The following is a 113,711-nucleotide window of genomic DNA, read 5'->3' as shown; positions in this document are numbered from 1 at the left end:
TCGCGGTCTGGTTCCTGGCCCGCTTCACCTCGCTGCTCCCGGCCACGATCGTCGTGCTGCCGCTGCTCTTCCCCGAGGGGCGCTTCGTCCGGGGCGGCTGGGGCGTCGCCAGCTGGGCCTGCATGGCCGTCCTGTGCCTCGGCGCACTCGCCTACGTGGTCACGCCGTACGACGAGCCGACCGCCAGCCTGCCACCCGGCGTCGACGCCGACTGGACGACGATCTGGGGTCTCGAGCCGGTCGCCGACGTGCTCACAGGAAGTCTGCAGGCGGCGACGATCATCGGGGTGATCGTGCCGGTGGGCGTCGTGGTGCACCGCTACCGCCGCTCCCGCGACGCCGAGCGCGACCAGATGCGCTGGCTGCTCTGGGGTGCGCTCGTCACCGCGACGACCATCGTCGTCACCCTCTTCCTCGACCTCGGCGCGCTGACGGGCGCCGTCTTCTTCCTCTGCATCACGCTGACGCCGATCGCGATGACGGTCGCCGTCGTCAACCCGCGCGTGGTCTCGATCGAGGAGCTCCTCGGCCGGACCGTGCTGCTCTCGCTGATCGCGGTGGTCCTCGTGGCGATCGACTTCGTCGTGGTGGCGGCGCTCACCGCGGCTCTGGACGACGAGATGGACCAGTCGCAGGTCGTGCTCGTCGTGCTGCTGACGACCGTGCTGCTCTACGGGCCCCTGCGACAGCGGCTGTCCCGCGGCGTGCGCCGCTTCCTCTTCGGCGACCGCGCCAATCCGTACGACGTCGTCGCCGGCCTCGCCTCGACCCTGGAGTCGGCCGACGAGGGCGCCGAGCAGCTCGCCGCCGTCGCGCGGTCGGTGGCGAGCGCCTTCGGCGTCGGTTTCGTCAGCGTCGAGGTCGACCGCAGCTCCGGCGAGCGGCTGATCGCGACGTACGGCACGCCGCCCGACCAGACCCGCTCCCTGCCGATCACCTACCGCGACGCCGAGGTCGGCCGGCTGGTGCTCCCCGCTCGCGGCCTGCGCAGCCGGCTGTCGCACCGCGACGAGGAGCTGCTCGGCGACCTGGTGCGCCAGGCGGCGACCGCTGCGCGCACCAGCCGCCTCGCCGACGAGCTCCAGGAGAGCCGCGAGCGGCTCGTCGCCGCGCGCGAGGAGGAGCGTCGCCGGATCCGCCGCGACCTGCACGACGGCCTGGGCCCGGCGCTGAGCGGCGTCGTCTTCGAGCTCGAGTCCGCGCGTCTCACCGTCGACGGCGACCCGGCGTCCGCGAAGCGCCGGATCGCCGGCGTCAGCGCGCACGTGCAGGACGTGGTCGCCGACGTGCGCCGCCTGGTCCACGACCTGCGTCCGCCTGCGCTCGACGATCGCGGGCTGGTCGGCGCGCTGCGCCAGCAGGGTGAGCGGCTCGAGCCGGCCGCCACGGTCGAGGCCGCCGAGCTGGGCCCGCTCCCGGCCGCGGTCGAGGTCGCGGCCTACCGCATCGCCGGCGAGGCGATGACCAACGTCGCGCGGCACGCCCGGGCCTCCGGCTGCACCGTGCGGCTCGAGGTCGTCGACAGCGCCCTGCTCGTCGAGGTCGCGGACGACGGCGTCGGCATCGACCCGGCGGCCCAGGCCGGCGTCGGGCTGGTCGGGCTGCGGGAGCGGGCCGCGGAGCTCGGCGGTCGCAGCGAGGTCACCTGTCCACCCGCGGGCGGCACGGTCGTGCGCGCCTGGCTGCCCCTGAGGAGTGCCCATGACTGACGCCGCGCCCGGCATCCGGGTCGTGGTGGTCGACGACCACCAGATCGTCCGCGAGGGTCTGTCGAGCCTGCTGGGCGCGCTCGACGGCATCGAGGTCGTCGGCACGGCCGCGGACGGCCGCGACGCGATCCACGTCGTCGCCGAGACCGCCCCCGACGTGGTCGTGATGGACATCCAGATGCCGCAGCTCGACGGCATCGAGGCGACCCGGCACATCACCGGCCGGCAGACGGGAGTGCGGGTGGTGATGCTGACGATGAACGAGGACGACGACACCGTCCTGAGCGCGATCCGCGCGGGCGCCAGCGGCTACCTGCTGAAGGGCTCCGGCGCCGAGGAGGTGCAGACGGCGATCCGCGCGGCCGCGGGCGGCGGCATGGTCTTCGGGGCGAGCCTCGCCGCGCGCGTCTCGTCGTACCTCTCCGGGGCGCCGGCGTCGCCCGAGGAGCCCGAGCCGTTCCCCGACCTCACCGACCGCGAGCGCGACGTGCTCCGGCTGCTCGCCGCGGGTCGCTCCAACGACGCGATCGCCAGCGAACTCTACGTGTCCAACAAGACGGTCCGCAACGCCGTCTCCGGCATCTACGCCAAGCTGCACGCCGCCGGCCGCGCCGAGGCGATCATCACGGCGCGGGAGGCCGGCTACGGACGGGATTGAGCGGATCCGATAATGGAGGCATGAGCGCCACCGACCCCCAGGCCGACATCAAGACGAACGCCGCGCGGATCAACGAGCTCAACGAGACGCTGCGCTACACGATGTGGTCGGTGTTCCGCCTCGATGACCGGCTCGGGGAGGACGCCGACCGCAAGCGCGAGGCGGTCGAGGTCGAGGAGCTGGTCGCCGACCTCGCCGCGGACGACGTGGTCGTTCGGGGCGTCTACGACGTCGCCGGCCTGCGCGCCGACGCCGACGTGATGGTCTGGTGGCACGCGGCCTCCGCCGACCAGCTGCAGTCGGCCTACCACCGGCTGCGCCGCACCCGCTTCGGCGCCCGGCTCGCGCCGGTCTGGTCGCAGATGGCGCTGCACCGGCCGGCGGAGTTCAACCGCAGCCACCTGCCGGCGTTCCTCGCCGACGAGCGGACCCACGACTACGTCGCGGTCTACCCCTTCGTGCGGTCCTACGAGTGGTACCTGCTCGAGGACGCCGAGCGGCGCCGCCTCCTCGCCGAGCACGGCCAGATGGCGCGCGGCTACCCCGACGTGCGCGCCAACACCGTGCCGGCGTTCGCGCTGGGCGACTACGAGTGGATCCTGGCGTTCGAGGCCGACGACCTCTCCCGCATCGTCGACCTGATGCGCCACCTGCGCGGCTCCGAGACGCGGCGCCACGTGCGCGAGGAGGTGCCGTTCTACACGGGTCGCCGCATCGAGGTCGGCGAGCTGCTCGACCAGCTGCCCTGACCGTCGGCCGTCGGCCGCCGGCGCTCAGGAGTCGGCGGCTTCGAGCGTGAGGCTGATCGAGTTGATGCAGTAGCGGTCGCCGGTGGGGGTGCCGTAGCCGTCGGGGAAGACGTGCCCGAGGTGGGAGCCGCAGTTGGCGCAGCGGACCTCGACCCGCTTCATGCCGTGGGAGTCGTCCTCGAGGTACTCGATCGTGTCGGTGATCGGCTGGTAGAACGACGGCCAGCCGCATCCGGAGTGGAACTTCGTGTCCGACTCGAAGAGCTTGGCCTCACACGCCTTGCAGCGGTAGACGCCGGTCGTCTCGGTGTCGGTGTACTTGCCGGTGAACGCGCGCTCCGTGCCAGCCTGACGCAGCACGGCGTACTCGTCCGGCGCGAGCTCCTCGCGCCACTCCGCGTCGGACTTCTCCACGTTGTAGGCCATGGGGCAATTGTAGGTTGGGCACCATGGCCAAGACTCCGGCAGCCGAGGTCGAGGCGGGCGGCCGAGCCGTGCGCGTGTCCAGCCCGGACCGGGTGATCTACGAGGCGACCGACAGGACGCCCGAGGTCACCAAGTTGATGGTCGCGGAGTACTTCGCGAGCGTCGACGACGGCCTGATGCGGGCCCTGCGCGACCGGCCGACGGCGCTCGAGCGCTGGACCTCCGGCGTCCGTCCCGGCATGAGGCTCGCGACCGGCCCGGCCGACAAGGACGCCGACGCGTTCTACCAGAAGCGGGTGCCCAAGGGCGCTCCCGAGTACGTCGAGACCGTGCAGGTCACCTTCCCCTCCGGCCGCACCGCCGACGAGATCTGCCCGACCGAGATCGCGGTGCCGGTCTGGTGCGCCCACATGGGCACGCTGGTCTTCCACCCGTGGCCGGTCCGTCGCACGGACACCGACCATCCCGACGAGCTGCGGATCGACCTCGACCCGCAGCCCGGTACGACGTTCGCCGACGCCGTCCGCGTCGCCGGAGTCGCCCGCGAGCTGCTCGAGGAGCTCGGCCTGCGCGGCTACCCGAAGACCTCGGGCAACCGGGGCGTGCACATCTACGTGCGCATCGAGCCGCGGTGGGAGTTCACCGAAGTGCGGCACGCCGCGATCGGCTTCGGCCGCGAGCTGGCCCGGCGCGACGAGGGCGTGACGATGGACTGGTGGAAGGAGGAGCGCGGCGAGCGCATCTTCGTCGACTTCAACCAGAACAACCGCGACCGCACCATCGCGTCGGCGTACTCCCTGCGCCCCCTGCCCGGGGCCCCGGTCTCGACGCCGATGACCTGGGAGGAGCTGGCCGGTGTCACCGACCCGGGCGACTTCAACCTCTTCACCGTGCCCGACCGGGTGGCCGACGGCGACCCGTGGGCGACGATCGACGACGCGGCCCACTCCCTCGACCCGCTGCTGCGGCTGTGGGAGGAGCTGCCGGGCGGCGAGATGAACTTCCCGCCCGACTACCCGAAGATGCCCGGCGAGCCGCCACGGGTGCAGCCGAGCAAGAAGGTCGCCGAGCACTGGGACGAGCAGGGCAACCGGATCGGGTGAGGTTGGCGCCGCAAGCGGACGGGTACTGTCCGGTCGTGACCGACACCCAGACCGTGGAGCCGCCCTTCGAGGTCGGCATCACCCACGTCCCGGGCCACACCGTCGTCGAGATCAGCGGTGACCTCGACGTCTTCACCGGTGCCCGGCTGCGGCAGGTGCTCTTCGACCCCGTGCTCTGCTCCGAGCCGCACGTCGTGGTCGACCTCGCCGGCGTGACCTTCATCGACTCGACCGGCCTCGGCACGCTGGTCGCGGCCCGGCGGTGGCTGACGTCGCGCGACGCCGGGATCAGCCTGGTGTGTGGCCAGGGACCCGCGCTGCGACTGCTCGAGATGGTGTGCCTGGACAAGGTGTTCGAGATCCACGAGTCCGTGCCCGCCGCCACCGGCCGGGCGTGATGGCGGCACCGCCTCAGGACAACCGGGTGGCCCGCGACGCCGGCGAGCCCGGCAAGGAGGGACCAGCCGGGGCGGCGCGCTGGGCGGCGTACCTCGACTGGGTCCGGGCCGACCTCGCGGCGACCGTCGTCGCACTGCCGGCGGAGCGGCGGCGGACCGCGCTGGTGCCGTCCGGGTGGACGCCGATCGAGCTGCTGAGCCACGTCCTCCACATGGAGCAGCGGTGGTTCGTGTGGGGCTTCCTGGGAGAGGCGGTCGACGAGCCCTGGGGCGACTGGACCGTCGACGAGCCGTGGGAGGACTCCGCCGGCGGGCGTTGGGTGGTGGCCGACGACGTGACCGCCGAGCAGCTGGCCGAGCGGCTCGCGCAGGTCGGCGAGCGCACCCGGGGCGTGCTGCGGGACTTCCCGCTCGACGCGACCGCGTCGCCCGGCGGCCGGTTCGCCGACGAGCCGCCGACGCTGGAGTGGATCTGCTTCCACGTGCTGGCCGAGTACGCCCGGCACGCCGGTCACCTCGACATCGTGGTCGAGCTCGGCGACCGGGGCTGACGCCGGACCGGTGCCCGTGGTGCAAGGAACCCGCCCCGCCTTCTCAGATCGAGCGCGCGGGACGGGCTCCCGGAGACCGAGACGGACGGGGCGCCCCCCAGCACCCCCGCGCCTCCCCATGTGAGACGCGGCGTCGTCCGGCCGATCGTTGTCCCCAACATTAGGGTCGGCCGATGCACATCCCGGCCACACCGGATCCACAGGACGTCCACCGTTCGGCAACGGGTGCGACCCGGTTAACCTCGACCCGTGCTCCTCGCCTTCGACACCGCGACCCCGCTCGTCTCCGTCGCGCTCCACGACGGGGAGTCAGGCGACGCGCTGCACCGGCCGGTCGTCGAGCTCGTCGCGGACCGGCCGATGAAGCACGCCGAGCAGCTCGCCCCCCTCATCGACCGGGCGATGTCCGACGCGGGCCTCGTCCGGCAGGACCTCACCGCGGTCGGCGTGGGCGTCGGCCCCGGCCCCTTCACCGGGCTCCGGGTGGGGCTGGTCACCGCGCGCACGCTCGGCCACGTGCTCGACATCCCGGTCTACGGCGTGTGCTCGCTCGACGTCCTCGCGGTGCAGGCCGTCGACACCGGCGAGGTCGCCGAGCCCTTCGCGGTCGCGACGGACGCGCGGCGCAAGGAGGTCTACCTGGCCCGGTACGACGCCGACGGGGTCCGCCTCGACGGGCCCGTCGTCGGCAAGCCGGCCGCGCTGGCGACGCACGGTCCGGTGGTCGGCCAGGGAGCGCTGCTCTACCCCGAGGCCTTCCCGCTCCGCGTCGGCCCCGAGGCCCCGAGCGCCGGCTGGCTCGCGCGCACCATCGCGGGGGAGCGCGCCGAGCTGCTCGACCCCGAGCCGCTCTACCTGCGCCGCCCGGACGCCGACTCGGCGCACCCGCCGCAGCCGGTCTCGTGACCGTCCGGCCCGCCCGCGACGACGACGTCCCCGCCGTCGCGGCACTGGAGCGCGACAACCTCGGTGCGGACGCGTGGTCGCCGGCGCTGGTCGCGGAGGGCGTGACCGGGGCGCTGCCGACCATCACCTACCTGGTCGCCGAGGTCGACACCGACCGCGGGCCGACGGTCGTCGGCCACGCCGTCGCCAGCGTCGCCGGCGACATCGCCGAGCTCCAGCGGATCGCGGTCGACGCGGCGCACCGCCGCCACGGGCTCGCCTCCACGCTCCTGGACGGCGTGGTCGCCACGGCCCGCGCCGGCGGCGCCGACCGGCTGCTGCTCGAGGTGCGCGAGGACAACGCGAGCGCGCTGGCCTTCTACGCCGCCCGCGACTTCGTCGAGGTCGACCGGCGCCGCCGCTACTACCGCGACGGCGCCACCGCGATCGTGCTGCGCCGCAGCCTCGGCGGTGGCTGCGGCGCGAGCGGTCAGTTCCCGGGCAGGTAGTAGGTGGGGTTCGGCAGCTTGTAGGTGCGCGCGGACTTGCCGCCCTTGAGGTCGCTGAACTGGTCGCCGAAGTTCGCGAGGATCTTGATCCCGAGGTCGCGCTGGACGTGCCTGCGCGTCTGCGACTTGTACTCGATCGTCGTGCATTCCTCGCCCGAGCAGTCGATGTACGACGGCTTGGTGCTGTCGCCCTTGCCGGTCCACTTGGTGAAGTAGAGCTTCCGGTGGAACGTGCCGGCGCCGTACAGCTTGTTGAGGTTCCTGACGGTCGCCCGCTCCTGGGCGGCGTTGCGGCCGGTGATGCCGATGACCTTGCAGCCGCCGCGCTCGGCGGCGCGCACCACCCGCTTCATCTTCGGCGTGGCCGGGAAGCGCTTGTGCTGCACCCACTCATCCTGGAGCGCCGGGTCGAAGTTGAACTTCATCGCGGCGTCCTCCATGTCGTAGGTCCACAGCGTGGTGTCGTCGGCGTCGAAGACCACGCCGGCCCGGGCCCGCTTGCCGTGCCGGGGGTGGGTGTACCTCGTGCACGAGGACCGCACCTGGCGCGCCCACTTCGTCGTGAGCCGGTCGAGCTGCTGGATGTACGGCGAGCTCTTCTTGTCGGCGATGCCGTCGGTGGCGTCGTAATAGGTGCGGATGGTCGCCTTCACCGAGTCGATGTTGGGGATCCGTTCGCCGCCCTGGGTGCGGCCGCTCCTGCCGTTGGCCTTCATCGTGAACCGCGTGCGCGGCGTCAGGTCGGCGTCGGTGGCCGGCGCGCCCGCGATGTCGGGGCTGGGCAGGTAGTAGGTCGGGTTGGGCAGCTTGAGCGTCGCGTCGGCGAAGCCGCCCTGCAGGTCGGACCACTGGTCGCCGACGTTGAGCGCGATGTCATAGCCGAGGTCCTGCTCGATGTGCCTGCGGGTGAACGCCTTGTACTCGACGGTCGAGCAGCTCGACGCGTCGCCGTCGGCGCCGCAGTCGACGTACGCCGGCTTGGTGGCGTCGCCGACCCACTTGGTGAAGAAGTTGTCGGCGTTGAAGCCCGTGTAGTCGACCTTGGCCAGGTTGGCGAGGGTCGCCGCCTCCTGGTTGGCGTTGCGGCCGGTCACGCCGAACACGGCGTACCCCTTGGCCTGGACGCCGCTGACGAACGCCACCATCCCCGGGGTCGCGGGGAACCGCTGGTCCTGCACCCACTCGTCCTGGAGCGCCGGGTCGAAGTTGAACTTCATCGCCCCGTCCTCCATGTCGTAGGTCCACAGCGTGGTGTCGTCGGCGTCGAGGACGACGGCTCTCTTGGCGGCCGGGTCGACCTGCGGCAGCGCGTCGAGGGCCTCGGTGGTGATCTCGGCCATCTCGCGCGTGTAGGGCGAGGAGGTCTTGTGGGCGATGCCGTCCTTGGCCCGGTAGTAGGCGCGGATGGTGGCCTTGACCGAGTCGATGTTGGGGATGCCCGCGCCGCTGACCTTGGCGCCGCTCGACCCGTCGGGCTGCATCCGGAACTGGACGTGGGGGGAGAGCCGTGGCCGGTCGGGTGCGGCCGACGCCCCGGGCGGGGCGGCCGTGACGACCAGCGCGGTGGCGGTGGCGGCGACGATCGAGCTGACGGCGGTGCGACCCGAGATGCGCATGTCTCTCCTGCGGACGAGTGGTAGGACCACCACAACGTACGTCGGGCCACCGACGACGGGAAGACCCGGTCACGGGAGCGTCGACTCGCCGGGGGCAGGAGCCGCGGCGTACGCCCGGGCGGCACAATGAACGGGTGAGCGACGAGCCGCTGATCCTCGGGATCGAGACCTCCTGCGACGAGACCGGCGTCGGCATCGTGCGCGGGCACACCCTGCTCGCCGATGCCGTCGCGAGCAGCGTCGAGGAGCACGCGCGCTTCGGCGGCGTGGTGCCGGAGGTCGCGAGCCGCGCCCACCTGGAGGCGATGGTCCCCACGATCGAGCGGGCGTGCGAGACGGCCGGCATCCGCCTGTACGACGTCGACGCGGTCGCGGTGACCAGTGGCCCGGGGCTCGCCGGCGCGCTGATGGTCGGCGTCGCCGCCGCGAAGGCGCTCGCCGTCGGCCTCGGCAAGCCGATCTACGGCGTCAACCACCTCGCCGCGCACGTCGCCGTCGACCAGCTCGAGCACGGGCCGCTGCCGGAGCCCTGCCTGGCGATGCTGGTCAGCGGCGGACACTCGTCGCTGCTGCGGGTCACCGACGTGACGACGGGTGTCGACCCCCTCGGCGCGACGATCGACGACGCGGCGGGGGAGGCCTTCGACAAGGTCGCCCGGCTGCTCGGACTGCCGTTCCCCGGCGGGCCGCACATCGACCGCGCCGCCCGCGAGGGCAGCACCGTCTACGTCGACTTCCCGCGTGGCCTGACCTCCCGGCGCGACCTCGAGCGGCACCGCTTCGACTTCTCGTTCTCGGGCCTCAAGACCGCGGTCGCGCGGTGGGTCGAGGCCCGTGAGAGGTCGGGAGAGCCGGTGCCGGTCAACGACGTCGCGGCGTCGTTCCAGGAGGCCGTCTGCGACGTGCTCACCCGCAAGGCCGTCGACGCCGCCGTCACTCAGGGCATCGACGACATCCTCATCGGCGGCGGCGTCGCCGCGAACTCACGCCTGCGCGCCATGGCCGAGGAGCGGGCCGCCGCCCGCGGCATCCGGGTCCGCGTGCCACGCCCCGGCCTGTGCACCGACAACGGCGCGATGGTCGCCGCCCTCGGCGCCGAGATGGTCGCCCGCGGCCGTACGCCGTCGCACCTCGACCTCCCCGCCGACTCCTCCCAGCCGGTGACCGAGGTGCTCGTCTGAGAACTCCGATGGTCGATAGTCCCTGACGTTCTCGGGGGCCACGCGCGGTGGAAACCCCGAGAACGTCAGGGACTATCCCCGTTACGGCGTGTGGACCGGCTCCTCGGGCATCTCGGACAGCTCCTTGGGCCCCTTCTGGTCCTCGTGGCCGGGCCACCAGGCGGCGTGCCCGATGAGCGCGGTGAGGGCCGGGGTGAAGAACATCGCCATCACGAACGCCGCGATGAAGATGCCGAAGGAGAGCGCGAAGCCCATCGACATCATTAGGCTGTTGCCGCTGAGCATCAGGGAGGCGAAGGTGCCGGCCAGGATGACACCGGCCGCGGCGATGGTCGGACCGGCGTGCTTGAGAGCCTCGGCGGCCGCCGGTCGGGGCTCCTTGCCCTCGCGGGCCTCCTCGCGCAACCGGGCGATCATCAGGATGTTGTAGTCGGTGCCGAGCGCTGTCACGAAGAGGTAGATGTAGATCGGCAGCATGAAGATCAGGCCGTTCTCACCGCCGATGCCCTGGAAGACGATCACCGTCGCCCCGAGGGTCGCGGCGAAGCTCAGGCCCACCGCGGCCATCAGGTAGAGCGGCGCCACCAGGCTGCGCAGCAGCAGCGCGAGGATCAGCATGATCACCAGCGCGGCGACCGGGAAGACGACCTTGTAGTCGCGCACCATCGCGGACTGGAGGTCAGCGAAGATGCCCGGCGTGCCGCCGACGAACGCCTCCGCGCCGTCCGGAGCGGCCGCGTGGGCGGCGTCGCGGATCGGACCCTTGACGTCCTGCAACGCCTGATCGGAGACCGGGTCGCTGTCGAGCACGACGCTGACCTGGGCCGCGGTGCCGTCCTCGGACAGCGTGGCCGGGTAGACCTGGGCGACGCCGTCGGCCTCACTCAGCGCTTGGCCGAACGCCTGCATCTCGCCCTCGTCGAGCGTGCCCTCCTCGGCGCGCACGATCACCGGGACCGGCTCGCTGGCGCCGGCCGCGAAGTGGTCCTGGAAGGTGTGCAGGGCCTCGGTCGACTCGACGTCCTCGGGCAGGCTGGAGTTGAAGTCGAAGGACGGGTTGAAGCCGAAGGCGAAGACCGCGAGCACGGCCAGGAGCAGTCCGGAGACACCGGCGAAGGTGCCGGGGCGGCGACCGAGGCTGCGGCCGATCCTGCCGAAGCGGGCCGCCTCGGGCTCCACGCGCCACTTCTTGGAGGGCCAGAAGAGTGCCCGGCCGAGCACGGTGACGACGGCCGGCACCAAGGTGAGCGCGGCGAGGAGCGTGACCGCCACGGCGATCGCCAGCGCGGGCCCAATGGCCTTGAAGATGCCGAGCGAGCTGAGCAGCAACGCCAGGAACGCCACGATCACCGCGCCACCGGCGGACGCGATCGCCTCGCCGGCGCGTTCGAGCGCGTGCACCACGGAGGAGCGCGTGTCCTCGCCCTGCCGCAGCCGCTCGCGGTAGCGGAACAGGAAGAACAGGATGTAGTCGGTGCCGATGCCGTAGAGGACGACGACGAGGATCGTCTGGATGGACGAGTCGGCCTTGAGGTCGAAGGCCTCGTTGGCCCAGCCGATGAGGCCGGTGGCGACCATCGACACCAGCGTGACGACGAGGATCGGCATCAGGCAGATGATCACGCTGCGGAAGATCACGGCGAGCAGGACGACGATGAGCACGACGGTCGCGATGCCGACGATCGCGAGCGCCTGCTCGCTGGACTCCTGCGAGTCCAGGCCCTGCGGCACGGAGCCGGTGGTCGTGACCTTCAGGTCGGTGCCCTCGGTCAGGTCGGAGATGTCGTCGCGCATCGCCTTGGCGTCGTCGAAGGCCTGGGTGTCGAATCCGGTCGACCCCTCGGCGAGGCCGACGATGCCGATCTGCACCCGGCCGTCCTCGGAGACGTTGGGCTGGCCGTCGGGGCTGACGGTCACGACCTGCTGGACGAAGGTGTCGGAGCCGAGCTCCGGGCCGAGGTCCTCGGCGATCTGGTTGACCGTCGACTGGTCGTCGTCGGTCAGCGCGGCGCCGTCCTCCCTCTCGAAGACGATCAGCGCGGCGGGCGAGGAGGCGCCCGGGAACTTCTCCTCCTGGATCTCGTAGGCCTGCACCGACTCGTAGTGGTCGGGGAGGAACTCGGACTCCTCCTGCGTGGTCTCGAGAGCGGGCGCCAGGGACACCACCGCTATCGCGAGCACCACCCAGGCGGCGATGACGAACCAGGGACGACGGGACGTGAGACGACCAAGGGCTGCGAACACGATCACCAACCCTACCGACGTCGGGCGTCCGGTTGCCTCCGACTTTCGTCTACGTCGGGCCGAACTCCCGGCTACTCCGAGAGCAAGAACTCCTGAACGATCTCCGGGTTCCGTCCGGGCTCCTCCGGTACGACGACCGCGGCGTCGCCCCAGGCGAGGCCGACGCGCTCGAGCGACCACCGGGAGGTCTTCCAGTTCGTCCGCGCGACGAGCAGGTGCGTGGCGTCGGCCCAGGCGGCACGACTGAGGACGTCACCGTTCCCTGCGGACTCGTAGCGGCCGACCTCCTGGAGGTCCAGGTCGTAGGTCGCACCGATGCCCCACATGTTGTTGTCACCCGCGAGCCCGAAGAGGTGCTGCCCGTCGGGGGAGAACCGGAGGTTGGCGGTCCCGCACCCGCGCGCGACCATCTGCGCGGGGTCGGGGTCGTACAGCCCCGAACATCCGAACTGGGGGTCCGCGTCGTCGGCGTACTGCACCGCCCACAGCTCGCCGTCGGGGCTGACGTCGCTCACCCGGAACGGCTCGCCGGTCGTCAGCTCCTCGTAGCCCTGCGGGGTCAGCTCGCCGGTGGTGGTGTTCCAGTCGCCGACGAGGAGGTGCTCGGCGTCGATCACTGCGTCGATGCTGCCCGGGGACTCTCCCGGCATCGGGATCCCGGGCAGCTCCGCAGGCTCGGCGACGCCGCTGGAGAGCACTCGGACCGTGAAGTCCTTCGCGACCCAGGCGACCGCGTCGTCCTGTGCCGAGGCCGTGATCGCGTTGCTCTGTGCCGGGTACCTCGCCTCGAGGGTGCCGTCCGGCGCGTAGACCCGGATCGGGGACGGCTGCATCATCGCGAGCACGATCCGGCCGTCGGTCAGGACGACCAGCTGCGAGACGTCGGCGTTGTCGACGTCGAGGGGCACGGTCTGCCCGTCCGGCAGCGTGACCACGCCGTCGTGCAGCACCGAGGCGCCGGGCGTGTCGGTCGGGACGGGTGCGGGCTCGGGGGCCTTGTCGCTCCCACCGCCCGTCAGGGCCGCCGGCACCATCACCACGGCCGCGACCGCGGCGGCGACACCGACGGCGGCCGCCGCACGCCGGCGCCGCCGGATCCGGTGCGCGCGACCGCGCACGGTGTGGAAGGAGAGCGGCACGCCATGCACGTCGTCGGCGCGGCGCTCCAGCTCCCGCACGAAGGTCTCCTCGGTCATCGCTCCTCCTTCCCGTCGGTCGGTCGACTGCTCGGGCTCAGGTCGCTGGGGGTTCGCTCGCGGAGTGCGGCGAGGGCCCTGCTGCACTGGGACTTCACGGTGCCGGCGGAGATGCCGAGCACCTCCGCGGTCTCGGCCTCGGTCAGCTGCTCGTAGTAGCGCAGCACGACCACCGCGCGCGCCCGGCGCGGCAGCGTCTGGACGACGTCCCAGACCGCGGCGGACCGTCCCTCGTCGTACTCGTCGTGCACCGCCGTGCGGTCGGGCACCTCACTGGAAGCGACCTCGCGTCGGCGCCAGGCGCGCCGCCACAGCGAGTTGTTCTCGTTGACCAGGATCCGCCGCACGTAGGCGTCGACCGAGTCGCGCTCGTGCACCCGGTCCCAGGCCAGGTAGAGCTTCGCCAGGGCCGTCTGCAGCAGGTCCTCCGCCTGGTGCTGGTCGCCCGTGAGCAGGTACGCCGTGCGCAGCAGTCGCGCCTGGCGCGCCTGGAGGTACGCCGTGAAGTCGGCGTCGCGGTCCGTCATGGCCGCTCCAGTCTCTCCGATCGTCGTCTGCACACCCCCCGAGACGCGGCCGCGCGCCGGAAGGTTGCAATTCCGGCCCGATGCGGTTGGCTGGCCGCATGCATCAGGTGAAGGGCGTGGTCGCCCGTGGGAAAGGTCAGCCGGTCGAGGTCGTCACGATCAACGTGCCGGACCCGGGTCCGGGTGAGGCGCTGGTGAAGGTGCAGGCCTGCGGGGTCTGCCACACCGACCTGCACTACCGCGAGGGCGGGATCAACGACGACTTCCCGTTCCTGCTCGGTCACGAGGCCGCCGGCGTGGTCGAGGCGGTCGGGCCCGACGTCACGGGCGTGGCGCCGGGTGACTTCGTGGTCCTCAACTGGCGTGCGGTCTGCGGGGAGTGCCGGGCCTGCAAGCGCGGCGACCTGCACTACTGCTTCAGCACCCACAACGCGACCCAGAAGATGACGCTCGCCGAAGGCCCGGATGCCGGCACGGAGCTGTCGCCGGCGCTGGGCATCGGCGCGTTCGCCGAGAAGACCCTGGTCGCCGCCGGCCAGTGCACGAAGGTCGACCCGGACGCCCGCCCCGCCGCGGTCGGGCTGCTGGGCTGCGGCGTGATGGCCGGCATCGGCGCGGCGATCAACACCGGCGCGGTGTCGCGCGGCAGGTCCGTCGCCGTGATCGGCTGCGGCGGCGTCGGCGTGGCGGCGATCGCCGGCTCCGCACTCGTCGGCGCCAGCCCGATCATCGCGGTCGACATCGACCCCAAGAAGCTCGAGACCGCGAGGCGGATGGGCGCCACCCACACGGTCGACTCCTCGGCGTCGTCGGGGCTCGACCCGGTCGAGGAGATCAAGCGGATCTGCGGGGAGTTCTTCGAGGGCGCCGAGGGCGCCGACGTGGTCGTCGAGGCGGTCGGCCGTCCGGAGACGTGGAAGCAGGCGTTCTACGCCCGCGACCTCGCCGGGACGGTCGTCCTGGTCGGCGTGCCCACTCCCGACATGACGGTCCCCGACCTGCCGCTGATCGACGTGTTCGGCCGCGGCGGTGCCCTGAAGTCCAGCTGGTACGGCGACTGCCTGCCCAGCCGCGACTTCCCGATGCTGGTCGACCTCTACCGGCAGGGCCGGCTCGATCTCGACGCGTTCGTGACCGAAGAGATCGGGATCGGCGACATCGAGGCGGCGTTCGAGCGGATGCATCACGGCGACGTGCTGCGAAGCGTCGTGGTGCTCTGATGGCCCGCGTCGACCACGCCGTCTCCAGCGGCACCTTCACCCTCGACGGCGAGACCTTCGAGGTGGACAACAACATCTGGGTGGTCGGCGACGACCGCGAGTGCGTCGTGATCGACGCGCCGCACGACGTCGCCGACATCCTCGCGGTGGTGGGGGACCGCAAGGTCAAGGCGATCGTGTGCACGCACGCCCACGACGACCACGTCCGGGTCGCGCCCGCCCTGCGGGAGGAGGCCAACGGTGGACAGGGTGCGCCGATCATGCTGCACCCCGACGACCGGCCGCTGTGGGAGCTCACCCACACGAAGTACCTGTGGGACCTCGACCTCGCCGACGGCCTCCCCATCGAGGTGGGGGGTACGACGCTGCGGGTGCTGCACACGCCCGGCCACGCCCCGGGCGCGGTCTGCCTCTACGCGCCCGACCTCGGCTGCGTCTTCACCGGCGACACCCTCTTCAACGGCGGCCCCGGCGCGACCGGCCGGTCCTACTCCGACTACGACCTCATCAAGGAGTCCATCCGGACGAAGCTCTTCGCGCTGCCCGACGACACGGTCGTGCACACGGGGCACGGCGACGACACGACGATCGGCGCCGAGAAGGCAAGCCTGGCCTGAGGTATCTCCGCACGGTCGGCACCATCGCCGGCACGCGGCATTCGCCGGGGGCCGCGGTGCTGTTGGTCCGTCGTGTCAGAACGGCCGCACCAGCAGCGCGATCCCGTGCCCGGCGGCCCGGGTCAGCACGATCGTCGCCTCGCCGTCGCCGCCCAGGTCGAGCCGCTTGCGCAGCTGGTCGGGCACGATGTCGACGCCGCGCTTCTTGATCGTCAGCCGCCCGACGCCGCGCTCCCTCAGCGCGGCGCGCAGCTGCTTCTCCCGGTAGGGGAGCTCCTCCAGCACGCGGTAGCCGCGCGCGAACGGCGTACGGAACGACGCGTCGGAGGTGACGTAGGCGATGTGCTCGTCGACGAGGCCGCCGTCGACGCCGGCGGCCACGGCGGTGACCAGCCCGGCGCGGATCACGGCGCCGTCGGGCTCGTAGAGGAACTCGCCGACCGGGCGGACGGACGCTCCGGGGTCGTCCTCGGAGGTGAGCGTCGCGAGGCCGCCGTCGGCGATGACCGTCGCGCGTCGCGCCGTCGTCGCGAGCCGGCCCGACCACAGTGCGGCCTCCTTCACCTCGCCGTGGTCGCTCACCCACTCGGCCTCGACGTCGTGGGGCAGCAGGTCGTGGGGGATGCCCGGCGCGACCTTCACGCAGGAGTCGCGGGCGAGCAGACGCTCCACGAAGGGCCACGGCGGCGTCCAGTCGTCGACGTCGAAGGTGCGGCCGCGCGCGCCGCGGCGGGCGGGGTCGGCGAAGGCCACGTCGAACGGCGTGGTGTCGATCGTCGTCGCGTCGGCGACCTGCACGGCGCCGGGGAGGCCGAGCGCGGCGAGGTTGGCGCGGGCCACCTCGACCCGCACCGGGTCGAGGTCGACGCCCGCGCAGACCAGCCCCGCCCGGGCGGCGGCCACCAGGTCGCCGCCGATCCCGCAGCCGAGGTCGACGAGCGTGGTCGCCGACGCGGCCACGAGTCGGGCGGCCCGGTGCTCGGCGACCCGCAGCCGGGTCGTCTGCTCGAGCCCGTCGGGGGTGAAGTACATCCGGTCCGCGAGGTCGCCGAGCTTGTCGCGGGCGCGCACGCGCAGCGTCGCCTGGGTCAGGGCCGCGGCGACCTGCGCGGGCTCCGCCGTACGACGCAGCCGGGTCTGCGTGGCCAGCGAGTCGTCCCCCGCGGCGACGGCGTCGGCGAGCAGTCGCTGGCCGTCGTCGGTGAGCAGCCACCGGAACGCCTCGAGGTCCACGGTCCCGATCCTGTCAGGCGGGGGTCATGCTGGCACTCAGTCGGGGAGAGTGCTAGTTTCTGATCTGGCACTCTCCCCGTGAGTGTGCCAGCGCCTGTGACCCGGTGCGACCCCCGCGACGGCGTACCGGAACCGCAGGCGCCAGACGTGCCTCATCCACATCAGCCACGAAGTACCAGAAAGTGGAGGTTGATCAGAAGTGTCGGTCAACATCAAGCCTCTCGAGGACCGCATCGTCGTCAAGCCGCTCGACGCCGAGCAGACCACGGCCTCGGGCCTGGTCATCCCGGACACCGCCAAGGAGAAGCCCCAGGAGGGCGAGGTCCTGGCGATCGGTCCGGGCCGGATCGACGACAACGGCAACCGCGTCCCGCTCGACGTGAACGTCGGCGACAAGGTCATCTACAGCAAGTACGGCGGCACCGAGGTCAAGTACGCCGGCGAGGACTACCTGATCCTCTCGGCTCGCGACGTCCTCGCGGTCGTTTCCTGAAGTTCCTGACGGGTCGTCCGCCTCTCCGCTGTCCCTGACTGCGCCTGAGGCGGACGACCCGATCTTCGTAAGAGGAGAGATATGCCGAAGATCCTGGAGTTCGACGAGAGCGCCCGCCGCAAGCTGGAGCGCGGCGTCGACGCCCTCGCCAACGCCGTCAAGGTGACGTTGGGCCCCAAGGGCCGCTACGTCGTCCTCGACAAGAAGTGGGGCGCCCCGACCATCACCAACGACGGCGTCACCGTCGCGCGTGAGGTCGAGCTGGACGACCCGTTCGAGAACCTCGGTGCCCAGCTCACCAAGGAGGTCGCGACCAAGACCAACGACATCGCCGGTGACGGTACGACGACCGCGACCGTGCTCGCCCAGGCGATGGTCCACGAGGGCCTCCGCGCGGTCGCGGCCGGCGCGAACCCGATGGGCCTCAAGCGGGGCATGGACGCCGCGGCCGAGGCCGTCGGCGACGCGCTCAAGGAGGCCGCCCGCGAGGTCGACTCCGTCGAGGACATGGCCTCGGTCGCGACGATCTCGAGCCGCGACGGCGTGATCGGCGACCTGCTCTCGCAGGCCTTCGACAAGGTCGGCAAGGACGGTGTCATCACCGTCGAGGAGTCCAACACCCTGGGCACCGAGCTCGACTTCACCGAGGGCATGCAGTTCGACAAGGGCTACATCAGCCAGTACTTCGTCAGCGACCCGGAGCGCATGGAGGCCGTCCTCGACGACCCCTACATCCTGCTCCACCAGGGCAAGATCTCGGCCGTCGCCGAGCTGCTTCCGCTGCTGGAGAAGGTCATCCAGTCGGGCAAGTCGCTCTTCATCCTGGCCGAGGACGTCGAGGGCGAGGCCCTGTCGACCCTGGTCGTCAACAAGATCCGCGGCACGTTCAACGCCGTCGCGGTGAAGAGCCCGGCCTTCGGTGACCGCCGCAAGGCGATGATGCAGGACATCGCGACGCTGACCGGTGGTCAGGTCGTGGCGCCCGAGGTCGGCCTGAAGCTCGACCAGGTCGGGCTCGAGGTGCTGGGCCAGGCCCGCCGCGTCGTGGTGACCAAGGACAACACCACGATCGTCGACGGCGCCGGTGACGCGGGCGAGGTCGAGGGCCGCGTCAACCAGATCAAGTCCGAGATCGAGTCCACCGACTCCGACTGGGACCGCGAGAAGCTCCAGGAGCGCCTCGCGAAGCTGGCCGGCGGCGTCTGTGTGATCAAGGTCGGCGCCGCCACCGAGGTGGAGCTGAAGGAGAAGAAGCACCGCATCGAGGACGCCGTCTCCGCGACCCGCGCCGCGATCGAGGAGGGCATCGTCCCCGGCGGTGGCTCGGCTCTCATCCACGCCGTGTCGGTGCTCGAGGGCGATCTCGGCCTGACCGGCGACGAGGCCGTCGGCGTCCGCGTGGTCCGCAAGGCGGCCGACGAGCCGCTGCGCTGGATCGCCGAGAACGGCGGCGAGAACGGCTACGTCGTCACCACCAAGGTGCGCGATCTCGGCACCGGCAACGGCTACAACGCCGCCACCGGTGAGTACGGCGACCTGGTCGCCCAGGGCGTGCTCGACCCGGTCAAGGTCACCCGCTCCGCGCTCGTCAACGCCACCTCGATCGCGGGCATGCTGCTCACGACCGAGACGCTGGTCGTCGACAAGCCCGAGGAGGAGGAGCCCGAGGCGGCCGGTCACGGTCACGGCCACGGTCACTGATCCACCACCACCGACGCTGACCCGCCCGAAACTTTCGGGCGGGTCAGCGTCGTTTCAGGGTGAAGGCGGCGTCAGCGCCCGCGTCGGGCGTCATGCCCTACCAACGTGCTCAGTCGCAGTTCGGTTGCACGGGGTCGCGCTCGACATCCCGCCGCAGGTAGATCGGATGGCCGTTGCAGGCCCGGCCCGCCTCGACGTACTCGTCCTCGATGACGGCCGCCAGCTCGTCGACACCCTCGTCCGACCACGCGTCCACGGAGACCCACTCGACCAGCCACGTGGGCGCACGCGGGCCGGCGAGCAGGGCGGCCAGGTCGGTGTACCCCGGGTCCCTCGTGCGCATCGGCAGGCTCCACAGGTAGGGGTACGGCGAGGCCAGGCCGCTGGACCGCTGCAGGTCGGCGCGACCACCGAACACGACGAGGGTGTCGCCCGGCTCCGCCGACGCCGCGACCGCCTCGCCGGTGCGGACCTCGTCGAACTCCTGCTGCCCGGTGAGGTTCCAGGCCAGCCAGAAGGCCATGCCCGCGCACGCCGACGCGGTCGCGAAGACCACGACGCCGCGCATGGTCCGGCCCCGCCGGTCGTCGCGCCCGGCGAGCAGGGCGGTGCAGAGCGCGGCGCCCGGCACGAGCGGGATCAGGTAGTCCTGCCAGAAGCTGCCGCCGGCGCCCAACGAGACCAGGTCGACCACCACGACCGCGCAGGTCGCCGCCACCACCGGCGGGTCGTCGTGCCGCAGCTCGCGCAGGTGGGCGACGAGGCCGGCCAGCACGGCCAGCAGTCCGGTCGCCAGCGCGATCACCAGCAGGATCCAGGCCCGCCGCTCGGGCGCGTCGGTGGTGCCGTCCGCGATCACCCGGGCCGCCGCGCCGCGGAATCCGTAGACCGTGTCCCACAGCGTGCCGAGCCGCACCCCGGTGGCCTCGGCCCACGCGATCGTCGCCAGCACCGGTACGCCGGCACCCGCCGCCCCGGCGCCGGCGAGCGCAGCCGCGGAGCGGCCGCGCAGCCGACCGGTGCGCCACCCGACGAGGAGCAGCACGCCGGCGAAGAGCAGGCCCGTCGCGAGGTTCTGCTTCAGCCCGAGCGCCAGTGCCGCGGCGACACCCGCGGCGAACGCGACCGGCCACGAGCCGCGGCGTACGGCCAGCAGCGTGAGCAGGATGCTGCCGAGCACGCACGGCAGCGCGAGCAGCTCGCCCTTGACGGCGACGATGTCGATCATCGGGTTCGAGAGCAGCGCCGCGGTGAGGACCGCCGTCCAGATGGTGGCCCGCGGCCCGCTCACCGTGCCGGCGACGGCCGCGGCCAGCAGCACCGAGAGCCCCGCGACGAGTGCCCCGAGCACGCGCAGGGTCGTGACTCCGCCGAGGGCGTCCACGGCGTCGAAGACGGCCACCAGCGGTGGCGGCCGGTCGACCCAGTAGGTGCCGAAGACGCTGTCCGGGCGGGGGTCCCAGGCGCCCGCGACGAGCAGGAAGCCGGCCTCGTCGGCCCGGACCGGGCGGGTCAGCGCGGGGAGCCGGGCCAGCACCGTCGCCGCGACGGCGATCGCGACCGGATGCCGTCGGACGAAGTCGCGCACGGGCCCCACCTTCTCAGGTCTCCGCGCGTCCCCCGGTGGTGACACCCGGCCGCTTCGGGCCGTCGGCCGTCGCCGGTAGGCTGTCGGAGTGGAGCTGCCGGAGAAGTTCGCCCCGCTGGGCCTGACCTACGACGACGTCCTCCTGCTGCCTGGTCACTCCGACCTCGCGCCCGCGGACATCGACATGACCTCGCGGTTGACCCGCGAGATCTCGTTGAAGGTGCCGCTGGTGAGCGCCGCGATGGACACCGTCACCGAGTCCCGGATGGCGATCGCGATGGCGCGCCAGGGCGGCCTCGGCGTCCTCCACCGCAACCTCTCGATCGAGGACCAGGCCTACCAGGTCGACCTCGTGAAGCGGACCCAGACGGGCATCATCCCCAACCCGGTCACCATCGGACCCGACGCGACGCTCGAGCAGCTCGACCGGCTCGCGGGTGAGTACCGCGTCTCGGGCTTCCCCGTGGTCGACGCCGACAACCGCCTGCTCGGCATCATCACCAACCGCGACCTCCGGTTCACCCCGGTCGCGGAGTGGTCGACCACGAAGGTCGACGAGGTGATGACCCCGATGCCGCTCATCACCGGCCCGGCCGACATCGACCGCGACGAGGCCACCACCCTGCTGCGTCGGCACAAGCGGGAGCGGCTCCCGCTCGTCGACGCCGAGGGCCGCCTCGCCGGCCTGATCACCGTGAAGGACTTCGTCAAGGGCGAGCAGTTCCCCAACGCGACCTACGACGACGCGGGTCGTCTCATGGTCGGCGCGGCCATCGGCTACTTCGGTGACGCCTGGCAGCGGGCCACCACGCTCATCGAGGCCGGCGCCGACGTGCTCGTCGCCGACACCGCCCACGGCAACGTACGGTTGCTCCTCGACATGGTCCGGCGCCTCAAGACCGACCCGGCGACCAGGCACGTCCAGGTCGTGGGCGGCAACGTCGCGACCACCGAGGGAGCGCAGGCCTTCGTCGACGCGGGCGCCGACGCGGTCAAGGTCGGTGTCGGTCCTGGCTCGATCTGCACGACCCGCGTCGTGACCGGTGTCGGCGTACCCCAGGTCACCGCGGTCCACGAGGCGTCGCTGGCCTGCAAGCCGGCCGGCGTACCGGTGATCGCCGACGGCGGTCTCAAGCACTCGGGCGAGATCGCGAAGGCGCTGGTCGCCGGCGCCGACACCGTGATGATCGGGTCGCTGCTCGCCGGCTGCGAGGAGTCGCCGGGCGAGCTGGTCTTCGTCAACGGCAAGCAGTTCAAGTCCTACCGGGGCATGGGCTCGCTCGGCGCGATGTCGAGCCGCGGCAAGAAGTCCTACTCCAAGGACCGCTACTTCCAGGCGGAGGTCAGCAGCGACGACAAGATCGTCCCCGAGGGCATCGAGGGCCAGGTCGCCTACCGCGGCCCGCTCGCGGCCGTCGCGCACCAGCTCATCGGCGGCCTCAACCAGTCGATGTTCTACGTCGGCGCACGGACCATCCCGGAGCTGCAGGAGAAGGGCCGCTTCGTCCGCATCACCCAGGCCTCGCTCCAGGAGAGCCACCCGCACGGCGTGCAGATGACCGTCGAGGCGCCCAACTACTCCGGTCGGTAGACCAGCACCCGCGCCTCGGCGTCCGGCCCGCCAGCCGCAGCTCCACGGTGTGGTCGCCGGCGAACAGGACGCCGGCATCCATCCCCCCGGGACCCTGCGGCTCGTCGCTCCTCGGGAAGCCTCCCCACCCGCCCTCGGGAGCGCCGGCCCAGCTCTCGGGCTCGGGCAGGTCGGCGTACGCGTGCTCGCCGTTCCATCGGCGCCGCCACCACGACGCGAAGGTGTTGACGAGGATCCTGCGGACGTACGGCTCGGGGTCCCCCTGGATCCGCGGCCACGAGAACCACGCCTTCGAGAGCGCGGTCTGCAGCAGGTCCTCGGCCAGCGCGTGGTCCCGGGTGAGGAGGTACGCGGTGCGCAGCAGTCGCAAGGATCGGGCGGCGACGAACTCGTCGAAGTCCGCGCTCGCGCTCACGTCACCTCCCGGGATGGCCGGGCTCGGCGCACCGGCCAGGGCTTCCATACCCTGCCCGACGCGCTGGGCGCGGCCGAAGGTTGCCCCGCCTCTCGATAGGCTGGATCGGTGACCGACATCGAGATCGGCCGGGCCAAGCGCGCCCGCCGCGCCTACTCCTTCGACGACATCGCGATCGTGCCGTCCCGGCGCACGCGTGACCCCGAGGAGGTCAGCACGGCCTGGCAGATCGACGCCTACCGGTTCGAGATCCCCGTGCTCGCCGCGCCGATGGACTCGGTGATGTCGCCGACGACGGCGATCGCCCTGGGCCGGTACGGCGGGCTGGGAGTGCTCAACCTCGAGGGCCTGTGGACCCGCTACGAGGACCCCGACCCGCTGCTCGAGGAGGTCGCCGGGCTGCAGGGCACCGACGCGACCCGGCGGCTGCAGGAGATCTACCGCGAGCCGATCAAGGCCGAGCTGGTCACCGAGCGGCTGCGGGAGATGCGCGAGGCGGGCGTCACCGTCGCCGGTTCGCTGTCGCCCGCGCGCACCAAGGAGCTCGCGAAGGCCGTCGTCGACGCCGGCGTCGACATGTTCGTCATCCGCGGCACCACCGTCTCCGCGGAGCACGTCTCCTCGCAGGCCGAGCCGCTGAACCTCAAGGAGTTCATCTACGAGCTCGACGTGCCGGTCATCGTCGGCGGCTGCGCGACCCACCAGGCGGCCCTGCACCTGATGCGCACCGGCGCCGCCGGCGTGCTCGTCGGCTTCGGCGGCGGGGCGGCCCACACGACCCGGACCGTCCTCGGTGTCGCCGTACCCATGGCCTCCGCGGTCGCGGACGTCGCCGCGGCGCGCCGGGACTACCTCGACGAATCCGGCGGCCGCTACGTCCACGTCATCGCCGACGGCTCGATCGGCAAGTCGGGCGACGTCGCCAAGGCGATCGCCTGCGGCGCCGACGCCGTCATGGTCGGCTCGCCGTTCGCCCGGGCCAGCGACGCGCCGGGCCGCGGGTTCCACTGGGGCACCGAGGCCCACCACCACGACCTGCCGCGCGGCCAGCGGGTGCAGTTCGAGACCATCGGCACCCTCGAGGAGATCCTCTTCGGCCCGTCCCGCGTCGCCGACGGCACCATGAACCTCGTCGGCGCGCTGCGCCGGTCGATGGCGACCACGGGCTACACCGAGGTCAAGGAGTTCCAGCGGGTCGAGGTCGTCGTCGAGTGAGGACGAGGTGAGCGACTCCGTCTCGGTGACCATCCACACCGACGGCGCGTGCGTGCCCAACCCCGGCCCCGGAGGCTGGGGCGCGCTGCTGCGCTACGGCGAGCACGAGCGCGAGCTCTGCGGCGGCCAGGCCGAGGCGACCACCAACAACCGGATGGAGCTCACCGCGCCGATCCGGGCCCTGGAGGCGCTCACCCGGCGCAGCGTCGTACACCTCTACACCGACAGCACCTACGTGCGCAGCGGCATCACCTCGTGGGTCGGGTCGTGGCAGCGCAACGGCTGGCTCACGAGCGCCAAGCAACCGGTCAAGAACGTCGACCTCTGGCAGGAGCTCGTCGCGGCGTGCGGGCGGCACGACGTGCACTGGCACTGGGTCAAGGGGCATGCCGGCGACGAGGGCAACGAGCGCGCCGACCGGCTCGCCGCCCGCGGCCTCGCCGAGGCGCTCGCGGCGGCACCCCTGTGACGCGCCTCCTCGTCGCCGCCGCGCAGGCCGCCTCCGTGTCGGGAGACCTCGACGCCAACGTCGCGACGGCCGCCCGACTCGTCGGACTCGCCGCCGGCCAGGACGTGCGGCTGGTGGTGCTCCCCGAGGCCTTCCTGACGGGCTACGACGTCGACGCGTTCGCCGGGCCGCTGCCCGGGGTCGAGGGGCTCGAGGGACGCTGGCTCGACCCGCTCCGCGCGGCGGCGACCGACGGTGGCGTCACCGTCGTCGCGGGCACCGCGCTGCGCCGCGGCGACGCGCGCCGGCTCTCCCAGGTCGTCCTGCGTCCCGACGCCACCACGACCGCGCCATACGACAAGCAGCACCTCGACGGTCTCGAGAAGCAATTCTTCACCGTCGGCGACCACGGCGCGTCGATCACGGTCGGCGGCGTCGAGCTGGGGCTGTCGATCTGCTATGACGGCTGCTTCCCCGAGCACGCCCAGGCGGCCGCGCTCGACGGGGCCGCCGGCTACCTCGCGTCCGCGGCGTACTTCCCCGGCGGCGCCCATCGCCGCGACCTCTACTACGCGGCTCGCGCGCTCGAGAACGGCATGTACGTCGTGCTCGCCGGGCTGACCGGCCGATGCGGCGGCTCCGAGTTCATCGGCGGCTCCGCCGTCTACGACCCCGAGGGTCGCCCGCTCGCCCGGCTCGACGACGAGGAGGGCCTGGCGATCGCCGAGATCGACACCCACGTCGTCGCGCAGACCCGCGCCACGCACACGATGGTCGTCGACCACCGTGAGTCGCTCGGGCGGCGAGAGCGCCACTGACGTCCAGGCGGGCCAGCCCGTCTGTGCCATCGGAGCGCGGCCCGCCTGACAGGTGAATGACGCGATCGGGCTATGCCGACGCGCTGGGGCGCGGGTCTACGTTGCTCGCTGGGGGAGCCGTGGGGGATCTCGGGTTCGGTGCCCGAGCCGGGAGTCGGTCCGACGGAGCGTCTCCGGCTCGGGCCCCTTCGGCCGGTGAGGTCATCGGGCCTTGACCCACATCACGACCGTCGCCGCCACCGTCACCAGCGCTCCGAGGCACAGCGCGACCCGGTCGGCCGACGGGGGTCGCAGGGCCATGGGTCGCAGCGTAGGGATCCGGCGCCGCCGTGGCGTCCCCTCATCGGGGTAGCGATTCTCCCGTTTGCCAGACTGGACCACATGACCCGCCCCAGCGCGCTCGGACCCGCCGCCCGCGACGCCGCGCTTGCGGCGATGACGGGCACCGACGGCCAGGCAGAGCTCGACGTGCTGGTGGTCGGTGGTGGTGTGGTGGGTGTGGGTGCGGCGCTGGATGCGGTGACCCGCGGCCTGAGTACGGGGTTGCTCGAGCAGCGCGATCTGGCATCGGGGACGTCGTCGCGGAGCTCGAAGCTGGTCCATGGTGGGTTGCGCTACCTGGAGATGCTCGACCTGGGGCTGGTGCGTGAGGCGCTCGAGGAGCGGGGGTTGTTGCTGACGCGGTTGGCGCCGCACCTGGTGCGGCCGGTGCCGTTCTTGTATCCGTTGACCCATCGGGGTTGGGAGCGGGCGTACGTCGGTGCGGGTCTGGCGCTGTACGACGGCATGGCGTTGGCGGGCCGGTACGGGGTGGGGCTGCCGCGACACCGGCATCTCTCGCGTCGGGGGGTGCAGCGGATCGCGCCGGACTTCGACCCGGGGTCGCTGACCGGGGCGATCAAGTACTGGGACTGCCAGGTCGACGACGCGCGCCTGGTGGTCACGATCGCCCGGACCGCGGCCGCGCATGGCGCGCACGTCGCGACCCGGGTGAAGGTGACCGGTTTCCTCCGCGAGGGGGAGCGCGTCGTCGGCGTACGCGCCCGGGATCTGGAGCACGGGCGGGACGTGGAGGTCCGGGCCCGGGTGGTGATCAACGCCGCGGGGGTGTGGACCGACGAGATCCAGGCCCTCGTGGGCGGTCGGGGTGCGTTGCACGTGCGGGCCTCGAAGGGCATCCACCTGGTGGTGCCGCGGGACCGGATCCGGTCCGAGGCGGGGTTCATCGTGCGCACCGAGACCTCGGTGCTGTTCGTGATCCCGTGGGGTCGGCACTGGATCATCGGCACCACGGACACGGCGTGGGATCTGGACAAGGCGCATCCGGCGGCCTCGCGCGCGGACATCGACTACGTGTTGGCGCGGGTGAACGCGATCCTGCGGGAGCCGTTGGACCACTCCGACGTGGAGGGGGTGTATGCGGGGCTCCGTCCGTTGTTGTCGGGGGAGTCCGAGCCGACCTCGCGGATCTCCCGGGAGCACACGGTGGTCACCCCGGTCCCCGGGCTGGTGATGATCGCGGGCGGGAAGCTGACGACCTACCGGGTGATGGGGCGCGATGCCGTCGATGCGGCCGCGCACTCGCTGACCAGCGTGCTGGGAGTGGCGGTGCGGGACTCGATCACCGACCGGGTGCCGTTGCTGGGTGCCGCGGGCTGGGAGGCCCGGACCAACCAGCGGGTGCAGCTTGCCCGCCGCAGCGGGCTGCACGTGGCGCGGGTCGATCACCTGCTGGGCCGGTACGGGGGGCTGGTCGACGACCTGGTGTCCCTGGTGGAGTCCCGGCCGGACCTGGGCGTGGCGTTGGAGGGTGCGGAGGACTACCTGGCCGCCGAGGTCGTCTACGCGGTGACCCATGAGGGTGCCCGGCACCTCGACGACGTGCTGACCCGTCGTACCCGGATCTCGATCGAGACCTTCGACCGCGGCACCGCCGCCGCCCCGGTCGCCGCGCGGTTGATGGCCGCCGAGCTGGGCTGGTCCGCCGAGCGGACCGCCGAGGAGATCGACCACTACCTGCGCCGCGTCGAGGCCGAACGACAGTCCCAGCTCCAACCCACCGACCAGGAGGCCGACGAGGCCCGCGTGGTCGTCCGCGACATCGTCTGATCTCGGCTTCCCGTCGAATCGGTACTTCTGCCGGTTGAGTCGGGACTTTCGACCAGTTGAGTCGGGAGTTCACTGCCGGGTCGTGACCGAAAGTCCCGACTCGAGCGTCACAACCCCCGATTCGACCGTCACAAGTCCCGACTCAACGAGGACCGTTGACAACTAGAACACGTTCCACCGATGCTGGGGCGGCAGCGTGTGAGACCGAGGTCACACGCGGAGGGAGGACCCGTGACGCAGGCGCCGCCGCCGGCCGACATGAAGATGCAGCGCTCGAGTCGCGACGCGACGACGCTGCCCGCCCGACTGGCCGAGTGGCTGGCGACCGTGCTCCCGGCCGGCGCCGACCCGGTGGTCACGCTGCACAGCGGCGTCGACGCCAACGGCATGTCGTCGGAGACGATCGTCCTCGACGTGGACTGGGTCGAGGACGGCGAGCGCCGGCACGGCGAGTACGTCGCCCGGGTCGCTCCGGCCGCCGAGGACCTGCCGGTCTTCCCCCACTACGAGCTCCAGGACCAGTACGACGCGATCCGGCTCGTCGGCGAGCTGACCGACGTCCCGGTGCCTGCCGTGGGATGGATGGAGCCGACCGGCGAGGTGCTCGGTACGCCGTTCTTCCTCATGGACCGCATCGAGGGCGTCGTCCCTCAGGACGTGCTGCCCTACAACTTCGGCGACAACTGGCTGCACGACGCGTCCCTCGAGGACCAGCGCCGCCTGCAGGACACCAGCGTCGGCGTGCTCGCGAAGCTCCACGCGATCCCGGACGCCGCCACGGCCTTCGGCTTCCTGGAGCCGCACCAGCCGGGCGCCACCCTCCTGCAGAAGAACCTCGCGCGCACCCGCGCCTGGTACGACTTCGCGGTCGCCGACATCGGCCGCTCGCCGCTCGTGGAGCGCGGGCTCCACTGGCTCGAGGAGCACCTGCCCGAGACCGACGAGGTCGTGCTGGTCTGGGGCGACTCCCGCATCGGCAACATGATGTACGTCGACTTCGAGCCGGTCGCGGTCCTGGACTGGGAGATGGCGGCGATCGGTCCGCGCGAGCTCGACGTGTCCTGGATCGTCTTCGCCCACCAGGTCTTCGAGACGATCACCGGGATGCTCGAGCTGCCCGGCATGCCGCACTTCCTGGCCGAGGGCGACGTGAAGGCGGCGTACGAGGTGGCGGCGGGCGTGGAGCTCGGCGACCTGCACTGGTACCACGTCTACAACGCCGTCCAGTGGTGCATTGTCTTCATGCGCACCGGTGCCCGCCAGATCCACTTCGGCGAGATCGAGCGGCCCGACGACGTCGAGACGCTCTTCCACCACAAGCCGCTGATGGAGCGGCTCCTCGAGGAGGCGGGGGCATGAACGACATCACGCCGCTCGACGAGTTCCCGCTCCACCAGGCGCCGCTGCCGCTGGCCTACGCCAACAGCAGCGACCGCAACTTCTACGACCGGTGGTACTTCAACGCGCACGACCGCACCGGCGACATCATGCTGGTCACCGGCATGGGCTACTACCCCAACCTCGGCACCAAGGACGCCTTCGTCCTGGTCGCCCGCGACGGCCGGCAGACCGCGGTCCACCTCTCCGACCTGATGGACCAGGACCGGATGAGCCCGCGGGTCGGCGGCTACCGGATCGAGGTGCCCGACCCGCTCCGCAAGGTCCGTGTCGTCCTCGAGGAGACCGACGGCCTGGCGCTGGATCTCACCTGGGAAGGCACCTGCGACGTCGTCCAGGAGCAGCCCCACGTGCTGCGCTCGGGGAGCCGGGTGACGCTTGAAGCCCAGCGGTTCGCCCAGCTCGGTGCGTGGAGCGGCACGATCGTCATCGACGGCGAGGAGATCGCCGTCGATCCGAGTGTCTGGCTCGGCAGCCGCGACCGCTCGTGGGGGATCCGTCCCGTGGGCGAGGCGGAGCCGCCGGGCGCGCCGAGCGATCCGCCGTTCGAGGGCATGTGGTGGCTCTACGTCCCCGTGCAGTTCGACGACTTCGCCATCGTGCTGATCGTCCAGGAGAGCCCCGACGGCTTCCGGACCCTCAACGACTGCACCCGGATCTGGAAGGACGGTCGGATGGAGCAGCTGGGCTGGCCGCTGATCGACATCCGCTACGCGTCCGGCACCCGTACGCCGACCGGGGCGACGATCCGGTGCACCACGCCCGAGGGCAAGCCGTTGGTGCTCGAGGTCGAGTCGCGGCTCGCCGTACCCCTCCACGTCGGTGGTGGGTACGGCGGCGACCCCGACTGGATCCACGGCATGTGGAGGGGCGAGCGCTTCAGCGAGCGCGTCACCTACGACATGGCCGACGACGCCGTGCAGGGCCGCTTCATGTTCGGCTGCGTCGACCACGTCGGGAGGGCGACCGCTGACGGCCACGAGGGCTGGGGCCTCTTCGAGCACTTCTGCATCGGCCGCCACGACCCGTCCGGCTTCGCCGACTTCTTCACGCTCGCCCCCTGACCCGAGAGGACCCTCATGACGCTCGACCGCACCGCATTCTTCATCGACGGCGACTGGGCCGCGCCGGCCACCGGGGACACGATCCAGGTCGTCTCGCCGCACTCCGAGCAGGTCGTCGCGACCGTGCCCGAGGGCAGCAGGGCCGACATCGACGCGGCGGTCGCCGCCGCGCGCCGGGCCTTCGACGAAGGCCCGTGGCCGGGGATGACGCCGGAGCAGCGCATCGAGGTCGTGCAGAACTTCTCGAACCTGTACGCCGCGAAGCTGGGTGAGATGGCCGAGGTGATCTCGACCGAGATGGGCGCGCCCCTGTCCTTCTCCAACCTGGCCCAGGCGCCGGCGCCGTGGATGCAGATCGAGGCGTTCCTCGGCATCGCGCGGACCTACCCCTGGGAGGAGACCCGCGCCGGTGCGCTGGGCGAGGTGCTGGTGCGCCGCGAGCCGGTCGGCGTGGTGGCGGCGATCCCGCCGTGGAACGTGCCGCAGTTCACGATCATGTCCAAGCTCGTGCCCGCACTGCTGGCCGGCTGCACCGTCGTGGTCAAGCCGGCACCCGAGACCCCGCTCGACACCTACCTGATGGCCGAGCTCCTGCAGGAGGCCGGCGTACCGGCCGGCGTCGTCAACATCGTGGCCGCCGGCCGCGAGGTCGGCGAGCACCTCGTGCGCCATCCGGGCGTCGACAAGGTCGCCTTCACCGGCTCCACCGCCGCCGGCCGCGCGATCGCCTCGATCTGCGGCGAGCAGCTCAAGCGGGTCTCGCTCGAGCTCGGCGGCAAGTCGGCCGCGATCGTCCTCGACGACGCCGACCTCGCCGCGACCATGGAGGGCCTGAAGTTCACCGCGCTGATGAACTCCGGGCAGGCCTGCGTCGCGCAGACCCGCATCCTCGCCTCCCGCGCCAACTACGCCGCCGTGGTCGACGCGCTCGCCGAGACCGTCGCCGGCATGGCCGTCGGCGACCCCCTCGACCCCGCCACCGAGATCGGTCCGATGGTCGCCCAGCGCCAGCAGGAACGGGTCGAGAAGTACATCGCGCTCGGCCAGGAGGAGGGCGCCCGGGTCGTGGTCGGCGGCAACGGCATGCCCGACGGTCTGTCGTGCGGCTGGTATGTCCGCCCCACCGTCTTCGCCGACGTCGACAACCGGATGCGGATCGCCCAGGAGGAGATCTTCGGTCCGGTGCTCTCGGTGATCGCGTACGACGACGTCGACGACGCCGTGCGGATCGCCAACGACTCCGAGTACGGACTCGCCGGCACCGTCTGGACCGGCGACGTCGACGCCGGCCTCGACGTCGCCCGCCGGGTCCGCACCGGCACCTACGGCGTCAACACCTACACGATGGACTTCGCGGCGCCCTTCGGCGGCTACAAGTCCTCGGGCGTCGGCCGCGAGTTCGGCCCCGAGGGCCTCGCCCACTACACGGAGCTGAAGTCCATCTACAAGCCGTAGCGGTGCCTTGTCAGGGGATCGGGCGGCCGGTGGAACGAGCGGGCCAGCGCGCAGAGCTACTCCGGGGTAGCAAGCGCGACGGAGGTCACCTACCCTCGGGACACATGAGCCCCCACCACCCCACGCCGGCCGGGGACCCCGCGGTCGTCGGCCCGCACGACCCCGAGCACGACCCGCGCGCGTCGTACGCGCTGGAGCCGGAGTACGTCGCGGCGCTCACAGACCGGCTGGTCGCGACGAGCGGACAGACGGCGGGGGTGCGCTCGCCCCTCAACGACGCCCCGCTCGCGCACGTCCCGCAGTCGACCATGGCCGACGTGACCGAGGCCTTCGGGCGGGCCCGGAGGGCCCAGGTCGCGTGGGCGCGCATCCCGGTCGAGGAGCGGCAGCGGGCGCTGCTGCGGCTGCACGACCTCGTGCTCGACCGTCAGGATGAGATCATCGACCTGATCCAGTGGGAGACCGGCAAGGCCCGCAAGCACGCGTTCGACGAGCCGCTGCACGTCGCGCTCACCGCCCGCTACTACGGGCGTACGGCGCACCGACACCTGGCCGGCGAGCGCAAGCTCGGCGTCGTGCCCGGCCTGACGCGGGTCGAGGTCAACCGCGTGCCCAAGGGCGTGGTCGGCATCATCTCGCCCTGGAACTACCCGTTCGACCTCGCCCTGATCGACGGCATCGCCGCGCTCGTCGCCGGCAACGCCGTGGTCGCCAAGCCCGACGCGCAGACGATGCTGTCCGCCCTGCTCGGCGCCGAGCTGCTCGAGGAGGCGGGCATCCCGGGCGACCTCTGGCAGGTCGTCGCCGGCCCCGGCGCCGAGATCGGCGGGGCGATCGTCGAGCGCGCCGACTACGTCTGCTTCACCGGCTCGACGTCGACCGGCCGGTCGATCGCGCGCGCGTGCGCCGAGCGGCTGATCGGGTGCTCGCTGGAGCTCGGCGGCAAGAACCCGCTGCTCGTGCTCCGCGACGCCGACGTCGAGAAGGCGGCCGAGGGCGCGATCCGCGCGTCCTTCTCCAACTCCGGGCAGCTGTGCGTCTCGATGGAGCGGATCTTCGTGGCCGACCAGGTCTACGACCGCTTCGTGGAGCGCTTCGTCGCCCGGGCCCAGGCGCTGACGCTCGGCTCGACGCTCGCGTGGGGCAACGACATGGGTCCGTTGATCTCGCAGGCGCAGCTCGACACGGTGACCGCGCACGTCGAGGACGCCGTCGCCAAGGGCGCCCGCGTACTGACGGGCGGCAACGCCCGGCCCGACCTCGGGCCGTACTTCTTCGAGCCGACCGTCCTCGAAGGCGTCAGCCCCGAGATGGCCTGCTTCGGCCAGGAGACCTTCGGGCCGGTCGTGTCGCTCTACCGGTTCCACGACGAGGCCGACGCGGTCGCCCGCGCCAACAGCGGCGAGTACGGCCTCAACGCCTCGGTCTTCAGCGAGGACCGCGCCCGCGCCCGCCTCATCGCGCGGCACCTCCGGTGCGGCACCGTCAACGTCAACGAGGCCTTCGCCGCGACCTTCGCCAGCCTGGACGCCCCGATGGGCGGCATGCGCGAGAGTGGCCTGGGCCGCCGCCAGGGCGCCGAGGGCGTGCTGCGCTACACCGAGACCCAGTCGGTCGCCACCCAGCGGCTGGTCCGGTTCGGGCCGCAGCTCGGCATGTCCGACGAGACCTACGCGAAGGTGATGAACGCCAACCTGCGCCTGATGAAGCGACTGGGACGCGCGTGAGCACCGCGTCGAGCGGTACGACGTACGACTTCGACGTCCTCGTCGTCGGCTCCGGCTTCGGCGGCTCCGTGGCGGCGCTCCGGCTCACCGAGAAGGGCTACCGGGTCGGTGTCCTCGAGGCCGGCGCGCGCTTCGAGGACGACGACCTGCCGGAGACGTCGTTCGAGGTCACGAGGTACCTCTTCCGGCCCGAGGTCGGGTGCTACGGCATCCAGCGCATCGACGCGCTGCGCGACTGCCTGATCGTCTCCGGCGCCGGGGTCGGCGGCGGCTCACTCGTCTACGCCAACACCCTCTACGAGCCGCTGTCGCCGTTCTACGACGACCCGCAGTGGAGTCACATCACCGACTGGCGCGACGAGCTCGCGCCCTTCTACGACCAGGCGAAGAGGATGCTCGGCGTGGTCGAGAACCCGCTGCGCACCCCGTCCGACGACGTGATGGAGAAGGTCGCCACCGAGATGGGGGTGCGGGACACCTTCCACCCGGCCCCCGTCGGCGTGTTCTTCGGCGAGCAGGGCGCCGGCATGGGGCAGGAGATCGACGACCCGTTCTTCGGCGGGGCCGGTCCGGCGCGCAAGACCTGCATCGCCTGCGGCTCCTGCATGACCGGGTGCCGGCACAACGCCAAGAACACGCTGGTCAAGAACTACCTCCACCTCGCCGAGCGGAGCGGCGCGAAGGTCCTCCCGCTGACGACCGTGACCCGGGTCCGGCCCCGCAAGGGCGGCGGGTACGACGTGCACGTCCGCCACACGAAGGCCAAGCTGCCCCGGCGCGGCTCCCGGCGGGTGCTGACCGCCGAGCAGGTCGTGTTCGCGGCGAGCGCGCTCGGCACCCAGCGGCTGCTGCACCGGATGCGCGACGAGGGCCACCTGCCCCGGCTCTCTGACCGGCTGGGTCACCTCTCCCGCACCAACTCCGAGTCGATCGGCGGCGTGATCGCGCCCGACACCAGCGTCGACTACTCCCAGGGCATCGCGATCACGTCGAGCTTCCACCCGGACGACGACACCCACATCGAGCCGGTGCGCTACGGCCCCGGCAGCAACCTGATGTCCCTGCTGCAGTCGGTGCTCACCGACGGCGACGGCGACGAGCCGCGCTGGCGCACCTGGCTGCGGGAGATGTGGCGGCAGCGCAGGGAGATCACCAACCTCTACGACATGTCGCACTGGTCGGAGCGCACCGTGATCGCGCTGGTGATGCAGAGCCTCGACAACTCGATCACGACGTACACGAAGCGGATCCCCGGCACCCGCCGGCGCTACCTGACGTCGAAGCAGGGCCACGGCGTGCCCAACCCCACGTGGATCCCCGCCGGCAACGAGGCGATCCGCACCATGGCGTCGATCATGGACGGCTTCCCCGGCAGCGCCGTGGGCGATGCGTTCAACAAGCCGCTGACCGCCCACTTCATCGGCGGCTGCGCGATCGGCGACTCGCCGGAGACCGGCGTGGTCGATCCCTACCAGCGCGTCTACGGCCATCCCGGACTGCACGTCGCCGACGGCTCTGCGGTGACCGCAAACCTCGGGGTCAACCCGTCGCTGACGATCACCGCGCAGGCGGAGCGCGCGATGGCGTTCTGGCCCAACAAGGGCGAGGCCGACGCCCGCCCGGCGCTCGGCACGGCGTACCGTCGGATCGCCGCGGTGCGACCGGTCGCACCGGTGGTGCCCGACGAGGCCCCGGGGGCGCTGCGACTGCCGGTCGTGGGCGTGAGCTGACCCCGTTCGTCGCGGCGTGACGACCGCCCGTCGCGCCGACGAGAAAAGACCGAATTGCCCGTGACCCGGGTCTTGACCTCTCGTTGAGCCAGCGGACCCGGTCACACGCTCCCTCCCACCGGCCGGGTCCCATGTCCAGGCGCTGTCCGGCAGTTGCGTGGACGGTCAGGGCCCGGCCATCCCTCCCTCCCCGGCCGGGCCCTGATGCTTTCGCCAGCCGGGCGCGCGCGGAGCGCGCGCCCGGCATCGGCGACAGGGGGGAGCAGGGCTCGTTCGCCGGAGCGAAGCGACCGCGGAGGACGGCCGTGGGTCGAGACACCGGCGAGTTCCGACCTCACCCTCGGGCCTCGATAGGCTGCGCGCATGACGCAGACGCCGGAGCACGATCTGGTCCTGGTGGTCGACTTCGGCGCGCAGTACGCCCAGCTGATCGCCCGCCGCGTGCGCGAGGCGCGGATCTACTCCGAGATCGTGCCCCACACGATGCCGGTGGCCGACATGCTCGCCCGCGGGCCCAAGGCGATCATCCTCTCGGGTGGTCCGTCGTCGGTGTACGCCGAGGGTGCGCCCGGGATCGACGCGGCCCTGTTCACGGCCGGCACCCCCGTCTTCGGGATGTGCTACGGCTTCCAGCTGATGGCGCAGGGCCTCGGCGGCGAGGTCGCCCACTCCGGCGCCCGCGAGTACGGCCGCACCGCGGTCACGGTGGGCCGGGGCGGCACCCTGCTCGCCGAACTGCCCGCCCAGCACACCGTCTGGATGTCCCACGGCGACTCGGTGACCGCCGCGCCGGCGGGATTCGACGTGCTCGCGTCCACCGCGACCACACCGGTCGCGGCGTTCGAGGACGTCGACCGTGGCCTGGCCGGGGTGCAGTGGCACCCGGAGGTGCTGCACACCGAGCACGGCCAGAAGGTCCTCGAGCACTTCCTCGTGCACATCGCCCACTGCCGGCAGACCTGGACGATGGTCAACATCGTCGACGAGCAGGTCGACCGGATCCGTGAGCAGATCGGCGAGCGCGGCCAGGCGATCTGTGCGCTGTCCGGCGGGGTCGACTCCGCCGTCGCCGCGGCTCTCGTCCAGCGGGCGATCGGCGACCGCCTGACCTGCGTCTACGTCGACCACGGGCTGATGCGCAAGGGGGAGACCGAGCAGATCGAGCGCGACTTCGTGGCCTCGACCGGCGCGGACCTGCGCGTGGTCGATGCGGAGAAGCAGTTCCTCGACGCCCTCGCGGGGGTCAGCGACCCCGAGGAGAAGCGCAAGATCATCGGGCGCGAGTTCATCCGCGTCTTCGAGGCGGCCGAGGCCGAGGTGCTCGGCCCGAGTGCCGCCGAGGGCGAGAAGGTCGCGTTCCTGGTGCAGGGCACGCTCTACCCCGACGTCGTCGAGTCCGGCGGGGGAGCGGGCACCTCCAACATCAAGTCCCACCACAACGTCGGCGGCCTGCCCGACGACCTCGAGTTCGAGCTCGTCGAGCCGCTGCGCACGCTCTTCAAGGACGAGGTGCGTCTCGTGGGCGAGCAGCTCGGCCTGCCCGCCGAGATCGTCTGGCGACACCCCTTCCCCGGCCCCGGCCTGGGCATCCGGATCGTCGGCGAGGTCACCCGCGAGCGCCTCGACGTCCTCCGGGAGGCCGACGCCATCGCGCGCGAGGAGCTGACCCGCGCCGGCCTCGACCGCGACATCTGGCAGTTCCCGGTCGTGCTGCTCGCCGACGTCCGCAGCGTCGGGGTCCAGGGCGACCACCGCACGTACGGCCACCCGGTCGTGCTGCGGCCGGTCACCTCCGAGGACGCGATGACCGCCGACTGGGCGCGGCTGCCCTACGACGTCCTCGAGCGGATCTCGACGCGCATCACCAACGAGGTGCGCGAGGTCAACCGGGTCGCCGTCGACATTACCTCGAAGCCGCCGGGCACCATCGAGTGGGAGTGAGTCAGGCGGTTTGACCTGCGGAAACATCCGCCGACCTGTACTGATCGAAGATGTGATCCTGACCCTAACCATTGAGGTTCGGCTGGCCGATAAGTAGCGCATGAGCGGAACTCGCATGGGCGACAGGGCCGGATTGGCTTCGGACGTACTTGGAGCAGTAGCGGCACGGTTTGGCGTGCCCACCAAGTACGTGCTGATCTTCGCGGGAGTCGTTGTCGTGCTCGTCGTCGGCGGCGGTTGGATGGTCCTGAGGGCGGTAGCCACGACGTTCAGGGGAGCCTCGTCCGCCGCGACAGCTACTCCGGCTTCGACACATCGGAATCGGCCTGCCGTGGACAGGATGGCTACTCTGACATCGAGGGCGGCGCTCAGGTTCAGGTGGTCGATTCCAGCGGCAATACCTTGGGCATTGGAAACCTGAGTGAAGGTAGGCCCGGCCCGGCGGACTACACCAGCACTCACTCCTACACGTGTGCCTTTGAGTTCGCCGTCGAAAGCGTCGACTCCGACTTCTACAAACTTGTGATTGGTCACCGCGATGGTCCGACGAACTCCGACGAGGACCTTGCGAATACTGACTGGAATATGGACCTCGGTCTCGGCTGAGCCTCGCCTGCCAAGGAACTGGCCTCCTAGCTCTCTGTGCGACCTCGGTGTGCCAGCCAACGGAACGGATCCGGCCGCCGTCGCCCGATTGGACGACGGCGGCCGGATTGGACGCTCTTCACGGGGTGCGATTCTGGCCCCACCCGAATCTGCTCTCCGCAATGAAATCGACCAGGTTCGAGACAAACCTGTCGCGGAATTCCTCCACAGAGGGTGGCGGTTGAACGCGGGCGTCGACTAGGAGATCGTGCATCACCTCTCCCACTAGTCGCACCTGGATGTCGATGCACCCCGGACCGGGGTCGTCAACGATCTCAATGCTCAAGCGTTGGAGTTCGCCCTCGCGCACGACTTGACTCAGTGCGGGCAGGGCGACCTCCGAGAGCGCAGTCTGGATGTCGATGTCATTGCTCCGTCCACTGCAGGCTTAGCGACGCCTTCCCTTGTACGCCAAGTAGCCGTTGTATCGAACCGTGAAGTTTCCACCACCCGCGACGTCATGCCGGCCGGTGATGACGTCGTTGAAACTGATGCTCGACTGTGCAGCTCCGGGGAATGACCCGTGGAAGATGTAGGAAACTGGGACGCTCGGGTGGTAACCTTGACGCGTCTTCTTGAGGCCATCGCGCCACCAGTCGAGCCCGCGCTCGCTGACGTTGCCGACCGCGATGCTACGGGTCGCCGTCCCGACCTTGAAGTACCACGCCGCGCCGGGTCGGTCGCACGGCCGCTGGGTGCCGAAGACCCCGTCCCCAGCAGGGTTGCCGGAAGTCCAGTCCTCGTTGCAATACACCGGCGAGGGCGGACTGCCCGCCGGGGGAGGCTCGGTCAGTTGCACCATCTTGCTCGCGGTGGGCAAACTCGCGGCCGAGGACGAAGACGCCGAGTCCTCCGATGAATCGAGGATCAGGTCGTCGCCGACAATGTCGGCCTCGGCCCAATCGAATCCTGCGGCCTCAAGGTCGTCTATCACTTCATGGGCCGGCTCGTCCGACTCGAATGTCAGGACGAGTGTAGAGTGATCGCTGACGACCGCGACCTCGGCGACCACCTGGTCGAACTCCGAAGTCGCCTCGTCGGCGTTCGACACGCTCGACACGCCAAGAACGCTCCCACCGACGATCGCAGTGATCGCGGCGGCCGCAGCGAGCGAACCTGATCTACGCCTTCTCATCTGTTCTCCCTTCCTCTGCTGGGGTCTCGTGGACCGGCAGCGAGCATGAGAACAAGCCCGAGAAACCGACAGACCGAGAATTGTTGACGAATTTGAGCACACTCACGGGCGGCTTGTCTTCAAAACGGGTCTGCTGCACGATCGGGTGGCAGTTCATTCGAGACGCCATCCGGGGTGGCGGTATGAACTTCCGGCTGCTCGACCAACGCCATTGAGCGGTAGCGGCCACGCCAATTCAACACGGTGGTTACCGTCGAGTCGGTCAGCTCCCCGATCCGCGTGTTCGCCACGCAGTCCGCGGCCAACAGCACGATCCTCGCCCGCTTCGCAGCAGCGGCCGTCACCGTCGAGGCACGCGTCCACCGCTCCAATTCCTCGCGGTCACCCCTTGAGGCCGGGGACCCAAACCGGCTCTTCGCAGTTGAGGGTGTAGCGCGGGTCGCGTAGGCGGCCGGCGCGTCGGTCCCGGGATAGACGTCGAGGTCTCCCGAGGATGAAGGCTCCTACACGCTCCATCTGGAAAACCTCGACGTGCCTGACGCTACCCCGCCCGCGGGCTTCGCCTGCCCTGATCTGTCCGCGTTCTGCGGCCTCGACGAGCTCGGTCTCGTCGTCACCGGCCAGCGCATCGAGTCCGATCGCGCCGTGCTGGCCTGCCGGGTTCTCGAGCCCGACCAGTGGTGTCACCAGTGCGGGGCCGAGGGGAGGCCGCGCGACAGCGTGATCCGTCGGCTGGCGCACGAACCACAGGGCTGGCGTCCGACCATGCTCGAGGTCGTCGTGCGCCGCTACCGGTGCGCCGACTGCGCCCATGTATGGCGTCAGGACACGACCGCTGCGACCGAGCCGCGGGCCAAGCTCTCGCGTCGCGGACTGCGGTGGGCACTGGAAGGCATCGTCGTGCAGCACCTCACCGTCGCCCGGGTCGCTGAGGGCCTCGGGGTCGCGTGGAACACCGCCAACGACGCGGTCCTGGCCGAGGGCAAGCGGGTCCGGATCGATGACGCCGCCCGGTTCGACGGGGTGAAGGTCATCGGGGTCGATGAGCACGTATGGCGCCACACCTGCCGTGGCGACAAGTACGTCACGGTGGTCATCGACCTCACCCCGGTCCGGGACGGCACCGGCCCCGCGCGGCTGCTCGACGTGGTCGAGGGACGCTCCAAGCAGGCGTTCAAGACCTGGCTCGCCGACCGCGACGGCGGGTGGCGCGACCGGGTCGAGGTGGTCGCGATGGACGGGTTCACCGGCTTCAAGACCGCCGCGGTCGAGGAGTTTCCCGACGTGACCACGGTGATGGATCCCTTCCACGTCACCCGCCTGGCCGGTGAGGCACTCGATGAATGTCGTCGCCGGGTCCAGCAGGCCATCCACGGCCACCGAGGCATGAAGGGAGACCCGCTCTACGCGTCCCGTCGCACCCTGTCGACCGGCACCGACCTGCTCACCGACAAGCAGATCGACCGGCTCAACGCACTGTTCGCCGACGACCGGCATGTCGAGGTCAAGGCCACCTGGGGCATCTACCAGCGGATGATCGCCGCCTACCGGCACGAGGACCGCCGCCGTGGTCGCGAGCTGATGGTCAAGCTCATCGCAGACATCGGCACCGGTGTGCCCAAGGTGCTGGTCGAGATTACCAAGCTCGGCCGGACGCTGAAGAAGCGCGCCGAGGACGTGCTGGCCTACTTCGACCGCCCCGGCACATCCAACGGGCCCACCGAGGCGATCAACGGCCGACTCGAACATCTGCGTGGCTCCGCACTCGGGTTCCGCAACCTCACCAACTACATCGCCAGATCCCTGCTCGAGACCGGAGGCTTTAGACCGCAACTACACCCTCGATTGGGATGAGCCCCCAAACCCTCTAGATACTTGCGCCACGCGGCACTAGCCGCGCAGGGGTGCGAGCACGTCAGCGGCGAAGCGCTCCATCGCGTCGAGCTTCTGCTCCAGCGTGGCGTCCAGGCCGTGGTAGTAGGCCCACGGCATCGTCCAGCAGTCGGTGACGCCGAGCGTCCCCGCGCGCTCGAAGTGCTCGGGGAGGAAGGCGTCGCTCAGCGCCGTGATCACCGCGAAGTCGCCCGAGACGCCGATCTCGGCGCGAGCAGCCGCGAGCCGGCCCGCGATCGCGCCCGCCTCCTCGGTCGAGTAGAGGTCGCCGACCCAGCCGTCGTGGCGTGCGGCCCGGCGGATCGCGACGTCGGAGAGTCCGCCGACGATGATCGGGATCGGCTCGGTCGGCGTGGGCTCCATCACCAGCCGCGGAGCGCTGTGGAACTCGCCCTCGAACTCGGTCCAGCCCGGGCTCCACAGCTCGGCCAGCAGGGCGAGGGCCTCGTCGGTGCGGCGGCCGCGGCTCCCGAAGTCCTGGCCCATGAGCTCGAACTCCTCGCGGCACCACCCGACACCGACGCCGAGACTCACCCGGTTGCCCGAGAGCACGGCGGCGGTGCCCACGCTCTTCGCGACCTGGAACGGGCTGCGGATCGCGGGCACGTAGACCGAGGTGAAGAAGCGCAGCCTCGTCGTCACCGCCGCGAGCGACCCGATCAGCACCCACGGGTCCGGCCAGGCGGCGTCGTGCTCCCAGCGGCGCAAGCCGTCGGCCGTGTAGGGGTACGGCGTCGCCAGCTCCTCGAGGTCGACCACGTGGTCGGGGACGGCCATCGAGTGGTACCCGAGCCGGTCGGCCGCCCGGGCCAGCGGGGCGAGATGGTCGACCGGCTGGAAGGCGGTGCTGATCGCGAAGCGCACGCGCGCAGCCTAGTGCGACACAAGAACGTGTTCTATCCGAGCGCCCGCCGGCTCTCACCCCGAGGGGTGGGGGTGGCGGTGCCTGCCGGGGGTACCTGCTCGGTGGCGGCGGCACCGGCCCTCACGCAGCGAGCCGGTCTCGCCGCCCTGAAGGTCGGCAGGGAAGCCTCAGACGGACTTGAGCGGATCGTGCCCGACGTTCATCAACCGGCGCCGCCACGCCGCCTCACCGGCGGTGGGTTCGAGGTCTGCCCGCCGCTGGTCGGTCACCCGCTCGACGACCTGCTCCATGACGACGACGTCGTCGGGCGTGACGTCTCCGCGTCGCTTGCCGAGGATCTGCAGGACCCGATGGCCCAGGTGGGAGCCCGCCTGGTCGGGGAACTCCTCGGTCTCCTCGCCGGCCCCCTGGACGGCCAGCCACGCGCGCAGGTCCGCGGACGTCATGTTCACGACGCGGTGGAAGTCCTCCCAGAGTCGGTCGTCGACGATGCTGTCGGCCATCTGTCCTCCTCGGCTCGCGCGAATGTCGGGGTCGCCGGCCCCGTACCCGCTTGCCCCGGCGTGCAACGCAGGCCTGCGGCGGGTACCTCGTCGGCATGAGCGAGGAGCGTCCGAGAGGGACCGTTGGGTGCCGGAGCGGTTGAGCGTGAAGGGCCTCCGCGAGGCGGTGCAGGACTGCCGCGGATGCGAGCTCTACCGCGACGCGACGCAGGGGGTGATGGGCGACGGCCGCCGCGACGCGGCGCTGATGCTGCTCGGCGAGCGGCCGGGCGACGTCGAGGACCAGCGGGGCGAGCCGTTCGTCGGCCCGGCCGGCAAGATGCTGGACGACGCGCTCGCCGACGTCGGCATCGACCCGTCGGACGTCTTCCGGACCAACGTGGTCAAGCACTTCCGGTGGTCGGGCACCCGCGGCAAGCGGCGGATCCACCAGTCGCCGAGCCGCGCGCACGTCGCCGCCTGCGGCCCGTGGCTGGACGCGGAGCTGCGGCTGGTGCGGCCGAGCGGCGTCGTGATCCTCGGCGGCACGGCGGGGAAGGCTGTCTACGGCGCGTCGTTCAAGGTCGGGGAGGCGCGGGGCAAGCTGCGGGAGTGGCCCGAGGCGTTCCTGGTGGAGCGGCCGCCCGACTGGGTGCTGGCGACGACCCACCCGTCCGCGGTGCTGCGGGCCGACGACCGCAGGTCGGCGTACGACGATCTCGTCGCCGACCTGCGGATCGCGGCCCGGCGTGCGCGGGCTGGATGAGTCATCTACGTGAAGACGCTCACGCCTCCCGGTCCCACCAGGAACCCGACGATGATCAGCAGGACGCCGAACAGGATCTGGCCCCGGAACAGCTGGACGATGCCGCCGATCACCAGGATGACGGCGAGGATCCACAGCAGGAATGCCATGAGTTGGTACCTCCCTCTCGGACTCAGAGATCAGATACCCGAAACGGCTCGGGCTCAGTCGTTGTCGGTGTAGTCCTCGACGACGTGCACCGCGGCCTCCTCGGCCGACGCGGCGCCGTCGTCGATGCCGATGTCCTCGCCGACGAGGTCCTTCTCCACGTCCTCGCCGAGGCCCTGGTCGGGATCGACGAGCCGCCCGGCGCGGGCGTCGCCCACCTCTCCGTCGTCGACGCTCTCCGACTCCCAGGGGGCGTCGTCGGCCGCGGCGTACGGATCGACGTCGGGCTCCTCCTGCCCGACCCGCTGGTCGATCGACTCCCGGTGCTCCTCCTCCCAGGGAGTGTTGCCGTAGCGCTGGCCGGCGGAGTAGCGCTCCGGTGGGGAGTAGCCGCGGTCCAGCTCGTCGTCGACGTCGTCATCGCCGAGGTCGTCGATGTTGCCCGGCTGGTCCTCGTCGTCGACGCTGTAGTCGCCGTAGGTCTCTTGATCTCCGTCGCCGTGACTGGTGGTCACGCGTCCTCCTTCGTCCGGGCGCGGTCGGGTCGTCCACGCTACTCCGACCCGGTGCCCACCCGATTCAGGCGAGATTCGCGCACCGGGGCCGCCGATCCCTTGCATGCGGCCCACTCGCGCGGGGACCGTGAGGACCATGCACGCCGACTTCGTCGCGCTCGACCGGTGGTGGCGCGCCGCCAACTACCTCTCCGTCGGGCAGATCTACCTGATGGGCAACCCCCTGCTGCGCGAGCCGCTCCGGGAGGAGCACGTCAAGCCGCGCCTGCTCGGCCACTGGGGCACGACGCCCGGCCTGACCTTCGTCCACGCCCATCTCAACCGGGCCATCATGCGGCGCGACCAGTCGATGATCTTCGTCACCGGTCCCGGTCACGGCGGGCCCGGCGTGGTCGCCGCGTCCTACCTCGAGGGCACGTACTCGGAGATCTACCCGAACGTGTCGCTCGACGAGGCCGGGCTACGGCGGCTCTTCACGCAGTTCTCCTTCCCGGGCGGGATCCCGAGCCACGCCGCGCCCGAGACGCCGGGGTCGATCCACGAGGGCGGTGAGCTCGGCTATGCGCTGTCACATGCGTACGGCGCGGCGTTCGACAACCCCGACCTCGTGGTCGCCGCGGTGGTCGGTGACGGCGAGGCGGAGACCGGGCCGCTGGCGACGAGCTGGCACAGCACCAAGTTCGTCGACCCGCGTCGCGACGGGGCGGTGCTGCCGATCCTGCACCTCAACGGCTACAAGATCGCCAACCCGACCGTGCTCGCCAGGATCCCCGAGGACGAGCTCGTCTCGCTGCTGCGCGGCTACGGTCACACGCCGTACGTCGTCGCCGGCTCGGACCCCGCCCAGATGCACGCGGACTTCTCCGGGGTGCTCGAGGAGGCGCTCGACGAGATCGCCGACATCCAGGGGGAGGCGCGCGCGTCGAACAGCCCGGTGCCGCGTCGGTCGTGGCCGATGATCGTGCTCCGCTCGCCGAAGGGCTGGACGGGCCCGAAGGAGGTCGACGGCCACAAGGTCGAGGGCTACTGGCGCTCCCACCAGGTGCCGTTCGCCAACGCCCGCACGGACAAGTCCCACCGCAAGGTGCTGGAGGAGTGGCTGCTCTCCTACAGACCCGAGGACCTCTTCGACGAGGCAGGCGCCCCCGCGGCCGACATCGCCGCCCTGCACCCCGAGGGCGATCTGCGGATGAGCGCGTCACCTCACACGAACGGCGGCGCCCTGCTCCGCGACCTCCGGATGCCCGACTTCCGCGACTACGCGGTCGGCGTGGAGAAGCCGGGGACCGGCTCAGCGGAGGCGACCCGGGTGCTCGGCGGGTTCCTGCGCGACGTGATGGCCCAGAACATGGAGACCTTCCGGATGTTCGCGCCCGACGAGAACAGCTCCAACCGGCTGCAGGACGTCATGGAGGTCACCGACCGCACCTGGAACGCTGAGATCCTCCCTTACGACGACCACCTCGCGCCCGACGGCCGGATCATGGAGATCCTCTCCGAGCACACCTGCCAGGGCTGGCTCGAGGGCTACCTCCTGACGGGCCGGCACGGGCTGTTCTCCTGCTACGAGGCCTTCATCCACCTGGTCGACTCGATGTTCAACCAGCACGCCAAGTGGCTGGAGTCGACACGCCGGATCCCCTGGCGGCGGCCGGTCGCGTCGCTCAACTACCTCCTCACCTCGCACGTGTGGCGCCAGGACCACAACGGCTTCTCGCACCAGGACCCGGGCTTCATCGACCACGTCGTCAACAAGAAGGCGACCGTCGTGCGGGTCTACCTCCCGCCGGACGCCAACACCCTGCTGTCTGTGGGCGACCACTGCCTGCGCAGCAGGCACTACGTCAACGTGATCGTCGCCGGGAAGCAGCCGGCGCGGCAGTACCTCTCGATGGAGGACGCGATCGTCCACTGCACCAAGGGCGTGGGCATCTGGGACTGGGCGTCCAACGAGGGCAAGGAGGAGCCGGACGTCGTGATGGCGTGCGCCGGCGACGTGCCGACGATGGAGACGCTGGCCGCGGTCCAGCTGCTGCGCGAGGAGCTGCCGGACCTGAAGGTCCGGGTGGTGAACGTCGTGGACCTCATGCGTCTCCAGCAGGAGACCGAGCACTCGCACGGCCTCTCGGAGGCCGACTTCGACGCGCTCTTCACCCGCGACAAGCCGGTGATCTTCGCCTACCACGGCTATCCGTGGCTGATCCACCGGCTGACCTACCGCCGCACCAACCACGAGAACATCCACGTGCGCGGCTTCAAGGAGGAGGGCACCACGACGACGCCGTTCGACATGACCGTGCTCAACCAGATCGACCGCTTCCACCTGGCGATGGACGTGATCGACCGGGTCCCGCGGCTGCACGCCACGTCGGGCGCCGCACGCGAGAGGTTCAAGGACGCGCTGATCCGCCACCGGCAGTACGTCCGGACCGTCGGCGAGGACATGCCGGAGATCCGCGACTGGGAGTGGACCGGCGGCTGACGTGCGGACCTCCCGATGAGAACACTGGTGGTCAACCCGGGCTCGAGCAGCCTCAAGGTCTCGCTGCTCGACGACGGCCGCGAGGTGCCCGATGACGGTGGGCCGTACGACGCCGTCGGCGTCCGCTTCGTGCACGGCGGCACGCGGACCTCGGCCGTGCTGGTCACCCGGGAGGTGCTCGAGGAGCTCGCGGAGGTCTCCGAGCTAGCGCCGCTCCACAACCCGCCGGCGCTCGAGGCCGCGCGTGACCTCACCTCGGAGCATCCGGACACCCCGGTGGTCGCCTGCTTCGACACCACGTTCCACGCGACGATCCCGGCTGCGGCCGCGACGTACGCCCTGCCGCGGGAGTGGCGCGAGGCCTGGGGGCTGCGTCGCTACGGGTTCCACGGCCTCTCCCACGCCTATGCCGCGCGCACGTCGGCCGAGATGCTCCGTCGGCCGGTCGAGGAGCTGCGGATCGTCACCTGCCACCTCGGCGGTGGGGCCTCGCTCTGCGCGGTCCGCGGCGGGCGGTCCGTGGACACGACGATGGGCCTGACGCCGATGGAGGGCCTGGTGATGCAGACCCGGTCGGGGTCGATCGACCCCGGCCTGATGCTGCACGTGATGCGGTCGCGGGGCGTGTCGGCCGAGGAGCTCGAACGCGTTCTCGAGCACGAGTCCGGCCTGCGTGGACTCACCGGCACGTCCGGTGACCTCCGCGAGGTGCGGGCGGCGATCGAGGCCGGGTCGGACGCGGCGGCCGCAGGCATCGAGGTCTACGTCCACCGGCTGGTGCGCGAGATCGGCGCCATGGCCGCGGCGACCGGTGGCGTCGACGCGCTGGTCTTCACCGGCGGAGTCGGCGAGCACGCCCCCGATGTACGCCTGGCGACCGTGGCACGCCTGGACTTCCTCGGTCTCGCGATCGACGAGCTGCTCAACGACGAGGTGGCCGACGATGCCGACGTGTCTGCCTCCGGTGCCGGCGCCTCGACACTCGTCGTCGCCGCCCGCGAGGACCTCGAGATCGAGCGGGAGGTCCGGGCGGTGGTCAGCGGAGCTGGTAGGTCGTAGTGCGCTCGCGGACCGGCCGTCCGATGCCGGCGCCGATCTCGACGAGCTCCTCGACGGTCTTGGCGGAGCCGTGCTCGGAGCCGGCCATCCGCGAGATGGTCTCCTCCATGAGCGTGCCGCCGAGGTCGTTGGCGCCGGCCTGCAGCATGGCGCGGGTGCCGTCGACGCCGAGCTTGACCCAGGAGGTTTGGATGTTGCGGATCCGGCCGTGCAGCATGATCCGCGCCAGCGCGTGCACGGCGAGGTTGTCGCGCAGGGTCGGTCCGGGGCGGGCGACGCCGGCGAGGTAGATCGGCGCGCTGGTGTGGACGAACGGCAGCGGCACGAACTCGGTGAAGCCTCCGGTCCCGGACTCCGACGCCGCGTCCTGGATGCGGGAGAGCACGCGGAGGTGGCCGACCCAGTGCCGGGGGTGGTCGACGTGTCCGTACATCATCGTCGACGTCGTCGGGATGCCGACGCGGTGCGCCGTGGTGACGATCTCGACCCAGGTCCTCGTGGGGAGCTTGCCCTTGGTGAGGACCCAGCGGACCTCGTCGTCCAGGATCTCGGCGGCCGTGCCGGGCAGGGAGCCGAGGCCGGCCTCGCGTGCCTTGATCAGGAAGTCCTCGATCGACAGGCCGGTGCGGGCGGTGCCGTTGACGATCTCCATCGGCGAGAAGGCGTGCACGTGCATCTCCGGCACGCGCTGCTTCACGGCGGAGACGAGGTCGAAGTACGCCGTGGCCGGGAGCTCGGGGTCGATGCCGCCCTGCATGCACACCTCGGTGGCGCCGAGGTCCCAGGCCTCCTGGGCGCGGTCGGCGACCTCGTCGAGCGAGAGTGAGTAGGCGTCGGCGTCGGTGCGGCGCTGGGCGAAGGCGCAGAAGCGGCAGCCGACGTAGCAGACGTTGGTGAAGTTGATGTTGCGGTTGACGACGTAGGTGACGTCGTCGCCCACGGTGTCGCGGCGCAGGTCGTCGGCCAGCCGACTGACCTCGCGCAGCAGGTCGCCCTCGGCGGTCATCAGCGTCAGCGCGTGCTCGTCGGACAGGTTGCCCGGGTCGCGCTCGGCGGCGCGCAGGGCGGCCAGGGCGTCCGCCGGTGGTTTCGGGACAGGCGCTAGCGCGCCTTCCTCAACCACCGTGCTTCCGGTGGTTGAGGAAGGACGAAGTCCTGTCTCGAAACCACCGGCCCGGGTCGCGGCTTCCTTGACCTCGTCCCAGTCGCCGTAGACGTTCGCGAAGTCCGACCGCCGGTCCTCGGTCCGCCCCTCGGTGTCGACGGCGGCGAAGAGGTCCGTGCGTCCGACGCTCGCGAAGCCGCCGTCCGGCTCCTGCCACGGCAGGCCGACGGGGCGTACGCCGGGCTTCGCGAGCCCGTCCTCGGTCGCGAGCGCGGCCACGTGCGCGGACACGCGCGGGTCCAGCCAGGGCTCGCCCGCCCGGACGTACTCGGGGTGCACGGTCAGCCGCGGGCGCAGATCGAAGCCGCAATCGGCGGTGATCGCGCGCAGCCGCTCCAGCGAGGGCCACGGCCGCTCGGGATTCACGTGGTCGGGCGTCAGCGGAGAGACCCCGCCCCAGTCGTCGACGCCGGCCTCGAGGAGGGCGCGGCACTCCTCGGATCCTTGGGCGTGGTCCACGAGGTTCGGCGGCGCTTGGATCCGCGCCTTGGGGCCGAGCACGATCCGGGTGACCGCGATCGCGGCGCGGTAGTCGTCGAGACCCAGGTCGTCGGTGTGCCGCATCGCGGTGTCGGGCTTGGCGCGGAAGTTCTGGACGATGACCTCCTGCACCGCGCCGTACGCCTTCAGCGTCGATCGCAGCGCGAAGATCGTCTCGGCCCGCTCGGTCAGCGTCTCGCCGATGCCGACCAGCAGTCCGGTCGTGAACGGGATCGACAAGCGTCCCGCGTCGTCGAGCACGCGCAGCCGGACCTCGGGGTCCTTGTCGGGGGAGCCGAAGTGAGCCAGCCCCTTGGTCTCGAAGAGCCGCCGCGACGTCGTCTCCAGCATCATCCCCATCGACGGCGCGACCGGCTTGAGCCGGTTGAGCTCCTCCCACGACATCACGCCGGGGTTGAGATGGGGCAGCAGCCCGGTCTCCTCCAGGACCCGGATCGCCATCGCGCGCACGTAGGCGAGCGTGGAGTCGTAGCCCTGCTCGTCGAGCCACTCCCGGGCCTCCGGCCACCGGTCCTCGGGTCGGTCGCCGAGCGTGAACAGCGCCTCGAGGCAGCCCAGCGCCGCGCCCTGGGAGGCGATCTCGAGAATCTCGTCGGGAGAGAGGTACGGCGCTCGCCCGTCGCGCGCGGCCTGGCCGGGCGTCTCGACGAACGTGCAGTAGTGGCACCGGTCGCGGCACAGCCGCGTCACGGGGATGAAGACCTTCGGGGAGTACGTCACCACGCCTCGCCCGTCGACCACTCGGCCGGCCGCGACCAGACCGGCGTCGCGGACCTTCCCCGCGGCCGTGGTCAGCCGGTCGAGGTCCGCACCGGTCGCGGCCAGGAGCGCGGTGGCCTCGTCGACGTCGAGCGCCGCGCCGCGCTCCGCGCGGGCCAGTGCCCGACGTACTTGCTGGGGGGTGGGCTGCTCGCTCACCCTGACAGGCTAACCAGCCGTCCCCCCATGTGGACGGCCGGTCGCCTGTCGGTCACTCCTGCGCCGGCCCACCCCCGTGTACGGGCCGGCGCAGGACGACGGTTCGGTCAGCCGCGGCCCTTGCCCGGCTTGTGGCCCTTGCCGGGCTTGTGACCGTGGTGGTTCTTGCCCTTGCTGGGCTTGTGGTCCTTGCCCTTGCTGGGCTTGTGGTCCTTGCCCTTGCCGGGCTTGTCGCCCTTCGCACCCGTGCCGTGGCCCTTGCCGTGGCCCTTGCCGTGGCCCTTGCCGTGGCCCTTGCCCTTGCCGGCGACCTTGGCGGTCTCGTCGCTGGTCCTGGACGTGGTCGCGTAGCCGGTCAGGCTGCCGGTCACCGTGACGGAGATCCGCTCACCCCGGTGCGCCTTGGTGAGCTCGAGCCTGCGGCCGCCGGCGCCCTTGATCGACTTGCCGTCGGCCTCCCACTGGTAGGTCAGCTTGGCGCCGTCGGTCCAGTCGCCGGGCCGGGCGGTCAGCGTCTCGCCGACCTTCGCGTCGCCGGAGATCCTCGGGGTCGAGGCGGTCAGCACGGCCGGCGCCGGCGGCATGACCGGCGGCGCCGGGCGCGTGACCCGCTGCGTCAGGTTGGGAGCGGACGCGACGCCCACGGTCGCGACGCCCTCCTTGGTCCCGGTGGCCACGACGTAGATGGCCATGTCGAGGTGGGCCACGGTCAGCGGCAGGGTCCTGCCGGTGGCGATCACCGGACCGCTCGACTGCGCATCCGGCAGCGTGCCGAACCACTCGTAGGTGACGTCCGCACCGTCCTCCCACGCGCCGGACTCGACGACACTGAGCGTGCTGCCCACCGTCAGGCTGCCCTGGATCGCGATCGCCGACGGTGCGCCGACGTAGCCGGCAAGCGTCGTGACCTCATCCGTGGCCCAGGCGCTGGTGGGCGTCCCGTCGTCGTCGATGCTCGCGACCTCGACGGTGTACGTCTCGCCCGCCTCCAGGCCGTCCACCACGGCGTTCTGGGCGCCGGTCGTGTCGGTGGCGACGACCTCGTTCTCGTCGTCCCGGACCCGCAACTCGTACCAGACCGGCTCATCGATCTCCCAGGCGTACTTCCCGTCCTCCCAGGAGACGTCGACGGCCGTGGGATCCCACTGGTCCGGCGTGGCCGACAGGTTCGCCGGTGCGGGGAGCGGCCCCGGCACGGCCTGCGCCGGGGCGGCCAGGCCGGCGATGCTGCCGGCGCCGAGCGCCGCGGCGGCCAGGCCGGCGGTGAATCGTCCGGCTCGGAGTCTCCGAGCCCGAGATGCGTTCATGGTGTTCCCTCCGTCTGTACCCAGAATTGGGGTGCGTTCGACGGATCTTGTCGGCACCGGGGACGCGCATGTGTGTCCGAATCAGGCCATGGCAGCAATCGGACTGTCCGGTTCCTGCCATGGCCGGGACCGGACGTGCCGAGGCCCTTCCGCGCTGGTTCGCTGAGGCGTGCGATCATCACCCGGTGTCCTCGGAGCCCGCTTCCCGCTCGTCCGAGCTCACCTCCCTCGAGCTGCTCGGCGCGGGCCTGCGCTCACGTGCCGGCACCGTCTCGGACCTGGCGGCGCTCGCCGTGCGTGACGAGACAGAGGTGCGTCGCGACCTCGAACGGCTCGATGCCGACGGCTTCGTCGTCCTGCGCGGCGACCAGATCAGCTACACGGCCCCCGAGGAGGTCGTCGCCGACGTCGTACGCCGCCGCGCCGGTGACCTCGGGGCGGAGATGCTGCGCCGGCTCGCCGACCTGGCCGAGGTGGTGGGACAGCTGCCCACGCTCGCGCGGGAGTGGGACGTCGGGGCCAGCGAGCACCAGCTGCTCGACATCGAGGTCTTCCACGGCCCCGAGGCCGTCGTCGACCTCTGGCACGTGCGGCAGGCACGTGAGCCCGCCCGCCGCACCGACGTCGTGCTGCCCGACGCCTCCCGGCTCTACGTCGCGGACCCCGCGATGCAGCGGTTCTGGCACGAGGCCAGCCAGGGCGAGGGACGCAGCGCACGGGTCATCGCCCGGCTCGCCGACGCCGTCCACCCACTCGCCCAGCAGCGGCTCACCGAGGAGCTCGAGGGCGGCGTGCAGATCAGGCTGATGGCCGAGCCGCCCGGCTGGTTCTGGATCACCGACGACGCGACCGTGGCCCTGCCGCTGGTCTGGGGGGAGCGGTGGCCGACGTCGGTGATCGCGGTGCGCAGCCGCGCGGTCGCCGGCATGGCGAGCTGGCTCTTCGAGCGGATGTGGGAGCGGGCGGTGCCGGCGCGCAGCGAGACCGCGACCTGGGACCCGCTGCTCAGCCTGATGAACGGCGGCGCCACCCTCGAGGCCGCGTCGCGCGCGCTCGGCATCTCCGAGCGGACCGGCCGGAGACGGATCTCCGAGGCGATGGACCACTTCGGCGCCGGGTCGATGCTCGAGCTCGGCGTCGCGTGGGGCACCGCCCGCCGGTCCTGACCGACGTCAGACGCGGACCACCTCCGGCTCGTCCGGCTCGCCCTGCTCGTCCTGCTCGGCGGTGTAGGTCGGCGCGACCGGCGGCTTGCGGTCGAGCGCACTCGGCCACCAGATCCGACCGCCCAGGTCGAGGTTGATCGCGGTCACCAGCACGGACCGGACGATCATCGTGTCGAGCAGCACCCCGAGCGCGATCGTCGTGCCGATCTGCAGCGTGAAGGTGAGCGGCATCGTGGCCAGGGCGCCGAACGTGGCCGCCAGCACGAGTCCCGCCGCGGTGATCACCCCTCCGGTCGAGGAGAGTGCGATCAGCGAGCCTCGCCGGGTCCCGTGTGCCGCCGTCTCCTCCCGGACCCGGGTCATCAGGAAGATGTTGTAGTCGATGCCGAGCGCGACCAGGAACACGAACGCGTACAGCGGGAACCCCGGATCCGTGTGCGGCCGGTCGTAGACGAGGCTGAAGATCAGGCCGGAGATGCCCAGGGCGGCGGCGAAGGACAGGATCACGGTGCCGATCAGCAGGATCGGGGACAGCAGGGCGCGGAGCAGGCCGATCAGGATCAGCAGCACCGCGGCCAGCATGATCGGGATGATCACCTTGTTGTCGCGTGCCGAGGCCTCCTCGATGTCGATCGTGACCGCGGTCCAGCCCGTCACCAGCGCGTCGGCCCCCTCGACCTGGTGCACGGCGTCGCGGGCGTCGCGCACCGCCTGGACGGCTCCGTCGGAGAGGGGGTCGGAGTCGAGGTTGGCGACGATCAGCGCCGTGTCGCCCTCGACGAGGGGTTCGGGAGCCACCTCGATGCCGTCGATGTCCTGCATCGACTCGATGACGGCGTCCGCCTCGTCGGCGTTGGCGACGACCTGGATCGGTGTGCTGGCGTCGACCAGCCCGTGCTCGACGAGCAGCTCCTGACCGACGACCGAGTCGACCTCCTTGGTGTACTGCTCGTCGCTCGGGATGCCCGAGGTGTCCAGCAGCAGCGAGCCGAACGCGAGCGCTACCAGCGCCCCGCTCGTGACCAGCCAGACGGCGCGGGGCCGCACCGAGATCCGGTTGCCGACCCGAGCCCAGAAGCCCGAGTTGGTGGGCTCGACGCTGCCGAAGCGCGGGATGAACGGCCAGAAGACCCAGCGCCCGCAGATCACGAGCAGGGCGGGCAGCAGCGTCACCATCACGACGTAGGTGACCGCGACGCCGATGGCGTTGGCCGGGCCCAGGCCCGCGGTGGAGTTGAGCTCGGCGAACATCAGGCACAGCAGGCCGATCACCACGGTCGAGGCGCTCGCCAGGATCGCCGGCGCCGCACGGTGGAGCGCGAAGGCCATCGCCTCGTGTCGGTCCTCGTGACGGCGCAGCTCCTCGCGGTAGCGGGCGATGAGCAGCAGCGCGTAGTCGGTGCCGGCGCCGATCACGAGCACGGTGAGGATGAACTGCGTCTGGCCGTTGATCGTCAGCGGCGTGTGCTTCGCGAGCAGGTAGAGCAGGCCCATGGTGATGCCGAGGCCGACGACCGCGCTGAAGATCGGCAGCGCCCAGAGGATGGGGCTGCGGTAGCTCACGAGCAGGATGAGGATGACCGCCGCCAGGGTGATCATCAGCAGCTTGCCGTCGAAGCCGGAGAACACGCTCGACTGGTCCGCGGTCGTGCCGCCGGCGCCGGCCAGGTAGACCTCGACGCCGTCGATGGCGGTGAGGTCCCGGATGTCGTCGGCGACGCCGGGCAGCTCCTCCCAGAGCGCGTCGCCGTAGTTGACCGTGAACTCCATCTTCGCGATCTGGCCGTCGTCGGAGACGAACGGCGCCGGCACCCCGGCCGCGGTGGCGCGCTGCGGGCTGACGACGTCGGTCACGCCGTCGATCTCGTCGAGCTCGGCGGCCTGCTCCTCGATCGCGGCGAGGTCGTCGTCGGTGAGGCCGGACGCCTTGTAGTAGACGATCGTGGTGCCGACGTCGTAGGGATCGACGAACGACTCGAGCTCGTCCATCGCCTTGGTCGACTCGGCGCTGGCGGGCAGCCAGGACTCCGCGTCGTTCTCCTGGACGTCGGTGAGCTTGCCCGCGAACGAGCCCATGATCCCGGCGACCACGAGCACGGCGACGAGCACGATCCACTTGGTGACGCGGCCGGTGAGGCTGCCGGCGATCTGACGGTGCATGGAGAGACCCTCTCAGGGGGTGGGGACAGTCGGCATCGGGGAATTCCCCTAGTCCGACCCGCCGTCGCAGGACAACTCATCGGACACCCGTACGACGAACGCCGCAACCGGAATCTGACACGACTTGCCGACGTGCTGTGTCGCTATTTGCCCCGTGGTTGAGCGGGAGTACGGTGCGGCCATGTACCCCGGGACCTGGGCAGCACGGACACCCGACAAGGCCGCGCTCGTGATGGCGGGGTCCGGTCGCACACTGACCTACGCACAGCTCGACGAGCGCAGCATCCGGCTGTCGCGCCACCTCCACGACACCGCCGGCCTGGCCGTGGGCGACGTCGTGGCGCTGCTCTCGGACAACACGCCCGAGACCTACGAGGTCTACTGGGCCGCGCTCCGGTCGGGCCTCTACGTCACCGCGGTCAACCACAACCTGTCCGCCGAGGAGGCCGGCTACATCATCCGTGACTGCGGCGCCCGCGCCCTCGTGGTCTCCGCGGCCAAGGCCGACGTCGTGGCCGGGCTCGACGTCGACGTGGCGGCACGGCTCGTCTACGGCGGCGCGCTCGACGGCTACGCGTCGTACGAGGACGCGCTGGCGGCCGCCTCGCCCGAGCCGCTGGCGGCGCAGCCGCACGGCGACGACCTGCTCTACTCCTCCGGAACGACCGGGCGGCCGAAGGGGATCAAGCCACCGCTGCCGCAGATCGCGGTCGACGAGCCGGGCTACATCTACCCGACGGTGTTCGGCGCCCTCTATGGCTTCGACGAGGACACGGTCTACCTGTCGCCGGCGCCGGTCTACCATGCGGCCCCGCTGCGGTTCGGCGGGGTGATCCACGCGCTCGGCGGGACGCTGGTGATGATGGAGAAGTTCGACGCCGAGGGCGCGCTGCGAGCGATCGACCACCACCGGGTCACCCACACGCAGATGGTGCCGACCATGTTCGTGCGGATGCTCAAGCTCCCCGACGACGTGCGCGCGTCGTACGACGTGAGCTCGCTGCGGTCGGTCATCCACGCCGCCGCGCCGTGCCCGGTCGAGGTGAAGCGCGCGATGATCGACTGGTTCGGACCGATCGTCCACGAGTACTACGCGTCGACCGAGGCCAACGGCGCCACGTTCATCGACTCCCAGGCCTGGCTGCGCAAGCCGGGCTCGGTCGGCACCGCGCTGATGGGCGTCATCCGGATCTGCGGCGAGGACGGCAGCGTGCTCGGGCCCGGCGACGTCGGCACGGTCTACTTCGAGCGCGAGGAGCGGAGCTTCAGCTACCACAACGACGAGGAGCGGACCCGCAGCACCCAGCACCCCGAGCACGACAGCTGGACGACCGTCGGCGACCTCGGCTACCTCGACGACGACGGCTACCTCTTCCTCACCGACCGCAAGGCGTTCATGATCATCTCCGGCGGCGTGAACATCTACCCGCAGGAGATCGAGGACCTCTTCAGCCTGCACCCGGCCGTGACCGACATCGCCGTGATCGGGGTGCCCGACGAGGAGATGGGCGAACGGGTCGTGGCGTTCGTGCAGCCCGCACCGGGCGTGGTCCCGGGCGACGAGCTGGCGGGGGAGCTCACTGCCTACGCCCGCGACCACATCGCGCACTTCAAGGTGCCGCGGGAGTTCCACTTCCGCGACGAGCTGCCCCGCACGCCCACCGGGAAGATGGTCAAGGGGAGGCTGAAGGCGGAGTACGTCGGGTAGCGGCGGTGCCGGTGCGGGAATACCCGGTGCACCGGGTGTTCCCGCACTTCTGGGGCGTTGCAACAACACAGAAGCGTCAGAACTGCGCGAGAAGTGGTGGGCGATCTACGCCGCTCGACGGCGCTCCCACCGACCGACGCCCACCATCACGAGCAGCGCGAGCGCGCCGCCGGCGATCGTGTCGAGGACGTAGTGCTCGGCGAAGTAGACCAGCGCCAGCGACATCGTGAGCGGGTAGAGCAGCAGCAGCCAGCGCCACGGCGAGCGCAGCCGGGTGATGAACCAGAGGGCCACGAGAAAGGCGATGCCGGCGTGCAGCGAGGGCATCGCGGCCACCTTGTTGCCCATGCCCCACATGATCATCGTCTGCCGGTGCAGGTCGATCTCCGACCAGCCCCGACTGGTGATCCGGTGCACCTCGGGCAGGTAGCCGTCGCGCGCGGCCATCCACGGCGGCGCCATCGGGTAGACGACGTAGATGGCGAGCCCGGCGTAGAGCAGCGTGAGGTAGCGGCGCAGCCAGCGCGTCCACTCGTCCCTGTTGCGCACCCACAGCACGCCGGCGAGCGTCAGCGCGACCAGGAAGTGCGAGGCGTACGTCGTGGTCAGCAGGACGTCGTACCAGCGCGGCGGGAGCGACTTCACACACGGATCGCCGCACCACGCGCCCTGGAGCCAGACGGTCGGCGCGGTGCCGCCGAAGAGCCACTCGTCGAAGCGCACCGGCATCGAGTAGTGCGGCGCGATGCCGATCCCGTCGGCGAGCCCGCGCGCCAGCCAGTAGCCGACCAGCAGCAGCATCGGCCGCCACCAGTCGCGCCAGAACGCCAGGTGCGCCCGTCGCGGGGCCTCGACGTCCCACGCAACGGTCGCGAGCCAGATCCAGAGCACCACGCCGGCCGGGTCGTTGGGGATCCCGACGAACCACGACCACACCAGCAGCAGTCCGACGTACGCCGCCATCGCGCGGTTGCGTGCGGCGCGGCTGGTGCCGGGCGTGAGCATGACGCCGGTCACCGGCTCACCTCCCGCCAGATCGTCCACTCACCGGTGCTCGTGGCGCGATCGTAGTGGTCGACCAGCACCGGGTCCGCGGCCGTCGCGTCGATTCCCCAGGATCCGAGCGAGCGGCCCGCGACCACGACCCAGGTCGGGCGCTGCTCGCTGCGCAGGAGGGAGGTCAGCTCGATGAGCTCGGGGTCGTGCACCCGCACGGGCAGGCTCCACAGGTCGGGGTAGGGGCTCCGGAGCCCCGTGGCCTCGAGGATGTTGGGGCCGCCGAACGCCACGACCGCGGTGTCACCGGGACGCGCGTGCGCGTCGAGCCAGGAGATCGCGGGCTGCTCGGGCCGGTCGATGGGGTGGACCGCGACCCACACGAGCGTGCTCACGGTCGAGAGCGCCATCACGGCGTACGCCGCGGTGAGGGTGTGTCGCGTCGGCAGGGGACGCTGGCACGCGGCGGCGGTGAGCAGCACGAGCGCCGGCACGAGGCCCATCAGGTAGTGCAGCCAGTAGCTGCCGCCGAGCAGCACGACGGTGAGCTCCCAGGCCAGGGTCGCGGCGGCGGGCCAGCGCAGGTCGGGCACGGCGGGGTCGGCGCGGCGGGGCAGGCGGCGGGCGAGCACGAGGACGAGCAGCGGTGCGCCGGTGCCGACCAGCGCGATCATCAGCGCTCCGAGCCGACGCGTGGTCGAGTCGGTGGCCGACTCGGCGATGACCGAAGCGGCTTCCCTGCGGAAGACGACGACCGCCTCCCAGAGCTCTCCCGGGCCGGTCCCACGCGCGGCCGCCGCCCACAGGGCGAGGCCGACGGCGGCGAGCGCGCCGACCGCGACGCCGAGTGCCGGACGCGCGCGCCGGCTCACGAGCAGCAGCGCCGCGGTGAACACGAACACGTCGAGCAGACTCTGCTTCACCAGCGCCCCGCCCGCGCCGGCGGCGCCGGCGAGCACGCCCCACCAGAGCGCCGCCGGCGTCGAGGACGCCCGCACGGAGCGCAGCGCCGCGACCATCCCGCCCATCAGGAACGGCAGGCCGAGCAGCTCGCCGTTCACGACCGTCCCGCCGAAGAGCGGGGAGGTCGTCAACAGCGCAGCCGTCCCGGCGGCGAGCACGGGCGCCGAGGGGCGCGCGGGCGCCGCCGCGCGGCCCAGCGCGCCGCTGAGCAGCACGGTAGCCACGACCGCGACGATCCCCAGGGTGCGCAGCGCCCAGCCCCCGCCGGCGGCGTCGGCCAGCGCCGCGAGGGCGATCAGGCCCGGCGGCCGGTCGACGAAGTAGTCGCCGTAGAGCGACGAGCCGGGCGACCACTGCGACGCGAGCAGGAGCAGCCCGCCCTCGTCGGGTGACAGGGCGCGCCCGGCGTACGGCGCGGCGCACAGCCCCGCCGCCGCGGCGAGCACAGCGACCCACCCGGTCGCGCGGCGCGTCACGCGAACGCGAAGGCCAGCAGCACGGCCCCCACGATGACGGCACCGGTCAGCAGGAGGCCGAGGTTGAACGCCGGCAGCGCGGTGCGGGTGCGCATCGCGCGCTCGATGCGCGCCCAGCGGACCATCGCGAGCGCCGTCACCACGGCGCCGAGCAGCACCAGGGCGATCGCGAGCAGGTTGCGGACCCAGTCGGTCTCCGGCAGGCCGAGCGCGTGCAGCGCGACACCGCCGGCCAGGATCGCCAGCGCCGTCCGCACCCAGGCGAGGAACGTGCGCTCGTTGGCCAGGGTGAAGCGCGGGTCGGGCTCCTCCCCGGCGTCGTAGACCCACTGTGGCCGACGTCGCGTCATGGCCCCCATCCTTCCGTACGCGGTCCGGTCTCGACGACTCATTCCAAGGGCTCGCACGCTGCGCGACGCCCAGCATCCACGCTGGCTGCGTTGCGGTCGCTCGTAGGACGGGCAAGTACGACGTCGCTCCCGCGCCTTGCCAGCGCGGCGCTGAGCGCCGCTCGCCGGCACGACCCCTTGGAATGACTCGTCTAGGCTCACCGAGTGACGCTCGAGTTCGATGACCACACCGCAGTCCGCGCCGTCAGCGACACCTCGTACGCCGCGGAGGTCGACCCCGGCTGGGTCGTCGGGGGCGGGGTGAACGGCGGCTACCTGCTCGCGCTGATCGGCACCGCCCTGCGCGAGACGTTCCCGAAGAAGCCCGACCCGCTGGCGGTCTCGGCCCACTACCTCTCCGCGGCGACGCCGGGCCCGGCCACCGTGGTGGTCGACGTGCGCCGCGAGGGCGGCTCGGTGGGGACCGCGTCGGCCGAGCTCAGGCAGGGCGAGGAGACGAGGATCGCGGCGCTCGCGACGTACGGCGACCTCGAGCGGCTCGGCGACGACGTGCGCACGACGGCCGAGGAGCCGGTGCTGCCGCCGCCCGACGAGTGCGTCGCGAACACGTTCGCGCCGAAGGAGATCCTCGAGCTGGCGCCGATGATGGGCCGCTTCGACATGCGCTTCCACCCCGACCACGTCGGCTGGGCCGTCGGGCAGCCGAGCGGGCGCGGTGAGATCGCGGCATGGTTCCGGCTGACGGACGGGCGCGAGCCCGACCCGGCCTCGCTGCTGATGGTCGTCGACGCGCTGCCGCCGGTGACCTTCGACCTCGGGATGATGGGCTGGGCGCCGACGCTCGAGCTGACCGCGCACGTGCGCGCCCGGCCGGCGCCGGGCTGGCTCAAGGTGCGACACGCCACCCGCAACCTGGCGGGCGGGATGTTCGAGGAGGACTGCGAGGTCTGGGACTCCGCCGGGCGCCTCGTCGCCCAGAGCCGGCAGCTCGCGCGTCAGCCGCGTCCGGTCAGCTGAGCCTGCGTTCACCGATTCTCGCCTGCTGCGCGCCACCATCCGGGCACGCTGGCTGCGTTGCCGCCGCTCGGAAGACGCCCGGTATGCCTTCGCGACGGACGCCTTGCCATCGCACCCGCCTGGTGACGCTCGCGACGCCGACAATCGGTGAATGCAGGCTGAGCCGAGCCGTCACCAGCCACCGTCGCCACGGGTGCTCGGTGACCGTCCACAGCCGGTCCCGGCTCGCGTCGTAGGCCAGGTCCTCGACGCCCATCGGGAGCGCGAACCGTCGCTCCCGGAGTGATCCGGCAGGTCCGGACCACAGGGACCCCAGGCCCCAGGGCCCGTGCGACGCCGTCAGGTGCAGTCCGTCACCGGTCCGCACGATTCCCTGGGCTCGGACGACCCCGTGCTCGGCGAGCTCCGCCGGACCGCCGTCCGCGGAGAACGACAGCAGCCGGTGCGTCTGCCGGGCGCCGCCGTACTCGCCCGCGAGCAGCCGCGACCCGGCGTCGGGCGACACGAACGAGAACCGGAAGTCCTCCGACGGCGACAGCCGGTGCCGCGCGGGCAGCACGTAGCCGCCGTCCGTGCGGACCACGTCGTCGAGACGGCAGACCCACAGGCCCTTGCCGGTGGCGGCGACGTAGAGGTGCCGGTCGGTCCACGCGAGCCCGCCGGCGTGCACGCGCAGCGGCTCGTGACCCTCGGACGTCGGCAGCACGAGCAGCACGTGGCCGTAGCGGCGCCGCCGCAGGTCGACGAAGGACACCCGCGAGCCGCCGGCCGTCGCGTACCACGACACCGCCAGGTAGCGCCCACCCGTCGCCACCGAGATGCCCTGCGGCCACCAGCCACGGTCCGCCTGGTCGTGGCGGTCCCACGCCCACGCACGGCGTACGGCGAGGCCGGGTGCCCAGGACCGCCGGAGCCGGCGGTCGAGGTCGGTCAGCACCGGCGTCAGCCCGACCCGACCGCCGTGCCGCGCCGCGAGTGCCTCGACCTCGTCGCCGAGGTCGTCCGTGCGCGTCACGACCACCTGCGAACGGTAGCGTCCGGGTCATGGCCGCCGTCGTGGGAGCAGCGATCGTCCGGGGTGGCAGGGTGCTGGCCGCACGGCGTACGACGCCGCGGGAGACGGCCGGGCGCTGGGAGTTCCCGGGCGGCAAGGTCGAGGAGGGAGAGAGCCCCGAGGACGCGGTCGTCCGCGAGGTGCGCGAGGAGCTCTGCTGCGAGGTGGCCGTGACCGGCTGGCTGCCCGGCGAGGTCGCGATCGGCGAGCGGCACGTGCTGCGCGTGGCGCTCGTCGCGGCGGCCGACGACACCGACCCCGACCCGGTCGAGCACGACGAGGTCCGCTGGCTGGCCGCCGGCGAGCTCGAGACGGTCGACTGGCTGGAGCCCGACCGACCGTTCCTGCCACACCTGCGGTCGCTGCTCGCCACCGACGGGAGAGGATGAGGCAGTGGTCCGCCTCGGAGATGGCTGTGCGCTTCGCGCACACATCGCACGCACCTCGCAGCGTTGCCGTCGCTCGCTGGACGAGCAAGTACGGCTTCGCTCCGGCGCCTTGCGATGCACGCACGCCGAGCACGCCAACCGGATAGCCATCTCCACGGCAGACCACTCGTGATGCGCGGCATCTTCTTCGACGAGGAGCACGCCCGGACGGTGGTGACCCGTCTCGTGGCGGCCGGCTACTCGGCACGCGCCGAGCGCGAGCGGCTCGCGGGCGAGGACGACGACGAGGACCACCCGTGGGCGGTCGTCTCCGACGCGCCGGAGCTCGTCCTCGACGTGCTCGTCGACGAGTACGACGGGTGGCTCGACGCCGACGACCACGTCCCCGTCCACCCGCCGCTGGAGCTCCCGACCGAGTCGCGGAAGATCAAGCGCCCCTCCGGTGGTTGAGGCCGGAGAAGACTGTCCGACCCTCTCCCTAGGATCGATGCCATGACTGATCAGCGCCTCCTGCTCGTGCACGCCCATCCCGACGACGAGTCGATCGGCCAGGGCGCGACGATGGCGAAGTACGTCGCCGAGGGTCGCCAGGTCACGCTGGTGACCTGCACCGCGGGCGAGATGGGCGAGATCCTCGTGCCCGACCTCGAGCACCTCGCCGCCGACCGCGACGACGCGCTGGGCGAGCACCGCCGGGGTGAGCTCGCCGACGCGATGGGGGCGCTCGGCGTGACCGACCATCGCTTCCTCGGCGGCTTCGGCACCTACCGCGACTCCGGGATGGCCTGGCACCCCGACGGCCACGCGATCGGCGACCCCGAGGTGATCGCGAAGCACCCGAACGCCTTCTGGAACGCCGACCTGACCGAGGCGGCCGACCACCTCGTCCAGATCATCCGCGAGGTGCGGCCGCAGGTGCTCGTCACCTACGACCAGTTCGGCGGCTACGGCCACCCCGACCACATCCAGGCCCACCGGGTCGCGACGTACGCCGCCGCCCTCGCCGCGGTGCCGTCCTACCGCAAGGACCTCGGCGAGCACTGGGACATCCCCAAGATCTACTGGGGTGCGATGTCCGAGAGCCGGTTGCGGGCCGGGCTGCGCGCGCTGCGCGACGCGGGCGACGCGACGACCTTCGAGGGCATGGACCCCGACGGCCCGCTTCCGCCGTTCGTGACCAGCGACGAGAACCTCGCCGCAGCGGTCGACGCCACGGCCCACATCGACCAGAAGATGGCGGCGCTGCGCGCCCATGCCACCCAGATCACCACCGACGGCCCGTTCTTCGCGCTGTCCAACAACGTCGGCGCCGAGGCGATGGGCGTCGAGTTCTTCCGCATCGCCAAGGGACGACGCGGCGAGCTCGGCCCCGAGGGTCTGGAGGCCGACCTCTTCGCCGGCCTCGACTGACCGACCCTCGACGATCGTGAAGCTCCTCGTGGCCCTCGGGCTGGTCGTGCTCGGCGCCGGCACCGGCATCGCGACGGTCGCGGTCCACGAGATGCCGTGGGGCCTCGCGCTCGCCGTGGCGGCGACCGTCGTGACGGCGTACGCCCTGCCGCCCGGGTGGCGGACCAGGCTCGCCTTCGTGGTCGGCTGGGTGGCGATGGTCGGCTGGATGACCCTGCCCCGGCCGGAGGGCGACTACCTGGTCAGCCAGGACTGGCAGGGCTACCTCGTGCTCGGCCTCGGCGTCGCCCTGATCGTGGCGGGTCTCGCCACGCTGCCGCGTCCCCGCCGCGCGGCGCCGCTTCCGTAGGATCGCCGCCGTGAAGAGACCCGATCCGAGCGCGCGCGAGTCCGCCGGCGGCAAGGTGGTCCTGCTGGTGCTGGGTGGCCTGCTGCTGCTCGCCGGTGGTGCGTATGCCGCGGCGTACGTCGCCGCCGGCGACAAGGTGCCGCGCGGCACCAGCGTCGAGGGCGTCGAGATCGGCGGCATGACGCCCGCCGACGCCGAGCAGGCGCTGCGCGAGGGTCTCGCTGGCCGGGTGGACCGTCCGGTGCCGGTGAGCGTCGAGGGCCGCACCGCGACGCTCTCACCGACCGAGGCGGGCCTCGAGGTCGACTACGCCGCCACCGTCGCCGACGCGGGTGGCGGCAGGAGCTGGGCGCCCGGTCGCCTCTGGGACTACTGGACGGGCGGCGGCGACCAGGAGCCGACGGTCGCGGTCGACGGCGGGTCCTTCGATGAGGCGCTCGACGGCCTGGCCGACGAGGTCGGGACCCCGGCGACCGACGGCGCCGTCGCGTTCCGTGGCGGCGAGATCGAGGTCACCGATCCGGCACCCGGCACCGGCTTCGACCCCGGGGCGGCCCGCGCCGGGGTGCTGGCGTCGTACCTCTCCGAGGAGGACGACGTCGTCGAGCTCGACACGACGACCGTGCCGCCCGAGATCGACGAGGCCGCGGTCCAGGCGGCGCTGGACACGTTCGCCAACCCGGCCATGTCGGCGCCGGTCACGCTGGTCTTCGGGGACTCGCCGGTGCAGCTGCGGCCACGGGAGTTCTCGGCGGCGCTGCGGATGAGGACCGAGGGCGGAGCGCTGGTGCCCGACCTGAAGACCGACAAGCTGGTCGCGCTCGTCGACCGGGGCGTCGGCGAGGAGGACGAGCCGGTCGACGCGACCGTCGAGCTGGTCGACGGCAGACCGAAGGTCGTCCCGGCGAAGCCCGGCGTCACCTACGACCCCGACGACGTCAACAGCGCGTTCCTGCAGCTCGTCACCCAGGAGGGCGACGCCCGCCGGATGGAGGTCGAGGCGACGGTCGCCGAGCCGGAGTTCACGACCGCGGACGCCAAGGCGCTGAAGATCAAGGAGAAGGTCTCGTCGTTCACGACGTACTACCCCTACGCGGAGTACCGCAACGTCAACATCGGCCGCGCCGCCGAGATCGTCGACGGCACCGTGCTGGAGCCGGGCGACGTCTTCTCGCTCAACGACATCGTCGGCGAGCGCACCCGCGAGAACGGCTTCACCGAAGGCTTCATCATCAGCGACGGCATCTTCAAGGAGGACCTCGGCGGAGGCGTCTCGCAGATGGCGACGACGACCTTCAACGCGATGTTCTTCGCCGGCCTGAAGGATCTCGAGCACAAGCCGCACTCGTTCTACATCGACCGCTACCCCGTCGGCCGCGAGGCCACCGTCGCCTGGGGGGCGGTGGACCTGCGGTTCGAGAACGACACGCCGTACGGCGTGCTCGTCCACGCCACCGTGCGGCCGGCGACGTCGTCCTCCCAGGGCGTGGTGACCGTCTCGATGTACTCGACCAAGACCTGGGACATCACCACGAAGACGTCCGAGCGCTACAACCACCGGCCGCCCGCGACCCGCACGCTCACCACGCCGGACTGCTACCCCAACTCCGGCTACTCCGGCTTCGACGTCGACGTCTGGCGCTACTTCCACGAGCCCGGCAGCGACGAGGTCGCGAGGACCGAGAAGTTCCACACCAGCTACACGCCCTCCGACACCGTCGTGTGCAAGGAGCCCGGGCAGAAGGGCGCGTGACGCTCACGGCGTGAGCCGGTGGAGGTCGCGCGGGAAGAGCGTGACCTCGCGGACGTTCGCGACACCGGCGAGGCGCGCGGCCCACCGCTCCAGGCCGATCGCGAACCCGCCGTGGGGCGGCATGCCGTGCGCGAACGCCTGGAGGTACGGCGCGTACGCGGCCGGGTCCTCGCCGCGCGCCCGGATCGCCTCGTCGTACGCCGAGGGTCGGTGCAGGCGCTGCCCGCCGGTGACCAGCTCGAGCCCCCGGAAGAGCAGGTCGAAGCTGTTGCTCCAGCGCGACCGAACCGGTGGTCGAAGAGGCGCGCCAGCGCCTTCTCGAGACCACGGGTGGGTGTAGAACGGCCGCTTCGCCATCGGGTAGCCCTCGACCGCGACGAAGTCGCTGCCGTGCTCCTCGAGCGCCCACGCCCCGAGCGCGCGCTCGTGCTCGGGTGCGAGGTCGGGCTCGTCCTCGGGCGCGCCGACCAGGACGAGGGCGTCGCGGAAGTGGATCACCGGGATCTCCTCGGGCACGACCGGCACCTGCGCCCCGGCGCGCGCCACTGCCTCCGGTGCGTGCTCGTGGATGGCCGCGACCATGCCGGCGACCACCTCTCGTAGCACCCGCAGCACGTCGCGGTGGTCGTCGATGAAGCCCAGCTCGACGTCGAGCGACACGTACTCCGCGAGGTGCCGCACCGTGTCGTGCGGCTCGGCCCGGAAGACCGGGCCGACCTCGTAGACCCGCTCGAAGACCCCGACCAGCTGCTGCTTGTGGAACTGCGGGCTCTGGGCCAGGTACGCCGGACTGCCGAAGTAGTCGACCTCGAACACGTTCGCGCCCGACTCGGTGGCCGAGGCCACGAGCTTCGGCGTCTGGACCTCGGTGAACCCGGCCGCGTCCAGCGTCGCGCGGAAGCCCCGCACCGACGCGGCCGCGAGCTCCCAGCGGGCGCGCTGCGCGGGGTGCCGCCAGGTGACGGGGGCGTGGTCGAGCAGGGTCGGCAGACCGGCGTTCATCGCCGGACGCCAGAGCTCGACCGGCGGGGTCGCGGCCGGCTCGGTGAGCGGCGTGATGACCGGGTCGGTCACCTCGACGCCGCCCGGCGCCTGGGCGTTCGCGGTCGCCGTGCCGACCACCTCGACGGTCGTCTCCTCGGGCGGGATGTCGGCCCCGCCCCTCACCACGACCTGGGCGAGGCCGCTGCGGTCGCGGACCACGAGGAAGGTGAGGGCGGCCAGTCCCCGCCGCCGGTGGACCCAGCCCTGGAGCCGGACGGTCTCGCCGGGCGTGGCGCGCGGCAGGTCGGTGCACAGGGTGCGTTGCATGGTTACCTCCAGTAGGCGAAAGCCCTGGAGGTGTGGGCGGGGGCTACGTCGCGGTGCCACCACACCTTCGTCGACGGATCGTCGACCTCTCGTCGGTGCGCCGCACGCGCGGGTGCCCGGATCTCCGCCGGCTCGCGGGAGGGTTGTCAGGCCTCGGGGCGCCGTCGTCGAGGGTAGCGGCGCCGGGCCGCCGGAGCGAACGAGATCGCCCGCGCGATTCCGGTTGCACCGGCCGCGCCGGGTGACGTAGGCAGGGACGTGGCCATCGGACGCCCGCCGACCGGCCCGAGCGGCCGGTGCCAACTCTCGGAGGTTTCACCATGGGGCAGCGAGTCCTCACGTTCCTGTTCGTCCTGACCTGCGCCGGCGGCCTGCTGGCGGCCGGCTCCACGAGCGCCGGAGCGGCCTCGCCCGAGGGGCCGTCCGCCGGTCCCTCGGCCCAGGCCGTGTGCCGCGAGGCGGCGGGCAACATCACCGTGCGTCACCGCGCGCCGGTGCACACCGGCCCGAGCGGGCGCTCGCCGATCGACTTCATCGCGGCCGCCGGCCGGACGTTCCGCCTCGGCGGCTACTGCGACAACTCCGCCGGCAACCGCTGGTACTGCGTCGCGCGCTGCGAGTTCAGCGGCACGCCGAGCGGGCTCTGGATCTGGGAGGAGTACTTCCGCGCCTGAGCCGGCGCCTACCGCAACCTGGCGCCTGCCGCTACCGGCGGCTAGGCGCCAGGTAGCGGTAGGCGTGGTGGGTCCCGAAGCCCAGGTGCTCGTACATCGCGATCGCGCCGTGGTTGTCGCCGAGCACCTGAAGGTACGCCGTGGTCGCACCGCGCTCAGCGCCCCACTCCAGCAGCGCCTCCATGACCGCGAGGCCCAGCCCCTGGCGGCGGTGGGCCGGGTCGACCTCGATGCCGCGGAAGCCCACCCAGTCCTGGGCGTACGCCGCGACGCCGCTGGCCCGGTCGCCGATGCGCACCGTCACGAGATCGCCGTCCTCGTCGAAGGTCGTCGGTGGTCGAGGAAGGCGCTCTGGCGCCTGTCGCGGAACCGCCGCCCGCCGCGCGGCCGCCACCCCGGCGATCTGGAAGAGCGTATCGGCGTCGTCGCTCTCGACGACCCAGCCGTGGCCGCGGAAGAGGTCCTCCTCCTCGGAGCCCGGCAGCACGGCCGCGATCGGCCGGGCGCCGCGTTCGGCGTACCACGCGACGACCCGCGCGTAGTCGTCGGCGACGCCGGACGGCCCGATCGCGAGCACCGAGTTGGCGCGGCGGGCGCTCGCCGCGGGGGAGTGCCGCAGCAGCCAGTCGCCGAGGGGCTCGGGCCGCAGGTCGGGGAAGAGCGCGAGGGCGCGCCGCTGGGCCTCGCCCGCGGAGACGCGGTGGCGGGTCGACGGACGCGGTGGCACCGGCTTGCCGGACACGATGTCGGCGAGCGGGATCGTGACCGCGGCGCCCGACTCGGGCTGCACCACGCAGGCGTCCTCGGACCACGACAGGCAGGTGCCGAGCAGATCGGTGAGCGCCGGCCCGCCCGTGGGTCCGGTCTCGCCGCGGACCAGTCGGCGCACCACCACGCGCCGGCCCACGACGTGGGGGCCGAGGCCGTGCTGGCCGGGGGAGTGGCTCACATACTGGGGGTCTGCCGACGGGGACACCCCGGGATACTAGGCTGTGGTCGAGCACCTGCTCTCGTGAGTATCAGGAGGAATCGGTGACCTACGTCATCTCCCAGCCGTGCGTCGACCTGAAGGACCGGGCCTGCGTGGACGAGTGCCCCGTCGACTGCATCTACGAGGGCAAGCGGATGCTCTACATCCACCCCGACGAGTGCGTCGACTGCGGTGCCTGCGAGCCGGTCTGCCCGGTGGAGGCGATCTTCTACGAGGACGACACCCCGGAGGAGTGGAAGGCCTACTACGACGCCAACGTCCACTTCTTCGACGACCTCGGCTCGCCCGGCGGCGCGGCCAAGCTGGGTGAGATCGACCACGACCACCCGATGATCGCCGAGCTCCCGCCGCAGAACCAGGACCACTGAGCACGGTGGTCGAGGAGGCGCGCCGGCGCCGTCTCGAAACCCGCGTCTCCGGGCGGCTCCCGGACTTCCCCTGGGACAAGCTGGTCGAGCACCGGCGTCGTGCCGCCGCGCACCCGGACGGGATCGTCGACCTCTCGATCGGCACGCCGGTCGACCCCACGCCGGAGGTCGTCCGCGCGGCGCTGGCCGGCGCCGCCGACTCGCCGGGCTACCCGCTGACCATCGGCACCGAGGCGACGCGCCGGGCCTGCGTCGACTGGCTCGCCCGGCGTCACGGCGTCACGGGCCTGGGCCTCGACGGCGTCCTGCCGACCATCGGCTCCAAGGAGCTCGTCGGCGCGCTGCCGTCGCAGCTGGGCGTCGGCGCCGGTGACCTCGTGGTGTGGCCCGAGCTGGCGTACCCGACGTACGAGGTGGGCGCGGCGCTCGCCGGCGCGCGCGGCGTGGCGACCGACTCGCTGCTCTCGCTCGGTCCGCAGCGGCCGGCGTTGCTGTGGCTGAACTCGCCGTCGAACCCGACCGGCCGGGTGCTGCCGCCGGAGCACCTGAGGAAGGTCGTCGACTGGTGTCGCGAGCGCGGCACGATCCTGGTCTCCGACGAGTGCTACCTCGAGTGCGCCTGGGAGACGACCCCGACGTCGGTCCTCCACCCCGACGTCTGCGGTGGCTCCCACGAGGGCGTCCTCGCGGTGCACTCGCTGTCGAAGCGCTCGAACCTGGCCGGCTACCGGTGCGCCTTCGTCGCCGGCGACCCGCTGCTGGTCGGCGAGCTGCTCGCGGTGCGCAAGAACCTCGGGCTGATCATGCCCGGCCCCCAGCAGGTCGCGATGGCGGCGGCGCTCGACGACGACGACCACGTCGTCGAGCAGCACGCCCGGTACGCCGCCCGGCGCGCGAAGCTGCGCGTGGCACTCGAGTCGGCGGGCTTCCGCATCGACCACTCCGAGGCGTCTCTCTACCTGTGGTCGACCCGTCTGGTCGACGGGGCGGAGGAGGACTGCTGGGCGACCGTCTCGTGGCTCGCCGAGCGCGGCATCCTGGTCGCGCCGGGGGAGTTCTACGGCCGGGCCGGCGGCCGCCACGTCCGGGTCGCCTTCACCGCCACCGACGAGCGGGTCGACGCCGCCGTCGCGCGGCTCGCCGACCGGTCGTAGCCGTCAGCCTGGATCCACCGCTCTCCGCCTGCTGCGCGCCACCATCCGGGCACGCTGGCTTCGTTGCCGCCGCTCGGAAGACGCCCGGTATGCCTTCGCGACGGACGCCTTGCCATCGCACCCGCCTGGTGACGCTCGCGACGGCGGCCATCGGCGGATCCAGGCTCAGGCGCTCAGGCCGATCGTGTGGTCGTGCCCGTCGGGCGTCAGGTAGTGCCCGTCGTCGAACCAGATCACGCCGTTGCACAGCTGGCACCACCCCTGCTCGGTGTGGTCGGCGACCACCAGTGCGCGGCAGCAGTCGGTGGCGTCGCTCTCGGGGCAGCTCGGTGAGTGGGTGCACATCGTCGTTCTCCAGGAGGTGTCGTCTCCGTCTCCATCGGCAGCTCGGCGGCGGAGCCTGAGCAGTTCGTCTCCAACATGCGCCGATCGGGGCGCGCGTGCACGCGTCTTCCACAGCGCGCCGCGATCGGCTACTCGTGGACGTCGACGTGCACGTGGTCGCGGTGCTCGAGGATCGCGCGGTCCCCGGAGCGCTCGGGCGGGTCGTAGCGGCGCCACCCGTCGCCGGACTTCTCGGCGGTCCAGATGCGACCGTCGAAGATGACGGTGCGGACGCCGAGCCGGTCGGCCTGGGCGACGAGGTACTGCGCGATCGCCCAGCCCCGGATCTTGTTCTCCGCGCTGACCGGGCGGACGAAGACGTCGACGGCCCGGCCCTCGTAGTGGGCCGAGCCCTTCATGTGACCGGTCGTGACACCGCCGGGGGCGAAGCCGCCGACCGGCGGGTCGCCGAAGACGGCCGCGACCTCACGGCGTACGACGTCGGCGCGCTTCGTCAGGCCGGAGTCCCTCAGCCGGGCGGACGCCGCCGCGGGCTCGTCGCCGATGCGGCAGCTGAACGCGTGGGGAGAGTTGCCGGTCAGCGCCGAGGCGAGCACGCGGGCGTCGGCCTCGTGGTCGGCGTACGCCTCCGGGAAGGCCGAGCGCTGCACGAGCTGTGCGGCCTCGGTGACCCGCATCGACTCGTAGTCGTCGACCTTCGCCAGCCCGTCGTAGAAGGCGTTGGTCGAGTACGACGGGTCGAGGATCTCCGAGCGGCTGCCCCATCCCTGCGACGGCCGCTGCTGGAAGAGGCCGAGCGAGTCGCGGTCGCCGGCCTCGAGGTTGTAGAGCTTCGACTCCTGGTACGCCGTGGCCAGGGCGATCGTCGCGGCGCGCGCCGGCATGCCCCGCTGGATCGAGACCGCGGCGATCAGCGCGGCGTTCTCGGCCTGCTCGACGTCGAGCGTCACCGTCCGCCCGCCGACGGTGGCGGTGCACTGGTCGGGCTGCAGGAGCGGCGTCACCTGCTGCACGACGGCGTAGCCCACCGCAGCGGCCACGCCCGCAGCGGCGAGGCCGAGCAGGGTCACACCCGTGCGCGCTCTCATGCGACAAGTGTGCGGAATCCGCTCAACCGACGCGGAATCCGCGCCGTTGCGGGCGCCGTCAGTTCGCGTGCAGCGCGGCGTTGAGCTCGACGCCCTCGCTCTTCCACGGGACCGCCTCGACGGTGCCCGTCACGGAGTTGCGGCGGAAGAGCACATTGCTCGTGCCGGACAGGTCGAGCGCCTTGACGACCTTCGGCTTGCCGTCGAGGTCCCGGACGGTGACCTTGGTGCCGGCGGTGACGTAGCACCCGGCCTCGACCACGCAGTCGTCGCCGAGCGAGATGCCCAGACCGGCGTTCGCGCCGAGCAGGCAGCGCTCTCCGATCGAGATGACCTGCTGGCCGCCGCCCGAGAGCGTCCCCATGATCGACGCGCCGCCGCCGACGTCGGAGCCGTCCCCGACCACGACGCCCGCGGAGATCCGGCCCTCGACCATCGAGGCGCCGAGCGTGCCGGCGTTGTAGTTGACGAAGCCCTCGTGCATGACGGTCGTGCCCTCGGCGAGGTGCGCGCCGAGGCGGACCCGGTCGGCGTCGGCGACCCGGACCCCCGGGGGCAGCACGTAGTCGACCATCCGCGGGAACTTGTCGACGCCGTGCACGGTCAGGTGCCGCCCGTTGGCTCGGAGCCGGGCGCGGGTCAGCTCGAAGCCCGCGACGGCGCACGGTCCGGCGCTGGTCCACACCACGTTGGTGAGGAGGCCGAAGATGCCGTCGAGACCGACCGAGTGGGGCACGACGAGGCGCGCCGACAGCAGGTGCAGCCGCAGCCACACGTCCTCGGTGCTCTTCGGAGGCGCCTGCAGGTCGGCGACCTCGACGAGGAGCACCTCGCGCGTCACGCCGCGGTCGGTGTCGGTGCCCTGCAGGGCGCTCAGCTCCGTCGGGGGCACCGCGTCGGAGGGCTTCTCGCCCAGCGCGGGAGCCGGGAACCACACGTCGAGGACGGCGCCGTCGCGGTCGAGGGTCGCGAGGCCGAAGCCCCAGGCGGTCGTCGGGGCAGCGGCGGGCTTGTCGGTCACGGGGGTACAGCCTAGGCAACACCGTGTCGGGTCCGGTCAGTGGTCCGGGCGCCAGATGCCTCATTGTTAGGTTAGCCTCACCTACATGTCGATGACCTGGCGCCGTGCGGCCGCAGTCCCGTTCCTGTTCCTCCCGCTCGTCGCCGCCGGGTGCGGCTCCGAGGACGACGCGACCGCCTCCGGCCCGGCGGACGCGGCCGGCGCCGAGCCGCTCGTGGTCGACCACGTCTACGGGACGACCGAGATCGACGGCGTCCCGGAGCGGATCGTGACGATCGACCTCCAGTGGACCGACACCATGCTCGCGATGGGCGTCGAACCCATCGGCTACACCGTCGACTCGTACATGCCGGACGGCACGGTCCCGTGGCAGGACCTCCCCGCGGACGCGGAGGCGCTCGACCTCACCGACGGGGTGCCGATCGAGCAGATCGCCGCGCTGGACCCCGACCTCATCGTCGGCAGCTACTCGATCGCCGACGAGCGCACCTACGAGCTGCTGTCGGGCATCGCCCCGACCGTCCCGAACCTCGACGACGCCCAGGTCGCGTCCTGGCAGGAGCTGGTCACGCTCGCCGGCAACGTCCTCGACCGCCCCGACGACGCCGTCGCGGTCGTCGACGACGTCGACGGCGCGGTCGCGCAGACGGCGGCGGACCTGCCCGGGCTGGAGGGCCAGACCTTCGCCCTGGCGCAGTACGTCGTGGGCGACTCCATGTACATCGTCGCCGACGAGAACGACGGCTCCAGCGTGTTCTTCCAGCAGCTGGGCATGGAGATGTTCGCGCCGGTGCGAGCGCAGGGCGAGAAGACCGGCGAGGCGCGGATCAACGTGAGCACGGAGCGCGCGGACCTCCTCCGGGCCGACCTGCTCGCGTTCCTGGTGAACGGCGGCGACGAGCGCGATCTCGCGGACATCCCGGCCTTCGACACCCTGCCCGGAACCGTTGCGGTGCTGGACTACCCGACGATCGTCGGGCTCAACACCCCATCGCCGCTGTCGATCCCCTACGCGCTCGAGCAGGTGCGGCCCTACCTCGACGAGGCGGCCGCCTGAGCTACTCGCCGGTCCGTCCGTCGATCGACTCGCGCAGGAGGTCCATGTGGCCGAGATGGCGCGCGTACTCCTGGAGCACCTGCACGATCACGTCGCGGATCGTCGCGATCCGGTCGTCGGGGTCGAGGACGACGTCCAGCGCCTCGTCGGTGATGCCGCCGAGCCACGTGTCCGACTGCGCGACAGCGGCACGCCAGGTCGAGAACGCCTCGTCGACGGCGGCGGGATCCGCGGCGGCGTCGTCGAACTGGGTCTCCCAGTCCCCGTCGACGACGAAGAGCTGGGACTCCTCGGGGTGCTGCTGGAGCACCCGGCGGAACCAGTGGTGCTCCAGCTGCGCCAGGTGGCGGACCAGCCCGAGGAGGCTGAGCGTGCTCGGCGGGACGGACCGCCGGGCCAGCTGCTCGGCGTCGAGGTCGGCGGTCTTGCGCTCGACGGCCGTCCGGAAGTCCGCCAGCCAGCGGCGCAGGGTCGCGAGCTCGCTCACTGGCCGGTGCGCCCGTCGATGCACTCGCGCAGCAGGTCGGCGTGGCCGCAGTGCCGGGCGTACTCCTCGATGAGGTGCACCACGACCTCGCGCATCTCGATGGGGCCGTCGTCGTGGGTGCCGAGGTGGTCCATCGGGTGGGCGGCCTGGAACTCCTCGGCGTACGCCACCTCGGCCCGCCAGGCCGACCAGGCCTCGGCGACCACGGCGTCGTCCGCGACCGCGCCGTCGAAGTCGGCGTCGCGATGCTCGTCCTTGCCCCACATCCTGGGCAGGGCGAGGTCGTGCCCCATCACCCGCCGCCACCACGAGTACTCCACCGCCGCCAGGTGCCGGACGAGGCCGAGCAGGGACAGGGTCGACGGCGGGACGGACCGCCGGGCGAGCTGTTCGGCGTCCAGATCCTCGCACTTGCGCTCGAAGGTGGCCCGGAAGTGGCCCAGGTAGTCGGTCAGGACGGCGTCCTCGCCCCGCAGCATGTCGTCGGTCATGCGGCAACCCGATCATGCGGGTGGCATTCCGGCAACGCGGATTCCGTGTCTCCGGTGCCGTGATCGTCCCGGCGCGATTGCCCGGTGCGGGAGGGACCGGGGCCGAAACCACTCACCAGCTCCGCTGGAACTCCCACGCGAGCCGGATCGCCTCGCGGATCGCGCTCGCGTCACCGTGGTCGAGGTAGGCCTCCACCTTGTGGTGCGCCTCGTGGCGCGGCGGCACGCCGAAGGTGTCGGGGTGGGCCTCGACCAGCGGCTCGCGGTCGTCGACATGGACCCGCACGGTCAGGGTGACCGAGTCCTCCAGACGGGCCACCAGCCGGTTGCGGACGTACCACGCCGGCCGCGCCGGCGTCCCCTTTCGCTTCGTGCCGGCGAGCGAGACGGCGTACTCATGCACCTCCTCGGGCGACATGGGACCAGTGAACCGGTTTCCGTCGCCGCCGGTCCACGCCGTAGGATCGAGGCACAGGCGTTCGAGCCGTCATCAGCGGCGAGCCTCCGGAAGAAAGCCACCGGGAGACCGGGGGTGACTAGAACCGGACGGGTGGGCCCGTCACAGCCGTGAACGAGTGGCTCCCGGCACGTAAGGGGGCAAGCAGGGTGGTACCGCGGCAGTGATGTCGTCCCTGCGGTGAGTGCAGACCGACACCGCAGGAGAAGCCGATGACCTACCCGAAGAACGACTCCGGCAGCGTGCCCTCCAGCCCGCGCTTCCCGGAGATCGAGGAGCGCATCCTCGAGTTCTGGGAGAAGGACGGCACCTTCCAGGCGAGCGTCGACCAGCGCGACCCCGGCGAGAACGGCGCAGGGGAGTTCGTCTTCTACGACGGCCCGCCGTTCGCCAACGGCCTCCCGCACTACGGCCACCTGCTGACGGGCTACGTCAAGGACCTGATCCCGCGCTACCAGACCATGCGCGGCAAGCGGGTCGAGCGCCGCTTCGGGTGGGACACCCACGGCCTGCCCGCCGAGCTCGAGGCGATGCGGCTCAAGGGCATCAAGACGACCGACGAGATCCTCGAGCTGGGCATCGAGACGTTCAACGACGCCTGCCGGTCCTCGGTGCTCATGTACACCGACGAGTGGCGCGAGTACGTCACCCGCCAGGCCCGCTGGGTCGACTTCGACCACGACTACAAGACCATGAACCCCGACTACATGGAGTCGGTGATCTGGGCCTTCAGGCAGCTCTACGACAAGGGCTGGATCTACGAGGGCTTCCGCGTGCTGCCCTACTGCTGGAACGACGAGACCCCGCTCTCCAACCACGAGCTGCGGATGGACGACGACGTCTACCAGAACCGCCAGGACCCCGCGGTCACCGTGGGCTACGACGTCACGACCGAGGGCCCGTTCCAGGGCGTCAAGCTGCTCGTGTGGACGACCACCCCGTGGACGCTGCCGAGCAACCTCGCGGTCATGGTCGGCGAGGACATCGACTACGTCGTGGTCGATGCTCCGTCGGACTCGGGGGAGACCACCCGCTACCTGCTGGCCGAGGCGCGGCTCGCGTCGTACGCCCGCGAGCTCGGCGAGACGCCCGAGGTCACCTGGCGCGGCACGGGCGCGGACCTGGTCGGGCTGACCTACACCCCGCCCTTCTCCTACTACCTGGGACACGACCGCGCGTTCCGCGTCGTGCCGGCGGAGTTCGTCACGACCACGGACGGCACCGGCCTGGTCCACACCGCCGGCGCCTTCGGTGAGGACGACAAGGTCGTCACCGACCGCGAGGGCATCGAGGCCGTGATGCCGGTCGGCAAGGACGGGCGCTTCACCCACCCCGTCGACGAGTACGCCGGGATGCTGGTCTTCGACGCGAACCTGCACATCATCGACCACCTCAAGGAGCGCAGCGGCAGCGTGACGCCCGGCACCGTGCTGCTGCGCCGTGAGACCTACGACCACAGCTACCCGCACTGCTGGCGCTGCCGCGAGCCCCTGATCTACAAGGGCGTGTCGTCGTGGTTCGTCGAGGTCACCGCGTTCAAGCAGCGGATGATGGAGCTCAACCAGCAGATCAACTGGGTGCCGGACCACATCAGGGACGGCCAGTTCGGCAAGTGGCTCGAGAACGCCCGCGACTGGTCGATCACCCGCAACCGCTTCTGGGGCAGCCCCGTCCCGGTGTGGAAGAGCGACGACCCGGCGTACCCCCGCGTCGACGTCTACGGCTCCTTCGAGGAGATCGAGCGCGACTTCGGCACGCTGCCCCGCAACCGCGACGGCGAGCGCGACCTCCATCGGCCGTTCGTCGACGACCTGGTGCGTCCCAACCCGGACGATCCGACCGGCCGGTCGACGATGCGGCGTGTCCCCGACGTGCTCGACGTGTGGTTCGACTCCGGGTCGATGTCGTTCGCGCAGGTGCACGTGCCGTTCGAGAACGAGGAGTGGTTCACCCACCACTTCCCGGCCGACTTCATCGTCGAGTACATCGGGCAGACCCGCGGCTGGTTCTACACCCTGCACATCCTGGCCAGCGGCATCTTCGACAGGCCGGCGTTCGAGAACTGCATCAGCCACGGCATCGTGCTCGGCTCCGACGGCAACAAGATGTCGAAGTCGCTGCGCAACTACCCCGACGTGCGCGAGGTCTTCGACCGCGACGGCGCCGACGCGATGCGCTGGTTCCTGATGTCGTCGCCGATCCTGCGCGGCGGCAACCTCGTCGTCACCGAGCAGGGCATCCGCGACTCCGTGCGCCAGGTGCTGATCCCGCTGTGGAACAGCTGGTACTTCTTCCAGCTCTACGCCAACGCCGCCAGGAGTGGGCAGGGGTACGACGCCCGGGCGTCGACCGGGTCGAGCGACCCGCTGGACCGCTACCTGCTCGCCAAGTGCCGCGACTTCGTGGGCGAGATGACCGAGGCGCTCGACGGGTACGCCGTGGCGGACGCGTGCGACGCGACGCGGTCGTTCCTCGACGTGCTGACCAATTGGTACATCCGCCGTTCGCGGGACCGCTTCTGGGGCGACGACCCGGCCGCCTTCGACACGCTCTACACCGTGCTCGAGGTCGTCTGCCGTGCGACCGCGCCGCTGATGCCGCTGACGACCGAGGAGGTCTGGCGTGGCCTGACCGGCGGCCGCTCGGTGCACCTCGCCGACTGGCCGCTGGTCGACGAGCTGCCGGCCGACGACGGCCTGGTCGCCGCGATGGACACCGTCCGCGAGGTCTGCTCGGCGGCGTCGGCGCTGCGCAAGGCGCGCAACCTGCGCAACCGGCTGCCGCTGGCGTCGCTGACGGTCGTGGTCGGCGACCCCGCGGCGCTCGCGGGCTTCGAGACGATCGTCCGCGACGAGGTCAACGTGAAGGACGTCCGGCTGGTCTCGGTCGACTCCGGGGAGGCCGCGACGTACGGCGTGGAGCAGCGGCTCACCGTCAACGCCCGCGCCGCGGGTCCGCGCCTCGGCAAGGACGTGCAGCTGGCCATCAGGGGCTCGAAGACGGGCGACTGGTCGGTCGCCGAGGACGGCACCGTCACCTCTGGCGGGCTGGTGCTCGAGGAGGAGGAGTACACGCTCGACACCGTCGCCGGCTCGGCCGACGCGGAGTCGGCGACCGGCGTGCTGCGCAGCGGCGGGTTCGTGGTCCTCGACACCGAGGTCACGCCCGAGCTCGCGCGGGAGGGCCTGGCCCGCGACCTGGTGCGCGGCGTCCAGCAGGCCCGCCGCGACGCCGGACTCGACGTCTCCGACCGGATCGCGCTGACGATCGCCGGCTCCGGCGAGGTGGTCGCGGCCGCTCGTGCCCACGAGAAGCTGATCACCAGCGAGACGCTCGCGACGTCGTACGACGTGAGCGAGGGTTCGGCGGGCGAGCCGGAGATCACCGTCGCCAGGGCGTAGGCGACCCCGGTCACCCCAGGCCCAGCCGCCCGGCGAGCCGGTCGAGTGAAGCGAGCACCTCGTCCTCGGACCTGTCGGGCACGCCCCAGATCAGCTCGGTGGCGCCCTGCTCGGCCCAGGCCATCAGGTCGCCGGGGTCGGGCCTGAAGGCGATGAGGATGCGGATGTCCGGCCGGCCGTCGCGGCCGGCGTCGGCCCAGGCCTTCTTCAGCGCCTCGATCTGGGCGGAGATGTCGGCCTGTGTCGGCGTGGTCATCCAGCCGTCGGCGTTCTCGGCGATCCACCGGAAGGTCTTCGGGCCACCGCCCGCGCCGATGATCAGCGGGATGTGCGCGGCCGGCTTCGGGTAGGCCCACGAGGGCCCGAACGACACGAACTCCCCGTCGTACGACGCCTCCTCCTGCGTCCACAGGGCCCGCATCGCCCCGACGTACTCCTTGAGCACGGTGCGGCGCCTCGCCGCCGGCACGTGGTGGTCGGCGAGCTCGTCGGTGTTCCACCCGAAGCCCGCGCCGAGGTCGACGCGCCCGCCGGAGAGGTGGTCGAGGGTCGCGACCTGCTTGGCGAGCGTGATCGGGTCGGACTCGACCGGCAGGGCGACCGCGGTCGAGAGGCGGATCCGTGACGTGGCCTGGGCGGCGGTCGCCAGCGAGATCCACGGGTCGAGCGTGCGCAGGTAGCGGTCGTCGGGCAGCGTCTCGTCGCCGGTGCAGGGGTGCGCCGCTTCGCGCTTGACCGGGATGTGGGTGTGCTCGGGCACGTAGAAGGTGTCGAAGCCACGCTCCTCCGCGGCGGCGGCCAGCGTGGCCGGCCGGATGCCGCGGTCGGAGGTGAAGAGGACGAGTCCGTTGCGCATGCGACGCACACTAGAACGTGTTCTACCACCGGGGGAAGTCTCGGGTGAGGTCTAGAGTCGGGCGCCATGTACTCGATGAGCGTCAGCGCCGTCGTCCCGGCGGACGCCTCGACCGTCTACGCCGCGCTCCTCGACCCCGACGCCGTCGCTCGCTGGCGGGTGCCGGACGGGATGACCGGCGAGGTGCACGAGCTCGACGCCCGCGTGGGCGGCCGGGTCAGGATGTCGCTGACCTACGACGACCCCGGCGCGGCCGGCAAGACCGAGGGTGCGACCGACACCTACGCCGGCCGCCTCGTCGAGCTGGTCGACGGCGAGCGCGTCGTGGAGGAGATCGAGTTCGACTCCGACGACCCGGGCCTCGCGGGCCTCATCATGATCACGACGACGCTGCGGCCCGCTCCGGAGGGCGGCACCGAGGTCGAGATGCGGTTCGACGGCATGCCGGACTCCGTGCCGGCCGACCAGAACGAGCTCGGGACCCGCATGTCGTTGTCGAAGCTGGCCCGGCTGGTTGGTCCCTGACTGGTTGGATGGGGGCGTGACCACCCTGGACCTGCACGCCGACGCCGTGTCGCTGACCCGCCGGCTGGTCGACATCGAGTCGGTCAGCCTCCACGAGCAGGAGATCGCCGACGTCGTCGAGGCCGCGCTGCGCGGGCTCGGGCACCTCGAGGTCACCCGGCACGGCCACAACGTCGTCGCCCGCACGCACCTCGGACGCGGCGAGCGGGTCGTGATCGCCGGCCACCTCGACACGGTGCCGGTCAACGAGAACCTGCCCGCGCGACTGGAGGGCGAGCTCCTCCACGGGCTCGGCAGCTGCGACATGAAGGGCGGGGACGCCGTGCTGCTGCGCCTCGCCGCGACCGTCCCCGAACCCAACCGCGACGTCACCTTCATCCTCTACGAGGCCGAGGAGATCGCCGCGGAGCACAACGGCCTGCGCAAGCTCGCCGAGAGCCACCCCGAGCTGCTGGCCGCCGACTTCGCGATCCTCATGGAGCCGTCCAACGCCATCGTCGAGGCCGGCTGCCAGGGCACCCTGCGCGTCGACGTGCGCACGACCGGCGAGCGCGCCCACACCGCCCGCGCCTGGCGCGGCGCCAACGCCATCCACAAGGCGGGCGAGGTGCTCCGACGGCTCGAGGCCTACGAGCCGCGTCGACCGGTGATCGACGGGCTGGAGTTCCACGAAGGCCTCAACGCGGTCTTCGTCCGCGGCGGCGTGGCCGGCAACGTCCTCCCCGACGAGTGCGTCGTCGAGGTCAACTTCCGCTTCGCCCCCGACCGCTCCGAGGCCGAGGCGGAGGCGTTCGTCCGCGACTTCTTCGAGGGGTACGACGTGACCGTCACCGACTCCGCGCCGGGTGCGCTGCCGGGCCTCGACCGACCCGCCGCGAAGGCGTTCGTCGAGCTGGTCGGTGGCGACGTCGCGCCCAAGTTCGGCTGGACCGACGTCGCGCGGTTCGCCGCGGCCGGCGTACCCGCCGTCAACTTCGGGCCCGGCGACCCCCTGCTGGCCCACAAGCGGGAGGAGCACGTGCCCGTGGAGCACATCCGACGCTGCGAGGAGACCCTCACCAGGTGGCTCACCGCATGAACACCCCACGAAATCGCGGGCTTCCCCCGCTCCGCTCCTCCATCCCACGATTCCGCGGGGACCCCGCATGAGGGCCAAGTTCAAGGGTCCGATCATCCAGCGGCGCGGCCAGGTCGACACCGGCACCACCGACCAGCGGCTGCTCGACTCGCGCGGACCGGGGGACTGGGTGCACACCGATCCGTGGCGCGTGCTCCGGATGCAGGCCGAGCTCGTCGAGGGCTTCGGCGCCCTCGCGGAGCTCGGCCCGGCCGTGGCGGTCTTCGGGTCGGCCCGCCTGGCCGCCGACAGCCCGTGGTGCGCGGCGGCGGAGACCCTCGGGCGCCGCCTCGCGGAGGAGGGCTTCGCGGTCATCACCGGTGGCGGGCCCGGCGCCATGGAGGCCGCCAACAAGGGCGCCAGCCAGGCCGGCGGGGTGAGCGTCGGCCTCGGCATCGAGCTGCCGTGGGAGGCGGGCCTGAACGAGTGGGTCGACGTCGGCGTCAACTTCCGCTACTTCTTCGCGCGCAAGACGATGTTCGTGAAGTACTCCCAGGGGTTCGTCGTCTTCCCGGGCGGGGTCGGCACCCTCGACGAGCTCTTCGAGGCGCTCACCCTCGTCCAGACCGGCAAGATCACCGACTTCCCGATCGTGCTCGTCGGCTCGTCGTACTGGCAGGGGCTGCTCGACTGGATGCGCGGCACCCAGCTCGCGCACGGCACGATCGGCACCGTCGACCTCGACCGCCTGGTGCTGACCGACGACGTGGACGACGCCGTCGCGCGGATGGTCGCGGCCCGCGAGGAGGCGAACCCGGCGTGATGTGGTTCTTCGCCATCCTCGTCGTGCTGGCGCTGGGTGGCATCGCGCTGCTGACCGCCGGGCGGGGCACGCCGATGGTCGAGGTGTACGACGACCGGCCGGACGCGAGCGTGCCGGCGACCGGCCCGCTGGGTGCCGACGACCTGCGCCGGGTCCGGTTCTCGCTCGCCTTCCGCGGCTACCGGATGTCGGAGGTCGACGCGCTGCTCGACCGTCTCGCGCGCGAACGCGAGGAGGGCGAGCGTGACCAGCCAGCGGACCCCGCGCGTGGCGACGACCTGACGGGGTAGGGCACACTGCCGTGCGTGTCGACCGAGGTGATCGTCTACGTCCTCACCGCCCTGGCGTTCGTCGTGGTGGCGCTGACCCGCCTGCGGCTGGGGAGGGGCGGAGCGGGCCGCCTCAGCATGGGCACCGGCCTGGTCAACGTGCACACGATCGCTGGCGGGCTCGCGCTGATCAGCTGGGTCGTCTTCCTCGTCGCCCCTGAGGACAGCCCCGTCGGGACGTCCACGTTCGGCATCCTGTCGCTGGCCTGCTGGTGGGTCACGGTGATCGCGGGGCTGCTGATCCTCGTGCGGTGGCTGCCCTCGCACGGCAAGCACGCGTCCGACGGCAGCGCCGACTCGTGGTCGGAGGGCCCGGGGCTGTCGATCCTCGCCCACGTGGGCATGCTGGTCGGAGTCTGCGTCTTCACCTGGGCCTACCTCACGTCGGCGGTCTGAGCCTGGTCCAGTCTGAGCCCCGCAGGTTGTGGCAGGGTGCGGGGCATGCGTCTCGGGACCCTGATCTCCGCCGCGCTGGTCGCGGCCACCCTGGCGGTGCCGACGTCGGTGGCGACCACGGACCCGGCGTACGCCGCGCCGGCGCGCGACGACCGCGACGACCGCGGCGACCGTGGCGACGCGGTCCTCGAGAAGCGCGTCATCGGTCACTCCGTCCGCGGCCGGCCGATCAAGGCCTGGCACCTCGGCGAGCCCGGCCAGCGTCGCGTGCTGCTGATCTCGACGATGCACGGCGACGAGGGTCGCACCCGACAGATCCTCGAGGGGCTGCGCGACGGACACCCCATCCGGGGCGTGGACCTGTGGGTGGTGCCGGTCTACAACCCCGACGGCCTGGCTCGCGGCACCCGCAAGAACGCTCGCGGGGTCGACCTCAACCGCAACTTCCCGCACGCCTGGGCCGACCTCGACGGGTCCTACGAGTCCGGGCCCCGGCCGGCGTCGGAGCCCGAGACCCGGGCGATCATGCGGTTCATCAAGCGGGTCGAGCCGTCGCGGATCATCAGCTTCCACCAGCCCCTCGTCGGCGTGGACACGGCCACCAAGGACGAGCGGTTCTCGCGGCGCGTGGCCTCCCACCTGCGCCTGCCACGCAAGGCGCTGACCTGCGGGGGCGTCTGCCACGGCACGATGACGGGTTGGTTCAACAACCGGTTCGAGGGCTCGGCCCTGACGGTCGAGTACGGACACCGCCCGCCACGCAAGCGGATGCGCGAGGCCGCGCCGCGCCAGGTCCTCCACCTCTTCGACGCCCACCGCGTGAAGCGGGGCGGCGGCTCCCACCGGAGTCGCTGACGTGCGCCGCCTCCCCGTCCTCGGCGTCCTCGTCGGCGCGGTCTCGACGGCCCTGGCCGCGGTGCCCGGTCCCGCCGATGCGGCAGCGCCGTCGTGCCAGGGTCACCGGGCCACGATCGTCGGCACCGACCGCGGCGACGTGCTGACCGGCACGCCGGGCCGCGACGTGATCGTCGGCCGGGGCGGCGACGACGAGATCCGGGGCGGCGGCGGCAGCGACCTGCTGTGCGGTGGCCCGGGCGAGGACCGGCTGTACGGCGGGGCCGACCGGCGCTGGCACGACCAGTTCCAGACGATCGCGACCGGTGACCGCCTCGACGGCGGCCCCGGAGACGACCTGCTGCATCCCGGTCCGACGATCCGCGGCGTCGAGCTGGTCGAGCCCGACCTCCTCGTGTTCGGGGGCACGCGTGGCGTCGACGTGGACCTCGGTGCTCGCCGGGCGACCGGCCAGGGCACTGACCGGATCGTGTGGCGCCGCACCCTCGGCGTCCGCGGGTCCGACGGCGACGACCGCATCGTCGGCACCGGCGGGCCCGACCACCTCACCGGACGGGGTGGCGACGACGAGCTGATCGGGCGCGGCGGCCGAGACACCCTGCGCGCCGACGTCGGGGACGACCTCGTGCGGGGCGGTCGCGGCTCCGACGACCTGACGAGCACCGGAGGCCGCGACGAGCTGCACGGCGGACGGGCCGACGACGTGATCTCCGTCCGCGGCGGCCGCGGCGACGAGGTCCGCGGCGACGGGGGTGGCGACCTGGTCTTCGTCTACGTCGGTGACGACCTGCGCAACCTGGCCGGCGCCGTGATCGACGGCGGCCCGCCGGGACCGGAGGCCTGGGACACGAACGCCGTCTGGGTGAGCAGCGGCGCGCCGATGCCCGGCGTCCGCGTCGCCGTCGACGCCCGCGCCGGCACGATCACCGGCGGCACGATGACCGGCTTCGCGCAGGTGGGCTTCGGCATCCGGCGCGCGGTCCTGGACTTCCTCGGCTCGGACGGCCCGGACGAGCTCACCACCGACTTCGGTCGCGTCGTCGCCGACGGCCGGGGCGGCGACGACCTCCTCAGCGGTGGACCTCGCAACGACCGGCTCGTCGGTGGCGGTGGCACGGACCACGTGTTCGGTCAGGCGGGCACTGACACCTGCGACGCCGAGCACGTGAAGGGCTGCGAGCGTCCGTCCAAGCTTCGCTAGCGACCCTCGAAGACCGGCTTCTCCTTGGCGACGAACGCCGCGACCGCGGCGCGGTGGTCGGCGGTGGCGCCGGTCGTGGTCATCATCGCGCTCTCGAACTCCAGCGACTCCTCGAAGGTGTGGCCGGCGGCGTACGCCACCGACCGCCGCATGGCGCCGAGCGCCACGGTCGGCCCGGCGGCGAGGCGTGCGGAGAGCGCACCCACCTCGGTCGCCAGCTCGTCGGCGGGGACCACCTTCGTGGCCAGGCCGAGTCCGAGCGCGTCTTCGGCGGTGACGGTGGTCGGGAAGTAGAGCAGCTCGATCGCCTTGGCCCGACCGACCAGCCGTTGCAGGTGGTAGCTGGCGCCGGTGTCACACGAGAGGGCGACGTTGGCGAAGGCCAGGTTGAAGCCGGCGGTGTCGGCGACGATGCGCAGGTCGCACGCGAAGGCCAGGCTCGCGCCCGCGCCCGCGGCCACCCCGTTGACCGCGGCGACGACGGGCTTGGCCATGCCCGCGAGCACGGTGACGATCGGGTTGTAGTGCTCGTCGACGGTGGTGAAGAGCGCGTCGCTCCCGCCGTTGTCGAGCAGCTCGATGTGCTCCTTGAGGTCCTGCCCGGTGCAGAAGGCCTTCCCGGTGCCGGTCAGCACGACGCAGCGGACGTCCGCGTCGTCGGCGACCCGCTGCACGGTCTGGAGCAGCAGCTCCTTGGTGGCGACGTCGAGGCTGTTGTAGGCCTTCGGGCGGTTCAGCGTGATGGTGCCGACGCCGTCAGCGACGTCGAGCAGGACGGGGGAGTCGCTCATGTGCCGCAGTCTGGCAGACGGCCCGACGGTCGGCTCAGGGCCCGAGGCAGCGGGCGACGAACCGGTCGGTGCCCGGCTTGAGCCGGTCGGCCTGGGCGGCGAACAGCTCCGCCGCCTCGCGTCCCGGCCAGTCGGCGGGCAGGAGCGCGTCGGGGAGCCCGGGGTCGTCGAAGAGGAACTTCCGCCACTCGTGCACGAGGTGGAAGCGGGCGGCGAACGCCGCCTCGTCCCCGTCGTCGTGGGCCTCGAGCTGGTCGGTGACCAGGCGCTCGGCCGACTTCAGCCAGCCGTCGTACGCCGCGCGGAGGGCGTCGAGGTCCCACGCGCCGGTCGGCTCCGGGTCGAACCGGTCCGCCCGGGCGGTGCGGGCCGTGACGCCGGCGCGCTCGAGCACGGCGGCGAGCTCGCCGCGGGGGAACGGGCTCACCCACACGTTGTCGCCGAGCTCGGCGTACCCCACGAAGCCGAGATCGGCGCGCAGCCGGGCCCGGGTGGCCCGCGTGGCCGGTGGTCCGACGAACACGAGGTGCCACCGGCCGTCCCATCGGGGGACGTGCCGGCGGTAGACCCGGTCGCCGGTCTCGTCGAGGCGGCGGTTGGCGCGCTCGGTGGTGCGGTAGCCGCGGCCGCTGCTGAGCTGGACCGGCTCCAGCCAGCCCTGCATAACCATCCGGGAGATCGCGGTGCGCACCGCCGGCGCCGCGATGCCGACGGGGTCGAGCATCCGCACGACCGCGGCGACCGGCGCCTGACTGCCGCGGGTGCGCAGGTGGTCGCCGTAGACGTCGAAGAGCGCCGACCGAGCCTGCATGCACCGAGTGTGCCAGCCTCGCGCGGTACGGTCCGGGCCGATCCGGGTTGGTGCCCTGTGCTCCATGTCACCGGCCGATAGGGGATAATGACTCTCGCGTACGGCGCGGAGGGCTCGCTCGGAGGCTCGGCTCGCGCCCTGACAAGGCGAAGGAAGGTGCGCGGATGGCGGCGATGAAGCCGCGGACGGGCGACGGTCCGCTGGAGGTCACCAAGGAGGGGCGCGGCATCGTGATGCGCGTGCCGCTCGAGGGTGGTGGCCGTCTCGTTGTCGAGCTCAACGCCGAGGAGGCAGGCGCTCTCGGGGACGCGCTCAAGGATGTCGTCGGCTGACGTGCCGTCGACACGGACCCCGACGCTTCCGAGCCAGGTCTCACCGCCCGAATTCGCGCTGAGCGCGGCCGCGCCGCACGGCGTGGTGGGCGTCGATGTGGTCGCGCTGCCCGTCCTCCCGGGCGAGGACGGGAGCGGGCCGGTTCTCGGACCTGGTGCGACCGACCTCTCGGACCTGCTCGGACTCGACCTCCTGCGTGTGCTCGAGGTGTCCCGGGCGACCGGCGAGGCGGGCGAGGTGACGACCGTCCCGGTGCCGCTCGGTACCGCGGTGAGCCCCGACCTGACCACCGTGCTGCTCGTCGGCGTCGGCGCGCAGCGCCACCAGGACTTCCGGCGCGCCGGCGCCGCGCTGGCGCGGGCCGCCCGCGACCGGTCGGCCGTCGCCACGTCGATCCCGTCGATCGACCCGGACGCCGTGACGCCGTTCGTCGTCGGCGCGACGCTGGGTTCGTTCCTCTTCCACTGGCGCTCGAAGCCACCCGAGCACGTGCCCCCCGGGCGGATCGTGCTCGCCGACGTCCCCGACGACGTCGCGCCCACGCTCGACCGCGCGGTCGCGATCGGCGGCGCGGCGTGGCTCGCACGGATGCTCGCCACCGTGCCGGCCAACCTCAAGAACCCCGCCTGGCTGGCCGCGCAGGCGCAGGAGGTCGCGGAGGCCCACTCGCTGGACTGCACCATCTGGGACGAGCAGCGGCTCGCGGCCGAGGGCTTCGGAGGCGTGCTCGGCGTCGGCCAGGGGTCTGCGTCGCCGCCGCGGCTGATCCGCCTCGACTACGCGCCCCGCCGCCCCCACCGGCGTACGCCGACCGTGGTGCTGGTCGGCAAGGGCATCACGTTCGACACCGGCGGCCTCTCCCTCAAGCCGGGCCAGTCGATGACGACCATGAAGCGGGACATGACGGGCGGCGCCGTGGTGATCGCCACGATGGCGGCACTGCGGGCCGTCGGCTGCCCGGTCCGGGTGATCGGTCTGGTCCCCGCGGCCGAGAACAGCGTCGGCGCCAACTCCCTGCGCCCCGGCGACGTGCTGCGTCACTACGGCGGCCGCACCAGCGAGGTCACCAACACCGACGCCGAGGGCCGGCTCGTGCTCGCCGACGCGATCGCCTACGCCGTGAGCAATCTCGACCCGGCCGTGGTCGTGGACGTCGCGACGCTCACCGGTGCGGTGAAGGTCGCGCTCGGCCAGCAGGTCGGTGGCCTCTTCGCCAACGACGACGCACTCGCGGGGCTGCTCCGTGGTGCGGCCGAGGTCGCCGGTGAGCCGTTGTGGCGCTTCCCGCTGACCGACTCCTACGAGGGCAAGCTCAGCTCGACGGTGGCCGACGCCGACAACGCGCCGGGTGGCCCCGGTGCGATCGTCGCGGCGCTCTTCCTCCAGCACTTCGTCGATGACGTGCCGTGGGCCCACCTCGACATCGCCTCCGTGGGCGACTCGCCCGAGGACGCCTTCGAGTGGACGCCCGGACCCACCGGCTTCGGGGCCCGCGCGCTCCTGGAGTGGCTGGGCTCGCCCGAGCCGCTGGCCGGCGTGGGAGGCTGAGCGGGCCCGGCGAGGCTCAGTCCTCGTCCGGCGTCCAGACCTTCTTCGCGACGAGCAGGCCGTCGCCCACCGGCAGCAGCAGCGCCACCAGATCGTCGCGCTCGGCCACGGTGCGCCCGAGCTCGCGGATGGCCACCGTCTCCTCGTCGCGCTGCGCCGGGTCGGCGACCCGGTCGTGCCAGAGCGCGTTGTCGAAGGCGACCACGCCGCCGGGTCGCAGCAGCCGCAGCGCTTCGGCCAGGTACGCCGGGTACTCGCGCTTGTCGCCGTCGCAGAAGACCAGGTCGTAGTGCCCGTCGGTCAGCCGCGGCAGCACGTCGAGCGCCGCACCGGAGATCGTGCGCGCGCGCTGGCTGGCGATGCCGGCCTCGGTGAACGACTCTCGCGCCAGGCGCTGGTGCTCGGTCTCGATGTCGACGGTCGTGAGCACCCCGTCGCCGCGCATGCCGCGCAGCAGCCAGAGCCCGGAGACCCCGGTGCCCGTGCCGATCTCCACCACGGCCCGGGCCTCCAGCGCCGAGGCGAGGAAGCGCAGGGCGGCCCCGGCACCGGAGCCGATCGGCGCGACGCCGACCTCGGTCGCCCGGGCGCGGGCCGCGGCGAGCACCTCGTCCTCGGCGATGAACTCCTCGGCGTAGCTCCAACTCGCTGGCTTCACGGGCTCAACGTATCGCGAGGGCACTGCCGCCGGCGGGAACACCGGCCGCGGCTCGCTCGTTCTCCCCTGCGACGGCCCGGTGGGGACACTGGCCTCACAGGTTTCTCTCAGCACCCGTCCCTATGGTCAGGAAGGACAAGACCCTGTTCGGCGGAACCGCGCGACAGCGCGACAGCGTGCACAGCGAGGAGGCACCGGTGGAGACGACTCCGGACCAGCACGTGCCCTCGTGGGACGAGATCGTCGAGCGGCACTCCGATCGCGTCTACCGCCTGGCCTACCGGCTGACCGGCAACCGGCACGACGCCGAGGACCTGACCCAGGAGGTCTTCGTCCGGGTCTTCCGGTCGCTGTCGACCTACACGCCGGGCACCTTCGAGGGCTGGCTCCACCGCATCACCACCAACCTGTTCCTCGACCAGGCGCGCCGCAAGCAGCGGATCCGCTTCGACGCCCTGTCCGACGAGCGGGCCGAGCGGCTCACGTCCACGGCGCCGGCGCCGGACGCGGCGTACGCCGACCGGACGTTCGACGACGACATCGAGCGCGCCCTCGCCACGCTCCCGCCCGACTTCCGCGCGGCCGTGGTGCTGTGTGACGTGGAGGGCCTCAGCTACGAGGAGATCGCGGAGATCCTGGGCGCCAAGCTCGGCACCGTCCGCTCCCGCATCCACCGCGGTCGCAGCATGCTGCGCTCCGCCCTGGCCCACCGCGCGCCGAGCGCCGGACGGGCCCGGTACTCCGGTCCCACGTCCGACCCGCTGCTCTCCGGCTGGGGACCGACCGTATGAGCGCCACCTCACGAAGCGCGGCCCCCGCATGATGGGGCCGGTCGGCCACCTCGGCCCGCGGATCAGCGCCCTGCTCGACGGACAGCTCTCCCCGGAGGAGACCGAGCGGGCGTGGGCGCACGTGCACCAGTGCCACACCTGTCGCGACCAGGTCGAGCGCGAGGGCTGGGTGAAGACCCGTCTCGCCGGCCTGGCGTACGGCGGTGGGGAGGCGCCCGCGGGTCTCAAGGGCTCGCTGCTCGGATCGTTGTCCATGGTCCCGGGCGACGCGTTCCTCGCCGACGACCACAGCCGGCGGCGCCAGCTCGGTTTGGTCGCCCTCGGCGGCGGTGCGGTCGGCGCCGCGTTCATGGGCGTGCTGGCGCTCGGCGTCGCGCCCGCCGACGCACCGACCATCGACCGCCGGGCGCCCGCGACCATCACGCAGACGCGGTCGCCGCAGACCCCGGCCACCGTCACGCCCGACCCGACGCGCACCAGCGCTCCGCTGCACCGCCAGCAGCGCTGAGATCCTCGACCGCGACGAGCGGGGCCCGAGAGGCGTGCGGGCTTCGCCGACGGGTCATGATGGAGCCGTGAACTTCACCCCACCGAGTTGCACGCTCCACTCGCAGCGCTCGCTCCGCGCACGACTTGTCGGGGACCCCGCGTGAACCACGACGACCTCCCGGGCGGCACGGAGCCGACGCGGCCGCTGCCGTATCCCCCCGGACCCGCACCGACCTGGGTGCCGCCGACCGCCCAGGCTCCGCCGTACGCCCCGGCCTGGCACCTGCCCGCACCCGCACCGCAGGCCCGACACGCGACACCTCGCGGCCGGGTGCCGGGATGGCTGTGGCCCGTCGTGTGCCTGCTCGCACTCGTGGTCGGCGTGGTGGGCGGGCTCGTGGGTGGTGCCGCCTACGAGCGCCTCCAGGACGACGAGGGCACCGTCGCCGGTGGGCTCGCCGCCGTCGACACGGTCTCCGAGCCGCCACTGCCCCTCGACAACGGCTCCATCGCGGCCGTCGCTCAGAAGCTGCTGCCGAGCACCGTGCAGGTCGTCGCCGAGTACGAGGGCAAGGAGGGCGGCGCCACCGGCTCCGGCTTCGTGCTCGACCGCCAGGGGCACGTCGTCACCAACAACCACGTCGTCGCGGACGCCGCCGGCGACGACGGCCCGATCGAGGTCGTCGACCGTGACGGCGACAGGTACGACGCGACGATCGTCGGCCGCAGCCCGGTCTACGACCTGGCCGTGCTCTACGTGCCGGAGGTGCGCGGCCTCACCCCCGCCGCGCTCGGTGCCTCGCACGGCCTCGTGGTCGGCGAGGGCGTCGTGGCGATCGGCTCGCCGCTCGGACTCAGCTCCACGGTGACGGCCGGCATCGTCAGCGCGCTGCACCGGCCGGTGACGACCGGCGACTCCGGCGACGACTCGTCGTACATCAACGCCGTGCAGACCGACGCAGCGATCAACCCCGGCAACTCCGGAGGGCCACTGGTCAACCTGCGCGGCCAGGTCGTGGGGGTGAACTCCGCGATCGCCACCACGGGCGGCGTCATCGGCGGTGAGGCCGGCAACATCGGCGTGGGCTTCGCGATCCCGATCGAGCAGGTGAAGGTCACCGCCGACCAGATCCTGCGCACCGGCGAGGCGCGCTACCCGGTGATCGGGGCCCAGGTGCGGACCGGCGAGACCGATGGCTCCGGGGCCGAGATCGACTCGGTCATGGCCGACACCCCGGCCGAGGCCGGCGGCCTGCGGAAGGGTGACGTCATCACCGCGGTCGACGGCTCCCGCGTGACCGACGGGATCGCGCTGATCGTGGCGATCCGCACGCACCAGCCGGGGGAGCGGGTCGAGTTCACCGTGCTCCGCGACGGCGAGGAGCAGACGATCGAGCTCACCCTCGACGGTGAGGTTGGCTGAACCCCTCGGACACCTCGTCCGCGTCGTCGGGCACCCACTCGAGCAGGTCGCCGGGCTGGCACTCCAGCACCCGGCACATCGCCTCGAGCGTGCTGAACCGGACCGCCTTCGCGCGGCCGTTCTTCAGCACCGCGACGTTGGCGGGCGTGAGCCCCACCCGCTCCGCGAACTCGCCCACGCTCAGCTTCCGGCGGGCCAGCTCCACGTCGATGCGCACCACGATCGCCATCAGATGACCGCCTCCATGTCGGTGCGCAGCGTCGTCGCCTGCCGCAGCAGGGCCCGCAGCACGACCATCAGCAGCCCGAGCACGGCGCCGCAGACCAGCAGCAGGAACATCAGCAGTGGTGCGCCCGGGTCGTCGGCGTTGAAGCCGACCCACAAGAAGACGGCGAGGAACGTGGTCCAGGCCGCGGCGATCGCCGCGACGATCCCGTCGACCCAGCGCATCGAGGACGGCGTGAAGATCCGGTCGGCCTGGACCATCCCGAGGAGCTTCCAGGTGCACACCACGACGACCTGGACGCACACGACCCAGAAGATCGTGACGACCGTGAGCGGCCAGCGCAGGTGGGCGTCGTCGGGGGACTCCTTCGCCATGTGGGCCCACTGGCCCGGGAGCGAGAGGGTCTCGAAGACGACGAGCACCCCGAACAGCACGACCAGACAGATCCGCAGGGGCAGCACGGCCCGACGCTCGAAGGACATGGCACGAGTGTCCGGCCGGATCTATCGATTGTCAATCGATAGACACCGTAAGTCAGTCGATCGGGGCGTCGGCCTCCTCCGCGGGCTCGACGAACGGGTGCTGGTCGACGAAGGTCCGGGTCTCGGCGTACATCCGCTGGATGAACTCCTCCAGCTGGTCGGCCTCGACCCGCCACTGCCCGCGGCCGCCGATCTTGATCGCCACCAGGTCGCCGCGCCGCACCAGGGCGTAGACCTGGGCGCTCGAGGTGTTGAGCACCTCGGCGACGTCGGCGAGGGTGAGGAAGCGGGGACTCGCGGCCATGGGGTCATCGTCGCATCCCCGCGAAGCAGCCCGGGACCGGCCGGACGCGGCCTGTGGATGACCGGGTTTCGTCTCCCGCGGCCGGGGTGATCATGTCGTCGTGAGTCTCGGGGTCCGGCACGACGAGCGGGACGGCGCCCGCCGCGCCGGCGGCCGCGACGTCGTCTCGGTGCCGCGCGCGACTCGTACGTCGGCGCCCGGATGGCGTGACCCGCGGCTATGGATCGGCCTGCTGATCGTGGCCGTCTCCGTGGTCGCCGGTGCCCGGCTCCTCGCGGCCGCCGACGACACCGTCCAGGTCTGGGCGGTCCGGGCGGACGCCGGACCGGGCGCGGAGCTGACCGAGGCGGACCTGGTCGCCCGGAGGGTCCGGTTCGCGGACTCCGACGACCTCGAGACCTACTACCGCGTGGACGCGGCGCTTCCCGGCGGCCTGCGGCTGGTCCGTGGCGTGGGCGAGGGTGAGCTCCTGCCGCGTGGAGCCGTCGGCGCCGACGACGCGCTGACCGACACGGTCGAGCTCCCGGTCGCCGTGGAGGCCGAGCAGGCGCCGCCGACCGTCGCGGCCGGTTCGGTCGTCGACGTCTACCTGGTCGGGTCGCCCGGCCGCGAGGCCGCCGATGATCGGGCGCTCGAGCCCGGGAAGCCCGTGCTCCGTGAGGCGACGGTCGTCGACGCACCCGCGGTCGACGCCGGGTTCGGCGGTGCCGCCGGACGACGTCAGCTCGTGCTCGCCGTGCCCCAGGAGGCGGCCGCGGCGTACTTCGCGGCCGTGGCGGAGCTGGAGACGCCGGCGCTGACCGTCGTCCGTCGAGGCTGACCATGGTCGACCGGGTCGTCGCGCTGATCGTGGCCTCGGGCGCGGCGTGGGAGCCCGAGGCCCTGCGGCTGCTCGGCGACCACCCCCGGGTGGTCGTGCTCAAGCGCTGCGTCGACCTCGACGACCTGCTCGCGGCCGCCACCGCGGGCCAGGCCGACGTCGCCGTCATCGGCATCGACGCCCCGGGGCTCGACCGGATCGCGGTCGACCACCTGCGTGCCAACGGTGTCCGTCCGGTCGCGATCGCGAGCGGTGGCGCCACGCTCGACGGTGGGCGGATCCGAGCCGGGCGCATCGGCATCCGGTCCGTCGTCACCGACGACCGCCTCGACACGCTCGCCGACCTGCTGTGCGCCGACGACCAGCCGCCGACCCAGGTGCGTCGCCCGGAGGCCCCCGCCCCCGAGCGCCCGCCCGGAGGGCGGGCCGCGACCGTGCCCGGCCGGGTCGTCGCGGTCTGGGGACCCTCCGGCTCCGGCCGGACGACGGTGGCGTCGGCGCTGGCCGCGGAGATCGCTCGCCGACGCCGACCCGCCGTGCTCGTCGACGCCGACCCCTACGGCGGCGCCGTCGCCCAGCAGCTGGGGATCCTCGACGAGGTGTCCGGGCTGCTGGCCGCGGCCCGGCTGGAGGCATCCGGTCACCTGGAGGATCGCCTCGGCTCCGTCCAGCGCGGCCTCGACCAGCACCTCAGCGTGGTCACCGGGCTGCCGCGCGCCGACCGGTGGGTCGAGGTGCGCACGGGCACGCTCGACGCGCTCCTGGCGCTCGCTCGGGCGCGCGCCGAGGTCGTCGTCGACACCGGCTTCAGCCTCGAGGAGGACGCCGCCCCCGACCTCGGCGGTCGCCCCGGCCGCAACCATCTCACCCTCGCGGCGCTCGACGCCGCCGACGAGGTGCTGGTGGTCGGCGGGGCCGATCCCGTCGGGTTGTCGCGGCTGGCCCGCGGACTGGTCGAGGTCCGGGAGCGACGCGTGGGTGCACCGGTCCAGGTCGTCGTGAACCGGATGCGGCCGACGCTCGGCTGGACCGAGCGCGAGATCGTCGCGATGGTCTCGGGCTTCGCCCGGCCGAGCGCGATCCACTTCCTGCCCGACGACCAGCCGGCCGTCGACCGCGCCCTCGTCGCGGGGCGCACGCTGGTCGAGTCCGGCGACTCCGACCTCGGTCGTGCCGTCGCCCGCATCGTCGACGGGCTGCTGCCTCCCGTCGGCTGATCGGGGCCGTCGGCCAAACCGGGGGGCCCGGAACGCTCAGGCATGCTCCGCCGGTGCCGAACATCCCCCCTGTGGGAACTCGATGACCTGGAGCCGGCGGCCGCCGAGATGGAGGCGCGCCTGCTCCGACCGACCGGCAGGCGGACCGCGTCCGTCTCGCCGCTGCTCGGCTCGGTCGTGCCCGCCCTGGTCCCGCGGATGTCCCGCGTCGAGCTCGCGCTGCTGGGCTCGTTGCGCGGCTCGGTCAGCCCGACCGTGCTTCCCGCCGGCGCTCCGCCCGACCTGCTCGTCAGCCAGGTGCGGCTGCGCGCCAACCTGGTCCGCTTCTACCTCGACCTGCTGCCGGGTCTCGACAAGGTCCACCGCAACGGCGTCGACGCCTTGTGCGACGTGGCCACCGTGCTCCACCTCGAGCGCTGGATCCAGCCGCCGGTCACCGCGCAGACCATGCGCCCCCTGCGCGAGCTGGTCGGGACGGAGGAGCAGCTCGGCTTCGGTCCCGGGTACGACGAGGTGCTCGACGTCCTGCAAGGCATCGCCGACTTCACCGGCAGCGCCCGCCGGGTCCGGGCCGTGACCGAGGCATGGGTCGCCCGCTCGGAGTACTACTGGGACGGCATCGCCGACAGCTTCCTGACGACGGCCTCCGTCACCGGCCGGCAGGTCTCGCTGCGGATGGTCACCCGGGTCACCACCGTCTCCAGCCCCACGGTGCGCCGCAGCCCCGTCTTCCGCGCGACCCGCCTGCGCGCCGCGGCCGTGATCCTCGCCGACGTGATCGACGAGCACCTGGTGGTCGCCGCGAGCGAGCCGTGGCTGGCCGGTATCTCGGCGGGCCCGACGCCGTCCTGAGCCCGTGCCGACTCCGGCGCGGCTCCGGGTCTCCGACTACGCGGCGAAGAGCAGGTAGAGCCCGCCGACCGTGAAGGCGATCATCGCGACGAGCAGCGGCAGCTGACCGGTGAGCTGGTGGCGCCTGGGCAGGATCCTGATCGCCCGGTCGTGGGCCGCGATCACGCCGAGGACGTGGCCGGCGACCACCGCCAGCACCTTGATGTTGGCGAGCAGCGTGGGGTGATAGCTGAGCCAGTAGTTGACGTCGAGGTTGCCGGTGCCGAGGAAGTTGCTGCCGTCGCTGAAGGGGTCGCTGAGCTGGATCAGCGTCAGCTGCCCGACCTCGACCAGGTAGCTGAGGTAGTGCGCGACGACGTACCCGGCCACGATCGGCACGACCGAGTGCGCGAACAGGTCGGGCAGCTCCCGGCGCCGCAGGTCGTCGCCGAGCCCGGTCAGCATGGTGCCGGCCGCGAAGACGAGCCCGACGCCGACACAGAAGACCAGCAGAGCGAGGTTGTTGAGGGTGTACGACGAGGTCGCGCTGCCCTGCACGAACTGGACCCACCGCGCGGAGTCCTTGAACGAGTCGAACGCCGTGCTGCCGAAGAGCACCGCGACGACCCCGATCAGGCCGGGTCGGACCGGCGTCGAGTCGAGGTTGGCCAGCGGGCTGCGCACCAGCAGCACCCCGTCGCGCCTCGCCCACGCCGACATCCGCGACACCAGCGTCGAGTAGACCTCGAACGGGTCGGCGCGCTCGTAGAAGACGTTGCCGAAGAGCGCACCACCGACCAGCATCACCGCGACGTACGCCGCGCACCACAGCCGCACGGGGCCGAGCTCGGTGGAGTAGGGATAGACCAGCTCGAGCCACACGAAGGCGAAGAGGCCGATCGCGGCCGGCCAGTGCCCGAGCCGCTGGGGGTAGGTGAAGACACCGGTCTCCGGATCACTGCCGGAGAGCCTCGAGAACGCGAGGTTGATCGTGCGGACCGGGCTGATCGCCTTCCACACCGGCCCGAACAGCAGGGACAGCGGGACGAGTCCGACCCACCACCACACGTAGAAGACCCCGAACACGGGGTTGATGACGAGGTCCTTGCCGAGGATGGCCGCGGCGCCGACGTACAGGAACAGGGCCATCCCGAGCGAACGCCACAGCACCCGCCACCAGAGGGAGTCGACGATGCTCGCCCACCACGCCGGCGCGGGCCGGCCGCTGGTCGCCGCGTCGTAGCGCGGCGTGCGCCACGCGACCGCGAGCACGGTGAACGACACGACGAGCGCCGCCGTCGCCCCCGCGATCGCGAGCTCGGGCGAGATCGGCAGATCCTTCGCCCCGCCGATCCCGTGGGCGAGGTTGAATCCGTCGGACAACTACCGCACCTCGAGCTGGACGATCACCTGGTCCAGCGCGTGCGACTCGACCTCGACGACGCCGGGCTGGTCGATGCCGGTGATCGTCACGGTGCTCTCGCCGGCGTCGTACTCGAGCTCCTGCTCGGGGTTGGAGTGCACGTGGATCTCGCCGGCCTCGTCGGCAGTCACGTCGAGCTCGACGTCCTGGCCGACCGCCACCTCGACGCGCTCGCCGCTCGGCGTGACCTTGCCGCCCTCGAAGGTCACCTCGATCACCTTCGCCTCGGTGGAGCCGCCGCCGGACCCGTCGGGCTTCTCCTCGTCGCCGCAGGCGGTTGCGAGCGAGAGCGTGGCGAGCACTACGGCCACGGCAGCGAGGGTACGGCGCATGTGTGCATCCTTCTCGTCGGGCTGACGTCTGCCAGAATCCCATGTCGTACCAACCGTCGGTACGCCGGGGGCCCCGGCGCGATGACGAAGGGGTGACGGATGAGTGAGCGGCTGCGACCGAGGGACGTGGCGCTGCTGGCCGAGGAGTCCCCGTCCACCCCGATGCACAACGCGACCGTGGAGATCTTCGACCCGGGCGACTCCGGCTTCGACTACGCGTGCCTCGTGAGATTGGTGCAGGACCGCATCTCGTTCGTCCCGCGCTACCGTCAGCGGATCCAGGTGGTGCCCGGGCGGATCGCCAACCCGGTCTGGGTCGACGACGACCACTTCGACATCGGCTACCACGTGCGTCGCTCGGCGCTGCCGAGGCCGGGCAGCCTCGACCAGCTCCGCGAGCTGGTCGCTCGGATCGTGTCCCGGCCGCTGGACCGCAGCCGCCCGCTCTGGGAGATCTACGTCGTCGAGGGCCTGGCCGACGGTCGGGTCGCACTGCTGACCAAGTCCCACCACGTGCTGGTCGACGGCATCCAGACCGTCGACATCGGGCAGGTGCTCCTCGACACGAGTCCGGACGCCAAGGAGCTCGGTCACGACGAGTGGCGCCCGCACGGTCGCCCCTCGCCGTTCTCCCTGATGGCCGACGCGGTCAAGGACTCCGTCACCGAGCTCGACACCGTCGCCGACACGGTGGTCTCCACGACCGGCGCGGCGCTCCGCGGCGTCGCCGGCGGTGCACGGACGACGGGCCGCGTCATCGACGCGCTCACGAACCGTACGCCGCGGGCGGAGTCGCCGATCATCGGTCCGCTCTCGCAACGGCGGCGCGTGGTGGTCGTCCGCACCGATCTCGCCGACCACCGCAAGGTCCGCGAGGCCCACGGAGGCACGATCAACGACGTCGTGCTCGCGACGATCACGGGCGCGCTGCGCGCCTGGTTGATGACTCGCGGTGAGTCCATGCGTGGCATCCGCCGGATCCGTGCGCTGGTGCCGGTGTCCGTGATCGACGAGGAGCTCGAGCCGACGTCGCTCGGCAGCCAGATCGCGGCCCACTTCGTCGATCTGCCGGTGTGGGAGGCGAGTCCGGTCGTGCGGCTCCACCAGGTGTCGTACTCCTTCCTCGCCCACAAGGAGACCGGCCGCGGTATCCCGGCGGCGCGGCTGGCGGGGCTGTCGGGGTTCGCGCCGGCGACCTTCCATGCGCTGGGTGCGCGGGTGGCGGGCGTGGAGCGTCGCCGCGGCTACCAGCTGTGCGTCACCAACGTGCCGGGCCCGCAGGCTCCGCTCTACGCCGCCGGCGCCCGGATGGCCGCGACCTACCCGGTGCCGCCGCTCTTCGAGGGGCGGCCGCTGGCGGTCGGTGTCACGTCGTACGACGGCTCGGTCTTCTACGGGCTCAACGCCGACGGCGACATGCTGCCCGACGCTGACCTGCTCGGGCCGTGCATCACCGAGGCGCTCGACGAGCTCGTCGACTCCGCATCGGCCGGCCGCACCCGCGCGCCCCGCGGTCGTCGCAAGCGGACGACCACGAAGGGGTCCGAATCATGAGCACCCGCGTCTACGTCCCGCTCACCCTCGGAGGTCTCGCGACCGCGGACGCCGACGGTGAGATCGTCGCGACCGAGGACGTCGTGGTCGCCCTCGACGACAGCGAGGACGAGGAGTACGCCGCGCTGATGACGGCGGCCGACCTCTCCACGGAGCAGCTCGGCGGTCCGGGGCGCAGGGTGGTGCTCGTCGCCGAGCTCGAGCGAGTCCCGGAGCCCGGTGACCGCATCCCTCGCAAGCGCTGGGTGGCGGTGCACGTCGACGTCGCCGACCGACCGGCCGGCGCCGACCCCGACGAGGACCTCGGCTGGTTCGGCGTCCAGGAGATCGCGCACCTGGTCTGATCGGCGTCGTCGTCCACAGCCGGTCGAGTCCCGGATGGCGGACGTGGGCTCGTCTTCCTACGGTGGTGGCCGTCAACTCCTTGAACGCGCACACTGGAGGCGTGGGCACGATGACCATCGACACCTGGGTCTCCCTGGCGGCGCTCCTCGGAGTCCTCGTCGCCCTCGGTGGTCTCACGATCGGCCAGACCCGTTCGCTGCGATCCGACCTCAAGGGCGACGTGGCGCGACTGGAAGCCAAGGTCGACGACCACCGCTCCGAGTCGAAGGCTGACATCGCGGGACTCAGGGATGAGCTCAAGGCGGATCTGGCCGAGACGAGGTCTGAGCTGAAGGCGGACCTGGCGGCGGTGAGGTCTGAGCTGAAGGCGGATCTGGCCGCGGTGAGGTCTGAGCTCAAGGCGGACCTCGCCGAGACGAGGTCTGAGCTCAAGGCCGAGATCGGTCGACTCGACGATCGTGTGTACGCGCTCGCCGCAGGCCTGCGTCCCCGCATCGAGGGAGCGCCCTCCGCAGCGTCGGGGGAGTAGTCGACGGTCCCGGTTTGGGAGCGCGGGCGGCCAGTGAGAGCATCGCAGGCATGGACGCTGTCACCACCCCTCCGGCTCCCGTCAACGAGCCGAACCTGACCTACGCGCCCGGCACCCCGGAGCGCAAGGAGCTCGAGGCCGAGATCGCACGGCTCGAGAAGAAGCAGAAGGCCATCCGTGGCTACGTCGGCGGTCGGTGGAGGGCCGGCGGTGGCACCGAGATCCAGGTCGTCCAGCCCCACGACCACCAGCACGTGCTCGGGACGCTGAAGAACTCCACGCGGGCCGACGCGCGCGCCGCGGTCAAGGCGGCCACCGAGGCGGCGCCCGGCTGGCGGGACATGTCGTTCGACGACCGCGCGGCCGTGCTGCTCAAGGCGGCGGACCTGCTGGCCGGCCCGTGGCGCCAGCGGCTCAACGCCGCCACCGTGCTCGGCCAGTCCAAGACGCCGTTCCAGGCCGAGATCGACGCCGCCTGCGAGCTGATCGACTTCTGGCGCTACAACGTCCACTACGCGCGCGAGATCCTGGCCGACCAGCCGATCGCCAACAGCTCCGGCGTGTGGAACCGCACCGACCACCGTCCGCTCGAGGGGTTCGTCTACGCGATCACGCCGTTCAACTTCACCGCGATCGCCGGCAACCTGCCCACCGCTCCGGCGCTGATGGGCAACACGGTCATCTGGAAGCCCTCGCCGACCCAGCAGCTGGCTGCGTCGCTGACGATGGAGCTGCTCGAGGAGGCCGGCCTGCCGCCCGGTGTGATCAACATGCTCCCGGGCGACGGACTCGAGGTCTCCGAGGTCACGCTCTCCTCGCCCGAGCTGGCCGGCATCCACTTCACGGGCTCGACCCCGACCTTCCAGCACCTGTGGCGCACGGTGGGCGAGAACATCGCGTCGTACCGCTCCTACCCCCGCATCGTCGGCGAGACCGGCGGCAAGGACTTCATCGTCGCGCACCCCTCGGCCGACCCCGACGTGGTGCGCACCGCGATGATCCGCGGCGCCTTCGAGTTCCAGGGCCAGAAGTGCTCGGCCGCGTCGCGGGCCTACGTCGCACGCTCGGTGTGGAAGAGGATGAAGGACTCCTTCCTCTCCGAGATCGAGTCGATCACCGTGGGCGACCCCACCGACTTCTCCAACTTCATGGGCGCGGTCATCGACGACCGGGCGTTCGCCAAGCACAAGGTGGCGATCGAGCGGGCCAAGCGCTCCCGCAAGCTCGACATCCTCGTCGGCGGCACCCTCGACGACTCGGTCGGCTACTTCGTGAACCCGACCGTGGTCGAGGGTGGCGACCCGACCGACGAGATGTTCACGACCGAGTACTTCGGCCCGATCCTCGCGGTCCACGTCTACGACGACAGTGACTTCGAGAAGGTCGTCCGCGCGATGGAGTCCATCGCGCCGTACGCCCTCACCGGCGCGGTCATCGCCCAGGACCGCCGCGCGATCGCCTGGGCCCAGAACGAGCTCCGGTTCGCTGCCGGCAACTTCTACATCAACGACAAGCCCACCGGTGCGGTCGTCGGCCAGCAGCCGTTCGGCGGCGGGCGCGCCTCGGGCACCAACGACAAGGCAGGTGCCGCGGTCAATCTGCTCAGGTGGACGAGCCCGCGGTCGATCAAGGAGACGTTCGTCCCGCCGACGGACTACCGCTACCCCTACCTCGGCTGAGCGTGCTGATGATCCTCCCGATGCACCTGGGTGCGCTGCACCCCTTCGAACAGGCGCTGACGCTGATCCTGGCGTTCGGCCCGTTCGTCGTGCTCGGGGCAGTGATCGTCCACCGGCGTCGCCACGACGCCGCGGAGGCTGCGTCGGCTGCGTCGGCGGAGGCTGCGTCGACCGAGGCGGATCCTCAGCGCGACAGGTAGTCGCGCGCGACCTGCTCCTCGGCGCAAAGTGCCTTGCGGAGCAGGTCGCCGATCAGCTTCTCGATCTTCCCGCCGACGAGCGGGATGTTGACGGTGATCTCGGCCTCGACGGTCTCGGTCGTGGTGCCGTCGTCCTCGACGAGCTCGATGCTGCCGATCATCTGTCCGGGCTTGCCGGGGATCGTCACGTGCAGGTCGGCGTGGTCGACCGCGGTCCACTCCTCCCGCTGGACGATGTTGATCTCGTCGCCGACGAACTTCTTCGCGAACCCCGGGATCCCGTCCGCCGGCTGCAGCTGATCGACGACGACCACGACGGTGTCGCCCTCCTGCCCGAAGCTCGCCGTACCCCGCAGCGACCCCTGCGCCGCGATGACCTCGTCACGGTACGCCGGGTCGTCGAGCATGGCGCCGACCTCGGCCATCGGGGCGGCGTGGGTCATCGTGTGGGTGAACCTCATGGGCGACATCATGCCGGGGCGTGCGCGCGACGAAACCGCCCGACCTCGCGGTTGTGGTGCCAGCGGCAGGCGCTAGCGCGCCTTCCTCGACCACCGACACCGCCAGCGCGCCTTCGCACCTCGACCACCGCCGGGCACGGGCCCGGCCTACCCTCGGTCCCATGAGCGAGCAGACCGAGAGCTTCGTGTCCTTCGGTGAGCAGGGAGCGCAGCTGACCTACGGCAGCTACCTCCGGCTGCCGCAGCTGCTGGACGCGCAGCACCTCGAGTCCGACCCGCCGGCGCACGACGAGCTGCTGTTCATCACGATCCACCAGGTCTACGAGCTGTGGTTCAAGCAGCTGCTGCACGAGGTGACCGCTGCCCGCGAGGCCATGCTCGCGGGTGTGGAGGGCGGCCGGCTCTGGTGGGCCCAGCACCTGCTCACCCGGGTGCACGTCATCGAGCGGGTGCTCGTGCAGCAGGTCGACGTGCTGGAGACGATGACGCCGCAGGACTTCATGGAGTTCCGGCAGCGGCTCGCGCCGGCCAGCGGCTTCCAGTCGGTGCAGTTCCGGGAGCTGGAGTTCCTCTCGGGCGCCAAGGACGCGGCGTACCTGCGTCGGTTCCGGGGGCTGACCGCGGAGGAGGAGGCACGGCTCGCCGATCGCCTCGAGGAGCCGAGCCTCTGGGACGCGTTCCTCGCGGTGCTGCGCTCCTTCGACCTGGCGGCCGACAGGGACGAGGAGGTGTCGGCCTCCATGCGCACGGTCGCGCACGACCGGGACCAGTACGCCGTGGTCTGGGCCCTCGCCGAGGCGCTGCTCCAGCACGACGAGCTCGCGGCCAGCTGGCGGGCACGGCACGTGGTCATGGTCGAGCGGATGATCGGCGCCAAGTCCGGGACGGGCGGCTCGTCCGGCGCGACGTACCTCCGCTCGCGGCTGCCGGTGCAGTACTACCCCCTGCTGTGGGAGCTGCGCAGCGCGCTCTGACGAAACGCTGATCCACCCCTGACTGGCCGGTAGCAGACGCCTCGTCCTAGGGTCAGGACTGTGTCAACGGCGACGCATGATGTGGACAAGTCCGCGCTGCTCTCGAGTGCCATCGAGCTGGCCCGATCCGGGCGGGGGAGCGGCGGGCCGCCGCACGCCGAGGTCGAGGCGCTGATCCGGGCGTACTACCGGCACGTCGCCGCCGAGGACATCGCCGACCGCTCGGAGGTCGACGTCTACGGCGCGTTCGCCTCGCACTACAAGCTCGCCGGCAACCGGCCCCAGGGCACCGCCCGGGTCCGGCTCCTCACGCCCGGCCCCAGCGACCAGGGCTGGTCCGCCGACGGCCACTCCGTGGTCGAGGTGGTCGTCGACGACATGCCCTTCCTCGTCGACTCGCTGACGATGGAGCTCTCGCGGCAGCTGCACGACGTGCATCTGGTGATCCACCCCGTCCTCGACGTGGTCCGCGACATCACCGGGTCGCTGCAGAGCGTCCGTCCCGTGGCCGACGGCACCGAGGCCGGCCGCGACGAGGGCGTCGTCCGCGAGTCCTGGATGCACGTCGAGATCGACCGCGTCCCCGAGGGCGAGGACGTCGCCGCGATCGAGGAGGCCGTGCAGCGGGTGCTGCGCGACGTCCGCGAGGCCGTCGAGGACTGGGACAAGATGCACACCCAGGTCGCGACCGTCGTGCAGGAGCTGACGACCGACCCGCCGGAGGGTGTCGATCCCGCGGAGGTGAAGCAGGCCCGCGACCTCCTGCAGTGGCTGGCCGACGACCACTTCACGTTCCTCGGCTACCGCGAGTACCGGCTCGAGCGGCACGACGACGACGAGTACCTGCGGGGCGTCCCCGGCAGCGGGCTGGGCATCCTGCGCGCCGACCAGTCGATGGGCGCGACCTCCGGGCGGCTCCCGGCCGCGGCGGCGGCCAAGGCGCGCGAGAAGACCGTGCTCGTGCTGACCAAGGCCAACTCGCGCTCGACGGTGCACCGCCCGGCGTACCTGGACTACGTGGGCGTCAAGAGGTTCGAGAACGGCGAGGTCGTCGGCGAGCGCCGCTTCCTGGGCCTCTACTCGAGCGCCGCCTACACCGAGTCGTTGACGCGGATCCCGATGCTGCGCGAGCGCGCGGCCGCGGTGCTGCGGCGCATCGGGTTCTCGCCCAACAGCCACGACGGCAAGGCGCTGATGGACACGCTCGAGACCTATCCGCGCGACGAGCTCTTCCACACCACCGTCGACGAGCTCGCGCCGATGGCTGAGCAGGCCATGCACGCCCGGGAGCGCCGGCAGCTGCGTCACTTCATCCGCCGCGACACCTACGGGCGCTACGTCTCGGTGCTCGTCTACCTGCCCCGCGACCGCTACAACACGGCCGTGCGCGAGCGGTTCTCGGAGATCCTCCGCGACCGGCTCGGTGGCGAGTCGGTCGAGTTCACGGTCCGCCTGACCGAGTCGACGACCGCACGCGTCCACTTCGTGGTGCACCCGCCCAAGGGCGCCGAGATCCGGGAGGTCGACCCGGCCGACCTCGAGCGCCGCATGGTCGAGGCCTCCCGGTCCTGGCGCGACGACTTCACGACCGCGGTCCTCGCGTCGTACGGCGAGGAGGCGGGCACGGCCCTGCTGCGGCGCTACCTCGACTCGTTCCCCGAGGCGTACAAGGAGGACTTCTCCCCGCGCGTCGGTGCCGTCGACCTCGGCCGGCTCGAGGACATCCGGTTGAACGACGACGAATCCGGGCGCGACCTCTCGCTCTACGAGGACCTCGACGCCGGCCGCGGCGAGGCGCGGCTCAAGGTCTATCGGGTCGGCCGGCCCCTCTCGCTGTCGAACGTGCTGCCGATGCTGTCCTCGATGGGCGTCGAGGTCGTCGACGAACGGCCCTACCAGCTCGACCTGGAGCGGCCGACGTACATCTACGAGTTCGGGCTCCGGTACGGCGCGAGCCTGCCCGACAACGCCCGCGAGCTCTTCCAGGACGCCGTCCGCGCCGTCTGGGACGGCTTCAACGAGATCGACGGCTTCAACGCGCTGGTGCTCGCCGCCGGGCTGACCTGGCGGCAGGCGACGCTGCTGCGCGCCTACGCGAAGTACATGCGTCAGGGGAACTCGCCGTTCGCGCTCGACTACATCGAGGACGCGCTGCGCGGGAACGTCGACATCACCCGCCTGCTGGTGCGCCTCTTCGAGGTGCGCTTCGACCCGGCCCGCTCGCGCCCGACCGACCAGGGGGAGGGGGACGGCGCCGTGGAGAAGCTCGAGGAGCGGATCAACCGCGCACTCGACGACGTCGCCAGCCTCGACCAGGACCGCATCCTGCGCTCCTACCTCACCCACATCCGCGCGACGCTGCGCACCAACTACTTCCAGCCCGGCGCGGACGACGGGCCGAAGACCTACATCTCGCTCAAGCTCGAGCCCGACGCGATCCCGGACCTGCCGGCGCCGCGGCCGCGCTACGAGGTCTTCGTGTACTCGCCGCGCGTCGAGGGCTCGCACCTGCGCTTCGGCGCGGTGGCGCGCGGCGGCCTGCGCTGGTCGGACCGTCGTGACGACTTCCGCACCGAGGTGCTCGGCCTCGTCAAGGCGCAGATGGTCAAGAACACCGTCATCGTCCCGGTCGGCGCGAAGGGCGCGTTCTTCTGCAAGCAGCTCCCCGACGCGGGTGACCGCGACGCGTGGCTGGCCGAGGGCGTCGCCTGCTACAAGACCTTCATCTCCGGGCTGCTCGACATCACCGACAACCTGGTCGACGGCGAGACCGTGCCGCCCCGCGACGTGGTGCGTCACGACGGCGACGACACCTACCTCGTGGTCGCGGCCGACAAGGGCACGGCGACCTTCTCGGACATCGCCAACGGCGTCGCGAAGGACTACGGCTTCTGGCTGGGGGACGCGTTCGCCAGCGGCGGCTCGGTCGGCTACGACCACAAGGCGATGGGCATCACGGCCCGGGGCGCCTGGGTCTCGGTGCAGCGGCACTTCCGCGAGCGGGGCGTGGACACCCAGGCCGAGGACTTCACGGTCGTCGGCGTCGGCGACATGTCCGGCGACGTCTTCGGCAACGGCATGCTCTGCTCGGAGCACATCCGGTTGGTCGCCGCGTTCGACCACCGCGACATCTTCCTCGACCCGACACCCGACCCGGCGACGTCGTACGCCGAGCGCAAGCGGATGTTCGGGCTCCAGCGGTCGAGCTGGCAGGACTACGACAAGGACCTGATCTCCGAGGGCGGCGGCGTCCACTCACGACACCTGAAGCGGATCCCGCTCAACGACGCCGTGCGCGCGGCGCTCGGCATCGACGAGGGCATCACCGCCATGACCCCGGCCGAGCTGATGAACGCCATCCTCAAGGCGCCCGTCGACCTGCTCTGGAACGGCGGCATCGGGACCTATGTGAAGGCGTCGACCGAGAGTCACGCGGCGGCCGGCGACAAGGCCAACGACGGCCTCCGCGTCGACGGCCGCGAGGTCCGGGCGCGCGCGATCGGCGAGGGTGGCAACCTCGGACTCACCCAGCTCGGTCGCATCGAGTACGCCCGGGAGGGGGGTGGTCGGATCAACACCGACTTCATCGACAACTCCGCCGGGGTGGACACCTCCGACCACGAGGTCAACCTGAAGGTCCTGCTCGACCGCGTCGTCAAGGACGGCGACCTGACCGGGAAGCAGCGCAACCACCTGCTCGCCGAGATGACCGACGAGGTCGCCGACCTGGTGCTGCGTGACAACTACGAGCAGAACCTCGCCCTCGCCAACGCCCTCGACCACGCACCGTCGATGCTGCACGTGCACGAGGAGTGGATCCGTCGCCTGGAGCGTGACGGCGTGCTCGACCGCGAGCTCGAGGGCCTGCCCCCGGCCCGGGAGGTCAGGCGCCGGGCCGACAGCGGCGAGGGGCTCACCGCTCCCGAGCTCTCGGTGCTGCTGGCGTGGACCAAGATCGTGCTGGCCCAGGAGCTGCTGGAGTCCGACCTCCCCGACGACCCCTACCTCGACTACGACCTGCGCGCCTACTTCCCGACCCAGGTGCAGGCGGGCTTCGTCGACCAGGTCCGCCAGCACCCGCTGCGGCGCGAGATCATCGTGACCCAGGTGGTCAACGACCTCGTCAACGGCGCCGGCATGACCTACTGGCCGCGGCTGGCCGGGGAGACCGGCGCGAGCGCTGGCGAGCTGACCCGCGCGAACTTCGTGGCCCGCGAGATCTTCGCCTCGCTCGAGCTCCGCAAGGAGCTGATGACCTACGACAACCACCTCGACGCGGCCGTCCAGACCCGGATGCGTCTGGAGATGCGGACGCTGGTGGAGCGCGCGTCGCGCTGGCTGGTCAACAACCGGCGGCCGCCTCTGGACAGCGAGGGCACGGTCGAGCTGTTCGGCGATCCCGTGCGCCGCACGCTGGCGCAGCTGCCCGAGCTGATGAGCGGGCGCGAGCTCGCGGCGTACGTCGACCGCAAGGAGGCGCTCGAGCGTTCGGGCGTGCCCGAGGACCTGGCGTCGCGGGTGGCCGTGCTGCCACCGGCCTACATGCTGCTCGGCATCATCGAGATCAGCCAGCGCGAGAACCTCGACCCCACCACCGTGGCCCGGGTGCACTTCGCGCTGGGTGAGCGGCTCGGGCTGCCGGCGCTGGTGCAGCGCATCCTCGCGCTGCCGCGGGCCGACCGGTGGCAGACGATGGCCCGAGCGTCGCTGCGCGACGACCTGCACACCGTGCACGCCCAGCTCACCGCGCAGGTGCTGGTCGCGACCTCCGACGACGACTCCGCGCCGGCTCGCGTCGCGGCGTGGGAGGCCGCCGAAGAGGTCATCGTCGCGCGGGCGGCGACGACGCTGGACGAGATCTGCGCCGACGAGCAGGCGGACCTGGCCCGGCTGTCCGTGGCGCTGCGGGTCGTGCGCGGCCTCCTCGCCGCCGGATGAGCGACGCCACCCGATAGCGTCGTCGCCATGACCGACCTCGCCGCGGCCGGAGTGGCCGAGACCGCACGGCTGATCAGGGAGGGCGAGATGACCTCGCGCGGCGTCGTCGACGCCGCGCTGGCCCGCATCGACGCACGCGACCGCGACCTCAACGCCTTCTCGCGGGTGCTCGCCGGCGAGGCGATCGCGGAGGCCGAGGCACGCGACGCCGCGCTGGCCGCCGGCGAGCCGCCCGGGCCGCTGCACGGCGTACCGATCGCCGTCAAGGAGGAGATCGACGTCGCCGGCACGGTCACGACCTTCGGCGGCGAGGGCAACTCCACCCCGGCGACCGCGGACGCCGAGATCGTCACCCGCCTGCGGCACGCGGGCGCGGTGATCGTCGGCAAGACGACGATGCCAGAGTTCGGGGCCTTCCCCTTCACCGAGTCGGTCTCGCGCGGCGTCACCCGCAACCCGTGGGACCGCGACCACACGCCCGGGGGCTCGAGCGGCGGTACGGCGGCCGCGGTCGCGTCCGGGATGGTGCCGGCCGGCCTGGGCGGCGACGGGGGCGGATCGATCCGGATCCCCGGCGCCAGCTGCGGTCTCTTCGGCCTCAAGCCGCAGCGCGGCCGCGTCACGACCGCGCCCCACCCGCACCTGTGGTGGGCACTCGGCACGGCCGGCCCGCTCACCCGCACGGTGCGCGACAGCGCGGTCGTCTACGACGTCATCCGCGGCAACGTCGAGGGCGACCTCTACACGGCAGGAGGCGACGACCCCTTCGTCGACGCGGTCGGGCGCGATCCCGGCCGGCTGCGCGTCGGCTGGTCGATCAAGCCGGTCACCGTCGGCGTGGCGCCCGACCCGGCCCACGTGCGCGCCGTGGAGGACACCGCTCGGCTGCTGACCGATCTCGGCCACGACGTACGCCAGGTGGATCCGCACTATCCCGACCCCACCGCGGCGTTCGTGCCCCAGTTCTTCGCCGGCATCCGGTCCGAGGCCGACCTCGTCGAGCACCGTGAGCGGCTCGAGCGCCGGACGCGGCAGACCTGCCGGCTGGGGGGCTGGGTCACGCCGAAGGTCGTCGAGTGGGCGCTCGGGCAGACCGAGAAGGTGTCGACGAAGGCCAACCGGGTCTTCCACGACGTCGACGTGCTCCTGACGCCGGCGATCGCGCACCGGCCGCCGCCGGTGGGTCGGCTCGACGGCGTCGGCACGATCCAGGCGTCGCTGCGGGCGATGCCCTCGATCGCGTACGCCGCGATCTGGAACGTCGCGGGCAACCCGGCCGCGTCGGTCCCGTGCGGCATCGCACCCGACGGCCTCCCGCTGGCAGTGCAGCTGGTCGGCCGCACCGACGACGAGGCCACGCTCTTCGCACTCTCCGCTCAGATCGAGTCGGCCCGTCCCTGGCCGCTGGTCGCGCCGACGGATCCCGCATGACCGCCGCGATCGAGGTCGCCGGGCTCACCAAGGACTACGGCGACCTGCGCGCGGTCGACGGCGTCGACCTGGCGGTCGACGAGGGCGACTTCGTCGGCATCCTCGGCCCCAACGGGGCCGGCAAGACCACCCTGCTGGAGATGATCGAGGGCCTGCGCGAGCCGACCGGGGGATCCGCCGCCGTGCTCGGGCTGCCCGCGTGGCCGCGCAACCCGGCGCTGCTGCCCCGGATCGGGGTGCAGCTGCAGGCGTCGTCGTTCTTCGAACGCCTCACCGCCCGCGAGCAGATCCACACCTTCGCCTCCCTGTACGGCGTCGCCGCCTCACACGCCGACGAGTGGCTGGAGCGGGTCGGACTGGTCGAGAAGGCCGACAGCCGGGTCGAGGACCTCTCCGGTGGCCAGGCGCAGCGGCTCTCGATCGCCTGCGCGCTGGTGCACGACCCCGAGGTCGTGTTCCTCGACGAGCCCACCTCCTCGCTCGACCCGCAGGCGCGCCGCAACCTCTGGGACCTGCTCTCCGGCATCAACGACTCGGGCCGCACCGTCGTGCTGACGACGCACTACATGGACGAGGCCGAGGCGCTCGCCGACCGTGTCGCGATCATGGACCACGGCCGCGTGCTGGTGCACGACACCCCCGCGGCGCTGATCCACCGCCTCGACGCGCCGACCCGGATCACGCTGGCCGACGGCGAGACGATCACGACACGCGAGCCCGCCGTCGAGATCGCCCGGCTCTCCGAGGCCAACCGGCTCGACGGCGTCCGGGTGCAGACCGGCACGCTCGAGGACGTCTTCCTCGACCTGACCGGGCGGGAGTACCGCGCATGAAGTCTCTGACCCAGGGTCCCTTCTGGGCGCTCTCCCGGGCGATCCTGTGGGGCTTCGTCCGCGACCGGACGGCGGTGTTCTTCGCCGTGGTCTTCCCGCTGATGTTCCTCGTGCTCTTCGGCGGCCTGTTCTCGGACCAGTCGGTCGGCGAGGTGGACATGATCGTGGTCGGCGACGTGACGCTGATCGACGACCTGCCGGACGACGCCGACGAGTCGTTCGACGCGACCTTCGACGTCACCCGCTCCGACGACCTGGACGACGCGATCGCGCAGGTGCGCAAGGGCGACGCCGACGTGGCGGTCGAGCAGCAGGGCGAGACGCTGGTCGCGCACTACACGCAGACCGACCCGGCGAAGGCCGGCATCACCGCCGGGGCACTGCAGGCGCTCGTGGACGGCACCAACCTCGCGGCGACGGGGCAGCCGCCGACGTACTCGCTGGACGTCCAGTCCGTCGAGGACGACTCCCTCGACACGATCCAGTACTTCACGCCCGGCCTGCTCGGCTGGGCCGTCGCGATGAGTGCCGCGTTCGGCGCGGCCGCGACGCTCCAGGGCTGGCGGCAGACCAAGCTGCTCCGCCGGCTCCAGCTCGCGCCGGTGTCGACTCGCACGGTCGTCGGCGCCCGGGTGTCGGTGACCGTGGCGGTGGCCCTCGTGCAGATGGCGATCTTCCTCGGCATCGGGTCGCTGTTCTTCGGTCTCACGCTGACCGGGGCGTGGTGGATGGCGATCCCGTTGCTCGTCGTCGGCACCCTGTGCTTCATGTCGCTCGGCCTCCTGGCCGGCGCGATCACCAAGACCCAGGAGGGCGCGGTGAACGCCGCGAACTTCATCGTGCTGCCGATGGCCTTCCTGAGCGGGTCGTTCTTCCCGCTCGACGCCGCACCGCAGTGGCTGCAGGTGTTCTCGAACGTGCTCCCGCTCAAGCACCTCAACGAGGGCATGCTGGACGTGATGGTCAGGGGCGAGCCGTGGACGGCGGCCCTGCTGCCGATGCTCTTCCTCGCCATTTTCGCGGTCGTGGTCACGCTGATCTCGGCGAAGCTCTTCCGATGGGAGACCACATGACCCTCGCGGGGCGCCGCGTCCTCGTGACCGGCGCGTCGTCGGGGATCGGGGAGGCGACGGCCAAGGCAGTGGCCGCGCGCGGGGCGCGGGTGCTGCTCGTGGCACGCCGTGCCGAGGAGCTCGAACGGGTCCGCGACGCGATCGAGGCGGCGGGCGGGCGGGCGACGGCGTACCCCTGCGACCTCACCGACCTCGACGCCGTCGACGCGCTCGTCGCGCGGGTGCTCGACGAGCACGGCGCGGTCGACCACCTCGTCAACAACGCGGGCCGGTCGATCCGACGCTCGCTCGCGTTGAGCTACGACCGCTTCCACGACGTCGAGCGCAGCATGGCGGTCAACTTCTTCGGGCCCGTGCGGCTCACGCTGGGGCTGCTCCCGGCCATGCGGGCGCAGCGGTTCGGGCACGTGGTCAACATCGTGACGTGGGGTGTGCAGCTCAAGGCGCCGAAGTTCAGCGCCTACATCGCCTCCAAGACCGCGCTCGACGCGTGGAGCCGGGTCGCTGCGCGCGAGTGCTACGGCGACAACGTGCGGTTCACCAACATGCGGTTCTCGCTCGTGCGCACGGCGATGACCGCGCCGACCGAGGCGTACGCCGGGCGCGGCGCCACCCCCGAGCAGGCAGCGGCGCGCGTGGTGCGGGCGCTGGAGCGCCGGCCCGTGCACGTGAACACGGTCGCCGGCACGGTCGGCGAGCTCCTCGGCCTGGTCGCCCCGCGCCTCAGCGACTGGCTCTTCCACCGCTTCGACCGGCGGTTCCCGGACTCCTCGGCTGCTACCAGAGCATCCACACCGCCGCGCTGACGCCGACCACGACGATGAGGCCGCGCAGCAGGGTCGGGTTCAAGCGGCGGCCGACCCGCGCGCCGACGTACCCGCCGACGACGGAGCCGCCCGCGAGCAGCAGCACGGCGGTCCAGTCGAGCTCGGCGACCACGACGAAGATGAGCGCGGCGACGACGTTGCTGGCCAGCACCGCGAGCGTCTTGAGCGCGTTGATCACCCGGAACTCGAGGTGCGACCCCAGGCCGAGCACCGCCATCATCATCACGCCGGACCCGGCGCCGAAGTAGCCGCCGTAGACCCCGACCAGGGTGGCGAACAGCGTCGTGGCGGGGGAGAGGCGGGAGGCGCCGGCGGCGGCCTCCTCGTGCACGCGCCCGAGCCAGCAGCGGATCCGAGGCTGGGCGCCGACGAGCAGGCAGGTGCCGAGGATCAGCCACGGCACGACCGCCTCGAACACGCCCGGCGGCAGCGCCAGCAGCAGGGCGGCGCCGAGGATCGCGCCGGCCGCGCAGGTGGTGATCACCGCGGCCGTCACCCGCGGCTGCTCGCGCAGCTCCTCGCGATAGCCGAACGAGCCGCTGAGCGCTCCCGGCGTCAGACCGACGGTGTTGCTGGCGTTCGCGACGACGGGCGGTAGGCCGACGGCGAGCAGCACGGGGAAGCTCAGCAGCGACGCGACGCCGACCGTCGAGGTCATCACCCCGGCGCCGAGCCCGGCTCCGAAGATCGCGAGGTGTTCGAGACCGGTCACCGGGAAAGGCTAGAGGGAGCGCGGCCGGCGTGACCGGGGTCACTCGGAGCCCCCGCCTGCCGCTTCGAAGGAGTGCCCTCATGGGTCCGGAGTGGGTGGCGATCCTCGCCCTCGTCGCACTGTTCGTCGTCGGCACCGCGCTGCCGATCAACATGGGAGCGCTGGCGTACGTCGCCGCGTGGCTCGTCGGGATGTACTCCCTCGACCTCGACGAGAAGGAGATCGTCGCCGGGGTCAGCGGCGACCTGATCCTGACGCTGATCGGGGTGACCTACCTCTTCGCGATCGCGCGCAACAACGGCACGGTCGACCTGATCGTCCGCACGGCAGTGCGGGCCGTCGGCGGCCGGGTGGCGTTGATCCCGTGGGTGATGTTCGCGGTCACCGGGGTGCTGACCGCGGTCGGCGCGGTCAGCCCCGCCGCCTGCGCGATCATCGGGCCGATCGCGCTCGGCTTCGCCGGCCGCTACGGCATCAGTCCGTTGATGATGGGCATGTTCGTCGTCCACGGCGCGCAGGCCGGCGGGTTCTCGCCGATCAGCATCTACGGCACGATCACCAACTCCGTGATGTCGCAGAACGACCTGCCCAACAGCGAGATCACCATCTTCCTCGCGAGCCTCTTCGTGAACCTGGCCCTCGCCGTCGTCCTCTTCGTCGTGCTCGGCGGGCGCTCGCTGCTCTCACAGCGCATCGATCCCGACGAGGACGACACCCTTGCCGCCGACCTGCACCGCGGCGGGGCGACCGTGCCCGCCCGCGGCATGGGCACCTCGGCTCCGGTCGGCACGCAGGCGCTCGGCGTGCGCCGTGACCAGGTGCTGACCCTGGTCGCGTTCCTCGCCGTCGCCGTGGTCGCCCTCGCCTTCGACAAGAACATCGGCTTCGTCTCGATCACCGCTGCCGTCCTCCTCGCGATGCTCTCGCCCAACGAGCACAAGGACGCGGTCAAGCAGATCGCCTGGCCGACGGTGCTGCTCGTCGCCGGCGTCAGCACCTACGCGACGATCCTCGAGGCGGCCGGGTCGCCGGAGTTCGTGGGCAACTGGGCGGCGGGTCTCGGCACGGCCGTGCTCGGTGCACTCGTGCTCTGCTACGTCGGCGGCGTGGTGTCGGCGTTCGCGTCATCGACGGCCCTGCTTCCCGTGATCATCCCGATCGCGATCCCGCTGATCGCGGACGGTGGCGTCAGCGCCGGACTCTTCGTCGCCGCGCTGGCGGTCTCGTCCACGATCGTCGACGTCAGCCCCTTCTCCACCAACGGCGCCCTGATGCTCGCCAACCGACCCGACTCGATCGAGGAGCAGGTCTACTACAAGCAGATCCTCACCTACAGCGTGATCGTCGTGCTCGTCGGACCGCTGCTGGTGTGGGCGGCGCTGGTCCTGCCCGGCTGGGGATAGCGTTCTGGGGTGGCTCGCCTCATCCACCTCAACGGTCCGCCGGGCATCGGGAAGTCGACCATCGCGAGACGGTACGTCGACGAGCACCCCGGCGTACTCAACTGCGACATCGACGTGCTCCGCACGCTGATCGGCGGCTGGTCGGACGACTTCGGCAACGCCGGCGCTCTCATCCGCCCCGCCGCCCTGGCGATGATCGAGGCCTACCTGGCGAGCGGCCACGACGTCGTCCTGCCGCAGATGCTGGCGAACCCGGCCGAGCTGGCCCGCTTCGAGGCCTGCGCGGACCGGGCCGGCGCCGACTTCGTCGAGCGATTCCTCATGGACGACCTCGACCGCGCGGTGGCGCGGTTCGATCGCCGCGGCGACGCAGAGCCCAACGATGTCTGGCATGCCCAGGTCCGGGCGATCGTGGCGGCGCAGGGTGGATCCGATGCGCTCGTCCACTGGCACGCTGCGCTCGCGCGGCTGCTCGAGCAGCGCCCCTCGGCGGTGGTGGTCCCGAGTGTCGAGGGCGACGTCGACGACACCTATCGGCGGTTGGTCGCGTCCCTGGCGTGAGTGCTGTCTCCCGGCGAGTCACCGCAGCCCCGTGGTCGCTCCACCGGCCTCGATGATCCGGGCCGCGCGGCGGAGATCGGCGCGGACCGCCGGCAGGGCGAGCACCCGCAGCAACGTCGCCGGCAGCTTCCATGCGCCCGTGCCGGCGAAGTCGAGCCGCACCAGGACGTCAGTGGCACTGGGCTCGGCCGCGACCGGGACGAAGGTCAGCGCCAAGGTGGCCGTGAGCCCGCGCCAGCGGCCCTCCTCGCTCCAGACCCCGACGCTTGCCCCGGACGCCGTCGCGGACGGCGACGTCATCGCGGTGATCTCGAGACAGGGCGCCGCGCCGACCATCGTCCGGTCCAGCCATCGTGTCCCCACCGCCGTCGGCCCGTCGGTGAGCACGTCGACTCTCCGCAGACTCAACTGCCACCGAGGCCGGTTCCGCGGCTCTGCCACGTAGTCGAACGTCACGCGCACCGGCGCCGCGATGCGTACGGTCGTCGTCTTCACTCCACCAGTCTTCATGTCCTGCGGTGGAACTGGACCTTGCCGGTGGGGAGGTACGTGGTGTCGTAGTTCGAATCGTGGGCGCGGTTGTGGTGCCAGTGGCAGAGGGACACCCCGCTGTCGAGGTTGGTGGTGCCTCCGTCGGTC

110 protein-coding genes (1 of these 110 running past the window's edge) are annotated in these 113,711 nt (G+C 71.9%); 70 read left to right on the top strand and 40 right to left on the bottom strand.

Annotated features, from left to right (window positions below):
• The 3 genes in view from PZ894_RS10650 to hemQ are tightly spaced (at most 20 nt apart) and all read left to right on the top strand, a layout consistent with a single transcriptional unit that may run on beyond the window.
• Positions 1–1,709, top strand: the 3' portion of a protein-coding gene (locus tag PZ894_RS10650; RefSeq protein ID WP_275744595.1) for a GAF domain-containing sensor histidine kinase. The gene continues 355 nt to the left of window position 1, outside the view; 1,709 of the gene's 2,064 nt are visible here — the last part of the coding sequence; its start codon lies beyond the left edge, outside the window; it ends in the stop codon at positions 1,707–1,709.
• On the top strand, positions 1,702–2,367 hold the full coding sequence (locus tag PZ894_RS10645; RefSeq protein WP_275744593.1) for a response regulator transcription factor: 666 nt from the start codon (positions 1,702–1,704) through the stop codon (positions 2,365–2,367). The genes PZ894_RS10650 and PZ894_RS10645 overlap by 8 nt, the downstream gene beginning before the upstream one ends.
• Positions 2,368–2,387: 20 nt before the next feature.
• Positions 2,388–3,116 (top strand): hydrogen peroxide-dependent heme synthase, encoded by a 729-nt coding sequence (gene hemQ, locus PZ894_RS10640; RefSeq protein ID WP_275744591.1) that lies wholly within the window; start codon positions 2,388–2,390, stop codon positions 3,114–3,116.
• Positions 3,117–3,140: 24 nt separating this feature from the next.
• Here hemQ and msrB read toward each other — a convergent pair whose 3' ends face one another.
• Positions 3,141–3,542, bottom strand: a complete 402-nt coding sequence (msrB, locus tag PZ894_RS10635; RefSeq protein WP_275744589.1) for a peptide-methionine (R)-S-oxide reductase MsrB — start codon at positions 3,540–3,542, stop codon at positions 3,141–3,143.
• Positions 3,543–3,565: 23 nt separating this feature from the next.
• Between msrB and PZ894_RS10630 the strand changes: the two genes are divergently transcribed.
• From PZ894_RS10630 to PZ894_RS10610, 5 genes are all read left to right on the top strand, one after another.
• Positions 3,566–4,645, top strand: a complete 1,080-nt coding sequence (locus PZ894_RS10630) for a DNA polymerase domain-containing protein (protein ID WP_275744587.1) — start codon at positions 3,566–3,568, stop codon at positions 4,643–4,645.
• Between the two features lie 35 nt (positions 4,646–4,680).
• The gene (locus PZ894_RS10625; RefSeq protein ID WP_275744585.1) at positions 4,681–5,043 is read left to right on the top strand and encodes an STAS domain-containing protein; all 363 of its coding nucleotides are present in this window, start codon (positions 4,681–4,683) and stop codon (positions 5,041–5,043) included.
• On the top strand, positions 5,043–5,594 hold the full coding sequence (locus PZ894_RS10620; RefSeq protein WP_275744584.1) for a DUF664 domain-containing protein: 552 nt from the start codon (positions 5,043–5,045) through the stop codon (positions 5,592–5,594). The genes PZ894_RS10625 and PZ894_RS10620 overlap by 1 nt, the downstream gene beginning before the upstream one ends.
• 249 nt (positions 5,595–5,843) lie before the next feature.
• The gene (gene tsaB / locus PZ894_RS10615) at positions 5,844–6,500 is read left to right on the top strand and encodes a tRNA (adenosine(37)-N6)-threonylcarbamoyltransferase complex dimerization subunit type 1 TsaB (RefSeq protein WP_275744582.1); all 657 of its coding nucleotides are present in this window, start codon (positions 5,844–5,846) and stop codon (positions 6,498–6,500) included.
• Positions 6,497–6,988: an N-acetyltransferase gene (locus tag PZ894_RS10610; RefSeq protein WP_275744580.1), complete on the top strand. Its 492-nt coding sequence runs from the start codon at positions 6,497–6,499 to the stop codon at positions 6,986–6,988. Before tsaB ends, PZ894_RS10610 begins: the two co-directional genes overlap by 4 nt.
• Here the strand turns inward: PZ894_RS10610 and PZ894_RS10605 are convergent.
• Positions 6,970–8,604, bottom strand: coding sequence for an HAD family acid phosphatase (locus PZ894_RS10605; RefSeq protein ID WP_275744578.1), 1,635 nt, complete (start codon positions 8,602–8,604; stop codon positions 6,970–6,972). The genes PZ894_RS10610 and PZ894_RS10605 overlap by 19 nt on opposite strands.
• Before the next feature lie 134 nt (positions 8,605–8,738).
• Here PZ894_RS10605 and tsaD point away from each other — a divergent pair, with 134 nt between their 5' ends.
• Positions 8,739–9,785, top strand: coding sequence for a tRNA (adenosine(37)-N6)-threonylcarbamoyltransferase complex transferase subunit TsaD (gene tsaD / locus PZ894_RS10600; RefSeq protein WP_275744577.1), 1,047 nt, complete (start codon positions 8,739–8,741; stop codon positions 9,783–9,785).
• A gap of 81 nt (positions 9,786–9,866) precedes the next feature.
• Here tsaD and PZ894_RS10595 read toward each other — a convergent pair whose 3' ends face one another.
• From PZ894_RS10595 to PZ894_RS10585, 3 genes are all read right to left on the bottom strand, one after another.
• Positions 9,867–12,029, bottom strand: coding sequence for an MMPL family transporter (locus tag PZ894_RS10595; protein WP_275744576.1), 2,163 nt, complete (start codon positions 12,027–12,029; stop codon positions 9,867–9,869).
• Positions 12,030–12,100: 71 nt separating this feature from the next.
• Complete coding sequence (locus PZ894_RS10590) at positions 12,101–13,225, bottom strand: hypothetical protein (RefSeq protein WP_275744574.1); 1,125 nt, start codon at positions 13,223–13,225, stop codon at positions 12,101–12,103.
• On the bottom strand, positions 13,222–13,752 hold the full coding sequence (locus PZ894_RS10585) for a SigE family RNA polymerase sigma factor (RefSeq protein WP_275744572.1): 531 nt from the start codon (positions 13,750–13,752) through the stop codon (positions 13,222–13,224). The genes PZ894_RS10590 and PZ894_RS10585 overlap by 4 nt, the downstream gene beginning before the upstream one ends.
• Before the next feature lie 98 nt (positions 13,753–13,850).
• Here PZ894_RS10585 and PZ894_RS10580 point away from each other — a divergent pair, with 98 nt between their 5' ends.
• Positions 13,851–14,972: an S-(hydroxymethyl)mycothiol dehydrogenase gene (locus PZ894_RS10580; protein WP_275744571.1), complete on the top strand. Its 1,122-nt coding sequence runs from the start codon at positions 13,851–13,853 to the stop codon at positions 14,970–14,972.
• A complete protein-coding gene (locus PZ894_RS10575; protein ID WP_275744570.1) occupies positions 14,972–15,589 on the top strand; it encodes an MBL fold metallo-hydrolase in 618 nt (205 codons plus the stop codon). The genes PZ894_RS10580 and PZ894_RS10575 overlap by 1 nt, the downstream gene beginning before the upstream one ends.
• Positions 15,590–15,664: 75 nt before the next feature.
• Here the strand turns inward: PZ894_RS10575 and PZ894_RS10570 are convergent, their stop codons facing one another.
• Complete coding sequence (locus tag PZ894_RS10570; RefSeq protein WP_275744568.1) at positions 15,665–16,822, bottom strand: class I SAM-dependent methyltransferase; 1,158 nt, start codon at positions 16,820–16,822, stop codon at positions 15,665–15,667.
• Positions 16,823–17,021: 199 nt separating this feature from the next.
• On the opposite strand from PZ894_RS10570, the gene groES reads away from it, so the two are divergent.
• Together groES and groL are read left to right on the top strand one after the other, a co-directional pair.
• Entirely contained in the window at positions 17,022–17,315 is a 294-nt protein-coding gene (gene groES / locus PZ894_RS10565) for a co-chaperone GroES (protein WP_275744566.1), read from the top strand.
• 81 nt (positions 17,316–17,396) lie between these two features.
• Positions 17,397–19,016 (top strand): chaperonin GroEL, encoded by a 1,620-nt coding sequence (groL, locus tag PZ894_RS10560; RefSeq protein WP_275744564.1) that lies wholly within the window; start codon positions 17,397–17,399, stop codon positions 19,014–19,016.
• A gap of 109 nt (positions 19,017–19,125) precedes the next feature.
• Here the strand turns inward: groL and PZ894_RS10555 are convergent, their stop codons facing one another.
• Positions 19,126–20,604: a hypothetical protein gene (locus PZ894_RS10555; RefSeq protein ID WP_275744562.1), complete on the bottom strand. Its 1,479-nt coding sequence runs from the start codon at positions 20,602–20,604 to the stop codon at positions 19,126–19,128.
• Between the two features lie 88 nt (positions 20,605–20,692).
• Between PZ894_RS10555 and guaB the strand changes: the two genes are divergently transcribed.
• A complete protein-coding gene (gene guaB / locus PZ894_RS10550; protein ID WP_275744561.1) occupies positions 20,693–22,195 on the top strand; it encodes an IMP dehydrogenase in 1,503 nt (500 codons plus the stop codon).
• Here the strand turns inward: guaB and PZ894_RS10545 are convergent.
• Positions 22,116–22,610: a sigma factor gene (locus PZ894_RS10545; protein WP_275744559.1), complete on the bottom strand. Its 495-nt coding sequence runs from the start codon at positions 22,608–22,610 to the stop codon at positions 22,116–22,118. The two genes, guaB and PZ894_RS10545, sit on opposite strands and share 80 nt — an antisense overlap.
• 108 nt (positions 22,611–22,718) lie before the next feature.
• Between PZ894_RS10545 and PZ894_RS10540 the strand changes: the two genes are divergently transcribed.
• From PZ894_RS10540 to PZ894_RS10490, 11 genes are all read left to right on the top strand, one after another.
• A complete protein-coding gene (locus PZ894_RS10540) occupies positions 22,719–23,825 on the top strand; it encodes a GuaB3 family IMP dehydrogenase-related protein (RefSeq protein WP_275744557.1) in 1,107 nt (368 codons plus the stop codon).
• A gap of 7 nt (positions 23,826–23,832) precedes the next feature.
• Positions 23,833–24,294 (top strand): ribonuclease HI, encoded by a 462-nt coding sequence (gene rnhA / locus PZ894_RS10535; protein WP_275744555.1) that lies wholly within the window; start codon positions 23,833–23,835, stop codon positions 24,292–24,294.
• Positions 24,291–25,091 (top strand): carbon-nitrogen hydrolase family protein, encoded by an 801-nt coding sequence (locus tag PZ894_RS10530; protein WP_275744553.1) that lies wholly within the window; start codon positions 24,291–24,293, stop codon positions 25,089–25,091. The genes rnhA and PZ894_RS10530 overlap by 4 nt, the downstream gene beginning before the upstream one ends.
• Before the next feature lie 381 nt (positions 25,092–25,472).
• Positions 25,473–27,200, top strand: coding sequence for a glycerol-3-phosphate dehydrogenase/oxidase (locus PZ894_RS10525; RefSeq protein WP_275744551.1), 1,728 nt, complete (start codon positions 25,473–25,475; stop codon positions 27,198–27,200).
• A 231-nt stretch (positions 27,201–27,431) separates the two neighbouring features.
• Positions 27,432–28,559, top strand: coding sequence for a phosphotransferase family protein (locus tag PZ894_RS10520; protein ID WP_275744550.1), 1,128 nt, complete (start codon positions 27,432–27,434; stop codon positions 28,557–28,559).
• On the top strand, positions 28,556–29,662 hold the full coding sequence (locus tag PZ894_RS10515) for a hypothetical protein (protein ID WP_275744548.1): 1,107 nt from the start codon (positions 28,556–28,558) through the stop codon (positions 29,660–29,662). The genes PZ894_RS10520 and PZ894_RS10515 overlap by 4 nt, the downstream gene beginning before the upstream one ends.
• A gap of 15 nt (positions 29,663–29,677) precedes the next feature.
• On the top strand, positions 29,678–31,117 hold the full coding sequence (locus tag PZ894_RS10510) for an aldehyde dehydrogenase (protein ID WP_275744547.1): 1,440 nt from the start codon (positions 29,678–29,680) through the stop codon (positions 31,115–31,117).
• Between the two features lie 104 nt (positions 31,118–31,221).
• Positions 31,222–32,844, top strand: coding sequence for a succinic semialdehyde dehydrogenase (locus PZ894_RS10505; protein WP_275744546.1), 1,623 nt, complete (start codon positions 31,222–31,224; stop codon positions 32,842–32,844).
• Positions 32,841–34,574, top strand: coding sequence for a GMC family oxidoreductase (locus tag PZ894_RS10500; protein WP_275744545.1), 1,734 nt, complete (start codon positions 32,841–32,843; stop codon positions 34,572–34,574). Before PZ894_RS10505 ends, PZ894_RS10500 begins: the two co-directional genes overlap by 4 nt.
• Before the next feature lie 363 nt (positions 34,575–34,937).
• Positions 34,938–36,515, top strand: coding sequence for a glutamine-hydrolyzing GMP synthase (gene guaA, locus PZ894_RS10495; protein WP_275744543.1), 1,578 nt, complete (start codon positions 34,938–34,940; stop codon positions 36,513–36,515).
• A gap of 237 nt (positions 36,516–36,752) precedes the next feature.
• The gene (locus PZ894_RS10490) at positions 36,753–37,121 is read left to right on the top strand and encodes a hypothetical protein (RefSeq protein WP_275744541.1); all 369 of its coding nucleotides are present in this window, start codon (positions 36,753–36,755) and stop codon (positions 37,119–37,121) included.
• 427 nt (positions 37,122–37,548) lie between these two features.
• Here the strand turns inward: PZ894_RS10490 and PZ894_RS10485 are convergent, their stop codons facing one another.
• Entirely contained in the window at positions 37,549–38,295 is a 747-nt protein-coding gene (locus PZ894_RS10485) for a hypothetical protein (RefSeq protein ID WP_275744539.1), read from the bottom strand.
• A 531-nt stretch (positions 38,296–38,826) separates the two neighbouring features.
• Here PZ894_RS10485 and PZ894_RS10480 point away from each other — a divergent pair.
• On the top strand, positions 38,827–40,149 hold the full coding sequence (locus tag PZ894_RS10480) for an ISL3 family transposase (protein WP_275744537.1): 1,323 nt from the start codon (positions 38,827–38,829) through the stop codon (positions 40,147–40,149).
• A gap of 36 nt (positions 40,150–40,185) precedes the next feature.
• On the opposite strand, the gene PZ894_RS10475 is transcribed toward PZ894_RS10480, so the two are convergent.
• Positions 40,186–41,052, bottom strand: coding sequence for a TIGR03619 family F420-dependent LLM class oxidoreductase (locus PZ894_RS10475; RefSeq protein ID WP_275744535.1), 867 nt, complete (start codon positions 41,050–41,052; stop codon positions 40,186–40,188).
• Between the two features lie 168 nt (positions 41,053–41,220).
• Positions 41,221–41,556 carry a DUF3140 domain-containing protein gene (locus tag PZ894_RS10470; protein WP_275744533.1) on the bottom strand — a complete coding sequence of 112 codons (336 nt, stop codon included), beginning with the start codon at positions 41,554–41,556 and terminating at the stop codon, positions 41,221–41,223.
• Positions 41,557–41,683: 127 nt separating this feature from the next.
• Here PZ894_RS10470 and PZ894_RS10465 point away from each other — a divergent pair, with 127 nt between their 5' ends.
• Complete coding sequence (locus tag PZ894_RS10465; RefSeq protein WP_275744531.1) at positions 41,684–42,301, top strand: UdgX family uracil-DNA binding protein; 618 nt, start codon at positions 41,684–41,686, stop codon at positions 42,299–42,301.
• A 5-nt stretch (positions 42,302–42,306) separates the two neighbouring features.
• On the opposite strand, the gene PZ894_RS10460 is transcribed toward PZ894_RS10465, so the two are convergent.
• Together PZ894_RS10460 and PZ894_RS10455 are read right to left on the bottom strand one after the other, a co-directional pair.
• Positions 42,307–42,450 carry a GPGG-motif small membrane protein gene (locus tag PZ894_RS10460; protein WP_275744529.1) on the bottom strand — a complete coding sequence of 48 codons (144 nt, stop codon included), beginning with the start codon at positions 42,448–42,450 and terminating at the stop codon, positions 42,307–42,309.
• 54 nt (positions 42,451–42,504) lie between these two features.
• On the bottom strand, positions 42,505–42,963 hold the full coding sequence (locus PZ894_RS10455; protein ID WP_275744527.1) for a DUF5709 domain-containing protein: 459 nt from the start codon (positions 42,961–42,963) through the stop codon (positions 42,505–42,507).
• A 136-nt stretch (positions 42,964–43,099) separates the two neighbouring features.
• On the opposite strand from PZ894_RS10455, the gene PZ894_RS10450 reads away from it, so the two are divergent.
• Positions 43,100–45,445 carry a phosphoketolase family protein gene (locus PZ894_RS10450; RefSeq protein ID WP_275744525.1) on the top strand — a complete coding sequence of 782 codons (2,346 nt, stop codon included), beginning with the start codon at positions 43,100–43,102 and terminating at the stop codon, positions 45,443–45,445.
• 15 nt (positions 45,446–45,460) lie between these two features.
• A complete protein-coding gene (locus PZ894_RS10445; protein WP_275744524.1) occupies positions 45,461–46,504 on the top strand; it encodes an acetate/propionate family kinase in 1,044 nt (347 codons plus the stop codon).
• Here PZ894_RS10445 and PZ894_RS10440 read toward each other — a convergent pair.
• Positions 46,482–49,088, bottom strand: a complete 2,607-nt coding sequence (locus PZ894_RS10440) for a bifunctional FO biosynthesis protein CofGH (RefSeq protein WP_275744523.1) — start codon at positions 49,086–49,088, stop codon at positions 46,482–46,484. The two genes, PZ894_RS10445 and PZ894_RS10440, sit on opposite strands and share 23 nt — an antisense overlap.
• A gap of 107 nt (positions 49,089–49,195) precedes the next feature.
• A complete protein-coding gene (locus PZ894_RS10435) occupies positions 49,196–50,395 on the bottom strand; it encodes a fibronectin type III domain-containing protein (protein WP_275744522.1) in 1,200 nt (399 codons plus the stop codon).
• A gap of 185 nt (positions 50,396–50,580) precedes the next feature.
• On the opposite strand from PZ894_RS10435, the gene PZ894_RS10430 reads away from it, so the two are divergent.
• The gene (locus PZ894_RS10430) at positions 50,581–51,561 is read left to right on the top strand and encodes a hypothetical protein (protein ID WP_275744521.1); all 981 of its coding nucleotides are present in this window, start codon (positions 50,581–50,583) and stop codon (positions 51,559–51,561) included.
• 6 nt (positions 51,562–51,567) lie between these two features.
• On the opposite strand, the gene PZ894_RS10425 is transcribed toward PZ894_RS10430, so the two are convergent.
• Complete coding sequence (locus tag PZ894_RS10425; protein WP_275744519.1) at positions 51,568–53,721, bottom strand: MMPL family transporter; 2,154 nt, start codon at positions 53,719–53,721, stop codon at positions 51,568–51,570.
• 181 nt (positions 53,722–53,902) lie between these two features.
• Between PZ894_RS10425 and PZ894_RS10420 the strand changes: the two genes are divergently transcribed.
• Positions 53,903–55,429, top strand: coding sequence for an acyl-CoA synthetase (locus tag PZ894_RS10420; RefSeq protein WP_275744517.1), 1,527 nt, complete (start codon positions 53,903–53,905; stop codon positions 55,427–55,429).
• A 105-nt stretch (positions 55,430–55,534) separates the two neighbouring features.
• On the opposite strand, the gene PZ894_RS10415 is transcribed toward PZ894_RS10420, so the two are convergent.
• From PZ894_RS10415 to PZ894_RS10405, 3 genes are read right to left on the bottom strand one after another with little or no spacing between them, the layout of a single operon-like run.
• Complete coding sequence (locus tag PZ894_RS10415) at positions 55,535–56,446, bottom strand: phosphatase PAP2 family protein (RefSeq protein ID WP_275744516.1); 912 nt, start codon at positions 56,444–56,446, stop codon at positions 55,535–55,537.
• Positions 56,443–57,864 carry a hypothetical protein gene (locus PZ894_RS10410; RefSeq protein ID WP_275744515.1) on the bottom strand — a complete coding sequence of 474 codons (1,422 nt, stop codon included), beginning with the start codon at positions 57,862–57,864 and terminating at the stop codon, positions 56,443–56,445. The genes PZ894_RS10415 and PZ894_RS10410 overlap by 4 nt, the downstream gene beginning before the upstream one ends.
• The gene (locus PZ894_RS10405) at positions 57,861–58,214 is read right to left on the bottom strand and encodes a DUF202 domain-containing protein (RefSeq protein ID WP_275744514.1); all 354 of its coding nucleotides are present in this window, start codon (positions 58,212–58,214) and stop codon (positions 57,861–57,863) included. The genes PZ894_RS10410 and PZ894_RS10405 overlap by 4 nt, the downstream gene beginning before the upstream one ends.
• 204 nt (positions 58,215–58,418) lie before the next feature.
• Between PZ894_RS10405 and PZ894_RS10400 the strand changes: the two genes are divergently transcribed.
• Positions 58,419–59,231, top strand: a complete 813-nt coding sequence (locus PZ894_RS10400; protein ID WP_275744512.1) for a thioesterase family protein — start codon at positions 58,419–58,421, stop codon at positions 59,229–59,231.
• Here the strand turns inward: PZ894_RS10400 and PZ894_RS10395 are convergent.
• Positions 59,224–60,252, bottom strand: coding sequence for a hypothetical protein (locus PZ894_RS10395; RefSeq protein ID WP_275744511.1), 1,029 nt, complete (start codon positions 60,250–60,252; stop codon positions 59,224–59,226). The two genes, PZ894_RS10400 and PZ894_RS10395, sit on opposite strands and share 8 nt — an antisense overlap.
• 23 nt (positions 60,253–60,275) lie before the next feature.
• Here PZ894_RS10395 and PZ894_RS10390 point away from each other — a divergent pair, with 23 nt between their 5' ends.
• The 5 genes from PZ894_RS10390 to PZ894_RS10370 all read left to right on the top strand — a co-directional run bounded on the left by PZ894_RS10390 (position 60,276) and on the right by PZ894_RS10370 (position 64,186).
• The gene (locus PZ894_RS10390) at positions 60,276–60,674 is read left to right on the top strand and encodes an NUDIX domain-containing protein (RefSeq protein WP_275744509.1); all 399 of its coding nucleotides are present in this window, start codon (positions 60,276–60,278) and stop codon (positions 60,672–60,674) included.
• 171 nt (positions 60,675–60,845) lie between these two features.
• On the top strand, positions 60,846–61,124 hold the full coding sequence (locus PZ894_RS10385; protein ID WP_275744507.1) for a hypothetical protein: 279 nt from the start codon (positions 60,846–60,848) through the stop codon (positions 61,122–61,124).
• Between the two features lie 42 nt (positions 61,125–61,166).
• Positions 61,167–62,084 carry an N-acetyl-1-D-myo-inositol-2-amino-2-deoxy-alpha-D-glucopyranoside deacetylase gene (gene mshB / locus PZ894_RS10380; protein WP_275744505.1) on the top strand — a complete coding sequence of 306 codons (918 nt, stop codon included), beginning with the start codon at positions 61,167–61,169 and terminating at the stop codon, positions 62,082–62,084.
• 16 nt (positions 62,085–62,100) lie between these two features.
• The gene (locus PZ894_RS10375) at positions 62,101–62,433 is read left to right on the top strand and encodes a DUF6113 family protein (RefSeq protein ID WP_275744503.1); all 333 of its coding nucleotides are present in this window, start codon (positions 62,101–62,103) and stop codon (positions 62,431–62,433) included.
• A gap of 10 nt (positions 62,434–62,443) precedes the next feature.
• Complete coding sequence (locus tag PZ894_RS10370) at positions 62,444–64,186, top strand: VanW family protein (RefSeq protein ID WP_275744501.1); 1,743 nt, start codon at positions 62,444–62,446, stop codon at positions 64,184–64,186.
• Positions 64,187–64,189: 3 nt separating this feature from the next.
• Here the strand turns inward: PZ894_RS10370 and aspS are convergent, their stop codons facing one another.
• Entirely contained in the window at positions 64,190–65,497 is a 1,308-nt protein-coding gene (aspS, locus tag PZ894_RS10365; RefSeq protein ID WP_275744499.1) for an aspartate--tRNA(Asn) ligase, read from the bottom strand.
• A 320-nt stretch (positions 65,498–65,817) separates the two neighbouring features.
• Between aspS and PZ894_RS10360 the strand changes: the two genes are divergently transcribed.
• Entirely contained in the window at positions 65,818–66,171 is a 354-nt protein-coding gene (locus PZ894_RS10360; RefSeq protein WP_275744497.1) for a hypothetical protein, read from the top strand.
• A gap of 31 nt (positions 66,172–66,202) precedes the next feature.
• Here the strand turns inward: PZ894_RS10360 and PZ894_RS10355 are convergent, their stop codons facing one another.
• Entirely contained in the window at positions 66,203–67,147 is a 945-nt protein-coding gene (locus PZ894_RS10355) for a GNAT family N-acetyltransferase (RefSeq protein WP_275744495.1), read from the bottom strand.
• Positions 67,148–67,203: 56 nt separating this feature from the next.
• On the opposite strand from PZ894_RS10355, the gene fdxA reads away from it, so the two are divergent.
• Both fdxA and dapC read left to right on the top strand, forming a co-directional pair.
• On the top strand, positions 67,204–67,530 hold the full coding sequence (gene fdxA, locus PZ894_RS10350) for a ferredoxin (protein WP_275744494.1): 327 nt from the start codon (positions 67,204–67,206) through the stop codon (positions 67,528–67,530).
• A gap of 5 nt (positions 67,531–67,535) precedes the next feature.
• Entirely contained in the window at positions 67,536–68,684 is a 1,149-nt protein-coding gene (dapC, locus tag PZ894_RS10345) for a succinyldiaminopimelate transaminase (protein ID WP_275744492.1), read from the top strand.
• Positions 68,685–68,849: 165 nt separating this feature from the next.
• On the opposite strand, the gene PZ894_RS10340 is transcribed toward dapC, so the two are convergent.
• The 3 genes from PZ894_RS10340 to dapD form a co-directional block, all read right to left on the bottom strand.
• The gene (locus PZ894_RS10340; RefSeq protein WP_275744491.1) at positions 68,850–69,029 is read right to left on the bottom strand and encodes a DUF5999 family protein; all 180 of its coding nucleotides are present in this window, start codon (positions 69,027–69,029) and stop codon (positions 68,850–68,852) included.
• A 128-nt stretch (positions 69,030–69,157) separates the two neighbouring features.
• Positions 69,158–70,117, bottom strand: coding sequence for a hypothetical protein (locus PZ894_RS10335; protein ID WP_275744489.1), 960 nt, complete (start codon positions 70,115–70,117; stop codon positions 69,158–69,160).
• 58 nt (positions 70,118–70,175) lie between these two features.
• A complete protein-coding gene (gene dapD, locus PZ894_RS10330; RefSeq protein WP_275744487.1) occupies positions 70,176–71,138 on the bottom strand; it encodes a 2,3,4,5-tetrahydropyridine-2,6-dicarboxylate N-succinyltransferase in 963 nt (320 codons plus the stop codon).
• An 85-nt stretch (positions 71,139–71,223) separates the two neighbouring features.
• Between dapD and PZ894_RS10325 the strand changes: the two genes are divergently transcribed.
• Positions 71,224–72,195 carry an ABC transporter substrate-binding protein gene (locus PZ894_RS10325; protein WP_275744485.1) on the top strand — a complete coding sequence of 324 codons (972 nt, stop codon included), beginning with the start codon at positions 71,224–71,226 and terminating at the stop codon, positions 72,193–72,195.
• A gap of 1 nt (position 72,196) precedes the next feature.
• Here PZ894_RS10325 and PZ894_RS10320 read toward each other — a convergent pair whose 3' ends face one another.
• From PZ894_RS10320 to PZ894_RS10310, 3 genes are all read right to left on the bottom strand, one after another.
• Positions 72,197–72,682, bottom strand: a complete 486-nt coding sequence (locus tag PZ894_RS10320; RefSeq protein WP_275744484.1) for a DUF664 domain-containing protein — start codon at positions 72,680–72,682, stop codon at positions 72,197–72,199.
• Entirely contained in the window at positions 72,679–73,173 is a 495-nt protein-coding gene (locus PZ894_RS10315) for a DinB family protein (protein ID WP_275744482.1), read from the bottom strand. The genes PZ894_RS10320 and PZ894_RS10315 overlap by 4 nt, the downstream gene beginning before the upstream one ends.
• 112 nt (positions 73,174–73,285) lie before the next feature.
• The gene (locus PZ894_RS10310; RefSeq protein WP_275744481.1) at positions 73,286–73,591 is read right to left on the bottom strand and encodes an MmcQ/YjbR family DNA-binding protein; all 306 of its coding nucleotides are present in this window, start codon (positions 73,589–73,591) and stop codon (positions 73,286–73,288) included.
• A gap of 251 nt (positions 73,592–73,842) precedes the next feature.
• Between PZ894_RS10310 and ileS the strand changes: the two genes are divergently transcribed.
• Positions 73,843–77,031 (top strand): isoleucine--tRNA ligase, encoded by a 3,189-nt coding sequence (ileS, locus tag PZ894_RS10305; RefSeq protein WP_275744479.1) that lies wholly within the window; start codon positions 73,843–73,845, stop codon positions 77,029–77,031.
• A gap of 10 nt (positions 77,032–77,041) precedes the next feature.
• Here ileS and PZ894_RS10300 read toward each other — a convergent pair whose 3' ends face one another.
• Positions 77,042–77,887 carry an LLM class F420-dependent oxidoreductase gene (locus PZ894_RS10300; protein ID WP_275744478.1) on the bottom strand — a complete coding sequence of 282 codons (846 nt, stop codon included), beginning with the start codon at positions 77,885–77,887 and terminating at the stop codon, positions 77,042–77,044.
• 66 nt (positions 77,888–77,953) lie between these two features.
• Between PZ894_RS10300 and PZ894_RS10295 the strand changes: the two genes are divergently transcribed.
• The 7 genes from PZ894_RS10295 (at position 77,954) to PZ894_RS10265 (ending at position 83,073) form a co-directional block, all read left to right on the top strand.
• Positions 77,954–78,412 (top strand): SRPBCC domain-containing protein, encoded by a 459-nt coding sequence (locus PZ894_RS10295; RefSeq protein WP_275744477.1) that lies wholly within the window; start codon positions 77,954–77,956, stop codon positions 78,410–78,412.
• Between the two features lie 16 nt (positions 78,413–78,428).
• Positions 78,429–79,490, top strand: coding sequence for a succinyl-diaminopimelate desuccinylase (gene dapE, locus PZ894_RS10290; RefSeq protein WP_275744476.1), 1,062 nt, complete (start codon positions 78,429–78,431; stop codon positions 79,488–79,490).
• Between the two features lie 67 nt (positions 79,491–79,557).
• Positions 79,558–80,292 carry a TIGR00730 family Rossman fold protein gene (locus PZ894_RS10285; protein WP_275744475.1) on the top strand — a complete coding sequence of 245 codons (735 nt, stop codon included), beginning with the start codon at positions 79,558–79,560 and terminating at the stop codon, positions 80,290–80,292.
• Positions 80,292–80,582: a DivIVA domain-containing protein gene (locus PZ894_RS10280; protein ID WP_275744474.1), complete on the top strand. Its 291-nt coding sequence runs from the start codon at positions 80,292–80,294 to the stop codon at positions 80,580–80,582. The genes PZ894_RS10285 and PZ894_RS10280 overlap by 1 nt, the downstream gene beginning before the upstream one ends.
• Positions 80,583–80,597: 15 nt before the next feature.
• Positions 80,598–81,017: a hypothetical protein gene (locus tag PZ894_RS10275; RefSeq protein ID WP_275744473.1), complete on the top strand. Its 420-nt coding sequence runs from the start codon at positions 80,598–80,600 to the stop codon at positions 81,015–81,017.
• 45 nt (positions 81,018–81,062) lie between these two features.
• Positions 81,063–81,872 carry a M14 family zinc carboxypeptidase gene (locus PZ894_RS10270; protein WP_275744472.1) on the top strand — a complete coding sequence of 270 codons (810 nt, stop codon included), beginning with the start codon at positions 81,063–81,065 and terminating at the stop codon, positions 81,870–81,872.
• A 1-nt stretch (position 81,873) separates the two neighbouring features.
• Positions 81,874–83,073, top strand: coding sequence for a calcium-binding protein (locus PZ894_RS10265; RefSeq protein ID WP_275744471.1), 1,200 nt, complete (start codon positions 81,874–81,876; stop codon positions 83,071–83,073).
• Here PZ894_RS10265 and PZ894_RS10260 read toward each other — a convergent pair.
• Together PZ894_RS10260 and PZ894_RS10255 are read right to left on the bottom strand one after the other, a co-directional pair.
• A complete protein-coding gene (locus tag PZ894_RS10260; RefSeq protein WP_275744470.1) occupies positions 83,070–83,864 on the bottom strand; it encodes an enoyl-CoA hydratase-related protein in 795 nt (264 codons plus the stop codon). The genes PZ894_RS10265 and PZ894_RS10260 overlap by 4 nt on opposite strands.
• 34 nt (positions 83,865–83,898) lie before the next feature.
• Complete coding sequence (locus PZ894_RS10255) at positions 83,899–84,675, bottom strand: PaaX family transcriptional regulator C-terminal domain-containing protein (RefSeq protein ID WP_275744469.1); 777 nt, start codon at positions 84,673–84,675, stop codon at positions 83,899–83,901.
• A 164-nt stretch (positions 84,676–84,839) separates the two neighbouring features.
• Here PZ894_RS10255 and PZ894_RS10250 point away from each other — a divergent pair, with 164 nt between their 5' ends.
• The gene (locus tag PZ894_RS10250; protein WP_082574674.1) at positions 84,840–85,007 is read left to right on the top strand and encodes a DUF3117 domain-containing protein; all 168 of its coding nucleotides are present in this window, start codon (positions 84,840–84,842) and stop codon (positions 85,005–85,007) included.
• A gap of 1 nt (position 85,008) precedes the next feature.
• Positions 85,009–86,556: a leucyl aminopeptidase family protein gene (locus tag PZ894_RS10245; RefSeq protein ID WP_275744468.1), complete on the top strand. Its 1,548-nt coding sequence runs from the start codon at positions 85,009–85,011 to the stop codon at positions 86,554–86,556.
• A 16-nt stretch (positions 86,557–86,572) separates the two neighbouring features.
• On the opposite strand, the gene PZ894_RS10240 is transcribed toward PZ894_RS10245, so the two are convergent.
• Positions 86,573–87,214, bottom strand: coding sequence for an O-methyltransferase (locus PZ894_RS10240; RefSeq protein WP_275744467.1), 642 nt, complete (start codon positions 87,212–87,214; stop codon positions 86,573–86,575).
• A 197-nt stretch (positions 87,215–87,411) separates the two neighbouring features.
• Between PZ894_RS10240 and sigE the strand changes: the two genes are divergently transcribed.
• From sigE to PZ894_RS10225, 3 genes are all read left to right on the top strand, one after another.
• Positions 87,412–88,005 (top strand): RNA polymerase sigma factor SigE, encoded by a 594-nt coding sequence (gene sigE / locus PZ894_RS10235; RefSeq protein ID WP_275744466.1) that lies wholly within the window; start codon positions 87,412–87,414, stop codon positions 88,003–88,005.
• 28 nt (positions 88,006–88,033) lie between these two features.
• Positions 88,034–88,513, top strand: coding sequence for a zf-HC2 domain-containing protein (locus PZ894_RS10230; RefSeq protein ID WP_275744465.1), 480 nt, complete (start codon positions 88,034–88,036; stop codon positions 88,511–88,513).
• Positions 88,514–88,654: 141 nt separating this feature from the next.
• Positions 88,655–89,917, top strand: coding sequence for a trypsin-like peptidase domain-containing protein (locus PZ894_RS10225; protein WP_275744464.1), 1,263 nt, complete (start codon positions 88,655–88,657; stop codon positions 89,915–89,917).
• On the opposite strand, the gene PZ894_RS10220 is transcribed toward PZ894_RS10225, so the two are convergent.
• From PZ894_RS10220 to PZ894_RS10210, 3 genes are read right to left on the bottom strand one after another with little or no spacing between them, the layout of a single operon-like run.
• Positions 89,892–90,146: a helix-turn-helix transcriptional regulator gene (locus PZ894_RS10220; RefSeq protein ID WP_275744463.1), complete on the bottom strand. Its 255-nt coding sequence runs from the start codon at positions 90,144–90,146 to the stop codon at positions 89,892–89,894. The genes PZ894_RS10225 and PZ894_RS10220 overlap by 26 nt on opposite strands.
• Positions 90,146–90,625, bottom strand: coding sequence for a DUF2975 domain-containing protein (locus tag PZ894_RS10215; protein WP_275744462.1), 480 nt, complete (start codon positions 90,623–90,625; stop codon positions 90,146–90,148). Before PZ894_RS10215 ends, PZ894_RS10220 begins: the two co-directional genes overlap by 1 nt.
• Before the next feature lie 52 nt (positions 90,626–90,677).
• Positions 90,678–90,929 (bottom strand): helix-turn-helix domain-containing protein, encoded by a 252-nt coding sequence (locus tag PZ894_RS10210; protein WP_275744461.1) that lies wholly within the window; start codon positions 90,927–90,929, stop codon positions 90,678–90,680.
• A gap of 100 nt (positions 90,930–91,029) precedes the next feature.
• Between PZ894_RS10210 and PZ894_RS10205 the strand changes: the two genes are divergently transcribed.
• The 3 genes from PZ894_RS10205 to PZ894_RS10195 all read left to right on the top strand — a co-directional run bounded on the left by PZ894_RS10205 (position 91,030) and on the right by PZ894_RS10195 (position 93,818).
• A complete protein-coding gene (locus tag PZ894_RS10205) occupies positions 91,030–91,749 on the top strand; it encodes a hypothetical protein (RefSeq protein WP_275744460.1) in 720 nt (239 codons plus the stop codon).
• A gap of 2 nt (positions 91,750–91,751) precedes the next feature.
• Positions 91,752–92,966 carry a hypothetical protein gene (locus PZ894_RS10200; RefSeq protein WP_275744459.1) on the top strand — a complete coding sequence of 405 codons (1,215 nt, stop codon included), beginning with the start codon at positions 91,752–91,754 and terminating at the stop codon, positions 92,964–92,966.
• A 108-nt stretch (positions 92,967–93,074) separates the two neighbouring features.
• On the top strand, positions 93,075–93,818 hold the full coding sequence (locus tag PZ894_RS10195) for a hypothetical protein (protein WP_275744458.1): 744 nt from the start codon (positions 93,075–93,077) through the stop codon (positions 93,816–93,818).
• Positions 93,819–93,854: 36 nt separating this feature from the next.
• Here the strand turns inward: PZ894_RS10195 and PZ894_RS10190 are convergent, their stop codons facing one another.
• Positions 93,855–95,180, bottom strand: a complete 1,326-nt coding sequence (locus tag PZ894_RS10190) for a hypothetical protein (RefSeq protein WP_275744457.1) — start codon at positions 95,178–95,180, stop codon at positions 93,855–93,857.
• Positions 95,181–95,552: a hypothetical protein gene (locus PZ894_RS10185; RefSeq protein ID WP_275744456.1), complete on the bottom strand. Its 372-nt coding sequence runs from the start codon at positions 95,550–95,552 to the stop codon at positions 95,181–95,183.
• A 99-nt stretch (positions 95,553–95,651) separates the two neighbouring features.
• Here PZ894_RS10185 and PZ894_RS10180 point away from each other — a divergent pair, with 99 nt between their 5' ends.
• From PZ894_RS10180 to PZ894_RS10160, 5 genes are all read left to right on the top strand, one after another.
• On the top strand, positions 95,652–97,106 hold the full coding sequence (locus PZ894_RS10180) for a wax ester/triacylglycerol synthase family O-acyltransferase (RefSeq protein ID WP_275744455.1): 1,455 nt from the start codon (positions 95,652–95,654) through the stop codon (positions 97,104–97,106).
• The gene (locus PZ894_RS10175; protein ID WP_275744454.1) at positions 97,103–97,450 is read left to right on the top strand and encodes a hypothetical protein; all 348 of its coding nucleotides are present in this window, start codon (positions 97,103–97,105) and stop codon (positions 97,448–97,450) included. The genes PZ894_RS10180 and PZ894_RS10175 overlap by 4 nt, the downstream gene beginning before the upstream one ends.
• 101 nt (positions 97,451–97,551) lie before the next feature.
• Positions 97,552–97,980, top strand: coding sequence for a hypothetical protein (locus tag PZ894_RS10170; protein WP_275744453.1), 429 nt, complete (start codon positions 97,552–97,554; stop codon positions 97,978–97,980).
• A 50-nt stretch (positions 97,981–98,030) separates the two neighbouring features.
• The gene (gene pruA / locus PZ894_RS10165; protein ID WP_275744452.1) at positions 98,031–99,659 is read left to right on the top strand and encodes an L-glutamate gamma-semialdehyde dehydrogenase; all 1,629 of its coding nucleotides are present in this window, start codon (positions 98,031–98,033) and stop codon (positions 99,657–99,659) included.
• Positions 99,660–99,667: 8 nt separating this feature from the next.
• Positions 99,668–99,859: a hypothetical protein gene (locus PZ894_RS10160; RefSeq protein ID WP_275744451.1), complete on the top strand. Its 192-nt coding sequence runs from the start codon at positions 99,668–99,670 to the stop codon at positions 99,857–99,859.
• On the opposite strand, the gene PZ894_RS10155 is transcribed toward PZ894_RS10160, so the two are convergent.
• On the bottom strand, positions 99,844–100,320 hold the full coding sequence (locus tag PZ894_RS10155) for a DUF2505 domain-containing protein (protein ID WP_275744450.1): 477 nt from the start codon (positions 100,318–100,320) through the stop codon (positions 99,844–99,846). The genes PZ894_RS10160 and PZ894_RS10155 overlap by 16 nt on opposite strands.
• Before the next feature lie 161 nt (positions 100,321–100,481).
• Between PZ894_RS10155 and PZ894_RS10150 the strand changes: the two genes are divergently transcribed.
• From PZ894_RS10150 to PZ894_RS10125, 6 genes are read left to right on the top strand one after another with little or no spacing between them, the layout of a single operon-like run.
• The gene (locus PZ894_RS10150) at positions 100,482–101,294 is read left to right on the top strand and encodes a tryptophan 2,3-dioxygenase family protein (protein ID WP_275744449.1); all 813 of its coding nucleotides are present in this window, start codon (positions 100,482–100,484) and stop codon (positions 101,292–101,294) included.
• 60 nt (positions 101,295–101,354) lie between these two features.
• Complete coding sequence (locus PZ894_RS10145; RefSeq protein ID WP_275744448.1) at positions 101,355–106,232, top strand: NAD-glutamate dehydrogenase; 4,878 nt, start codon at positions 101,355–101,357, stop codon at positions 106,230–106,232.
• A 27-nt stretch (positions 106,233–106,259) separates the two neighbouring features.
• Positions 106,260–107,663 (top strand): amidase, encoded by a 1,404-nt coding sequence (locus tag PZ894_RS10140; RefSeq protein WP_275744447.1) that lies wholly within the window; start codon positions 106,260–106,262, stop codon positions 107,661–107,663.
• Complete coding sequence (locus PZ894_RS10135) at positions 107,660–108,496, top strand: ABC transporter ATP-binding protein (RefSeq protein ID WP_275744446.1); 837 nt, start codon at positions 107,660–107,662, stop codon at positions 108,494–108,496. The genes PZ894_RS10140 and PZ894_RS10135 overlap by 4 nt, the downstream gene beginning before the upstream one ends.
• Positions 108,493–109,569, top strand: coding sequence for an ABC transporter permease (locus PZ894_RS10130; protein WP_275744445.1), 1,077 nt, complete (start codon positions 108,493–108,495; stop codon positions 109,567–109,569). Before PZ894_RS10135 ends, PZ894_RS10130 begins: the two co-directional genes overlap by 4 nt.
• The gene (locus PZ894_RS10125; protein ID WP_275744444.1) at positions 109,554–110,375 is read left to right on the top strand and encodes an SDR family NAD(P)-dependent oxidoreductase; all 822 of its coding nucleotides are present in this window, start codon (positions 109,554–109,556) and stop codon (positions 110,373–110,375) included. Before PZ894_RS10130 ends, PZ894_RS10125 begins: the two co-directional genes overlap by 16 nt.
• Here PZ894_RS10125 and PZ894_RS10120 read toward each other — a convergent pair.
• The gene (locus tag PZ894_RS10120) at positions 110,347–111,108 is read right to left on the bottom strand and encodes a sulfite exporter TauE/SafE family protein (RefSeq protein ID WP_275744443.1); all 762 of its coding nucleotides are present in this window, start codon (positions 111,106–111,108) and stop codon (positions 110,347–110,349) included. The genes PZ894_RS10125 and PZ894_RS10120 overlap by 29 nt on opposite strands.
• A gap of 80 nt (positions 111,109–111,188) precedes the next feature.
• Between PZ894_RS10120 and PZ894_RS10115 the strand changes: the two genes are divergently transcribed.
• Both PZ894_RS10115 and PZ894_RS10110 read left to right on the top strand, forming a co-directional pair.
• Positions 111,189–112,511 carry an SLC13 family permease gene (locus tag PZ894_RS10115; RefSeq protein WP_275744442.1) on the top strand — a complete coding sequence of 441 codons (1,323 nt, stop codon included), beginning with the start codon at positions 111,189–111,191 and terminating at the stop codon, positions 112,509–112,511.
• 9 nt (positions 112,512–112,520) lie between these two features.
• Complete coding sequence (locus PZ894_RS10110; protein WP_275744441.1) at positions 112,521–113,072, top strand: AAA family ATPase; 552 nt, start codon at positions 112,521–112,523, stop codon at positions 113,070–113,072.
• An 18-nt stretch (positions 113,073–113,090) separates the two neighbouring features.
• Here PZ894_RS10110 and PZ894_RS10105 read toward each other — a convergent pair whose 3' ends face one another.
• On the bottom strand, positions 113,091–113,567 hold the full coding sequence (locus PZ894_RS10105; RefSeq protein WP_275744440.1) for a hypothetical protein: 477 nt from the start codon (positions 113,565–113,567) through the stop codon (positions 113,091–113,093).
• Positions 113,568–113,711 lie beyond the last annotated feature (144 nt).

The sequence above is a fragment of the Nocardioides sp. YIM 152315 genome, assembly GCF_029210375.1.
Lineage (GTDB): Bacteria > Actinomycetota > Actinomycetes > Propionibacteriales > Nocardioidaceae > Nocardioides.
The sequence above is the reverse complement of the archived record's forward strand: the minus strand, read 5'-3'. Positions and strand labels throughout refer to the sequence as shown.

Bases quoted from the DNA above. Each gene is read 5' to 3' on its own strand.
- PZ894_RS10645 (WP_275744593.1), top strand. From the start codon at position 1,702: ATGACTGACGCCGCGCCCGGCATCCGGGTCGTGGTGGTCGACGACCAC.
- hemQ (WP_275744591.1), top strand. From the start codon at position 2,388: ATGAGCGCCACCGACCCCCAGGCCGACATCAAGACGAACGCCGCGCGG.
- msrB (WP_275744589.1), bottom strand. From the start codon at position 3,542: ATGGCCTACAACGTGGAGAAGTCCGACGCGGAGTGGCGCGAGGAGCTC.
- PZ894_RS10630 (WP_275744587.1), top strand. From the start codon at position 3,566: ATGGCCAAGACTCCGGCAGCCGAGGTCGAGGCGGGCGGCCGAGCCGTG.
- PZ894_RS10620 (WP_275744584.1), top strand. From the start codon at position 5,043: ATGGCGGCACCGCCTCAGGACAACCGGGTGGCCCGCGACGCCGGCGAG.
- PZ894_RS10605 (WP_275744578.1), bottom strand. From the start codon at position 8,604: ATGCGCATCTCGGGTCGCACCGCCGTCAGCTCGATCGTCGCCGCCACC.
- PZ894_RS10590 (WP_275744574.1), bottom strand. From the start codon at position 13,225: ATGACCGAGGAGACCTTCGTGCGGGAGCTGGAGCGCCGCGCCGACGAC.
- PZ894_RS10585 (WP_275744572.1), bottom strand. From the start codon at position 13,752: ATGACGGACCGCGACGCCGACTTCACGGCGTACCTCCAGGCGCGCCAG.
- PZ894_RS10580 (WP_275744571.1), top strand. From the start codon at position 13,851: ATGCATCAGGTGAAGGGCGTGGTCGCCCGTGGGAAAGGTCAGCCGGTC.
- PZ894_RS10575 (WP_275744570.1), top strand. From the start codon at position 14,972: ATGGCCCGCGTCGACCACGCCGTCTCCAGCGGCACCTTCACCCTCGAC.
- groL (WP_275744564.1), top strand. From the start codon at position 17,397: ATGCCGAAGATCCTGGAGTTCGACGAGAGCGCCCGCCGCAAGCTGGAG.
- PZ894_RS10525 (WP_275744551.1), top strand. From the start codon at position 25,473: ATGACCCGCCCCAGCGCGCTCGGACCCGCCGCCCGCGACGCCGCGCTT.
- PZ894_RS10515 (WP_275744548.1), top strand. From the start codon at position 28,556: ATGAACGACATCACGCCGCTCGACGAGTTCCCGCTCCACCAGGCGCCG.
- PZ894_RS10510 (WP_275744547.1), top strand. From the start codon at position 29,678: ATGACGCTCGACCGCACCGCATTCTTCATCGACGGCGACTGGGCCGCG.
- PZ894_RS10505 (WP_275744546.1), top strand. From the start codon at position 31,222: ATGAGCCCCCACCACCCCACGCCGGCCGGGGACCCCGCGGTCGTCGGC.
- guaA (WP_275744543.1), top strand. From the start codon at position 34,938: ATGACGCAGACGCCGGAGCACGATCTGGTCCTGGTGGTCGACTTCGGC.
- PZ894_RS10485 (WP_275744539.1), bottom strand. From the start codon at position 38,295: ATGAGAAGGCGTAGATCAGGTTCGCTCGCTGCGGCCGCCGCGATCACT.
- PZ894_RS10470 (WP_275744533.1), bottom strand. From the start codon at position 41,556: ATGGCCGACAGCATCGTCGACGACCGACTCTGGGAGGACTTCCACCGC.
- PZ894_RS10460 (WP_275744529.1), bottom strand. From the start codon at position 42,450: ATGGCATTCCTGCTGTGGATCCTCGCCGTCATCCTGGTGATCGGCGGC.
- PZ894_RS10450 (WP_275744525.1), top strand. From the start codon at position 43,100: ATGCACGCCGACTTCGTCGCGCTCGACCGGTGGTGGCGCGCCGCCAAC.
- PZ894_RS10445 (WP_275744524.1), top strand. From the start codon at position 45,461: ATGAGAACACTGGTGGTCAACCCGGGCTCGAGCAGCCTCAAGGTCTCG.
- PZ894_RS10435 (WP_275744522.1), bottom strand. From the start codon at position 50,395: ATGAACGCATCTCGGGCTCGGAGACTCCGAGCCGGACGATTCACCGCC.
- PZ894_RS10425 (WP_275744519.1), bottom strand. From the start codon at position 53,721: ATGCACCGTCAGATCGCCGGCAGCCTCACCGGCCGCGTCACCAAGTGG.
- PZ894_RS10420 (WP_275744517.1), top strand. From the start codon at position 53,903: ATGTACCCCGGGACCTGGGCAGCACGGACACCCGACAAGGCCGCGCTC.
- PZ894_RS10405 (WP_275744514.1), bottom strand. From the start codon at position 58,214: ATGACGCGACGTCGGCCACAGTGGGTCTACGACGCCGGGGAGGAGCCC.
- PZ894_RS10390 (WP_275744509.1), top strand. From the start codon at position 60,276: ATGGCCGCCGTCGTGGGAGCAGCGATCGTCCGGGGTGGCAGGGTGCTG.
- PZ894_RS10385 (WP_275744507.1), top strand. From the start codon at position 60,846: ATGCGCGGCATCTTCTTCGACGAGGAGCACGCCCGGACGGTGGTGACC.
- mshB (WP_275744505.1), top strand. From the start codon at position 61,167: ATGACTGATCAGCGCCTCCTGCTCGTGCACGCCCATCCCGACGACGAG.
- aspS (WP_275744499.1), bottom strand. From the start codon at position 65,497: ATGCAACGCACCCTGTGCACCGACCTGCCGCGCGCCACGCCCGGCGAG.
- PZ894_RS10360 (WP_275744497.1), top strand. From the start codon at position 65,818: ATGGGGCAGCGAGTCCTCACGTTCCTGTTCGTCCTGACCTGCGCCGGC.
- PZ894_RS10340 (WP_275744491.1), bottom strand. From the start codon at position 69,029: ATGTGCACCCACTCACCGAGCTGCCCCGAGAGCGACGCCACCGACTGC.
- PZ894_RS10335 (WP_275744489.1), bottom strand. From the start codon at position 70,117: ATGAGAGCGCGCACGGGTGTGACCCTGCTCGGCCTCGCCGCTGCGGGC.
- PZ894_RS10325 (WP_275744485.1), top strand. From the start codon at position 71,224: ATGTCGATGACCTGGCGCCGTGCGGCCGCAGTCCCGTTCCTGTTCCTC.
- PZ894_RS10315 (WP_275744482.1), bottom strand. From the start codon at position 73,173: ATGACCGACGACATGCTGCGGGGCGAGGACGCCGTCCTGACCGACTAC.
- PZ894_RS10310 (WP_275744481.1), bottom strand. From the start codon at position 73,591: ATGTCGCCCGAGGAGGTGCATGAGTACGCCGTCTCGCTCGCCGGCACG.
- ileS (WP_275744479.1), top strand. From the start codon at position 73,843: ATGACCTACCCGAAGAACGACTCCGGCAGCGTGCCCTCCAGCCCGCGC.
- PZ894_RS10300 (WP_275744478.1), bottom strand. From the start codon at position 77,887: ATGCGCAACGGACTCGTCCTCTTCACCTCCGACCGCGGCATCCGGCCG.
- PZ894_RS10295 (WP_275744477.1), top strand. From the start codon at position 77,954: ATGTACTCGATGAGCGTCAGCGCCGTCGTCCCGGCGGACGCCTCGACC.
- PZ894_RS10285 (WP_275744475.1), top strand. From the start codon at position 79,558: ATGAGGGCCAAGTTCAAGGGTCCGATCATCCAGCGGCGCGGCCAGGTC.
- PZ894_RS10280 (WP_275744474.1), top strand. From the start codon at position 80,292: ATGTGGTTCTTCGCCATCCTCGTCGTGCTGGCGCTGGGTGGCATCGCG.
- PZ894_RS10270 (WP_275744472.1), top strand. From the start codon at position 81,063: ATGCGTCTCGGGACCCTGATCTCCGCCGCGCTGGTCGCGGCCACCCTG.
- PZ894_RS10260 (WP_275744470.1), bottom strand. From the start codon at position 83,864: ATGAGCGACTCCCCCGTCCTGCTCGACGTCGCTGACGGCGTCGGCACC.
- PZ894_RS10255 (WP_275744469.1), bottom strand. From the start codon at position 84,675: ATGCAGGCTCGGTCGGCGCTCTTCGACGTCTACGGCGACCACCTGCGC.
- PZ894_RS10250 (WP_082574674.1), top strand. From the start codon at position 84,840: ATGGCGGCGATGAAGCCGCGGACGGGCGACGGTCCGCTGGAGGTCACC.
- PZ894_RS10230 (WP_275744465.1), top strand. From the start codon at position 88,034: ATGATGGGGCCGGTCGGCCACCTCGGCCCGCGGATCAGCGCCCTGCTC.
- PZ894_RS10220 (WP_275744463.1), bottom strand. From the start codon at position 90,146: ATGGCGATCGTGGTGCGCATCGACGTGGAGCTGGCCCGCCGGAAGCTG.
- PZ894_RS10215 (WP_275744462.1), bottom strand. From the start codon at position 90,625: ATGTCCTTCGAGCGTCGGGCCGTGCTGCCCCTGCGGATCTGTCTGGTC.
- PZ894_RS10210 (WP_275744461.1), bottom strand. From the start codon at position 90,929: ATGGCCGCGAGTCCCCGCTTCCTCACCCTCGCCGACGTCGCCGAGGTG.
- PZ894_RS10200 (WP_275744459.1), top strand. From the start codon at position 91,752: ATGGTCGACCGGGTCGTCGCGCTGATCGTGGCCTCGGGCGCGGCGTGG.
- PZ894_RS10195 (WP_275744458.1), top strand. From the start codon at position 93,075: ATGGAGGCGCGCCTGCTCCGACCGACCGGCAGGCGGACCGCGTCCGTC.
- PZ894_RS10185 (WP_275744456.1), bottom strand. From the start codon at position 95,552: ATGCGCCGTACCCTCGCTGCCGTGGCCGTAGTGCTCGCCACGCTCTCG.
- PZ894_RS10180 (WP_275744455.1), top strand. From the start codon at position 95,652: ATGAGTGAGCGGCTGCGACCGAGGGACGTGGCGCTGCTGGCCGAGGAG.
- PZ894_RS10175 (WP_275744454.1), top strand. From the start codon at position 97,103: ATGAGCACCCGCGTCTACGTCCCGCTCACCCTCGGAGGTCTCGCGACC.
- pruA (WP_275744452.1), top strand. From the start codon at position 98,031: ATGGACGCTGTCACCACCCCTCCGGCTCCCGTCAACGAGCCGAACCTG.
- PZ894_RS10160 (WP_275744451.1), top strand. From the start codon at position 99,668: ATGATCCTCCCGATGCACCTGGGTGCGCTGCACCCCTTCGAACAGGCG.
- PZ894_RS10155 (WP_275744450.1), bottom strand. From the start codon at position 100,320: ATGAGGTTCACCCACACGATGACCCACGCCGCCCCGATGGCCGAGGTC.
- PZ894_RS10150 (WP_275744449.1), top strand. From the start codon at position 100,482: ATGAGCGAGCAGACCGAGAGCTTCGTGTCCTTCGGTGAGCAGGGAGCG.
- PZ894_RS10140 (WP_275744447.1), top strand. From the start codon at position 106,260: ATGACCGACCTCGCCGCGGCCGGAGTGGCCGAGACCGCACGGCTGATC.
- PZ894_RS10135 (WP_275744446.1), top strand. From the start codon at position 107,660: ATGACCGCCGCGATCGAGGTCGCCGGGCTCACCAAGGACTACGGCGAC.
- PZ894_RS10130 (WP_275744445.1), top strand. From the start codon at position 108,493: ATGAAGTCTCTGACCCAGGGTCCCTTCTGGGCGCTCTCCCGGGCGATC.
- PZ894_RS10125 (WP_275744444.1), top strand. From the start codon at position 109,554: ATGGGAGACCACATGACCCTCGCGGGGCGCCGCGTCCTCGTGACCGGC.
- PZ894_RS10115 (WP_275744442.1), top strand. From the start codon at position 111,189: ATGGGTCCGGAGTGGGTGGCGATCCTCGCCCTCGTCGCACTGTTCGTC.